Annotated in this window: 101 protein-coding genes and 1 pseudogene (2 of these 102 only partly in view); 66 read left to right on the forward strand and 36 right to left on the reverse strand. The window is 71.3% G+C overall.

Translation table 11 applies throughout. The annotated features are described in order from the left end of the window. The 4 genes from OH804_RS09595 to OH804_RS09610 all read left to right on the forward strand — a co-directional run. Window positions 1-1681, forward strand: partial view of an N-acetylglutaminylglutamine amidotransferase gene (locus OH804_RS09595; protein ID WP_406064415.1) — the 3' portion only. The gene continues 98 nt to the left of window position 1, outside the view; only the last 1681 of its 1779 coding nucleotides appear in the window; its start codon lies off the left edge, out of view; the stop codon is at window positions 1679-1681. After that, window positions 1682-3529 carry a S9 family peptidase gene (locus tag OH804_RS09600; protein WP_406064417.1) on the forward strand — a complete coding sequence of 616 codons (1848 nt, stop codon included), beginning with the start codon at window positions 1682-1684 and terminating at the stop codon, window positions 3527-3529. A gap of 17 nt (window positions 3530-3546) precedes the next feature. Further along, window positions 3547-4113 (forward strand): hypothetical protein, encoded by a 567-nt coding sequence (locus OH804_RS09605; RefSeq protein ID WP_406064419.1) that lies wholly within the window; start codon window positions 3547-3549, stop codon window positions 4111-4113. A 73-nt stretch (window positions 4114-4186) separates the two neighbouring features. Then, window positions 4187-4738 carry a dihydrofolate reductase family protein gene (locus tag OH804_RS09610; protein ID WP_406064421.1) on the forward strand — a complete coding sequence of 184 codons (552 nt, stop codon included), beginning with the start codon at window positions 4187-4189 and terminating at the stop codon, window positions 4736-4738. Window positions 4739-4745: 7 nt separating this feature from the next. Here the strand turns inward: OH804_RS09610 and OH804_RS09615 are convergent, their stop codons facing one another. Beyond that, a complete protein-coding gene (locus OH804_RS09615) occupies window positions 4746-7781 on the reverse strand; it encodes a BTAD domain-containing putative transcriptional regulator (RefSeq protein WP_406064423.1) in 3036 nt (1011 codons plus the stop codon). 62 nt (window positions 7782-7843) lie between these two features. Then, window positions 7844-8923, reverse strand: a complete 1080-nt coding sequence (locus tag OH804_RS09620) for an IS110 family transposase (protein ID WP_406064425.1) — start codon at window positions 8921-8923, stop codon at window positions 7844-7846. 563 nt (window positions 8924-9486) lie between these two features. Between OH804_RS09620 and OH804_RS09625 the strand changes: the two genes are divergently transcribed. Beyond that, entirely contained in the window at window positions 9487-11340 is a 1854-nt protein-coding gene (locus tag OH804_RS09625; RefSeq protein ID WP_406064427.1) for an adenylyl cyclase, read from the forward strand. Between the two features lie 56 nt (window positions 11341-11396). Here OH804_RS09625 and OH804_RS09630 read toward each other — a convergent pair whose 3' ends face one another. Together OH804_RS09630 and OH804_RS09635 are read right to left on the reverse strand one after the other, a co-directional pair. Next, window positions 11397-11606: a hypothetical protein gene (locus OH804_RS09630; protein ID WP_406064429.1), complete on the reverse strand. Its 210-nt coding sequence runs from the start codon at window positions 11604-11606 to the stop codon at window positions 11397-11399. Window positions 11607-11705: 99 nt separating this feature from the next. Beyond that, complete coding sequence (locus tag OH804_RS09635; RefSeq protein WP_406064431.1) at window positions 11706-13013, reverse strand: glycosyltransferase family 2 protein; 1308 nt, start codon at window positions 13011-13013, stop codon at window positions 11706-11708. Between the two features lie 299 nt (window positions 13014-13312). Between OH804_RS09635 and OH804_RS09640 the strand changes: the two genes are divergently transcribed. After that, window positions 13313-14365, forward strand: coding sequence for a GDP-mannose 4,6-dehydratase (locus tag OH804_RS09640; protein WP_196923440.1), 1053 nt, complete (start codon window positions 13313-13315; stop codon window positions 14363-14365). A 124-nt stretch (window positions 14366-14489) separates the two neighbouring features. Then, window positions 14490-16877, forward strand: a complete 2388-nt coding sequence (locus OH804_RS09645; protein WP_406064433.1) for a discoidin domain-containing protein — start codon at window positions 14490-14492, stop codon at window positions 16875-16877. A 191-nt stretch (window positions 16878-17068) separates the two neighbouring features. On the opposite strand, the gene OH804_RS09650 is transcribed toward OH804_RS09645, so the two are convergent. Then, window positions 17069-19294 carry an MMPL family transporter gene (locus OH804_RS09650; protein WP_406064435.1) on the reverse strand — a complete coding sequence of 742 codons (2226 nt, stop codon included), beginning with the start codon at window positions 19292-19294 and terminating at the stop codon, window positions 17069-17071. Between the two features lie 106 nt (window positions 19295-19400). Here OH804_RS09650 and OH804_RS09655 point away from each other — a divergent pair, with 106 nt between their 5' ends. Next, on the forward strand, window positions 19401-20015 hold the full coding sequence (locus OH804_RS09655; RefSeq protein ID WP_406064437.1) for a TetR/AcrR family transcriptional regulator: 615 nt from the start codon (window positions 19401-19403) through the stop codon (window positions 20013-20015). A 439-nt stretch (window positions 20016-20454) separates the two neighbouring features. Here the strand turns inward: OH804_RS09655 and OH804_RS09660 are convergent, their stop codons facing one another. Continuing rightward, the gene (locus OH804_RS09660) at window positions 20455-21075 is read right to left on the reverse strand and encodes a TetR/AcrR family transcriptional regulator (protein WP_406064439.1); all 621 of its coding nucleotides are present in this window, start codon (window positions 21073-21075) and stop codon (window positions 20455-20457) included. Window positions 21076-21151: 76 nt separating this feature from the next. Here OH804_RS09660 and OH804_RS09665 point away from each other — a divergent pair, with 76 nt between their 5' ends. Beyond that, window positions 21152-21919 (forward strand): SDR family oxidoreductase, encoded by a 768-nt coding sequence (locus tag OH804_RS09665; protein WP_406064441.1) that lies wholly within the window; start codon window positions 21152-21154, stop codon window positions 21917-21919. Between the two features lie 244 nt (window positions 21920-22163). Here OH804_RS09665 and OH804_RS09670 read toward each other — a convergent pair whose 3' ends face one another. Both OH804_RS09670 and OH804_RS09675 read right to left on the reverse strand, forming a co-directional pair. Next, entirely contained in the window at window positions 22164-22700 is a 537-nt protein-coding gene (locus tag OH804_RS09670; RefSeq protein ID WP_406064443.1) for an NUDIX domain-containing protein, read from the reverse strand. 41 nt (window positions 22701-22741) lie between these two features. Next, entirely contained in the window at window positions 22742-24088 is a 1347-nt protein-coding gene (locus OH804_RS09675) for a hypothetical protein (protein ID WP_406064445.1), read from the reverse strand. A 235-nt stretch (window positions 24089-24323) separates the two neighbouring features. Between OH804_RS09675 and OH804_RS09680 the strand changes: the two genes are divergently transcribed. Further along, on the forward strand, window positions 24324-24485 hold the full coding sequence (locus OH804_RS09680) for a hypothetical protein (protein WP_406064447.1): 162 nt from the start codon (window positions 24324-24326) through the stop codon (window positions 24483-24485). After that, window positions 24472-25785, forward strand: a complete 1314-nt coding sequence (locus OH804_RS09685) for a helix-turn-helix domain-containing protein (protein WP_406064449.1) — start codon at window positions 24472-24474, stop codon at window positions 25783-25785. Before OH804_RS09680 ends, OH804_RS09685 begins: the two co-directional genes overlap by 14 nt. Here the strand turns inward: OH804_RS09685 and OH804_RS09690 are convergent. Continuing rightward, the gene (locus OH804_RS09690; protein WP_406064451.1) at window positions 25775-26641 is read right to left on the reverse strand and encodes a metallophosphoesterase family protein; all 867 of its coding nucleotides are present in this window, start codon (window positions 26639-26641) and stop codon (window positions 25775-25777) included. The two genes, OH804_RS09685 and OH804_RS09690, sit on opposite strands and share 11 nt — an antisense overlap. Before the next feature lie 141 nt (window positions 26642-26782). Here OH804_RS09690 and OH804_RS09695 point away from each other — a divergent pair, with 141 nt between their 5' ends. Beyond that, window positions 26783-27634: an alpha/beta fold hydrolase gene (locus OH804_RS09695; RefSeq protein ID WP_196923428.1), complete on the forward strand. Its 852-nt coding sequence runs from the start codon at window positions 26783-26785 to the stop codon at window positions 27632-27634. 89 nt (window positions 27635-27723) lie between these two features. On the opposite strand, the gene OH804_RS09700 is transcribed toward OH804_RS09695, so the two are convergent. Both OH804_RS09700 and OH804_RS09705 read right to left on the reverse strand, forming a co-directional pair. Next, window positions 27724-28740 (reverse strand): methyltransferase, encoded by a 1017-nt coding sequence (locus OH804_RS09700; RefSeq protein ID WP_196923427.1) that lies wholly within the window; start codon window positions 28738-28740, stop codon window positions 27724-27726. A 93-nt stretch (window positions 28741-28833) separates the two neighbouring features. Further along, entirely contained in the window at window positions 28834-29238 is a 405-nt protein-coding gene (locus OH804_RS09705; protein ID WP_406064453.1) for a hypothetical protein, read from the reverse strand. Between the two features lie 302 nt (window positions 29239-29540). Here OH804_RS09705 and OH804_RS09710 point away from each other — a divergent pair, with 302 nt between their 5' ends. From OH804_RS09710 to OH804_RS09735, 6 genes are read left to right on the forward strand one after another with little or no spacing between them, the layout of a single operon-like run. Then, window positions 29541-29843 carry an urease subunit gamma gene (locus tag OH804_RS09710; protein ID WP_030491505.1) on the forward strand — a complete coding sequence of 101 codons (303 nt, stop codon included), beginning with the start codon at window positions 29541-29543 and terminating at the stop codon, window positions 29841-29843. After that, on the forward strand, window positions 29840-30187 hold the full coding sequence (locus OH804_RS09715; RefSeq protein WP_406064455.1) for an urease subunit beta: 348 nt from the start codon (window positions 29840-29842) through the stop codon (window positions 30185-30187). Before OH804_RS09710 ends, OH804_RS09715 begins: the two co-directional genes overlap by 4 nt. After that, the gene (locus OH804_RS09720) at window positions 30184-31887 is read left to right on the forward strand and encodes an urease subunit alpha (protein WP_406064457.1); all 1704 of its coding nucleotides are present in this window, start codon (window positions 30184-30186) and stop codon (window positions 31885-31887) included. Before OH804_RS09715 ends, OH804_RS09720 begins: the two co-directional genes overlap by 4 nt. Next, window positions 31887-32594, forward strand: coding sequence for an urease accessory protein UreF (locus OH804_RS09725; RefSeq protein WP_406064459.1), 708 nt, complete (start codon window positions 31887-31889; stop codon window positions 32592-32594). The genes OH804_RS09720 and OH804_RS09725 overlap by 1 nt, the downstream gene beginning before the upstream one ends. Then, a complete protein-coding gene (ureG, locus tag OH804_RS09730) occupies window positions 32584-33369 on the forward strand; it encodes an urease accessory protein UreG (protein ID WP_406064461.1) in 786 nt (261 codons plus the stop codon). The genes OH804_RS09725 and ureG overlap by 11 nt, the downstream gene beginning before the upstream one ends. After that, on the forward strand, window positions 33369-34085 hold the full coding sequence (locus OH804_RS09735) for an urease accessory protein UreD (protein ID WP_406064463.1): 717 nt from the start codon (window positions 33369-33371) through the stop codon (window positions 34083-34085). The genes ureG and OH804_RS09735 overlap by 1 nt, the downstream gene beginning before the upstream one ends. A gap of 257 nt (window positions 34086-34342) precedes the next feature. Here the strand turns inward: OH804_RS09735 and OH804_RS09740 are convergent, their stop codons facing one another. Next, a complete protein-coding gene (locus OH804_RS09740; protein WP_406064465.1) occupies window positions 34343-34846 on the reverse strand; it encodes a MarR family winged helix-turn-helix transcriptional regulator in 504 nt (167 codons plus the stop codon). A gap of 96 nt (window positions 34847-34942) precedes the next feature. On the opposite strand from OH804_RS09740, the gene OH804_RS09745 reads away from it, so the two are divergent. The 6 genes from OH804_RS09745 to urtE all read left to right on the forward strand — a co-directional run bounded on the left by OH804_RS09745 (window position 34943) and on the right by urtE (window position 41301). Further along, window positions 34943-36025 (forward strand): substrate-binding domain-containing protein, encoded by a 1083-nt coding sequence (locus OH804_RS09745; protein ID WP_196926391.1) that lies wholly within the window; start codon window positions 34943-34945, stop codon window positions 36023-36025. 419 nt (window positions 36026-36444) lie between these two features. After that, window positions 36445-37689, forward strand: coding sequence for an urea ABC transporter substrate-binding protein (gene urtA, locus OH804_RS09750; protein ID WP_406064468.1), 1245 nt, complete (start codon window positions 36445-36447; stop codon window positions 37687-37689). Window positions 37690-37764: 75 nt separating this feature from the next. Next, window positions 37765-38652, forward strand: coding sequence for an urea ABC transporter permease subunit UrtB (gene urtB / locus OH804_RS09755; protein ID WP_406064470.1), 888 nt, complete (start codon window positions 37765-37767; stop codon window positions 38650-38652). Then, complete coding sequence (gene urtC / locus OH804_RS09760; RefSeq protein WP_406064472.1) at window positions 38649-39836, forward strand: urea ABC transporter permease subunit UrtC; 1188 nt, start codon at window positions 38649-38651, stop codon at window positions 39834-39836. Before urtB ends, urtC begins: the two co-directional genes overlap by 4 nt. Continuing rightward, window positions 39833-40609 (forward strand): urea ABC transporter ATP-binding protein UrtD, encoded by a 777-nt coding sequence (gene urtD / locus OH804_RS09765; protein ID WP_196923417.1) that lies wholly within the window; start codon window positions 39833-39835, stop codon window positions 40607-40609. The genes urtC and urtD overlap by 4 nt, the downstream gene beginning before the upstream one ends. Continuing rightward, window positions 40609-41301, forward strand: a complete 693-nt coding sequence (urtE, locus tag OH804_RS09770) for an urea ABC transporter ATP-binding subunit UrtE (protein ID WP_406064475.1) — start codon at window positions 40609-40611, stop codon at window positions 41299-41301. Before urtD ends, urtE begins: the two co-directional genes overlap by 1 nt. Window positions 41302-41317: 16 nt before the next feature. Here the strand turns inward: urtE and OH804_RS09775 are convergent, their stop codons facing one another. Further along, a complete protein-coding gene (locus tag OH804_RS09775) occupies window positions 41318-42352 on the reverse strand; it encodes a LacI family DNA-binding transcriptional regulator (protein WP_196923415.1) in 1035 nt (344 codons plus the stop codon). Window positions 42353-42485: 133 nt separating this feature from the next. On the opposite strand from OH804_RS09775, the gene OH804_RS09780 reads away from it, so the two are divergent. From OH804_RS09780 to OH804_RS09805, 6 genes are all read left to right on the forward strand, one after another. Next, entirely contained in the window at window positions 42486-43433 is a 948-nt protein-coding gene (locus tag OH804_RS09780; RefSeq protein ID WP_406064477.1) for a LamG-like jellyroll fold domain-containing protein, read from the forward strand. Between the two features lie 37 nt (window positions 43434-43470). After that, complete coding sequence (locus tag OH804_RS09785; RefSeq protein WP_406064479.1) at window positions 43471-45573, forward strand: PQQ-dependent sugar dehydrogenase; 2103 nt, start codon at window positions 43471-43473, stop codon at window positions 45571-45573. A 102-nt stretch (window positions 45574-45675) separates the two neighbouring features. Beyond that, the gene (locus OH804_RS09790; protein WP_406064481.1) at window positions 45676-46146 is read left to right on the forward strand and encodes a molybdenum cofactor biosysynthesis protein; all 471 of its coding nucleotides are present in this window, start codon (window positions 45676-45678) and stop codon (window positions 46144-46146) included. A 96-nt stretch (window positions 46147-46242) separates the two neighbouring features. Further along, window positions 46243-46941, forward strand: coding sequence for a DNA polymerase beta superfamily protein (locus OH804_RS09795; RefSeq protein ID WP_196923412.1), 699 nt, complete (start codon window positions 46243-46245; stop codon window positions 46939-46941). A 20-nt stretch (window positions 46942-46961) separates the two neighbouring features. Next, window positions 46962-47720 carry a DNA polymerase beta superfamily protein gene (locus OH804_RS09800; RefSeq protein WP_231394291.1) on the forward strand — a complete coding sequence of 253 codons (759 nt, stop codon included), beginning with the start codon at window positions 46962-46964 and terminating at the stop codon, window positions 47718-47720. Window positions 47721-47829: 109 nt separating this feature from the next. Then, window positions 47830-48357 carry an SUKH-4 family immunity protein gene (locus OH804_RS09805; protein WP_196923411.1) on the forward strand — a complete coding sequence of 176 codons (528 nt, stop codon included), beginning with the start codon at window positions 47830-47832 and terminating at the stop codon, window positions 48355-48357. A 1-nt stretch (window position 48358) separates the two neighbouring features. On the opposite strand, the gene OH804_RS09810 is transcribed toward OH804_RS09805, so the two are convergent. The 4 genes from OH804_RS09810 to OH804_RS09825 all read right to left on the reverse strand — a co-directional run bounded on the left by OH804_RS09810 (window position 48359) and on the right by OH804_RS09825 (window position 50716). Further along, a complete protein-coding gene (locus tag OH804_RS09810) occupies window positions 48359-48736 on the reverse strand; it encodes a nuclear transport factor 2 family protein (protein ID WP_196923410.1) in 378 nt (125 codons plus the stop codon). Between the two features lie 102 nt (window positions 48737-48838). Continuing rightward, window positions 48839-49258 (reverse strand): ATP-binding protein, encoded by a 420-nt coding sequence (locus tag OH804_RS09815; RefSeq protein WP_406064484.1) that lies wholly within the window; start codon window positions 49256-49258, stop codon window positions 48839-48841. A 254-nt stretch (window positions 49259-49512) separates the two neighbouring features. Further along, complete coding sequence (locus OH804_RS09820) at window positions 49513-50349, reverse strand: oxidoreductase (RefSeq protein WP_406064486.1); 837 nt, start codon at window positions 50347-50349, stop codon at window positions 49513-49515. Window positions 50350-50383: 34 nt separating this feature from the next. Beyond that, the gene (locus OH804_RS09825) at window positions 50384-50716 is read right to left on the reverse strand and encodes a nuclear transport factor 2 family protein (protein WP_406064488.1); all 333 of its coding nucleotides are present in this window, start codon (window positions 50714-50716) and stop codon (window positions 50384-50386) included. Window positions 50717-50896: 180 nt separating this feature from the next. Here OH804_RS09825 and OH804_RS09830 point away from each other — a divergent pair, with 180 nt between their 5' ends. Further along, complete coding sequence (locus OH804_RS09830) at window positions 50897-51283, forward strand: DUF2267 domain-containing protein (protein WP_196923406.1); 387 nt, start codon at window positions 50897-50899, stop codon at window positions 51281-51283. Between the two features lie 172 nt (window positions 51284-51455). Beyond that, window positions 51456-52415 carry a hypothetical protein gene (locus OH804_RS09835; protein WP_406066486.1) on the forward strand — a complete coding sequence of 320 codons (960 nt, stop codon included), beginning with the start codon at window positions 51456-51458 and terminating at the stop codon, window positions 52413-52415. A gap of 75 nt (window positions 52416-52490) precedes the next feature. Here the strand turns inward: OH804_RS09835 and OH804_RS09840 are convergent, their stop codons facing one another. Then, a complete protein-coding gene (locus OH804_RS09840) occupies window positions 52491-54896 on the reverse strand; it encodes a ricin-type beta-trefoil lectin domain protein (protein ID WP_406064490.1) in 2406 nt (801 codons plus the stop codon). Between the two features lie 249 nt (window positions 54897-55145). Then, entirely contained in the window at window positions 55146-56012 is an 867-nt protein-coding gene (locus OH804_RS09845) for a copper resistance protein CopC (protein WP_406064492.1), read from the reverse strand. Window positions 56013-56115: 103 nt separating this feature from the next. Here OH804_RS09845 and OH804_RS09850 point away from each other — a divergent pair, with 103 nt between their 5' ends. The 3 genes from OH804_RS09850 to OH804_RS09860 are packed head-to-tail and all read left to right on the forward strand — an operon-like array spanning window position 56116 to window position 58742. Next, a complete protein-coding gene (locus tag OH804_RS09850) occupies window positions 56116-56592 on the forward strand; it encodes a hypothetical protein (protein WP_196923402.1) in 477 nt (158 codons plus the stop codon). A gap of 5 nt (window positions 56593-56597) precedes the next feature. Further along, a complete protein-coding gene (locus OH804_RS09855; RefSeq protein WP_196923401.1) occupies window positions 56598-57938 on the forward strand; it encodes a hypothetical protein in 1341 nt (446 codons plus the stop codon). Between the two features lie 36 nt (window positions 57939-57974). Next, window positions 57975-58742 carry a nucleotidyltransferase domain-containing protein gene (locus tag OH804_RS09860; RefSeq protein WP_406064494.1) on the forward strand — a complete coding sequence of 256 codons (768 nt, stop codon included), beginning with the start codon at window positions 57975-57977 and terminating at the stop codon, window positions 58740-58742. 27 nt (window positions 58743-58769) lie between these two features. Here OH804_RS09860 and OH804_RS09865 read toward each other — a convergent pair whose 3' ends face one another. From OH804_RS09865 to OH804_RS09875, 3 genes are all read right to left on the reverse strand, one after another. After that, a complete protein-coding gene (locus OH804_RS09865; protein WP_406064496.1) occupies window positions 58770-60164 on the reverse strand; it encodes a dihydrolipoyl dehydrogenase family protein in 1395 nt (464 codons plus the stop codon). A gap of 255 nt (window positions 60165-60419) precedes the next feature. Next, entirely contained in the window at window positions 60420-62132 is a 1713-nt protein-coding gene (locus OH804_RS09870) for a hypothetical protein (protein ID WP_406064498.1), read from the reverse strand. A 261-nt stretch (window positions 62133-62393) separates the two neighbouring features. Continuing rightward, the gene (locus tag OH804_RS09875; RefSeq protein ID WP_406064500.1) at window positions 62394-63968 is read right to left on the reverse strand and encodes an FAD-dependent oxidoreductase; all 1575 of its coding nucleotides are present in this window, start codon (window positions 63966-63968) and stop codon (window positions 62394-62396) included. A gap of 76 nt (window positions 63969-64044) precedes the next feature. Between OH804_RS09875 and OH804_RS09880 the strand changes: the two genes are divergently transcribed. From OH804_RS09880 to OH804_RS09895, 4 genes are read left to right on the forward strand one after another with little or no spacing between them, the layout of a single operon-like run. Beyond that, the gene (locus OH804_RS09880) at window positions 64045-64641 is read left to right on the forward strand and encodes a helix-turn-helix transcriptional regulator (RefSeq protein WP_196923396.1); all 597 of its coding nucleotides are present in this window, start codon (window positions 64045-64047) and stop codon (window positions 64639-64641) included. A 36-nt stretch (window positions 64642-64677) separates the two neighbouring features. After that, the gene (locus OH804_RS09885) at window positions 64678-65541 is read left to right on the forward strand and encodes an alpha/beta hydrolase fold domain-containing protein (RefSeq protein ID WP_406064502.1); all 864 of its coding nucleotides are present in this window, start codon (window positions 64678-64680) and stop codon (window positions 65539-65541) included. Between the two features lie 9 nt (window positions 65542-65550). Continuing rightward, window positions 65551-66237 (forward strand): hypothetical protein, encoded by a 687-nt coding sequence (locus tag OH804_RS09890; RefSeq protein ID WP_406064504.1) that lies wholly within the window; start codon window positions 65551-65553, stop codon window positions 66235-66237. Beyond that, a complete protein-coding gene (locus tag OH804_RS09895) occupies window positions 66234-67103 on the forward strand; it encodes a hypothetical protein (RefSeq protein WP_406064506.1) in 870 nt (289 codons plus the stop codon). Before OH804_RS09890 ends, OH804_RS09895 begins: the two co-directional genes overlap by 4 nt. Before the next feature lie 87 nt (window positions 67104-67190). On the opposite strand, the gene OH804_RS09900 is transcribed toward OH804_RS09895, so the two are convergent. The 4 genes and pseudogenes from OH804_RS09900 to OH804_RS09915 form a co-directional block, all read right to left on the reverse strand. After that, window positions 67191-70802, reverse strand: a complete 3612-nt coding sequence (locus OH804_RS09900) for a hypothetical protein (RefSeq protein ID WP_406066488.1) — start codon at window positions 70800-70802, stop codon at window positions 67191-67193. 9 nt (window positions 70803-70811) lie between these two features. Then, window positions 70812-72044 (reverse strand): annotated as a pseudogene (locus OH804_RS09905) (choice-of-anchor A family protein); the annotation flags it as partial. 144 nt (window positions 72045-72188) lie between these two features. Next, window positions 72189-72908, reverse strand: a complete 720-nt coding sequence (locus tag OH804_RS09910) for a DUF4386 domain-containing protein (RefSeq protein ID WP_406064508.1) — start codon at window positions 72906-72908, stop codon at window positions 72189-72191. Beyond that, window positions 72905-73651 carry an NAD(P)-dependent oxidoreductase gene (locus OH804_RS09915; RefSeq protein ID WP_406066490.1) on the reverse strand — a complete coding sequence of 249 codons (747 nt, stop codon included), beginning with the start codon at window positions 73649-73651 and terminating at the stop codon, window positions 72905-72907. Before OH804_RS09915 ends, OH804_RS09910 begins: the two co-directional genes overlap by 4 nt. A gap of 431 nt (window positions 73652-74082) precedes the next feature. On the opposite strand from OH804_RS09915, the gene OH804_RS09920 reads away from it, so the two are divergent. The 7 genes from OH804_RS09920 to OH804_RS09950 all read left to right on the forward strand — a co-directional run bounded on the left by OH804_RS09920 (window position 74083) and on the right by OH804_RS09950 (window position 79776). Then, window positions 74083-75066 carry a zinc-binding alcohol dehydrogenase gene (locus OH804_RS09920; protein WP_406064510.1) on the forward strand — a complete coding sequence of 328 codons (984 nt, stop codon included), beginning with the start codon at window positions 74083-74085 and terminating at the stop codon, window positions 75064-75066. A gap of 2 nt (window positions 75067-75068) precedes the next feature. Next, window positions 75069-75467 carry a 6-carboxytetrahydropterin synthase gene (locus OH804_RS09925; RefSeq protein ID WP_196926417.1) on the forward strand — a complete coding sequence of 133 codons (399 nt, stop codon included), beginning with the start codon at window positions 75069-75071 and terminating at the stop codon, window positions 75465-75467. Next, window positions 75464-76510 carry a glycosyltransferase family 4 protein gene (locus OH804_RS09930; protein WP_406064512.1) on the forward strand — a complete coding sequence of 349 codons (1047 nt, stop codon included), beginning with the start codon at window positions 75464-75466 and terminating at the stop codon, window positions 76508-76510. Before OH804_RS09925 ends, OH804_RS09930 begins: the two co-directional genes overlap by 4 nt. Continuing rightward, window positions 76507-77325 carry a methyltransferase domain-containing protein gene (locus OH804_RS09935; protein ID WP_406064514.1) on the forward strand — a complete coding sequence of 273 codons (819 nt, stop codon included), beginning with the start codon at window positions 76507-76509 and terminating at the stop codon, window positions 77323-77325. The genes OH804_RS09930 and OH804_RS09935 overlap by 4 nt, the downstream gene beginning before the upstream one ends. Window positions 77326-77391: 66 nt before the next feature. Further along, window positions 77392-78330: a YbhN family protein gene (locus OH804_RS09940; protein ID WP_406064516.1), complete on the forward strand. Its 939-nt coding sequence runs from the start codon at window positions 77392-77394 to the stop codon at window positions 78328-78330. A gap of 58 nt (window positions 78331-78388) precedes the next feature. Beyond that, window positions 78389-79072 carry a GTP cyclohydrolase II gene (gene ribA / locus OH804_RS09945; protein ID WP_406064518.1) on the forward strand — a complete coding sequence of 228 codons (684 nt, stop codon included), beginning with the start codon at window positions 78389-78391 and terminating at the stop codon, window positions 79070-79072. Then, the gene (locus OH804_RS09950; protein WP_406064520.1) at window positions 79069-79776 is read left to right on the forward strand and encodes a RibD family protein; all 708 of its coding nucleotides are present in this window, start codon (window positions 79069-79071) and stop codon (window positions 79774-79776) included. Before ribA ends, OH804_RS09950 begins: the two co-directional genes overlap by 4 nt. A gap of 30 nt (window positions 79777-79806) precedes the next feature. Here the strand turns inward: OH804_RS09950 and OH804_RS09955 are convergent, their stop codons facing one another. After that, window positions 79807-80250: a hypothetical protein gene (locus tag OH804_RS09955; protein WP_196923385.1), complete on the reverse strand. Its 444-nt coding sequence runs from the start codon at window positions 80248-80250 to the stop codon at window positions 79807-79809. Window positions 80251-80323: 73 nt separating this feature from the next. Between OH804_RS09955 and OH804_RS09960 the strand changes: the two genes are divergently transcribed. From OH804_RS09960 to OH804_RS09970, 3 genes are read left to right on the forward strand one after another with little or no spacing between them, the layout of a single operon-like run. Next, window positions 80324-80932 carry a hypothetical protein gene (locus OH804_RS09960; RefSeq protein WP_196923384.1) on the forward strand — a complete coding sequence of 203 codons (609 nt, stop codon included), beginning with the start codon at window positions 80324-80326 and terminating at the stop codon, window positions 80930-80932. Further along, window positions 80932-81999, forward strand: coding sequence for a radical SAM/SPASM domain-containing protein (locus tag OH804_RS09965; protein WP_406064522.1), 1068 nt, complete (start codon window positions 80932-80934; stop codon window positions 81997-81999). The genes OH804_RS09960 and OH804_RS09965 overlap by 1 nt, the downstream gene beginning before the upstream one ends. A gap of 44 nt (window positions 82000-82043) precedes the next feature. Beyond that, a complete protein-coding gene (locus OH804_RS09970; protein WP_231392670.1) occupies window positions 82044-82769 on the forward strand; it encodes an SDR family NAD(P)-dependent oxidoreductase in 726 nt (241 codons plus the stop codon). Window positions 82770-82857: 88 nt separating this feature from the next. On the opposite strand, the gene OH804_RS09975 is transcribed toward OH804_RS09970, so the two are convergent. Continuing rightward, a complete protein-coding gene (locus tag OH804_RS09975; protein ID WP_406064525.1) occupies window positions 82858-85566 on the reverse strand; it encodes an NB-ARC domain-containing protein in 2709 nt (902 codons plus the stop codon). A 237-nt stretch (window positions 85567-85803) separates the two neighbouring features. Here OH804_RS09975 and OH804_RS09980 point away from each other — a divergent pair, with 237 nt between their 5' ends. From OH804_RS09980 to OH804_RS10000, 5 genes are all read left to right on the forward strand, one after another. Then, window positions 85804-86349 carry a DinB family protein gene (locus OH804_RS09980; RefSeq protein WP_406064526.1) on the forward strand — a complete coding sequence of 182 codons (546 nt, stop codon included), beginning with the start codon at window positions 85804-85806 and terminating at the stop codon, window positions 86347-86349. Window positions 86350-86438: 89 nt separating this feature from the next. Then, the gene (locus OH804_RS09985) at window positions 86439-87251 is read left to right on the forward strand and encodes a TetR/AcrR family transcriptional regulator (protein ID WP_406064528.1); all 813 of its coding nucleotides are present in this window, start codon (window positions 86439-86441) and stop codon (window positions 87249-87251) included. Window positions 87252-87261: 10 nt separating this feature from the next. After that, window positions 87262-87720 carry a GNAT family N-acetyltransferase gene (locus OH804_RS09990; protein WP_406064530.1) on the forward strand — a complete coding sequence of 153 codons (459 nt, stop codon included), beginning with the start codon at window positions 87262-87264 and terminating at the stop codon, window positions 87718-87720. A 102-nt stretch (window positions 87721-87822) separates the two neighbouring features. Further along, complete coding sequence (locus OH804_RS09995; protein ID WP_406064532.1) at window positions 87823-90513, forward strand: Hsp70 family protein; 2691 nt, start codon at window positions 87823-87825, stop codon at window positions 90511-90513. A 37-nt stretch (window positions 90514-90550) separates the two neighbouring features. Further along, complete coding sequence (locus OH804_RS10000; RefSeq protein ID WP_406064534.1) at window positions 90551-91123, forward strand: nucleosidase; 573 nt, start codon at window positions 90551-90553, stop codon at window positions 91121-91123. Between the two features lie 9 nt (window positions 91124-91132). Here the strand turns inward: OH804_RS10000 and OH804_RS10005 are convergent, their stop codons facing one another. Together OH804_RS10005 and OH804_RS10010 are read right to left on the reverse strand one after the other, a co-directional pair. Further along, entirely contained in the window at window positions 91133-92317 is a 1185-nt protein-coding gene (locus tag OH804_RS10005; protein WP_406064536.1) for a low temperature requirement protein A, read from the reverse strand. Between the two features lie 144 nt (window positions 92318-92461). Next, the gene (locus OH804_RS10010; protein WP_196923374.1) at window positions 92462-93643 is read right to left on the reverse strand and encodes a low temperature requirement protein A; all 1182 of its coding nucleotides are present in this window, start codon (window positions 93641-93643) and stop codon (window positions 92462-92464) included. A gap of 172 nt (window positions 93644-93815) precedes the next feature. Here OH804_RS10010 and OH804_RS10015 point away from each other — a divergent pair, with 172 nt between their 5' ends. The 4 genes from OH804_RS10015 to OH804_RS10030 all read left to right on the forward strand — a co-directional run bounded on the left by OH804_RS10015 (window position 93816) and on the right by OH804_RS10030 (window position 100422). Beyond that, complete coding sequence (locus tag OH804_RS10015; RefSeq protein ID WP_406064538.1) at window positions 93816-94679, forward strand: S1 family peptidase; 864 nt, start codon at window positions 93816-93818, stop codon at window positions 94677-94679. Window positions 94680-94773: 94 nt separating this feature from the next. Then, entirely contained in the window at window positions 94774-95799 is a 1026-nt protein-coding gene (locus tag OH804_RS10020) for a sugar kinase (RefSeq protein ID WP_406064540.1), read from the forward strand. Between the two features lie 67 nt (window positions 95800-95866). Then, complete coding sequence (locus OH804_RS10025) at window positions 95867-96475, forward strand: bifunctional 4-hydroxy-2-oxoglutarate aldolase/2-dehydro-3-deoxy-phosphogluconate aldolase (protein ID WP_406064542.1); 609 nt, start codon at window positions 95867-95869, stop codon at window positions 96473-96475. Window positions 96476-96708: 233 nt separating this feature from the next. After that, on the forward strand, window positions 96709-100422 hold the full coding sequence (locus OH804_RS10030) for a S8 family serine peptidase (protein ID WP_406064544.1): 3714 nt from the start codon (window positions 96709-96711) through the stop codon (window positions 100420-100422). A 100-nt stretch (window positions 100423-100522) separates the two neighbouring features. Here OH804_RS10030 and OH804_RS10035 read toward each other — a convergent pair whose 3' ends face one another. The 5 genes from OH804_RS10035 to OH804_RS10055 all read right to left on the reverse strand — a co-directional run bounded on the left by OH804_RS10035 (window position 100523) and on the right by OH804_RS10055 (window position 106048). Then, entirely contained in the window at window positions 100523-101080 is a 558-nt protein-coding gene (locus OH804_RS10035) for a GNAT family N-acetyltransferase (protein WP_406064546.1), read from the reverse strand. Continuing rightward, the gene (locus OH804_RS10040; protein ID WP_406064548.1) at window positions 101070-103145 is read right to left on the reverse strand and encodes a penicillin acylase family protein; all 2076 of its coding nucleotides are present in this window, start codon (window positions 103143-103145) and stop codon (window positions 101070-101072) included. Before OH804_RS10040 ends, OH804_RS10035 begins: the two co-directional genes overlap by 11 nt. Continuing rightward, window positions 103142-103966, reverse strand: coding sequence for an ABC transporter ATP-binding protein (locus tag OH804_RS10045; RefSeq protein WP_406064550.1), 825 nt, complete (start codon window positions 103964-103966; stop codon window positions 103142-103144). The genes OH804_RS10040 and OH804_RS10045 overlap by 4 nt, the downstream gene beginning before the upstream one ends. Window positions 103967-103995: 29 nt before the next feature. Beyond that, the gene (locus tag OH804_RS10050; RefSeq protein WP_406064552.1) at window positions 103996-105024 is read right to left on the reverse strand and encodes a FecCD family ABC transporter permease; all 1029 of its coding nucleotides are present in this window, start codon (window positions 105022-105024) and stop codon (window positions 103996-103998) included. A gap of 76 nt (window positions 105025-105100) precedes the next feature. Next, window positions 105101-106048 (reverse strand): FecCD family ABC transporter permease, encoded by a 948-nt coding sequence (locus OH804_RS10055; protein WP_406066492.1) that lies wholly within the window; start codon window positions 106046-106048, stop codon window positions 105101-105103. A 235-nt stretch (window positions 106049-106283) separates the two neighbouring features. On the opposite strand from OH804_RS10055, the gene OH804_RS10060 reads away from it, so the two are divergent. The 7 genes from OH804_RS10060 (at window position 106284) to OH804_RS10090 (ending at window position 114155) form a co-directional block, all read left to right on the forward strand. Further along, window positions 106284-107315: an ABC transporter substrate-binding protein gene (locus OH804_RS10060; RefSeq protein ID WP_406064554.1), complete on the forward strand. Its 1032-nt coding sequence runs from the start codon at window positions 106284-106286 to the stop codon at window positions 107313-107315. Between the two features lie 4 nt (window positions 107316-107319). After that, window positions 107320-108180: a siderophore-interacting protein gene (locus tag OH804_RS10065; protein ID WP_406064556.1), complete on the forward strand. Its 861-nt coding sequence runs from the start codon at window positions 107320-107322 to the stop codon at window positions 108178-108180. A 98-nt stretch (window positions 108181-108278) separates the two neighbouring features. Further along, a complete protein-coding gene (locus OH804_RS10070; RefSeq protein ID WP_307788722.1) occupies window positions 108279-109817 on the forward strand; it encodes an aspartate aminotransferase family protein in 1539 nt (512 codons plus the stop codon). Between the two features lie 62 nt (window positions 109818-109879). Beyond that, window positions 109880-111157, forward strand: coding sequence for a lysine N(6)-hydroxylase/L-ornithine N(5)-oxygenase family protein (locus OH804_RS10075; RefSeq protein WP_406066494.1), 1278 nt, complete (start codon window positions 109880-109882; stop codon window positions 111155-111157). Beyond that, window positions 111154-111762 (forward strand): GNAT family N-acetyltransferase, encoded by a 609-nt coding sequence (locus OH804_RS10080; RefSeq protein ID WP_406064558.1) that lies wholly within the window; start codon window positions 111154-111156, stop codon window positions 111760-111762. The genes OH804_RS10075 and OH804_RS10080 overlap by 4 nt, the downstream gene beginning before the upstream one ends. After that, complete coding sequence (locus OH804_RS10085) at window positions 111759-113606, forward strand: IucA/IucC family protein (RefSeq protein ID WP_406064560.1); 1848 nt, start codon at window positions 111759-111761, stop codon at window positions 113604-113606. The genes OH804_RS10080 and OH804_RS10085 overlap by 4 nt, the downstream gene beginning before the upstream one ends. A gap of 48 nt (window positions 113607-113654) precedes the next feature. Continuing rightward, window positions 113655-114155 carry a DUF1772 domain-containing protein gene (locus OH804_RS10090; RefSeq protein WP_196923362.1) on the forward strand — a complete coding sequence of 167 codons (501 nt, stop codon included), beginning with the start codon at window positions 113655-113657 and terminating at the stop codon, window positions 114153-114155. Between the two features lie 34 nt (window positions 114156-114189). Here OH804_RS10090 and OH804_RS10095 read toward each other — a convergent pair whose 3' ends face one another. Then, entirely contained in the window at window positions 114190-114663 is a 474-nt protein-coding gene (locus OH804_RS10095; RefSeq protein WP_406064562.1) for a MarR family winged helix-turn-helix transcriptional regulator, read from the reverse strand. A 137-nt stretch (window positions 114664-114800) separates the two neighbouring features. Here OH804_RS10095 and OH804_RS10100 point away from each other — a divergent pair, with 137 nt between their 5' ends. Beyond that, window positions 114801-115343 carry the 5' portion of an NADPH-dependent FMN reductase gene (locus OH804_RS10100; RefSeq protein ID WP_196923360.1) on the forward strand. 18 nt of this gene lie beyond the right edge of the window, so 543 of the gene's 561 nt are visible here — the first part of the coding sequence; it begins with the start codon at window positions 114801-114803; its stop codon lies off the right edge, out of view.

Genomic DNA, 115343 nt, shown 5'->3' on the forward strand with positions numbered 1-115343 from the left:
CGGCGAGGGCCGGTGGCAGCAGGGGCCGGTGGCCCTGGTGCACCGTCGGCTGCGCATCATCGACCTGTCCGACGCGGGCGCCCAGCCGATGGTCGACACCGAGCTGGGTCTGGCAATGGTCTTCAACGGCTGCATCTACAACTACCGGGAACTGCGCGACGAGCTGACCGCCGCCGGTTACTCCTTCCGCTCCACGTCGGACACCGAGGTGATCCTCAAGGCGTACCACCGGTGGGGGACGGCCTGCGTCGAGCGGTTCTACGGGATGTTCGCGTTCGCCCTGGTCGAGCTGGCCACGCACACACTGGTGCTGGCCCGGGACCGGCTCGGCATCAAGCCGCTCTACCTGGCCGAGGGGCCGGGTCGGGTGCGGTTCGCCTCGACCCTGCCGGCGTTGCTCGCCGCCGGTGACGTGGACACCGACCTCGACCCGGTGGCGCTGCACCACTACATGAGCTTCCACTCGGTGGTGCCGCCGCCGCGTACGATCCTCGCCGGGGTCCGCAAGCTGCCGCCGGCCACCGTGCGGGTGATCACCGCGGACGGCCGGAGCACCGACACCACCTACTGGCGGCCGGAGTTCAACCGGGCCGCCGCCCCCACCATGTCCGCCGACGAGTGGCAGGAACGGCTCATGGCGGCGTTGCGCACCGCCGTACGACGGCGGATGGTCGCCGACGTGCCGGTCGGCGTGCTGCTCTCCGGCGGTCTCGACTCCAGCCTGATCGTCGCGCTGCTGGCCGAGCAGGGCCAGACCGGGCTGGCCACCTTCAGCATCGGCTTCGAGGCGGCGGCGGGGGAGAGCGGCGACGAGTTCCACTACTCCGACCTGATGGCCCGACACTTCGACACCGACCACCAGCAGATCCGCATCGGCGCGGAACGGTTCGTGCCGGCCGTGCACCAGGCCATCGCGTCGATGAGCGAGCCGATGGTCAGCCACGACTGCGTCGCGTTCCACCTGCTCTCCGAGGAGGTGTCGCAGCGGATCACAGTGGTGCAGTCCGGGCAGGGCGCCGACGAGATCCTCGCCGGCTACGACTGGTACCCGCCGATGGCGAACGTGGCCCGCGCGGACGCCGTCGAGGCGTACGCCCGGGTGTTCTTCGATCGTCGCCACGACGCGCTCGGCGGGCACCTGGCGCCCGAGTGGATGCTCGACCACGACGCCAGCCTGGAGTTCGTCGCCGCGCACTTCGGCGCGCCCGGCGCGGACACCGCGCTGGACGCGGCGCTGCGCCTGGACAGCCTGGTGATGCTCGTCGACGACCCGGTCAAGCGGGTCGACAACATGACGATGGCCTGGGGGCTGGAAGCGCGGGTGCCGTTCCTCGACCACGAGGTGGTCGAACTGGCCGCCGCCTGCCCACCCGGCCTGAAGCTGGCGCAGGGCGGCAAGGGCGTGCTGAAGGCGGCGAGCCGGGGCATCGTCCCGGACGAGGTGATCGACCGGCCGAAGGGCTACTTCCCGGTGCCCGCCATCCGGCACCTCTCCGGCCCACTGCTCGACGACGTGCGGGACGCGCTGACCGCCCGACCGGCGCGCGAGAGGGGACTGTTCCGCAAGGACTACCTGGAGGAGTTGCTGGACGCGCCGAACGCCCAGCGGACCACGCTGGGCTCCAACGCGCTCTGGCAGCTCGGGCTGCTGGAGCTCTGGTTGCAGCGGATCGGGGTTTAGATGAGCGTACGGATTGAGCCGCCGCGCACCGCCCGGCGGGCCCGCCCCGCGAGCCACCGGCCGATGTCGGCGCCGGTGCCCACCAGCGAGGACTTCGCCCCGGCGCCGTCCCCCGACGGCCGCCGGGTGGCGTTCCTCTCCGACCGGGCCGGCACGCCCGGCGTCTGGGTCTGCGAGGTCGACGCCGGTGCACCCGTCGTGCTGCCGATGGGCGACGAGCCGGTCCTCGCGCTGACCTGGTCGCCGGACGGCCAGTGGCTGGCCTGTGTCGTCGCCCCCGGCGGCGCGCCCCGCACCGAGCTGTGGGTGCTGCGCCCGGACGGTACGCGCCGTCACCAGGTCGCCGGGTTCGGCCGCCGCAGCGCCGCGCTGGCCGGCTGGCTGCCTCACGGCGCGGTGCTGGCGGTCACCGAGACCGACGAGCACGGGCAGGCCCTCCTGGTAGACGCGGCCACCGGGCACCGGCGGGTCCTCGCCCAGGGTGACCTGCTCACCCTCCTGGACGTGACCCCGGACGCCGGTGTGGCGCTGCTGCGTCGCGGCCCGCGCAACGCCCGCTGGCTGGAGCTGCTGGACGTGGCGACCGGCGAGCGGCGGCGGCTGTTCCCGGACACCGGCCGGGGCAGCACCGACCAGGGTTGGTTCGGCCCGGACGGCACGAGCGTGCTGGCCCGCACCGACGCGTACTCCGAACTCGCCGCGCTGGTGCGGGTCGACCTGACCCGACCGGAGCAGCCGCCGACCCGGCTCGCCGGGCGACCGGACGCCGAGCTGGAACACGTCACGCCGAGCGCGGACGGGCAGCGCGGCGCGTTGCTGTGGAACACCTACGGCGGGCGCAGCGAGCTGAGCATGCTCGACTTCGCCAGCGGTGTGCAGCGTGCCGTCGCCGCCCCCGGCGAGGTGCTCGGCGACGTCGTCTTCGCCGCCGACGGCGGTCTGCTCTGCCTCACCGCGCAGGGGCCGGTGCAGCCCCGGGAGGTGTGGCTGGTCGACCCGTCGACCGGGGCGCCGCGCCCGCTGCGGCCGGACACCGGCGCCCCGCGCGCGGACGATGCCGGTGTCGCGCCGCAACTCCTCGACCTGCGGGCCCGCGACGGGCTGCCGCTCTCCGGCTGGCTGTACCGCCCGGCCGGGCCGGGCCCCTGGCCGACCGCGATCAGCCTGCACGGTGGCCCGGAGGCGCAGGAGCGTCCCGGCCATAACCCGCTGTTCCAGGCCCTCGTGGCGCAGGGCGTCGCGGTCTTCGCGCCCAACGTCCGGGGGTCGTCCGGTTTCGGTCGGTCGTTCGTCGCCGCCGACAACCTCGCCGGCCGCTATGGTGCGATCGCCGACGTGGCGGCCTGCGCCGACTTCCTCGTCGACGCCGGCGTCGCCCGGCCCGGCCAGCTCGGCGTTCTGGGCCGCTCCTACGGTGGTTACCTGGTCCTCGCGGTGCTGGTGAACTTCCCCGGTCTGTTCGCCGCCGGGGTCGCCGAGTGCGGCATCTCCGACTTCCGGACCTTCTTCGCCGGCACCGAGCCGTGGATCGCCGCCGCCGCCGTCAGCAAGTACGGTGACCCGCAGCGGGATGCCGACCTGCTGCGGGACCTCTCCCCGCTGACCCACATCGACCGGTTGGACGTGCCGGTGCTGCTGATCCACGGCGCCAACGACACCAACGTGCCGGCGGGCGAGTCGGCGCAGGTCGCCCAGGCCCTCGCCGACCGGGGTGTGCCGCACGGGCACCTCGTGCTCGCCGGGGAGGGGCACGACTTCCTGGCGCGGGCCAACGCCGAGGCGGCCCGTACGGCCACCACCGGCTGGTTGACCCGGCACCTCACCGCCACCGCGACCGTCGTCGGCTGAGGCGTTATCCTGCGCCGGTGGAGGTCGCGGCGCAGGGTGAGCGGTTGGCCGCGGACCTGGGTCGCTGGCTGACCGAGGTGACCTTCGTCGACCTGGACACCGACGAGGTCACCGCGCGGGTGATCGACTCGGTGGTGCGGTGGGCCGAGGCCCAGGGCTGGCGGGTCTACCGGCGCGCGCCGAGCGTGTTGCCATTGCCGCCGCCGCTGGAGCAGCGGCACTCGGTTCTCGACGTGGCGTGCGCCCGCCCCGACGGTCCGCCCGTCGTGGTGGAGGTCGACCACACCGACCGGGCCCGTACGGTGCAGAAGCTGCGCGCGGAGGCGGACGCCGGCCGGATCCCGATCTGGGTGCGGTGGGGTGTCGGGCGTTTCACCGCGCCGCCACCGCCGGTGCGGATGGTGACGGTCGAGGTGACCCGGCGGGCCGGTCCGGCCGGGCGTGGGCGTCTGCACAGTCGCGGCGGTGACCGCCCCGCCCCGGCCCACTCGAGCGGTGGCGGCACGGTGACCCCGCAGGCGCTCCCGATCCCGTCGACCGACCCGGCGTCGGGCCCGGCCGACGGCGCGGGTAAGGCCACCTGAAGCGAATCGTAAGCGGGCTCCGGCAGAGTTCTGGGTGTCACCGGAGAGCACGACAGACACCCAGGAGATCCCGATGCGCAAGCTCATCAACTCGACCTACATCACCCTCGACGGCGTCATCGAGAACCCGATGTGGACCGCGCCGTACTTCGACGAGGAGGCCGCCAGCCTCGCCGGTGCGCAGACCGAGGCGGCCGACGCGATGCTGATGGGCCGGGCCACCTACGACGGCTTTTCCTCCGTCTGGCCGAGCATGGACGAGAGCGACCCGACCACCGGCGCCGCGTACTTCAACAACGTCAAGAAGTACGTCGCCTCGACCACCCTGACCAACCCCACCTGGAACAACACGGAGGTGCTCCAGGGCGATCTGGTCGAGGCGGTCACCGCGCTCAAGGCCCAGGAGGGCAAGAACATCATCCAGTACGGCTTCGGCTCGGTCACCGCCCAGCTGATCCGGGCGGGCCTGGTGGACGAGGTCCGCTTCTGGATCCACCCGGTGCTGGAGGGCGGCCCCAGCCTCACCTCGCCGCTGGCCGACCTCAAGGCGTCCTTCGACCTGGTCGACACCCGGGTGCACAAGAGCGGCGTGATCGTCGCCTCGTACCAGCCGAAGACCTCCTGAGCACCGGTCAGAGCTGGGCCCGGGCCTCGCCCGGGCTCAGCTGCGCGCCCTCGGCGAGCAGCGCGTCGAAGCGCTCCGGCCCGAGTTCCGCCCGCAGGCGTGCTGTCGTCCGGTCGGTGTCGTCACGTTCGGCCGGCGCGGCGGGGGACTGCGCGGCGAGGCGGGCGGCGGCCGCGGCGCCCAGCAGCCGGGCGGCGACCTCGGGGGAGCGCACCGCTGCCGCCATTCCCTCCAGGGGGCCGACCGCGTCCCGCATCGTCGCCATCGCCTCGGCGACGTCGAACGCCTCGACGTGCAGGGCCAACGCGGCGTCCGGGTCGCCGCCCTGCTCGACCGCGTAGCCCAACTCCACCAGCACCATCGGCAGGTAGAGCGCGGGTTGGCTCTCTCCCCGGCCCAGGTCGGCGAGGTGGCTGAGGTGGGTGACGGCCAGGTCGAGCTTGCCGTCGCGGCGGGCGGCCAGCCCGAGGCTCATCTCCGCGAAGATCAGCGCGCCGGGCGGGCCCTGCTCCACCGCCAGTCCGTACGCGCGCTCGGCCAGCTCCCGACCCTGGGCGTAGTCGCGGGTCTGCACGGCGAGCCAGGCCAGCCAGGACAGCTCCGCGCAGACCTGCGGCCACAGCGCCAGCTCCTCGGCCCAGCGCAGCCCCTCGCGGTGCAGCGCGGCGGCGCGCTCGTGCTCGCCGCGCATGTCGGCCAGCCCACCCACCCACTCGGTAGCCCGGAGCCGACCCCACCGGTCGCCGAGGTCGGCGAAGAGCGCGGCGCTGCGGGTCGCGGTGCGCTCCAGGGTGGCCTGGTCACCGTTGGCGTGGGCGATGTGGGCCAGGGAGGTGAGCACCGCGGCCTCGGTCCACGGGTCGTCGGCGGCGGCGGTGGGCAGCAGCTCCGACACCAGGGTCAGGTCGCCGTGTTCGATCACCGCGTTGGCCGCGAACCAGGCGGCGTGGCTGTTCGGGTCGGCGGCCACCGCGGCGCGCACGTCGTCCGGAGCGACAACCTCACCCTGTGACAGGGCGAAGCCGACCCGCCAGGGCGTCGCACGGGCCTCCTGCTCCGGGTCGCCGGGCACGGCCAGGGCCCGCCGTGCCTCGGTGAGCCGGCCGCGCAGGAACCAGTACCAGCTCAGCGCGACCGCCAGGCGCAGCCCACCACCGTGCGCCAGCGCCGAGCGCAGGTTCGCCAGCTCGGTGTCGAGCAGCGCCAGCCAACGTTGCTGGTCGGCCCCGCGCAGCCCGGGGTCGGCCCGCTCGGCCAGCTCGGTGTAGTAGGCGGCGTGCCGCTCGCGGACCTGGTCGGCGTCGCTGAGGCGTTCCAGGCAGAACGCGGCCACCGATTCGAGTAACCGGTAGCGGGGGGCCGCACCGGAGTCGTCGAGCACCACCAGCGACCGGTCGACCAGCCGGGCCAGGGCGTCCAGGTCGGTTCGGCAGACCTGTTCGGCGGCCTCCGGGGTGCAGCCGTCCGGGAACACCGCCAGTTGGGCGAGCACCACCCGGTCGGACTCGTCGAGAAGGTCCCAGCTCCAGCCGATCACCGCGGTCAGCGTCCGCTGCCGGGGTGGCACGTCCCGCTGGGCGGTGGTGAGCAGCCGGAACCGGTCGTCGAGCCGGTCCACCACCCCGCGTACGCCCAGCGCGCGAACCCGGGTCGCGGCCAGCTCCAACGCCAGCGGCAGACCGTCGAGGCGGCGGCACAGCTGGGCCACAGCTGTCGCTGTCTGCCGGTCGAGGTGGAAACCGCGCTGCTGCGCGGCGGCGCGGGCGACGAACAACCGGGCCGCCGCCGAGCGCCGGACCGCGTCCAGGTCACCGTCGTCCGGCACCGGCAGCGGGGGTACCTCCCAGAGCAGCTCACCGGTCAGCCCGAGTGGCTCTCTGCTGGTGGCCAGCACGCTGACCCCGGGCACGTCGCGCCGCAGCCGGGCAACCAGCTCGGCGACCGGTTCGATGACGTGTTCGCAGTTGTCCAGCACGAGCAGCAGCTGCCGGTGGCGCAGGGCCGTGACCAGCCGGTCGGCGGGGGACACTGTCGTTCCGGCGGCCTCGTGGGCGCCCAGCGCGCCGAGCACCTGTTCGGCGACGCGTGCGTCACCGGCCGGGAGTGGGGCCAGCTCGATGAGCTGCACGCCGTCCGGATAGGACGCCGCGCGGGCCGTCTCGGTGGCCAGCCGAGTCTTGCCGACGCCACCCGGTCCGACCAGTGTGACCAACCGGTGCCGGGGCAGCAGCGCGGCCAGCTCGGCGAGCGCCTCATCGCGCCCGATCAGCTCGTCGAGCGGGGCCGGCAGGTTGTTCCGGATGAGCGCCGCCTTCGGCGCGGCGTTCAGGCCGGCGTCCTGTTCCAGGATCCTGCGGTGCAGCGCGACCAGCTCCGGGCCGGGGTCGAGGCCGAGCTCCTCGGCGAGCCGGGCCCGCAGGTCGGCGTAGCTCTCCAACGCCTCGGACTGGCGGCCGGCCGCGTACAACGCGCGCAGCTGCACCGCCCGCAGGCCCTCGCGCAGCGGATGCTTGGCGACCAACTCGGCCAGGTCCGCGGCCACCAGGTCATGCTCACCCCGGGCCAGCCGGGCCTGCGCCAGCCGTTCCTGCACGACGAGGCGCTGTTCGGCGAGGCGGGTCGCCTCGGCACGCACGAACTCGGCGTCGGCCACGTCGGCGTACGGCTCGCCGCGCCACATCGCGAGGGCCTCGGTCAGGCGCTCGACGTCGGCGCAGCGGGCCAGCTCGTCGAAGCGGCCGACGTCGACCGCGTCGACCCGCAGCAGGTAGCCGGGTGGCCGGGACTCGACCAGATCGCGGGCGCCGGGCTCGGCATCGTTGAGAGCCTTGCGTAGCTGCGACACCCGCACCTGGAGGGCGCCGGCCGGGTTGGCGGGGGCGTCGTCACCCCACAGGTCGTCGATGAGACGGTCCGCCGAGACCACCTGGTTGCGGTTGGCCAACAGGTCGGCCAGCAACGCTCGTACCTTCGTGCCGGGCACCACCACCGGCTCGCCGGCGTCGGTGGTCACGGCGAGCGGCCCCAGCACCCCGAACTGCACGGCGGTCATCCTAGTCGCGGGGAGCGACATCGACCCATTGCGCGATCTGTGAGTGGGGGTTGTCAAGGGGTGCGGTGGTGGGTGGTGATGGTGCGGTAGAGCTGTCGGGCGATGTAGCGCTTGAGGCAGCGGGTGATTTCTCTGGTGGTGCGGCCTTGGGCGCGGCGTCGGTTGATGTAGTCGCGGGTTTCGGGGTGGATGCGGCGGCGGGTCAGGGCGATGGTGTGTAGGGCGCTGTTGAGGGTTCTGTCGCCGCCGCGGTTGAGGCGGTATCGGTCGGTGCGGCCGCTGGCCACGGGTATGGGGGCGGCGCCGGCGAGGGTGGCGTAGGCGGCTTCGGAGCGGACGCGGCCGGGGTGTGACCAGGCGGTGAGGGCGATCGCGGCGGTGACGGGTCCGACTCCGGGTTGGTCGAGCAGGGGTGGGCACAGGTCGGTGACGAGGGCGCGGAGGCGTCGGTGGTTGTCGGCCAGTGCGGCGTCGAGGGTGTGGATGTGACGGGCGAGGGTGCCCAGTTCGCGGCGGCGGGTGTGTTCCTCGGTGGGCAGGTGGGTGCTCTCGGATGGGTCGAGGGCGGTCAGGCGGGCGATCTGGTGGGTGGTGCTCAGCCCGCGTAGGGCGTGGCGCAGGGCGTCGTCGGCGGTCAGGATCAGCGCTTTGACCAGGTTGACCGTGGCGGTGCGCGCGTCGCTGTGGTGGCGGCGGCAGACCAGCAGCAGACGCAGCGCTTCGCGTGGTCCGTCGCTGCGGGGCACAGCGATATGGTCGGTGGACAGTGCCAGCACCGCGTGGGCGGCGGCGACCGCGTCGAGTTGATCGGACTTCCCGCCCCGGCGGCGGACCGCCGGGGCGGGTTTGGGTGCCTCGCAGACCGGTTCACCGGCAGCGCTCAACAGCCGGCACAGTCCCTGACCGTGCGCCCGGGTGCCCTCTACCGCCCACAACCGGCGCCCGTCCGGCGGGGTGTGCGCGGCGGCGAAGGCCACCAGCCGGCTCAACCCGTCCGCGTCGGTGGACACGGTGACCTGCGCCAGCACCGCCCCGAACCGGTCGAGCACGGCAGCGGTGTGGGTGTCGGTGTGGGTGTCCACCCCCACCACCACGTCATAGCGATCCGTGACCCGCTCTACGATCTGTGCCATCTCGGGTTGTTACTCCTTTGCCAGTGACGACCGGGACAGTCGGCGTCGGCTCGGGATGCAGTCACCTCGGCGGCAAATCTGTGATGGGCCACGTGTGCTCGCACGGGCAGGCTTCTGATCAGGCCAGCAAGGTGGGCCGGGCCGGCGCCGACGACCACCTGGGGACAGGTCTTGCACAAGGCACACCCGCACTCCGAGCGGCCGGATCGGCAATGAGCCACCCAAGCGATCATCGACGCCGAACCTAGCGGCAACCAGCCGAACCGATCACCACGTACATAGAAGCGTCTTGCACTTTCTGCGGCGACATAAGGCGAGGAAGCCGCATAACGGCCGCACAAAACGCAAGATCGCGGGGATGTTGACGAACGCGGCTCGCGTCGTGGCACCCGGCGGCCCGAAGTGCGCCGTCCGTGGTCATGGCGCGCGGCCGCTTCACCGGGTAGAAACATGTCAACCCCTTCCGGTCCGGCCCAACCTCCGACCGCAGGGGTCAGAGAGCGCTCTCACCGCCCCCAGCTGCGCCGGAAGTACGCCTCCGGCCAGCGGAGAGGACGAACCACATGACAACCCCGTCCCGACGTACCCTCATCCTTGCCCTTCTGGTGGCCACCACGGTCGCGACGACCAGCACGGCGGCCAGCGCCGGCCGCCCGTCGCACGGCGCACCCGACTTCGGCCCGAACGTGACGATCTTCGACCCGTCCATGCCGCTCGCCGAGATCCAGCAGACCCTCGACGCGGCGCACGCCCGGCAGGTCGACAACGAGATGGGCACCGAGCGGCACGCCTACCTGTTCAAGCCGGGCACGTACGGCACGGCCGCGCAGCCGTTGCAGGCCAAGGTCGGCTACTACACCGAGGTGTCCGGCCTGGGCGCCTCGCCCACCGACGTCACGGTCAACGGCAAGCTGGAGGTCTACAACCGCTGCCTGGCCGACGGCGGCACCGGCAACTGCCTCGCGCTCGTCAACTTCTGGCGCACCCTGTCCAACCTCTCGCTCACCATCAACGCCGCCGGACAGGACGACTGCCGGTCGTCGGCGAACTTCTGGGCGGTCTCCCAGGCGGTGTCGATGCGCCGACTGAACATCGGCGGCGGCGGTCTGTCGCTGATGGACTACTGCACCGCCGGGCCGCAGTACGCCAGCGGTGGGTTCATCGCCGACTCACGGCTGCCGGCCACGACGAACGGCTCGCAGCAACAGTGGCTGACCCGCAACAGCGAGGTCGGCAGCTGGTCCAACGCCGTGTGGAACCAGGTGTTCGCGGGGGTCGAGGGCGCACCGGACGACGCCACGTTCCCCGACCCGCCGTACACCACGCTGGAGACCACCCCGATCAGCCGGGAGAAGCCCTACCTCTTCGTCGACGGCAAGGGTCGCTACCAGGTACGGGTGCCCGCCGCGCAGCGCAACAGCCGGGGCGTCTCCTGGGCCGACGGCATCACGCCGGGGCGGACCATCGGAATCGGTGACTTCTTCATCGCCAAGCCGTCCGACTCGGTCCGTGTCATCAACAGCCAACTGGCGCGCGGCAAGCACCTGCTGCTCACCCCCGGCACCTACGACATCGCGCGCAGCATCGAGGTCCGGCGTCCGAACACGGTCGTGCTCGGCATCGGGCACGCCACGCTCACCGCAGTGAACGGCGCGATCCCGCTGGACGTGGCCGATGTTCCCGGGGTGGTCGTCGCCGGTGTCACGATCGACGCCGGCCTCGTCGAGTCACCGGTCCTGCTGCGCGTCGGGCGCCAGCACGGCCGCGACGCGAGCAGCCCGCACAACCCGACCACGCTCTCCGACGTGTACTTCCGGGTCGGCGGCCCGCACATCGGACGGACGAACACCGCGCTGGAGGTCAACAGCGACAACGTGCTCATCGACCACACCTGGGTGTGGCGCGGCGACCACGGCGTCGAGGGTTTCACCGAGGGCGTCAACGGTGACACCGACCGCTGGCGGAGCAACACCGGTCGCTACGGCGCCGTCATCAACGGCGATCATGTGACCGCGACCGGCCTGTTCGTCGAGCACTTCCAGCGCTACAACACGGTCTGGAACGGCGAGCACGGCACCACGATCCTCTACCAGAACGAGCTGCCGTACGACCCGCCGACACAGGCCGACTGGATGAACGGCGCGGTCGAGGGCTGGGCCGGGTACAAGGTAGGTGACCGGGTGCGTCACCACACCCTGTACGGCGGCGGGGTGTACGTGTTCAACCAGAACAACCCGTCGATCCACACCGAGAACGGGTTCGAGGTCCCGAACCGGCCGGGGGTGCGGCTGCACCACATCATGACCGTCAACCTCAGCGCCGGCACGATCGACCACGTGGTCAACGGCGTCGGGGACGCGGCCGACATGACAAAGGTCGGCGCCCCGGTCTACCTGACCGAGTACCCGACCCCGTAGCGGGATCGGTCGTACCGACGGGGCCGGAGCCGGCGATGGCTCCGGCCCCATCGCGATCAGCGGGGTGGTGTCGTCGAGGTGGTCGGCGCGCGGTGCGACTGAACCGGTCGGGCGTTGGCGAGCACGAGGAGGAACGCACCCGAACACAGCACGCCGATGGCGGCAGCCAGGCCGACCGGCTCGGGTAGCAGGGTGACCACTGTGAGCACTCCGCCCAGCCCGGCGCCCGCGAGCGGCACACTGGGCGCGACGACCGGCACTCTCATCGCGGCAACCCCACCAACAGGGAGCGCAGCTCAGCACCTCGTGCCGACCAGTTGTTGCGGGTGGCGACCTCCCGGCGTCGGGCGGCGTCGTTGGTGTGCTCAGCCACGGCCCGACCGTTCCATCGGTCGTGGCGCGTCGGCGGGCAGCAACTCGTCCTCGCCGAGGCGGCCGAGCACCGGGCGGGCGCGCTCGTCGTCGAGTCGCAGCAGGCGGGCACCGGCGTGCCGGTCCAACCAACCCCGCAGCGCGCCGGCCGCGATCCGCCGGTTGATCCAGTTGACCAGCGGCACCACGTCACCCAGCGGCAGCGCGGTCGGCGCGACGGCGTGCCAGGCGGCCGAGCCGATCGGCGTCACCTCGCACCGCCAGCGCGGCCGGCGTCCCGGCGGGTCGACGACGAGCAACCGTTGCCCGGGCGCCAACTGCCCCAGCACGGCCGGATGCCCGTCGACGGACCAGCGGGTTCGGCTGAACAGCACCACCCAGTCGCGGGTGTCACCGTCGGGCAGCGGGCCGACGTCGCCGCGTAGCGCGGCGAGCAGGTCGCCCAGGCCCAGCGGTACGGATCGACCGAACAGTCGCTTGACCAGGTGGTCGGCGAGCAGCACGGCTCGGAACACCGGCAACCGGTACCGGGGCTGGGTCATCCGCAGATACCCGACCAGGCTGCCCAGCAGGTGTCGAAAGCGGATGGTCGGCCCGAGCAGTCGGCAGGACGCGCCACGGCTGTGCGTCACCACCGCGTCCGGAAGCATCCACAGCTCGTGCCCGGCCTGGTCGAGCTGCCGCGCGAGGACCGCGTCGTTCCAGTAGACGGGGAACGTCTCGTCGAAGATGGTCTGCTGCCCGAGCACCGTGCGGCGCAGCAGCACGCAGCTGCCCGAGGCAAGTTGCCGGGGACGGCTGAAGTCCTCGCCGCGCATCTGGAACCGGTGCAGCGCCTGGCGGAACCCGGGCAGTCGGCGCAGCGCGGTCACCAGCGCGATGGTGGCGGCGAAGCTGGGCTGTCGGACGTAGTGCTGCTGGAAGGTGCCGTCCGGGTTGAGGTACAGCGGGCTGACCCCTGCGACGTCCGGCCGCTCCCGCAGATGGTCGACCATTCGGGACAGCGCGCCCGGGTGCAACCGGATGTCGCTGCTGAGCAGCAGGATCAGCTGCCCGTTCGCCCGTCGGTACGCCTGGTTCACGGCGGCGGCGAAACCGTTGTTGTGCTTGTTGCGGATCAGTCGAACCCGGGGTTGGTCGGCGAGCAGGTCGGCTGAGCCGTCGGACGAGCCGTTGTCGACGGCCACCACCTCGTAGTCCAGACCGGGATCGGCGGTCGACGCCAGCGACTCCAGGCACTGCCGGGTCTGCTCGCGGGTGTTCCAGCTGACCAGCAGTACCGACAGCAGCGGAGCGGTCATCACGCCACCGCCTGGTTGTCGCGGTGGCGGACCCGGAGTCTCTCTCAACACGCCGTCCTCCCTCTCCGTCCGGTGCTCCCAGGGCATGCCGGCGGACACCCCCCCGGGGGAGAAAGTACTAGCCGTAAAGGACGAATAGTGATGAATGGGCCAAATGGTCTTTCGCCACTAAAACTCGCGTATCCGCGCAAGCCATTCAGGCTTATCGTCCGTTTGGTGGCCTTTGGTGGGCTACGGTCGTATCCGGCCGTCCGGTTGCCGCAGCGGGCCGACCGTTCCGTCGTTCCAAGGAGTCCGACATGGACCTACCCGTTACCGCCGTCGGTGTCGGCCCGCCGACGGACCTGATTCCCGGACGCGTGCTGGTGACCGGGGGCGCCGGCTTCATCGGCAGCCACGTGGTCGCCCGGCTGATGCTGATGGGCAGCCAGGTCCGGGTGCTCGACAACTTCTCCACCGGGCGGATCGAGAACCTGGCCGACGCCGCGATCGGCGGACTGACCGAGGCGGACGTCGTCTCGGGTGACATCCGTACGCCGGAGGGCGTCGAGGTCATCCACCAGTGGCAGCCGGACGTGGTGGTTCACCTCGCCGCGCAGCCGAGCGTTCCCGCGGCCCGGCGGTCACCCCTGTACGACGCCGATGTGAACGTGTTCGGCACCGTCAACGTACTGGACGCCTGCGCCCGCGGCGGGGTGCGGCTGGTGATCAACGCGGCCAGCAGCGCCATCTTCGGCAGCGTCGCGGCCCATGACCTGCCGGTCCGGGAGGACCATCCGATCGCCCCGGTGAGCCCGTACGGCGTCAGCACGGCCGCCGGCGTGCACTACCTCGACTGGTACGGGCGTGAGCACGGCCTGTCGTACACCTCGATGGTGTTCGGAAATGTCTATGGACCCCGGCAGGAGGGCGGCGACTGCGGCGTGGTGTCAGTGATGGTCGATGCGCTGCTCGGCGGCCGGCAGGTGGTGATCCACGACGACGGCACGCAGACCCGGGACTTCATCCACGTCAGCGATGTCGCCGAGGCGATCGCCGTCGCCTGTCACCACAATGGTGTGGGTATGGTCAACATCGCCTCGGGTCGGCAGACGAGCGTCAACGAGGTGTACGACACGGTCCGGGAGGCGTCCGGCGTCGACAACCCGGCCTGCTACGAGCCGCTGCCCTGGCCGGGCGAGGTGCGCAACATGGCGCTGGACACCAGGAAGGCGCGAGAGTTGCTCGGGTGGCACCCGAAGATCGGCTTCACCGAGGGCGTACGGATGACGGTGCGCGACGCCCGCCGCCGCCAAGCCCCGAGTCAGATCCTGTCCCCGGTGTGGGCGTTGGAGCGGGCCGTCAGCCGCTGACACCCCAGCGGGTAATTCCCGTCATCTGACCGGGATTTTCATCGATCAGTCTAACTCTTGCGGGTCGGCATCCACTGCTGCCACGATGGCCGTCAATGCCTTCCGTCCCGAAGGAGTGGTCCTCATGGCGGTCTCCCGCCGCAGGTTCGTCACATCGGTGCTGGCCGGGTCCGCCCTCGCCACCGCCTCCACCACCGAGCTGCTCACCAGCATGTCCAGCCCCGCGCACGCCGCCAGTCCCCCCGGGGACGTGGTCGGCAAGGTGACGGTTGGCTACCAGGGCTGGTTCAGCGCCCCCGGCGACGGGGCGCCGATCGGCGGATGGTGGCACTGGGGCCGCGACCGGTTCCAGCCGCCCTCACCCTCCAACACCACAATCGTGTCCTGGCCGGACATGCGCGAGTACACACGCACCTATCCCACCGCGTACCCCAACCTGGGCAACGGCCAGCCAGCCACCCTGTTCTCCTCGTACGACCAGCAGACGGTGGACACCCACTTCCGCTGGATGCAGGAGAACGGCTGCGACACCGCCGCGCTGCAACGGTTCAACCCGATGGGCGACGAGGGCCCGACGCGCGACGCGATGACGCAGAAGGTCCGCTCCGCGGCCGAGCGCCACAGCCGCAAGTTCTACATCATGTACGACGTCACCGACTGGCTGACCTTCCAATCGGAGATCAAGACCGACTGGACGACGAAGATGGCGGCGCACACCGCGTCCTCCGCGTACGCCCGGCAGAACGGCAAACCGGTCGTCTGCATCTGGGGCTTCGGCTTCAGCGAGCCCAGTCGACCCTTCACCCCGGGCCCCTGCCTGGAGGTCATCAACTGGTTCAAGGCGCAGGGCTGCTACGTCATCGGTGGCGTACCCACCTGGTGGCGGCAGGGCATCGAGGACTCCCGCCCCGGCTTCCTCGACGTCTACCACGCATTCCACGCGATCTCCCCGTGGATGGTCTACCGGGCCAGGACCGTCGAGGAACTCGACTCGTACTACAACAACGTCAACGTCGGCGACATGGCCGACTGCGCGGCGCGCGGCATCGACTACCTGCCCTGCGTGATGCCCGGCGACCTCGCCGGAGGGCACCGCAAGCACGGCGACTTCTACTGGCGGCACATCTACAACATGGTCCGGCTCGGCTCCCAGGGTCTGTACGTGTCCATGTTCGACGAGTACAACGAGGGCAACCAGATCGCCAAGACGTCCGAGACCCAGGCCACCACCCCGGCCGGCGCGAACATCCGGGCCCTGGACGAGGACGGCGTGGCCTGCTCCTCCGACTACTACCTGCGGATCACCGCCGACGGCGGCCGGATGCTCAAGGGGCAACTCGCGCTCACCGCCGTACGCCCCACCCCACCGATGGTCGGCACCCCACCACCGGCCACCGGCAACCTGGCCGCCGGCCGATCCACAGCGGCCAGCAGCCAGGGCGGCGGGTTCCCGGCGTCGAACGCGGTGGACTCGAACGCCGGCAGCTACTGGGAGAGCGGCGGCGGCTCCTTCCCACACTGGTGGCAGGTCGACCTCGGCGCGAGCCACCAGGTCAACAAGCTCGTGCTGCAACTGCCCGCCGGCTGGGGCGCGCGCACCCAGACCATCACCGTGCAGGGCAGCGTCGACGGCAACTCCTTCGCCACCATCGCCGGGGCCTCCGCGTTCACCTTCGACCCGGCCACCGGCAACACCGTCACCCGCACGCTGACGACCACCCCGGCCCGCTACGTCCGCCTCAGCATCAGCGGCAACACCGGCTGGCCGGCCGCCCAACTCGCCCAGGTCGAGGTGTACGCCGGAAGCGCCGTCCCGGACAACCCGCCGACCACCCCGAGCGGCCTCACCGTGACCGGCAAGACGTCGACGAGCGTGTCCCTGGCGTGGACGGCCTCCACCGACGACACCGGCGTGACCGGCTACCAGGTACGCCAGGGCGGCACCGTCGTCGCCACCGTCACGGGCACCACGGCGACAGTGAGCGGGCTCAGCCCGTCCACCGCGTACACCTTCACCGTCACCGCCCGCGACGCCGCCGGCAACACCTCCAGCGCGTCCTCGGCGGTCACCGTCACCACTGACGCGGCGGCCAACGCGGACCTCGCCCGAGGTCGACCCACGTCGGAGAGCAGTCACGTCCAGAGCTACGGGTCGGGCAACGTGGTCGACGGTGACGCGAACAGCTACTGGGAGAGCGCCAACAGCGCGTTCCCACAGTGGGTGCAGGTCGATCTGGGCTCCTCGCGCACGGTTGGGCGGGTGGTGCTGAAGCTGCCGCCGTCGTCCGCGTGGGCCAGTCGGACGCAGACCCTCTCGGTGCAGGGCAGCGCCGATGGGGGGAGTTTCGGGACGCTTGTCGGATCGGCGGGGCGGACGTTCGATCCGGCTAGCGGTAACCAGGTGACGTTGACGTTCAGCGCTGCGCAGGCGCGCTACGTGCGGGTCACCGTCACCGGCAACACTGGGTGGCCCGCTGGGCAGCTGTCGGCGCTGGAGGTCTACGCGAGCTGACCGGGCGTAGGGCGGCCGCCGGGGGAGCGGCGGCCGCCCATCCGGAGGGCAGCACACGTTCTCAGGCTAGAACTGAACCTTCGGCCAGAATGAAACTCCTTTGCTGGCCGGGGCGCCGAACGTCGGAGCCCGGCCAGTGGCCGTTGTGGTTTCTCAGCGGTCGGTCGGTTGCATCCGGACAAGAACCGGAGTCACCCGGTGGTCGCGGAGGTCCGTTCCGAGCGGGGATCCACGACAGTGGCTGGTGGGATAGAGGCGTGCGGGTCGAGCCGGCGTTGGAGTCGTCGCAGCGGGGCGGGGGCCCACCAGTTGGCTCGCCCGGCAAGGCGCATGAATGCCGGCACGAGCATGGCGCGGATGATGGTCGCGTCGATCAGGATCGCGATCGCGATGCCGATGCCGATCATCTGGAGGTACATGACCCTGCCGGTGGCGTAGAGGGAGAATGACACGGCCAGGATGACGGCGGCAGAGGTGATCAGGGGAGCACTACGCTGCAACCCCTCCAGCACCGCTCGGGTGTTGTCGCCGGTGGCCTCGTACCGCTCCTTGATCCGGGAGAGCATGAACACCTCGTAGTCCATGGATAGTCCGTAGGCGACGCAGAACATCAGGATCGGGAAGGCGGGGTCGAGAGTGCCGATCGGCGTGAAGCCGAGCAGTGACGAGAACGCTCCCTCTTGGAAGACGAACACCAGCGCGCCGAACATGACGGAGAGGCTGAGCAGGTTCAGCACGGTGGCCTTGACCGGGATGAGCAGACTGCCCGACATCAGGAACAGCAGCACGAACGTGATGGCGAGGATCAGCGCGGCGACCAGCGGCACCCGTTCCATCAAGGTGGAGCGGAAGTCGGTCAACTCGGCCGGGTACCCGCCGACCACCACGCGCTCGAACGGCGCCGGTTCGGCCCGGATCCGCTCGACGAGTTCGGATACCTCGGTGCCGGCGAGCACGTGGCGGGTCGGGATCGCCTCCAGACGGGTGCCCGTGGCACTGGTCAGCCGTCCTGGTTTCGGTGCCGGGCGCGCCAGCGTACCGTCGACGAAGACGCCGACAGCCGAGTTGACCTGCACGATGCCGTCGATGCGCGAGAGTTGGGCGGCGTAGTCGGCAGCCCTGGCGTCCGGGCGTCCGGCTGGGGCGAGGATGTGAATGGCGTCGTTCGCCTCCTGGGCGAAGTTGGCGCGTAGCTCGTCGTACGCCTGGCGGGTGGACGCCGACGGCGGCAACACCCGGTCGTCGGGCAGGCCGATCCGTAGCCCCAGCGCCGGCGCGCCGAGCACCGCGATCAGGGCGAGCCCGGCGGTGCCGAACAGCAGCGGCCGTCGCATCACGCGGGCACCGAAGCCGTACCAGCGCCGGCCACTGGCCGCGCCGGGCGATGCGCCGCGGGGCATCGCCCGGGGGCCGAGCACGGCGAGCGCCCCGGGCAGCAGGGTCAGCGAGCCGAGCACCGCCATCGCGACGACCAGGACGCCCGCGTAGGCGAAGGAGCGCAGGAAGGGGTACGGGAACACGAGCAGCGCCGACAGGGAGGCGGCGACCGTGAGCCCGCTGAAGATGACGGTACGGCCGGCGGTGCGGACCGTCGTCGCCACCGCGTCTGGTGTCCGCGCGCCGGCGGCCAGTTCTTCGCGGAACCGCGCGATGATGAAGAGGCTGTAGTCGACGCCGAGACCGATGCCCATGACCAGCGTGATGTTGGCGGCGAACGTCGACACCTCGGTGACTCCGGCCAGCAGTCGGAGCCCGGCCAGGGTGCCGAACACGGCGAACAGTCCGATGCCGAGGGTGAGCAGGGCCAGCCGTACCCGCCGGTACAGCGCGAACAGCAGGATGACCATCAGGGGAATGATCAGTATCTCCGCTCGAACGAAGTCCATCGTCGCCTGCTGGCTTATCTGGGCGGACGCCGCCTCCGCGCCGGCCACCTGCACGTCGATCGTCTCTGAGGTGTGCGTGAATGCGGGCAGCAGCCGTTCCCTGATCTCCGCGCGCGCGGTCGTGGCATCGCCTTCGACGTGGGCGAGGACCAGCGCCTGCCGGCCGTCCGAGCCGCGCAGCATCGGGTCACCCTCCTCCGTCCAGTACGACCACACGTCGACGACGAGTGGACGGCTCCGCAGGTCGTCGGAGAGTTGCTGAGCGGCGGCGCGGGTCGCCGGGTCGTCTACGGTGCCGCTGTGGGCGGTGATCAGCAGGATGAGGTTCGCGTTACCGGTTTCGAAGTCCCGGCGCAGCACCTCCTGGGCGTGAACCGACTCGGTGCTGGGCGCCTCCCAACGGCTGAGCACCAGGACGCCCATGGCGCCGGCCCCGACAGCGGCAAACGCCAGGGTCACGATCAGACCGGTGACAAGCGTGAGCCGACGATGGCGGGCAACGTACGCGCCCAGCCGGTGCAGTGGTGACATGCACGGTCCTCTGCTAAAGTCAAAACACGAGCGGTCGCCCGTATTTTGACAATACGAGCGTCTACTCGCGTTAGTCAAGGCACTGTCGCAACGCGAAGGGGTACGGGTGACTGAGGCGCATTCGGTCAAGCGGCAGGCGCGGGGGCGGCAGCGGATCGCCGACATCCTCGACGCGGCGCTCGCCCTGTTTGCACAGAACGGGTACGAGGGGACGAGTACCAACGCCATCGCCGCCAGTGCCGGCATCTCGCCCGGCTCGCTGTATCAGTTCTTCCCGAACAAGGAGGCGATCGCGGAGGCGCTCTCCGCCCGGCTGCTAGAGCAGATGCGGGCCGCGCACTCCTCGGCGTTCGACCTGGCGCAGGTCACCGAACTGACGTTGCACGAGCTGATCGATCGGATGGTGGACCCGCTCATCGCGTTCAACCTGGCAAACCCGGGTGCGAAGGCACTGATGGCGAACACCGACCTGCCGGCCCGCCTGCAAGGGGCGGCGCGTCCGCTGCAACAGGCGGTGGTCGACAGGGTGGCGGCTATCATCGGAGCCCGTTTCCCCCGGCTGCCCGCCGCCGAACGGAACCTCGCCGCCATGGTGGCGGTGCGCATCGTCGTGGCCATGATGCCGCCCATCGTGGCGGCGCAGGGAGCCGAGCGGAACGCCCTGATCGCGGAGCTGAAGAAGGCGCTGCACGGCTACGTCCTCCCGATAGAGGCCCACTGAGGCAGAGCTGTGATGTCCCGCACCTCAGCCAGGGGCTCTCCAACTCCACTCACCGCACCGGAAGGGCCGACGACTACCCGCCGCCCGACAGGCTGTTCGCGCACCCGACGCCCATCAACGCCCGACCGCTCTCGTCACGGCCCAGGACCGACGCTGACCCGATCGCCAGCCGTGCCGATATCCGCTTATGTTTGATATGCAGGTGATCGTGAGGCTCCAAATTGTGGCGCGAAGCGCCTCGATCACTCTGCATATCAGGCGTTATGCGGCCCGTCAGGGCGAAGGTGATCGAAGATCACCCGCATAATGCCGATGAGCGGATATAGCATCATGCGCAGCGTGTAAGCCTGTCGACGGACTTTGCGGCCCTGGACAAGCGGGCTGCCAGAGGGCCGACGATCGAGTATTGGCCAGGTGGCGGTTAAGCAGCCGTCAACGGTTACGCGTCGATCTTCGCGGGCCAGGCGAGCATAGCGGCTTCGGCGACGGCGAGAAGCTCATCCGTGCCAGCGCCGTCGCGCGCGTGCTGGGACATGCCCTGCAGGATGACGCCGACGAGGACGGCCAGACGGTCGGCGTCGGTGCCGGCGGGTAGCCGGCCGTCGGCGATGTCGGCCTTGATCCGCTTTCGCAGCGCGGTGATGTTGGTGGCCCGTTGGTCGCGCAGCAGTTCGGTGATGTCAGCCGACGCTGCGGTGCAGTTGACGGCCGCGCTGATGACGAGGCAACCAGGTGGATGCTCGGGCCGGGTGTACTCCACCGCGGCGGCGCGTAGCGCGCGGGCGACGCCGTCGCGCACGGACTCCTCCGCCGCGAGTGCCGTCGCGAAGAACGCGCCGTGAGTCTGCTGATAGCGCTCGACCACCTCGCGGAACAGAGTCTTCTTGTCGCCGAACGCCGCGTAGAGGCTGGGTGGCGTGATGCCCATGGCCGCGGTGAGTTCGGCCACCGACACCGGCTCGAAGCCGCGTAGCCAGAACTCGTGCAACGCCGTCAACAGGGCCTGGTCCCGATCGAAGGCTCGGGGCCGGCCACGCCGGCGGGGACGATCATCGGCCATTGACACATTCTATAGCGCTCGCTAGCCTGATGCCAGGCAATATATAGTGATCACTACAGAAAGGTCACGCGGCATCATGGCACTGCTCAACGGCAAGACTGCTCTGGTCACGGGCGGCAGCCGAGGCATCGGTCGGGCAATCGCCACACGACTCGCGGCGGACGGCGCCCTCGTCGCCGTCCACTACGGCACCAACGAGGCAGCCGCGAACGACACCGTCACTGCCATCACCGAAGCCGGCGGCCGCGCGTTCGCGGTCCGCGCTGAACTGGGTGTATCCGGCGACGCACAGGCGCTGTGGTCCGCCTTCGACGCCGGCCTCACCGACTCCGGCGCCGAACCGGGCGTCGACATTGTGGTCAACAACGCCGGCATCGCGAACTCCAACGACCTGGCCCGCACGAGCGAGGCCGAATTCGACAAGATCTTCGCCGTGAACGTGAAAGCCCCGTTCTTTATCCTTCAGCAGGCCCTCAACCAGTTGCGGGACAACGGCCGGGTCATCAATATCTCCTCCGGCACCACCCGCATCGCCGCACCCGCGATCATCACCTACTCGCTGACCAAAGGCGCCATCAACACTCTCACTTTCACCCTCGCCAAGCAGCTCGGCGAACGCGGTATCACGGTCAACTCGGTGGTCCCCGGCATCGTTGACGTGGACAGCAACGCCGTCTGGCTGCGGGACAACCCTGAACAACTCGCTTTCTGGGGCTCCTTCTCCGCGTTCAACCGGGTCGGCCAACCCGCCGACATCGCCGACGTGGTGGCCTTCCTCGCTTCCGACGAGGCCCGCTGGGTCACCGGCCAGCATCTCGACGCCACCGGCGGCGCACACCTGTGACACATCCCCTAGGCGGAAAAGCCGCATTGCGGGGACTGTGGGGACTCGTTGGCCAGCACGTCCGGACGGCCCTCAGTGCTGACCCGGCACCCGTGATTCTTGCGTCCAGACGCACGCTCGATCAGGTGCGCACATCTGCCGCTGACCGCGCGTCTTGACCGGCATCGATGAACGACGAGCTTAGGGCGCCGATCAGGTCTCTGAACTGGTGAACGACGGACGAGTCGACCTGCGCCGGCTGGGTTCACACACTCTGGGAGCCGGTCCCTGCTTCATGTTCTGCTCCATCAGCGGATGGCAGTGGTACGACCGAGCCGCCAGCAAGGTACAGCGGAGCGTGTAGGTCACGAGCGCTCATCGCCGCGCGAACTCGTGTGGCGACGTTGTCGGGAAGACGTTGCTCGGCCTCTCGGGGAGTAAAGAAGGCGGCGCCCTCCAACTCCTGTCCCGCTAGGACGAGACCATCGAGGTTGGCAATGGACCCGCAGTCGAACGTGAAGCTGACAATCGCGCGAGGCCGTTGCCCGGCGGGCGGCGCCCAGTCCACAACGAGCAGGTCACCCACCGCCACAGAAATCCGCAACTCTTCTCGGATCTCACGGGCGCAGGCGTCATGTGGGTATTCGCCCTCGTCGACGTAGCCGCCGGGGAAGGCCCAGTGGGCGCGGTACGTGGGTTTGACGAGCAGCACGTTGCCGGCCGGGTCGGTGATGAAGGCCGCGGCGGCGGCGTAGAAGGAAGCCAGGTTCGCGTACCACGTGGCGGGCTCCGTCCAGGTCACCCTGGTGACGCTAGCGGACGGGTCCAGGTGGGCCTCTCGCGCTAGGCGGCTGTTGGCAGGCTCGCGAGGCTATGTAGGACCTCGTTGACCTCGGGCGACGCCTGCTGAGGGCTGAGCGTTGCAGTCAGTTCGCGGACGCGCTGTTGAACACGCGCCGAATGAATGCCCGCAGCGTGCCGCGCCAACTTCCGACCCCAGTTGCAGGCGGCGTCGGTGTCGCCAGCGCGGGCATGTGTCACGGCGACGAGTGCGGTGTGCAGGGCACGCGTCCGGGTGTTCTCGCTGGCGAGGGTGAGAGCGTCGGGAGCGTGGTCAAGGGCCTGCGAATACAGCTGTAGGTCGCCGAGGCACCTTAGTGCGGCTCCGGCGAGGTGGGCCGGGCTGAAGTAGGTGACCCAGCGTGGGCCGGGGGCTGTGTTTGTGCGGTCGAGAGCACGCTCGGCTCTGGCGAGCGCGAGTTGGCAGCCACGTCGCTCGCCTGACTGTCCGTACGCGGTGGCGGCAGTGGCGTGCAGCCGAGCGAGTACGGCGGCAGGCGCACGCCCTGCCCCGTCGATGGCCGCTTCGGCGAGCCGGGCCGCGTCCCGGGAATGGCCCAGGTGCACGGCCTGGGTAGCGAGGTTGGCCAGCAGGTGAGCGCCGTAGAGGCGGTCATCGGCGGCCTTGGCCAGCCGCAAAGCGACGGTCACGTGTTGTTGGGCAGTGGCATGGTCGCCCGCGTCGTACGACATGAAAGCGAGTTGTCCGCACAGTGTCGCGGCTGCGCGCATGAGGTCGCGTCCCACGGCTTCGGTGTAGGTGCCGTGCAGCATGGGTGCGACCTGGCGTACGAGGAAGTCGGCCATGAACGCCCGGGTGCGCGTAGAGCCGCTGCCATGACGTCGGTCGAGGTCGGTGAAGTGGTCCGCCAGCGCGTACAGCGACTGAACGTCGGTGGCGGTGACTTGCTGTCGGCCGCTCCGACTGACCGTCTCGTCGGGCAGGTCATACCTCCAACCGACCGCCGCCTGTAGCGCATTGCCGCTGTCGAACGGCCCGCTGACCTGTGAGTTGAGGTGCTTGGCGAGCCTCGTCCAGATCTGCTCGGCGGTATCTATCGCGCCGTCGACGGACGCGGGATAGACGCAGGTTCCGATGCTGTCGCCCGCACCGAAGCCCAGCTCACTGACGGCGACGGAGCGACCGAGCTTGCGGGCTAGGGTCTCGGCCATGGCGGCCTGGACGTGCTCGCCGGGCCGGCGACCGCGTAACCACCAGTAGACGCTGGCGGCGTCGTATCGCCAGGTGCCCTGGTCGCGGCCCGCGTGATTGAGCTGGCGAGCGAATGCGGCGTGGGCGTTGCCGTAGCCGGCGGCAAGCAGCAGCCCTTCGAACGCTGCGTTCGTCACCGGTCGCGCCATGGTTCCGCCTCCAGACATCAGCCAACTACCAACAGTCACGAGCCTATGGCTTGGACCCGTCCTATGGAGACCCACGCAACCCTGCGCAACCCACGTCCTGAGCTGCGCAATCGAGCGCATCGCTTGCCATCTGGTCCGTCGATCGGCGACCGGCTTCGGTGATTGCAGGAGTCCTGGGTGCCGGCGATGTCCTAGCGTCGCGCGCCGACTGACGGAGGTGGGAATGCACGGCGACGAGCCGACGAGCAAAGGCGAGCAGTGCGACGCGGTCGAGCGGGAGGCTGCCAAGCAGCGCCTTCTGGCGCAGGCCGAGGCGGAGCGCGTGCCGCTGGAGGACACGACTCGTGCGATCCCGGACCGGCGGTGGCGGCGTGACCAGCGATGACGTCCCGATCGGCCGCCGAGTTGCGCGGTGGCGGGTGCGGCGGTCGATGACGCAGCAGATGCTGGCAGATCGGCTGCGCAGGTCGAAGAGCTGGGTGGACAAGGTGGAGCGGGGCGTGCGCGCCCTGGACCGGTACTCGGTGATCCAGGAGCTGGCCCACGTCCTGCGGGTCGACCCTGAGGTCCTGCTCGGCCAACAGCGCACCACCCCGGCGGGCACGCCGGACGGGGTAGGCGACATCCGGGCTGCATTCGCCCGCTACGACACCCCACTAGCCCCAAGGCAGACGGACGATCTAAGGAAGCAGATCGGGTACGCCTGGCTGAGCTACCAGCACGCGCACTACGGGCAGTTGGTGCGAGTCCTGCCGGGTCTGCTCGACACCGTCCAGGGCACGCAGACACCAGAGCTGTTGGTGCAGGCGTACCGGATCACCTCGGCGCTGCTGGTGAAGCTCGGCGAGGCCGATCTCGGCTGGCTGGCCGCCGACCGAGCGATGTCCGCCGCCGACGACCCGATCCTGGCGGCAACGGCCGCCATCTCAGTAGCCCAGGCGCTCCGCGCCTCAAACCGCGACCGCCTGGCCCTAACAGCGGCCCTAACCGCCGCGAACCGCATCCTCCCGACCCCCTTTCACGGGATTGATCATGAGGTTGGCGGGCCTCGTGGAGATCAAACCGCCCGTCAACCTCATGATCAACGAGGCGAGGGCGAGGGCGAGGGCGAGGGCGAGGGCGAGGGCGAGGGCGAGGGCGAGGGCGAGGGCGAGGGCGAGGGCGAGGGTGCGCCCGCGCGACAGCGATCGCCGGGGGAGTGGGCGGTGGGCGGGACGCTGCTGCTTCAGGCCGCCCTTGCCGCCGCTGGGTGCGGCGAGCACCGCCGCGCCGATGAGCTGACCGACCGGGCCGCGGGCGTCGCTGCCAACCTGAGAGGGTACGACGATCCGCACCGCACCAGCTTCGGGCCGATCGCCGTGGAGTTGACTCGGGTTCTGGTGGCGGCGCAACGGGGTGACGCCGTCGAGGCCCTACGAAGGCACTCGACAGTCGTGCGGCGGGAGGGGTGGCGGCGACTGCCGGCCGAGTACCGGGGCGCTTACCTGGTCGACGCCGCTCGGGCGTACCTCCAGGTGGGTGACCTGCGCGGGGCGGCCCGTGCGCTTGTCGACGCGGACAGCACCGCGCCGGCTGAGGTTCGGTGTCGGCCTCTGGCGCGTAGCGTGATCGCCGATGTTGCCCGCACGCGGCCGGCGCCGGCCGGTGTGGCGCGACTGGCCACCGTGGTCGGGCTTACCCGCTGACGGACGAGCGCCGACGCACGTCGTCTGCCGGATTGATGGTGCGCACCGGGTCGGGTACCGGCCCTCGGGGCTGCCACTCGCGGGGGTAGCCGAGGGAGACCTCCTCGAAACGCACCCCGTCGTGGAACGTGGTGCGGGGGATGTGCAGGTGCCCGTAGACCACTGTGGCGGCGTCGAAGCGCAGGTGCCAGTCGCTGGTGCGGACCGTGCCGCACCACTGGGCGAAGACCGGGTACCGCAGGACGTCGGTGGGTTCCCGCACCAGCGGGTAGTGGTTGACAAGCACCGTCGGCAGCGCCCTGTCGCGTTCGGCCAGCCGGCGTTCGGTCTCGGCGACCCGGGCCGCGCACCACGCCTCCCGGCTGGGGTACGGGTCGGGGTGCAGCAGCGCCTCGTCGGTGCACACCACCCCGGCGGCGTACGCCAGGGCCAGTGACTCCTCCTGGCTGCGCGCCTCCGGCACCCGGAACGTGTAGTCGTAGAGCACGAAGAGCGGCGCGATGGTGGCCGGGCCGCCGTCGCCGTCCCACACCGGGTACGGGTCTTCCGGGGTGAGCACCCCCAACCGCCGGCACATCCGCACCAGCTCGCGGTAGCGCTCCTCGCCGCGCAGCGTGACCGGGTCGCGCGGTGGCGTCCACAGCTCGTGGTTGCCCGGTGCCCAGACGACCCGTGCGAACCGGCTGCTCAGGAGCCCGAGCGCCCACTCGATGTCGGCGAACCGGTCGGCGACGTCCCCGGCGACGAGCAGCCAGTCGCCCTCGTTGTCCGGGTGCAGTTCCTGCACGAACGCGCGGTTCTGCGGGTGCCCGACGTGCAGGTCGCTGACGGCCCGCAATCGGGGCGGAAGTTTCACCCCCCGAGGTTAGGACGGCACGGGGGCGTCACGGAACCTCTGCGGCCTGCCGTTCGGGCCGCTCTGACGGCCCGCATATCCGTCGACCCGACGGGAAAGCGCGGGGCGTCCGACAGCCCGAGACCGGAGCAGGAGACAAACATGCCTTTCATCACCGTGGGGACGGAAAACTCCGCGCCCATCGACCTGTACTACGAGGACCACGGTTCCGGTAAGCCGGTGGTGCTGATCCACGGCTTCCCGTTCAACGGCGCGACCTGGGAGAAGGAGACACGGGCGCTGCAGAACGCCGGATACCGGACGATCACCTACGATCGGCGCGGTAACGGTAACTCCGCCCAGCCGGCCTTCGGGTACGACTACAACACGTTCGCGGCGGACCTGGACGTGTTGATGACCGAGCTGGACCTGAACGAGGTGACCCTGGTCGGTCACTCGATGGGCACCGGCGAGGTGGTCCGTTACCTGGGCAACTACGGCTCACAGCGGGTCAGTCGGGCCGTGCTGCTCAGCCCGCTGCAACCGATGTTGGCCAAGGCGAGCGACAACCCGGAGGGTGTCGACCGGAGCCTCTTCAAGGGCTTCCAGGACGCCATCATCAAGGACCGCTTCGCCTACCTGACGTCCTTCTGCGACGCGTTCTTCAACCCGGACCAGAACATGGGCAAGCGGGTCAGCGAGGAGGCGTACCGCGCGCACTGGCAGATCGGCGCGATGGCCTCCGGCAAGGCCACCCACGACAGCGTGGACGCCTGGCAGGAAGACTTCCGCCCGGACCTGCCGAAGATCAACATTCCGGTGTTGATCGTGCAGGGTGACCAGGACCGGGTGCTGCCGTATCCGGTGACCGGTCAGCGGCTCGCACCGATGATGCCGACCGCCAATCTCATCACGCTCAAGGGCGCGCCGCACGGCATCCCGTGGACCCACGCCGACGAGGTCAACAAGGCGATCATGGACTTCATGAAGCAGCCGGCCAAGGCGCGCGCCTGACCCGTACCGGTAGCCGATCGGACGCCCGCGCCGTAAGGCGCCGCGACACCCGGCCCACGGTTCGCACCGGGGCCGGGTGTCGTCGTCGGTCAGGGTCGGCGGGCCACCACCGCGCCGTTGGCACCCGGCGCGTCGAACGGCACGGTACGCACGTCGACGAAGCCGGCGTCGGTGAGCCACGCCGCGTACTCGGCGCCCGAGTAGTTCCGGCCGCCCTCGGTCTCCACAAGCATGTTCATCCCCATCAGCGCCGCCTCCGGCGGCCCGGTGCGTTCGTCGTTGAGCAGCAGCTCGCAGACGACGATCGCACCGCCGGGCGGCAACGCCGCGTGGCACCGCGCCAGCAACGCCCGGTTCGTCGGCTCGTCCCAGTCGTGCAGGATCATGCTGAGCAGGATGACGTCGTGCCCGTCCGGCAGCGCCGGGTCGGCGAGGAAGTCACCGGCCACGGCGTCGATCCGCCCGGTCAGGCCGGCCTCCGCGATCCGCTCCCGGGCCCGCACGCAGACATGCGGCAGATCCAGGACCGTCGCCCGCAGCTCGGGCAGACGGCGGCAGAACTCGATCGGGAACGCGCCCGCACCGCCGCCCACGTCGAGCAACCGGCGGTGCGCGGAGAAGTCGTACGCGTCGGCCAGCGCGCTGGCCGTGAAGCTGGACGTGGAGAACATCGCGTCCCAGAACTGCGCCAGCATCTCCGGGTCGGCGGTGTCGAACATCGACTGTTGGGCCTCCGGATCCCAGGTCAACGGTCGATCCGTGCGCAGGGCCTCGCCGATGCGGTGCCAGGGCAGGTAGGTGCGCAGGTCCGAGTAGCGGACCTGCGCGCCGAAGTAGTACGGGCGACCCTCGACCAGGAACTGCTCAGCCAACTCGGAGTTGCGGTAACCGTCGCCGGCCTTCTCCAGCAGGCCGAGCGAGGCACTGGCGGCCAGCAGCAGGTCCGCGGGTCGGTCGGGCAGCCCGAACTCGGCGGCTGCCTGCTCCACTGTCATCGTCCGCCCGCCGGCGAGCCGGGTGAACAGGCCGAGTTCGACGCCGACCGCGAGGGTCTTGAACCCCCACACACCGGCCACCAGGCGCATGAGGGGAGTCGGAGTGATCATGCCGTCATGAGATCACAATTCGGCTCCGTCCACGATGGGCGGTCCACGCCCGCAGTAACGTCACCAACCCGGCGGCCAGCAGCACCCCGGGCGTCAGGCGGTTGGGCCAGCCATCCGTCGGCCGATCCGCCGCCCCGCGAGGCTCACCACCGTGCTGCCGGCCGCCATCCCGACCAGCACCAGAATTCCCCCGACCACCCACAACCCGCTGTCGTCGGTCGACGCGGCCCGCCACGACCAGGCTGCCGTGAACGCCACGGTCATCACCGGCGCCACCAGCCACGGGCTGAGCCGCGTCCCGGCGAGCGCGGCCAGCACCACGAGCGTCAACACGCAGCCGATCACCTGCCACGCCTCGTACGGGCCGCTGCTCGCGCCGGTCTGCGCGTCGACCGTGTACTCGGTGTCCCAGCCCAACCAGAGGATCCACACCCCGACCGTGGCCGCCGCCAAAAACAGAACACCGAGCAGTGCGCGGGTACCCCTCGTCGCCGTCATCCGGCGATCATGCCCTGCCCGCCGCCGCACGGAAATACGCACCGGCATCCCTGACGGACTGTTGCCTCGGTCGGTGGTGATCCTCTACGGTCTGCTCAGCGGTGGGCGGTGCGGTCCGCATCCGACCCGACACCGCCGGTTGCCCGTCGTGCGGGCCGGGATGGTGGAGTCCCGGGTCGCCCCGTCGGCGGTGACCCGGCGGTCGTGTGACTCCCAGCTCGTCCCCGGGCGCTGATGCCCGGCGCGGCTCCCGTGCGGAGCCGCCGGCGAGCAGGGCACGCCGACCCCACCGGGAGAGCCCCGTGTTCCTCAGCCCGCACGAGCAGGACCGCCTGCTCATCCACGTCGCGGCCGATGTCGCCCGCGCCCGCCGCGAACGCGGCCTGCGCCTCAACTACCCCGAAGCCGTGGCGGTGCTCACCGCGTTCCTCCTCGAAGGGGCCCGCGACGGCCGGTCGGTGGTCGACCTGATGTCCGCCGGCCGGGCGGTGCTCGGTCGTGACGACGTCCAGGACGGCATCCCCGAGCTGCTGAGGGAGGTGCAGGTGGAGGCAACGTTCCCGGACGGCACCAAGCTGGTGACGGTGCACCACCCGATCCCGTGATCCCCGGGGAGATCCTGCCGGCGGCCGATCCGGTTCAGATCAACGTGGGCCGCCCGGTGACCACAGTGCTCGTGGTCAACACCGCCGACCGCCCGGTGCAGGTCGGCTCGCACTACCACTTCGCCGAGGCCAACCCGGCGCTGTCGTTCGACAGGGGCGCCGCCTGGGGGCAGCGGCTCGCCGTTCCGGCGGGCACCTCGGTCCGCTTCGAACCGGGCATCAACCGCAGCATCGACCTCGTACCGCTCGGCGGGGCACGGATCGTGCCGGGCCTGCGCGGAGAGTGCGCCGGACCGTTGGACCCGCCGCCGCACCCGCCCACGGCCGACGGGTCGCCGCGGTGAGCGCCGTGCGGCGGGACCGCTACATCGACCTGTACGGGCCGACGACCGGTGACCGGATCCGGCTGGCCGACACCAACCTGCTGATCGAGGTGGAGACCGACCACTGCGTGGGCGGCGACGAGGCGGTCTTCGGCGGCGGCAAGGTGATCCGCGAGTCGATGGGGCAGTCTCGTGCCACCCGCGCTGAGGGGGCACTGGACACCGTCATCACCGGCGCGGTCGTGCTCGACCACTGGGGTGTGGTCAAGGCCGACGTGGGGCTGCGCGACGGGCGCATCGTGGCGCTCGGCCGGGCCGGCAACCCGGACACCATGCCCGGTGTCCACCCCGACCTGGTCATCGGCCCGTCGACCGAGGTGATCGCCGGCAACGGGCGGATCCTCACCGCCGGCGCGGTCGACACCCACGTGCACTTCATCTGCCCGGAGATCGTCACCGAGGCGCTGGCCAGTGGCATCACCACGATGGTCGGCGGCGGCACCGGGCCGGCCGAGGGGACCCGCGCGACAACTGTCACCCCGAACGCCTGGCACCTGGCCCGGATGCACGAGGCGCTGGACACGATGCCGGTCAACGTGCTGCTGCTCGGCAAGGGCAACACCGTCTCCACCGAGGCGCTGTGGGAACAGTTGCGGGCTGGTGCGGGCGGTTTCAAGCTGCACGAGGACTGGGGCACCACACCGGCGGCGATCGACGCCTGCCTGCGGGTGGCTGACGCGTCCGGGGTCCAGGTGTCGATCCACACCGACACGCTCAACGAAGCCGGGTTCGTCGCCGACACCCTGCGGGCGATCGGTGGACGGTCGATCCACTCGTACCACACCGAGGGCGCCGGTGGCGGGCACGCACCGGACATCATCACCGTGGCCAGCGAACCGAACGTGTTGCCGTCGTCGACCAACCCGACCCGGCCGTACACCGCCAACACCCTGGCCGAGCACCTGGACATGTTGATGGTCTGCCACCACCTCAACCCGTCAGTGCCCGAGGACCTGGCCTTCGCCGAGAGCCGGATCCGACCGTCCACGATGGCCGCCGAGGACCTGTTGCACGACCTCGGTGCGATCTCCATCATCGGTTCGGACGCCCAGGCGATGGGTCGGGTCGGCGAGGTGATCATGCGGACCTGGCAGAGCGCCCACGTGATGAAGGACCGGGTCGGCGCGCTGCCGGGTGACGGGCCCGCCGACAACCACCGGGCCCGGCGGTACGTGGCGAAGTACACCATCTGCGCGGCGATGGCCAACGGGCTGGAACGCGAGATCGGCTCGGTCGAGCCGGGCAAGCTCGCCGACCTGGTGCTCTGGGACCCGGCGTTCTTCGGCGTACGACCGCTCCTGGTCATCAAGGGCGGCATGATCGCGTACGCCCAGATGGGCGACGCCAACGCCTCGATCCCAACACCGCAGCCGATGCTGCCCCGGCCCATGTTCGGGGCGTACGGCGCGGCGGCGGCCGCCACCAGCCTGGCCTTCGTGGCGCCGGCGGCCCTGGACGCCGGGCTCCGCCTGGACGTGCGGCGACAGGTGGTGCCGGTGAGCGACGTGCGGTCGCGGGGCAAGGCAGACCTGCCCGAGAACAACGCGATGCCGCGCATCGAGGTGGACCCGGACACCTTCACGGTGCGGATCAACGGGCAGGTGGTGGAGCCTGACCCGGTGACCCGGCTGCCGATGGCCCAGCGGTACTTCCTGTTCTGATGGCGACGCCGAGCCTGCTGTTGTTGTTGGCCGACGGGCGCTTCCCGGCCGGGGCGCACGCGCACTCCGGTGGTTTGGAGGCGGCCGTCGCCGCCGGCCGGGTCACCGACCTGGCCTCGTTGGAGGCGTTCCTGGCCGGACGGTTGGCCACCGCCGGTCTGGTCGGCGCGGCGTTCGCGGCGGCCGCACACCGGGCGGCGGTGGCCGAGACCGCCGGCCCGGCCCGGTCGGCCCGACGGTCGGCGGCGCTGGCTCGGCTCGACGCGGAGCTGGACGCCCGTACCGCCGCCCCGGCGTTACGGGCGGTCTCGCGCCGACAGGGCCGGGCGCTGCTGCGTGCCGGCCGGGCCATCTGGCCGAACGCCCCGTTCGCCGACCTGCCCGCGACGCCCGGTGGCGCACACCAGCCGCTGGTGCTCGGGCTGCTCTGCGCGGCGGCCGGGTTGTCCCGCGTCGAAACCGCCACGATCGCCGCGTACGGGACGCTGACCGGGGCGGCCAGCGCCGGAGTACGTCTGCTCGGCCTCGACCCGTACCAGGTCCAGGCCCTGCTGGTCGGCCTGGCCGACGCCTGCGACGGCACGGCCGCCGACGCGGCGCGGGCGGCCGACGACCCACCGGAGCGGCTACCGGCCGCCGCCGCTCCACTCGCCGACATCCATGCCGAAATCCATGCCACCTGGGAGGTGCGTCTCTTTGCGTCCTGACACCGTTGTGCCGAGCGCTGTGCCCGCCGTCGAACCGACCACGCCGCCGCCGGCCACCCCACCCCACGACGAGCCCGTTCCGCACACCCACCCGGAGCCGGGGGTGGACCCCCATCCGCCGTTGGCGCGTGCCGGACGTGCCCTGCGGGTCGGCATCGGCGGCCCGGTCGGTTCCGGCAAGACCGCCCTGGTGGCCGCGCTCTGCCGTGCCTTCGCCGACGAACTGCGGCTCGGTGTGGTGACCAACGACATCTACACGACCGAGGACGCCGACTTCCTCCGGCGGGCCGGAGTGCTGGACCCGGCCCGGATCCGCGCGGTGGAAACCGGTTGCTGCCCGCACACCGCGATCCGCGACGACATCGGCGCCAACCTGGACGCCGTCGACGAACTGGCCGAGGCGGTCGGCCCGTTGGACCTCGTCCTCGTGGAGAGCGGTGGGGACAACCTGACCGCGACCTTCAGTAGAGGGCTGGTCGACCGGCAGATCTTCGTGGTCGACGTGGCGGGCGGGGACAAGGTGCCCCGCAAGGGCGGGCCGGGGGTGACCGCCGCCGACCTCCTCGTGATCAACAAGACCGACCTGGCGCCGATGGTGGGTGCCGACCTCTCCGTCATGGATCGTGACGCGAGAGCCCGGCGCGGCGACCTCCCGACCCTTTTCCTGTCCATCGTGGGAGACCCCACGGCGACGTCGGTCGCCGACTGGATCCGGCACGAGTTGGCCCACCACGCCGCAGTGCACCCGCTGGCCGTCCCGGTCGGTCCGGTCTGATGCGAGCGCTCGCCCGGCTGGTCGCCCGGGCCGACGGTCGGGGTGGCACGGCACTGGTCGAGCTGCACGGCGAAACGCCGTTGCTGCTGCGCCAGACCCCGACCGACGGGGGTGTCGCCACTGTGCACCTCGTCGGCGGGGCAGCCGGGCCGCTTGCCGGAGACGACCTGCGCCTGGAGATCGAGGTCGGGCCCGGCGCGGCGGTCCGGGTGCACAGTGTCGCGGCGTCGATCGCCCTGCCGGGTCGCGCGGGCGCCGTCTCCCGGATGGCGGTGCGGGCGGTGGTGCACGCCGGCGCCACCTTGCACTGGCTTCCGGAACAGTTGGTCGCGGCGGCCGGCTGCGCGCACCTCGCCGAGTCCCGGATCGAGTTGGCCGCCGGTGCGACAGTGCGTTGGCGCGACGAGCTGATCTGCGGCCGGTACGGCGAGGCGCCCGGCGGCGCCGTCGTGCACACCCAGGTCGACTACGCGGGTCGACCATTGCTGCGTCAGTCCCTCGCGGTGGGACCGCACGCGCCGGGCTGGGCCGGTCCGGCGGTGCTCGACGGTGCCGCGGCCACCGGATCGCTGCTGGTGGTCGACCCGTCGCAACCCGCCGAACCTCCGACGGCCGAGGGCAGTGTCGCCCGGCTGCCGTTGGCCGGCGGCCCGGCGACACTGTGGACCGCCACCGCCCCCGACGCGCACACCCTGCGCGCCCACCTAACGGTCTAAGGAGCCACTACCGGGCCGCGTGCCGGTCCTGCCGGGTCTTCCCGAGGCCAGGTTGGTGCAGAGCACGACGGTGCCTGGCGGATTCTCTCGAGAGCGTGATGTCTGTGAGTCATCGTGATGACTCACAGACATCACGCTCTCTGCCGTGTGGGGTGGGAGGTCGAGCCGCGCTCAAGGCCCTGCCGATTGCCCCGCAAGCCCGGAGCCCGGAGCCCGGAGCCCGGAGCCCGGAGCCCGGAGCGGGGAGGGGGAAGGGGTCAGCGGTGTGGGCCGGCCGCGTCGGCGTGCACTCGTTGCCGGGCCGGGTCGAGGCGGCCGATCAGGTCGTCGAGCTGGCGTACGAGGTTGGCGGCCGGGGGCATGCCCGGCTCGCTGGTCTCCGCGACGCCCATCTCCGTGATGCCCAGTTCGGCGATGCTGGCCCGAACCCGCTCGTCCAGGCGGGCGTGCTCGCGGCGGCCCCGAGCGGTCAGGTACGCCCGGATGCGTCGGCGGTCGATCGGATCGATGCGCCGGAAGACGAGGTTGCGGTCGACGAGCTGGTCGACCAGCTTGGTGAGGGTGCCCGGCGGCAGCGACGCCTCGGTGGACACCTCGCTCATCGGGTGACCCTGGCCGTCGGCGAGCAGGCAGAGCACCCGCCATGCCTCGATGCTCAGCTCGTCCTCGGCCAGAACGGCGCCCAACCGGCGGGAGAGCAGCCGTTCGGCGCGGGTGAGCGAGCGCAGCAGGTCAGCTGGCGCCCCGGGCACGTCTGACATGAAACTCCCTGGTCCGGTGGCCCTGTCATCGTAGCGAGTCGTCCCGGCCAGTGGTGAGCGCTGGTCTTCCGTCGTGGGCCGGGCAATCATGTGCTCATGTCCGCGCCGGCACCGCCGTGGCTGACCGTCGACCGTGCCGTGGTCAGCATCGCGCTGGTCTACCCGATGCGCGGGCCGGCCGGCATGTTCGGCCCCACCTGTGAGCTGTGCGCGCAGCTCGCGGTGGAGGAGATCAATCGGTGCGGTGGGGTGTTGGGCCGGGAGGTGCGGCTGGTGCCGGTCGACGGTGGCGCACCGCCGGCCGAGGTGGCCGCCGAGGTCGAGGCGTTGGTGTCGGTGGGGGCCGTGCAGGGGGTGACGGGGTGGCACATCTCCTCGGTGCGGCAGGCGTTGGCGCCCCGCGTCGCGCACCGGGTGCCCTACGTCTACACCGCACTCTACGAGGGTGGTGAACGCACCGAAGGGGTCTTCCTGACCAGCGAGACGCCGGATGCCCAACTGTGGCCCGCGATGCGGCTGCTCGCCGGGGAGCAGGGCGTGCGTCGCTGGTTCGTGGTGGGCAACGACTACGTGTGGCCGCGCCGGACGTCGCGGGCGGCCCAGCGGTACGCGCTACGCGGCGGTGGGCAGGTGGTGGGCCGACACTTCCTGCCGTTGGACGCGCACGACTTCACCGAGGTGTTGCGCCGCATCGAGCACAGTGACGCGGACGCGGTGTTGATGCTGCTGGTCGGTGCCGACGCGGTGCGGTTCAACCGCGCGTTCGCCCGATCCGGTCTGGACCAGCGCTGCCTGCGGCTGAGCACCCTGATGGACGAGAACATGCTGCTGGCCAGCGGCGCCGGCGCGACCCGGAGGTTGTACAGCACGGCCGGTTTCTTCGCCGGGCTCGTCACTCAGGAGAACCTCGACTTCCACGGCGAGTTCGCACGCCGCTTCGGGGTGGAGGCACCGCCACTGGGCAGCCTGGGGGAGTCCTGCTACGAGGGCGTGATGCTGCTCGCCGCGCTGATCGGCCAGGCCCGCACCCTCGACGTACGGGCCATCGAGACGGCCGCCGACACGGTCGCCTACCACGGGCCACGTGGCCGGTTGCGGCTGCGTCAGCGGCACGTCCGTCAGCGCATCTACCTGGCCGAGGCCGACGGACTCGACTTCACGGTGCTCGCGCAGCTCTGAACCGGGCACGGCAGTCGGCCCATCCGACCCTTGACAGCGCCACCCGATCCCGTCCTAAGATGCTTCCTGTGTGAAGTATCTGGCCACGGGGCCGGATCTCACCATTGCGTGCCCACCGTCGACGGGTTTCTCCGTCGACCATTGTGGTGGCACTTATCTTGCGTCTCTCCGGACGGCCGACACCGTTTCCTCCCAACGGTGTCGGCCGTTTTTCGTGCGCGCCGCGGCGGCCCCTCGGAAACAGTCAATTAAGGACCGGGAAACACCCGCGCAATCATGCCGGTCGACGCTTTCCCTGCCCATATCCGATCCGGTGCCCTGCGCGGCGTCCACCCGTCGACCCTGGCATCGCCCACGTCAGCTCCATCGGACCGCACCGACCGTCCTTTCGCCACTTGAGTGCACCGCAGGGAGAGTAGATGTCATTATTCCGGGGCCGCCGCATCCTGGCGGGTGCCATGACCCTGGTCGCCGCGGCCGCGATGACCGCGTGCGGCAGCAAGACCACCGACGAGGGTGGCGCGACCGGCGTCACCGCCGACGTCTCCGGCGACACCGTCAAGGTGGGCCTGCTCAACTCGCTCTCCGGGACCATGGCGATCAGCGAGGTCACCGTCCGCGACTCCATCATGCTTGCCATCGAAGAGATCAACGCGGCTGGCGGCGTGCTCGGCAAGAAGATCCAGCCGGTCGGTGAGGACGGCGCCTCGGACTGGCCCACGTTCGCGGAGAAGGCCGAGAAGCTCATTTCCGAGGACCGGGTGGCCGCCGTCTTCGGTTGTTGGACGTCGGCCAGCCGCAAGGCGGTCAAGCCGGTGTTCGAGAAGAACAAGGCGTTGCTGTTCTACCCGGTGCAGTACGAGGGTCTGGAGCAGTCGCCCTACATCTTCTACACGGGAGCGACGACCAACCAGCAGATCGTTCCCGGGCTCGACTATCTCAAGTCGCAGGGCGCGAAGTCGGTCTATCTGGTCGGCAGTGACTACGTCTTTCCCCGTACCGCCAACAAAATCATCAAGGCGTACGCGACCGCGAACGGGATGACGGTGCTGGGTGAGGATTACGCGCCCCTCGGGTCCACCGAGTTCGGCACCATCGTCAACAAGGTCAAATCCTCCGGCGCGGACGCGGTTTTCAACACGCTCAACGGTGACAGCAACGTGGCCTTCTTCAAGGAGTACAAGTCCGCGGGCCTGACCGCCGCCGCGATGCCTGTGGTGTCGGTGTCGATCGCCGAGGAAGAGGTCAAGGGCATCGGCACCCAGTACCTGGAGGGCCAACTGACGGCCTGGAACTACTACCAGACCACCCCGGGTGCGGCGAACTCGAAGTTCGTGGCCGCGTACAAGGCGAAGTACGGCGCGGACAAGCCGACCAGCGATCCGATGGAGGCCGCCTATGTGGGCGTCCACCTGTGGAAGGCGATGGTCGAGAAGGCCGGCGCCTTCGACGTGGAGAAGGTCCGCGCCGCCTCGGACGGGATCACCTTCGACGCGCCGGAGGGTCTGGTCACCGTCGACGGCAAGACCCAGCACATCGCCAAGACCGCCCGGATCGGCAAGATCGGCGCGGACGGTCTGATCACCGAGGTGTGGAACTCCGGCAAGCCGGTCGCGCCGGACCCGTACCTCAAGACCTACCCGTGGGCGAGCGGCCTGAGCTGACGACGCCGGCCCGGGCGGGCCGCGCGGCGACGCGCCCCGCCCGGGCCACCCGACCACCAGTTCGGAGTAGCCACCGTGACAGTCCTCTTCGGTCAACTCTTCACCGGCATCAGCATCGGCGCGGTGCTGCTGCTCATCGCGCTCGGCCTCGCGCTGACCTTCGGCCAGATGAACGTGATCAACATGGCGCACGGTGAGTTCATCATGGCCGGCGCTTACACCACCTACGTGCTGCAACAGAGCATCACCGGCGCCGGCCTGTCGCTGGCGGTCGCGCTGCCGGTGGCGTTCGTGGTCGCCGGCGCCATGGGTGTCCTGCTGGAGGTGCTGCTCATCCGCCGGCTCTACGCCCGGCCACTGGACACCCTGCTGGTCACCTGGGGTGTGTCACTGATCTTGCAACAACTGGCCCGGGACATCTTCGGCAGCCCGAACGTGCAGACCCGCGCGCCCGAACTGCTCACCGGCAACGTGGCGCTGCCCGGCGGGCTGACGATCGCCAACAACCGGCTGTTCATCCTGGCCCTGGCGTTGGCCGCCGTCGCGGCGCTCACCCTGGCGCTGCGACTCACCCCGCTCGGGCGTCGTATCCGCGCTGTGGTGCAGAACCGTGACCTCGCCGCCGTGTCCGGCGTCGCCACCTCCCGGGTCGACCGGACGACGTTCTTCCTCGGCTCCGGCCTGGCCGGGCTCGCCGGGGTGGCCCTCACCCTGCTCGGCCCGATCGGCCCGACAATGGGCACCAACCTGATCATCGACGCCTTCCTGGTCGTCGTGGTCGGCGGGATCGGCCAGCTCAAGGGCAGCGTGATCGTCGCCTTCGCCCTCGGCGTGCTCCAGGCCACCGGGGAGTACCTGACCACCCTCAGCGTCGCCAAGGTGATCGTGTTCGTGGCGATCGTCGCGTTCCTCCAGTGGCGGCCACAGGGCCTGTTCACACTGCGGACCAGGAGCCTCGCATGACCGCCGTCACCCCCGCGCCACCCAGCACCGCCGTCCACCCGGCGCCTGCCGGCGCCGTACCACCGGGTGGGCCTTCCGGCCGGTCTCGGATGCGGACCCTGGCCGGCTTCGCGTTCGGCGCGGCGCTGCTGTTCGCCGTCGCCCCGCTGGTGCTGTCGGACTTCCGGTTGGCGTTGCTCTCCAAGTACCTCTGCGTCGCCATGGTCGCGGTCGGCATCGGGATCGCCTGGGGCCGGGGCGGGATGCTCACCCTGGGCCAGGGCGTCTTTTTCGGCCTCGGCGGCTACGCGATGGCCATGCACCTCAAGCTCGCCGACGCGGGCCCGGGTGGGATGCCCGACTTCATGCAGCTGTACGGGCAACTCGACGAGCTGCCGCTGTGGTGGCGGCCGTTCGCCAGCCCGTGGTTCGCGCTGCCCGCCACCGTGCTGCTGCCGATGGCTGTCGCCTTCGGGCTCGGCTCGCTGGTCTTCCGCCGCCGGGTCCGCGGCGCGTACTTCGCCATCCTCAGTCAGGCGCTCGCCGCCGCGATGGTGATCCTGCTGATCGGTCAGCAGGGGACCACGGGTGGCACCAACGGGCTCACCGACATCAAGGGCTTCTTCGGCTACGACCTGGACGACCCGGTCAACCAGCGGATGGTGTACTTCATCATCGCCGGAACGCTGTTGGCGTTGCTCGCGCTGACCCGTCAGCTCATCCACAGCCGCTACGGCGAGCTGCTGGTGGCGGTCCGCGACGGTGAGGAACGGGTCCGCTTCCTGGGCTACGACCCGGCGTCGGTCAAGCTGGTGGCCTACGTGGTCGCGGCCGGCATGGCCGGGCTGGCCGGTGCGCTGTTCGTGCCGGCGGTGGGCATCATCTCGCCCGCGCTGATCGGCATCGTCCCGTCGATCGAGTTCGTCATCGGCGTCGCTGTGGGCGGCCGGGCGACACTGCTCGGGCCGGTGCTCGGTGCGGTGGCGGTGGCCTGGGCGCGTACCGCCCTCTCCGAGCGTTTCCCGGGTACCTGGACGTACCTTCAGGGGTTGCTGTTCGTGGTCGTGGTGGCGTTCCTTCCCGGCGGCCTGGCGTCGCTGTGGGCGTTGACCCGCCGCCGTGAGGTGGGCGCGCAGCCGCTGCGGCGCGGGTTCCTGTCGCTGGGCCGACGACGCGCCGAGCGGACGGAGGTGCCGGCGGCATGAGCGGCGAGCGGTTGGACGGGTTGTCCGTCCGTGACGTGCGGGTCAGCTTCGACGGTTTCACCGCCGTCGACGGTGTCTCGTTGGAAGTGCCCGCCGGCGACATCCGGTTCCTGATCGGGCCGAACGGCGCCGGCAAGACCACACTGGTCGACGCGATCACCGGCCTGGTCCGGGCCACCGGCTCGGTCCGCTTCGGTGACGAGGAACTGCTCGGCCGGCCGGTGCACCGGATCAGCCGGCTCGGCATCGGGCGGACCTTTCAGACCTCGACGGTCTTCGAGGAGCTGTCGGTGTTGCAGAACCTCGACATCGCGGCGGGCGCCCGGCGCAGCTGGGCGACCCTGGCCCGCCGCCGCCGGGGTGTCCCCGACGAGGTCGCCGCCGCGCTGGAGACCATCGGTCTGGCCGAGCGGGCCGCGCACCTCGCCGGGACGCTCGCGCACGGCCAGAAGCAGTGGCTGGAGATCGGCATGCTGCTGGTGCAGGACGCGCGGCTGCTGCTGCTGGACGAGCCGGTCGCCGGGATGAGCCACGAGGAGCGCGACGCCACCGGCGTCCTGCTGGAGACGGTGAGCCGGGATCGCACTGTCGTCGTGATCGAGCACGACATGGACTTCCTGCGTCGGTTCGCGCGCAGCGTCACAGTGCTGCACGCCGGCCGGGTGCTCAGCGAGGGCACTGTTGCGCAGGTCCAGGCGGACCCGCGCGTGCAGGAGGTCTACCTTGGCCACCCGGTCGACGCCGGGTCGGCCCACACCGGCCTGGAGGCATGATGCTGACGCTGCGCGGGGTGCACGCCGGATACGGGCGCTCTCGGGTGCTGCACGGGGTCGATCTGGCGGTCCCGCCCGACGGGGTGGCCACCGTGCTGGGCCACAACGGTGCCGGCAAGAGCACCCTGCTGCGGGTCGCTGCGGGGCTGCTGCGCCCGAGCTCCGGCACCGTCGAGCTGGACGGCGAGGACGTCACCCGCGCCGGCCCGCACGAGCGGGTGGCGCGGGGGATGGCGTACGTCCCGCAGGGTCAGCAGTGCTTTCCGAACCTGACGGCTGCGGAGAACCTGCGGCTGGTCGCCGACGGTCGGCGCGACGGGGCGGTGGCAACGGCGGAGGTGCTGGACCTGTTTCCGGCGCTACGCCCGCTGCTGCGGCGCCGGGCCGGGCTGCTCTCCGGCGGTCAGCGCCAGCAGTTGGCCATCGCCCGTGCCCTGATCACCCGGCCGCGGCTGCTGATGCTCGACGAGCCGACCGAGGGCATCCAGCCGTCGGTGGTCGCGGAGATCCAGGAGCGGATCGTCGAGTTGACCCGGCAGTCCGGGTTCAGTGTGCTGCTCGTCGAGCAGCACCTGGGCTTTGCGTTGCGGGTGGCGGACCGCTACCACGTGCTGGAGTCCGGTCGGGTCACCTCGCACGGCGACGGGGGTGTCACGGCGGAGCGGGACGTCCGGGCGGCGTTGGCGGTCTGACCGGCGCGCCCAACGGTCAGGCCCTGGGCGCGGGCCCGGTCGAGTCGCGGACGACCAGCAGGTGCCCGGTGGGACGACGGCGGGGGCGGGTCGTGCGCGGTTTGAGCGCGAGGCTGAGTGCCGTGCGGCCCATCTCGGTCATCGGCAGGCGGACGGTGGTGAGGCTGGGTGCGAGGTCGGCCGCCACGGAGACGTCGTCGAAGCCGACCACCGACATCCGCGCGGGTACCGGCACGCGACGGGACCGCAGCGTCGACAGCACGCCCATGGCCATCACGTCGTTGAGCGCGATGATCGCCGTCGTCTCGGGATGGTCGTTGAGGATCTGCTCGGCGGCGGCGCGCCCCCCGCCGCGGGTGAAGTCGCTGTGCACGACGGCGAGGTCGGCGGGGGACCGCCCGCGCTGCCGCAGGGCCGACGACACTCCGGCCAGCCGGTCGGCGACCGTGGTGAGGCCGGCGCTGCCCGCGGCGACCGCGATCCGCCGGTGGCCGAGATCCATCAGGTGCTGGGCGAGGGCGTGACCGCCGGCCTCGTTGTCCGGTAGGACGGCGTCGACGCCGAGCGCGTGCCGTCCGATGGCCGCGGCCCGTCCGCCGTGGTCCTGGAACGCGTCCAGTTCGGCGCGGGCCGCGCTCTCCATCCGTGGGTCGCCGTAGCCGGAACCGCTGATCAGGACGATGCCGACCCGCTGGGCGATCAGGTGCCGCAGTTGTTGCAGTTCGTAGCCGGGGTCGCGGCCGGACTGGCAGATCTGCACCAGCAGGCCCTGCTCGGCGGCGAGTTGGATGACCCCGGCGGCGATCTCGGAGAAGTACGGGTCGTCGATCTGGTGGACGATCAGCCCCACCGTGGAGGTGGCCCCGCTGGCCAGGGTGCGGGCGTAGGGGTTGGCCACGTAGCCCAGCTCACCGGCGATCTGCCGGATCCGGTCGGCCACCTCGGCGCTGACCCCCGCGCGGCCGGCGAGGGCGCGGGAGGCGGTCGCCAGCGAGACGGCGGCGTGTTCGGCGACGTCCACGAGGCGCGGCCGCCGGCTGACAGTGGGCATCGGCAACCCTCCGGAAACATTCATGCCACCCGATCTGTTGCGAGTGGCATCGATCGAAGCCTAGGGTACGTAAGCGCTTACGTAAGCGCTTACGTGACCGGCATCCGGCATGCCGCGAAACGAGGTGACAGCCATGTCCAGGGCCCGACGAGCGGCCGTCTCCCTCCTGGCGATCGGCGCACTGACCGGTGCCAGCGCGCCACCAGCGCAGGCGGATCGAAGCCCCACGCACGACGTCCACCCGGCGCTGCGCGCGCACCTGGTCGCCGCGTACGACTTCGACCACCCGGTGCCCGGCGACCCCGCCCTGGAACGCGACCAGGGCCGTTCCGGCACCGAGATCGAGCTGATCAACGGCGGTGCCGCCATGCGGGTGCCGGACCGCGCCTACCGGGGCAGCCGCAACGCGGTGCAGACCCGGCAGGTCGCCCCCGCCGTCGCCGGCAACGACGACTGGAAGGCCGGCACCTGGTCGGCCAGCGGGGTGCGGACACTGCGCGCCTTCAGCGCCACCGCCGGCACCACGGTCATGGGCTGGTTCAAGCTGAACATGGACAGCCCGTCGCCCAACTCCACCACCGCCGACCCGGACGACAGGTACAACGCCATCGGGCTTGCCGGGGTGCTGACCGGCGACTCCGACGGCCACGGCGTCCGCGCCCTGCTGGAACTGATCGACGTCGACGGGGAGTTGCGTCTCGTCGCGCTCGGCCGGCGGCTCGACGGTGGCAACTCGCAGACCTTCGCCGCCACCCGGGACTTGCGCGAGCTGCTGCCGGTGGGGGAGTGGGTGCACCTGGCCGCCACCTTCGACTTCGACACCGGCGCGCTCGCCCTCTACCGCAACGGCGAACCGGTGGACGGCTTCTACACCCGCACCGACGACCCGTGGCTGCTGTCCGGGCCCGGCCCGCACCTGACCACCGCGTCCGACCCCCGAGGCATCAAGATCGGCGGCAGTTTTCCCCAGGACACCCTCGAGCGCAACCCGTGCGACTGCCGGATGGACGGCCTGATGTTCCTCGACAGTGTGGTCTCCGCGACCGACGTACGGAGGCAGTACCGCCACCTTGCCCGCTGACCACCCTCGGCACCGTCCCACCGAGAAGGAGACACGCGTGCGCACCCTGCACCGCCGCGCCGGCACCGTCCGCCGGCCCACACTGAGGGCCGGCCTCACCGCCCTCGTACTGATCCTGTCCACACTGGTCGCCACGCCCGCGCGGGCCGCCGACGCGGTCGACGACCCGATCCCCGACATGCCGACCCAGTCCCGCCTCGGGCTGGTCCTCAGCGAGTACGCCAGCTTCCCGCAGTCGTACCCCACACCGGCGCCGACCGACGCGCGGCTCATGCGTACCGCCCGGATCAACACCATCATGGAGGTGCCCGACGGCTCCGGCCGGCGGGCGGTGCCCGACCTCAACGGCAGCCTCTACCTGGTCGAGGACGGCGTTCCGCACGTCTACCTGGACGTGGCCGCGACGTTCGCGCCGCGGTTCTTCTCCGGTCGTGGGCTCGGCCAGGGCTTCGGGTACGTGGCGTTCCACCCGGAGTTCGGGGTGAACGGCCGGTTCTACACCATCCACACCGAGCTGGCGTCGACGACGACCGTCACCCCGGACTACGCCCAGCCCAACACGCTCTTCCACGGTGTCATCACCGAGTGGACGGCGACCGATCCGGCCGCCGCCACCTTCGCCGGCACCCACCGCGAGGTGCTGCGCATTGGTTTCGGTGGCCAGGTGCACGGCATCCAGGAGATCAACTTCAACCCCACGGCGAAGCGCCACGACCGTGACTACGGCCTGCTGTACCTCGCCGTCGGCGACGGTGGTCAGGGCGCGCGCAACACCGACCCGCAGAACCTGGCCCTGCCGCACGGCAAGCTGCTGCGGATCGACCCGCGGGGCACCAACTCCACGAACGGGCGCTACGGCATCCCAGCCGGGAATCCGTTCGTCGGCAGGGCCGGCGTGCTCGGCGAGCTCTACGCGGTGGGTTTCCGGGACCCGCACCGGTTCAGCTGGGACCGGGCGACCGGCCGGATGTACCTCGGGCACATCGGCGAACATGCCGTCGAGGCCATCTACGAGGTCCGCGCCGGGGACAACTTCGGCTGGAGCGAGCGCGAGGGCTCGTTCGTCTTCGACAAGGCGGCCACCAACCCCTGCGACCGGCTGCTCCCGCTGCCCGCCGACGACGACAGGTACGGCTACACCTACCCGGTCGCCGCGTACGACCACGACCCCGCCGCCGGCTGGAACTGCACCGACGACGTCGGTGTCGCGGTGGCCGGCGGCTTCGTCTACCGGGGGCGCACGCTGCCCGCGCTGCGCGGCAAGTACGTCTTCGGTGACCTGGTCGACGGCCGGGTGCTCTCCACCGAGGCCAACGAGATGCGCCGGGGCCGAGGCCTGGCCACGATCCACCAGCTCGCGCTCTTCGACACGGCGGGCACGCCGGTCCGGATGCGTGACCTGTCCGCACCGGGCGCGCCCGGTGACCCCAACCGGGTGGACCTGCGCTTCGGCACCGACGCCGCCGGCGAGCTCTACATCCTCGCGAAGGCCAACGGAAAGGTCTGGAAGGTGACCGGCACCAGGGAGTTCGCCAGCGGCGACGTCGGGGACGTCACAGTGCGCCGCACCGCCGGGGCCGCGAACTGGGCGCCGGTGACCCCGGCGAAGTGGCAGTTCACACGCGACCAGGTCGTCCTGGCCGAGGCCGGGGAGAGCCGGCCGGGCCCGCGCCGGCCCTTCGAGTACGCAGTGCTGACCGGCGGCCCGGCGTGGTCGTCGGTGCGGGTCGACGCCCAGGTACGACTCGACACCCCCGTGGAGATCACCAACCGGGACGTGATCATCGTCTTCGGCTGGCGCTCGGACACCGAGTTCTACTACGCCCACCTCTCCACCGACAACACGATCTACCCGCACAACGGCATCTTCAAGGTGGACAACGCCGACCGGGAACGCATCGACCACCAGTGGAACGGCCGGTCCCGGGGCGCCAACCCGGCGATCACCGACGCCAGGTGGCACCGGGTCCAGGTGGTGCACCTGCCGGCCACCGGTGAGATCGCCGTCTACGTCGACGGGCACCGGGACCCGCTGCTGACCGCGAAGGACACCACGTTCGGCTCGGGACGGGTCGGCTTCGGCTCGTTCGACAACGTGGGCCGACTGCGCAACCTCACCGTCACCGGCACACCGGCCTGAACCGGGTCACGGTGGGGACGGCGACGGCTCACGCCGCCGTCCCCACCGGGTCATCCGTGGACCTGCCCCGGCGGCCCCTGTCCGGTTCGTAGAATTCCTGCCATGCCGGAGATCGTCGAGTTGCTGGCCTCGCCAGTGCACCGCTTCCTGGGCCGGCCCGCCGACGGCCCGGCACCGGCCCCGCCCGGTGAGCTGGTCAACGCCGTCCAGATCCGGGCCGGCCTCGGCATCGTCGGCGACCGGTACTTCGGCCAACAGGCACACCGCGACGCCAGCGTCACCGTCATCGCCCGGGAGTCGCTGCCGGTCGGCGTCGGCCTGGCCGAGGTGCGACGCAACATCCTCACCACCGGGATCGCCGTGGACGAGCTGATCGGCAGGGTGCTGGTGCTGGACTCCGGCGACGGCCCGGTCAGCCTGCGGGTCAACCGGGCGGCCCGGCCGTGCGCCTGGATGGACGTCACCGTCGGTCCGGGAGCGTGGAAGGCGCTGCGCACCACCGGCGGCATCCGCTGCACGCCCCTCAACGACGGCACCCTGCGTGTCGGCCCGATCGACGCCGTCGTGAACTGAGGAAAGGGCTCGACGTCGGCCCTCCCGGACCGGCATGGTGTGCACCGGACAACGGCCGCCCGGCGGTCGGCGCAACGCTCGGGGGAGGCGGCGGCAGTGGAGCACGCACTGACGGATCAGCTGGTCGATGACCACACGATCCTGCAGGTGGTCGTCGGTTCCCGCGCGTTCGGGCTGTCCGGCGCGGCCTCGGACACCGACCGACGCGGGGTCTACGCCCTGCCGGCCTCGGCGTTCTGGGGGCTGCGGAAACCCGCCCGCCACCACGACGGGCCGCTCGACGAGCAGGTGCGGTGGGAGGTGGAGCGGGTCTGCACGCTCGGGTTGGCGGCGAATCCCACGGTCCTGGAGGTGCTGCACTCGCCGCTGGTCGAGACGTGCACCCCGCTGGGTGCGGAACTGCGGGCGCTCACGCCGGCCTTCCTGTCCCGGCGGGTGGCCGACACCTACCTGCGGTACGCGACCGCCCAGTTCGGCAAGGCCGAGCGGGGGATCGCCCGCACCGGCGTTCCGGCGTGGCGGCACGTGATGCACCTGATCCGACTGCTGACCGCCGGGAGTGACCTGGTCCGCACCGGCCGCTTGGTGCTGGACGTGGGCGCCGACCGGGACCGTCTGCTGGCGGTCAAGGCCGGCGAGGTGCCCTGGGCCGAGATCGTCGCCTGGCGGGACCGGCTGGTGAGCCGGATGACCGCGGGCCTGGACACCAGCCCGCTACCCGAGAAGCCCGACGAGGTCACTGTCGAACAGTGGTTGATCTCCGTCCGGGATCGCTCGGTGCGGTGCTCGGCGTGACGGCCTGGGAGGCCGCGGGGCTGCCGGCCGGCGTCGACCTCACGGGCATCCTCGCCGAGCAGCCGTACCCGTTGGTGTTCGCCACCGTCTCCGGCGCCCACCTGTACGGATTCCCGTCCACCGACTCGGACGTCGACCTGCGCGGCGCGCACCTGCTTCCGGTCGAGGACCTGATCGGGCTGGCGCAGCCGACCGAGACCCACACTGTCATGACCGACCGCGAGGGCGTGGAGCTGGACCTGGTCACACACGACCTGCGCAAGTTCGTCCGGCTGATGCTGCGGCGCAACGGCTACGTGCTCGAACAGCTGCTGTCGCCGCTGGTGGTGCACACCACCGCTGTGCACGCCGCGTTGGTCGAGCTGGCACCGCTGGTGCTGACCCGGCACCACGCGCACCACTACCGCGGCTTCGCCGCCACCCAACGGCGGCTGTTCGACACGACCGGCGAGCTGAAACCACTGCTCTACACCTTCCGGGCGCTGCTCACCGGCGTCCACCTGATGCGCACCGGTCGGATGCTGGCGCACCTGCCGAGCCTGCTGGTCGCCGAGGCCGCGCCGGCGTACCTTCCGGAGCTGATCGCGGCGAAGCGGTCCGCCGAACACGGCGGGCTCGACGGCCTGGTCGCGGGCCCGGTCCTCGGCCGGGACCTCGCCGAGCTGGCGTCGCGGCTCGACGAGGCGCAGCACGACAGCCGACTGCCGGAGCAACCCGCCGGGTCGGCGCAGCTCGACGATCTGGTGGTGACGGCCCGGCTGGCGGATTCGGCGAGGTGACGCCCCGGCGAGCCGGTGCGTGGTAGAACCAAACCGCGCATCGGCTCGCAGGTCTCCGGGCAGCCGGGAGCATTGCCGGACGGGACCTCATCCGAACAGAGGTGGTGCAGTGGACCTCGAGCTCCGGCAGCTCATCGAGGAGCTGCGGGCTGAGCTGGCCGATCTGCCGGACAGCCTGGCGTACGCCGAGTTCGGCGAGGGGGCGGCCCTCGACGCCGTGCCGGCGGGGCTCCCGCCCGACCTGCGGGACCTTCTGCTGGTGGCCGACGGGCTGCGGGCGGGTCGGCTCGAGCTGGCGTCCTCGTCGACCCTCACGGGGATCCAGTACCACCTGGACTACGCACCGGACTTCTCGTCCATCCCGCAGGACCGGGCGGGCTGGCTGGTGGTCGGCACCCGCAGCGACGAGCCGATCTTCATGGATCGCGGCACGGGAGCGATCTGGTACTTCCCACCGAACGGCACCGAGTGGTTCATGTCCGACGCGTTCGAGGAGCTCGCCCCCGACGTGGAATCCTTCGTGGACTACTACCTGCTCGGGCCGGGCTACGCCGACCTGACCCCTGCCGACGACAGGTGGTTCGCGTTCCTCGACGAGCAGGGCCTGCTCGACGAGGACGACGAGGACGGCAGTTGAGTCAGACCGGGCTGATGTGTGCGGCCAGGACCCGCCAGCCGTGCGGGTCGTCGTGGACCCACGTCCGGGTGTAGCGCAGCCGCGCCGCGAACGGCGCCCCCTCGGAAAAGCCGGACACCCGGCCCAGGAAGAACGTCACCCCCGTCTTGCCGACGACGAGCAGGTCCAGCTCCTCCTCCACCAACTCCTCGACGACCGTGCGGCGGTCCCGGTGGGCGGCCAGGTCATCCTGCTTGGTGTGGGTACGCCCGTCCGGGCCGATGGCGATCAGCTGGTCGACCAGCAGCTGATCGAGGGCGGCGACGTCGCCGGCCCGTTGGGCTGCCTGCAGGGTGCGCTCTGCGTCGAGCAGCTCGGCCTCGCGTGCGCTGTCCGGCATCGTGGCGTCCTCCGTTCGGGTCCGACCCGGTGTCACAGTCGTTCCGGGCTGTCCGCATTGTGGCAGCCGACCTTGCCCGGGCGGGCGGGGATCGCCGCCGTCTCACAGACTCAGGCGGATCCGTACGACTGTCTCACCGGCGCTGGTGAGCACGGCTACCTCGTCACAGATCTGCTCCACGATCGCCAGCCCGCGACCCCGTACCGAGTCGGCGGCCGGCATGCTCCGCCCGAACGTCCGCGTCGGTCCCTGGTCGACCACGTCACAGACCAGCTGACCCGGCTCGGCCCAGAGCCGAACCCACCCGCCGCCGGTGGTGTGCTGCAACGTGTTGGTGGCCAGCTCGCTGACCGCCAGGGTCAACAGCTCCACCCGATCGGCCGACAGGCCGCGGGCAAGCGCCCCTGCGCTGACGAACGCGCGCAGCGCTCGTATGTCGGTCGCGACCTGATAGGCCATGGTGTCCGCGGCGTGGGTGGGGACACTCTGCTCGGCCACGGTCTCCCGTCGCTCGCCCGGCATCAGCCCGCCCGGTGCGGCAGCCCGGCCAGCGGCACCGCGATCCGCGCGGGTGTCGTGGACGTGCGAGCCTCTGAGTGCGCCATCGGGCAGCCGGAACCCTTCTCGTAGCGACAGCTGTTGTCGCCACATCATGTCACCCACCGGCCCCTCGGCCGTCTCGTCCGTTCGGCGGTTGATCACCTACGGGCCGGCCCGGCTCGGCGGTCCGGCAGGGGACCGGGTCAGCGTCGACGGTCGGGTGGGGGGCGGTCGGGTCAGGGGGCCGCGTCGAAGGCGATGGACTCGCTCAACTCCCGCCACCGGGCGTCGGACGCGGCGAGCGCCTCGGCGGCCGCTTGGGCGGCCGCCACGGCGTCGGCGCCGAGCAGCAACCGGAGCGGCGGTTCGTCGACCCGGGTGATCCGGATGATCGCCTGGGCGGCGCGGGCCGGATCGCCCGGCTGGGCGCCGCTGGCCTGGCGCAGCCGCTGCACGGCCGGGTCGATGACCGGCCGGTACGGTTCGCTGATCGGCAGGGCGCTCATCGACGAACCGGCCCAGTCGGTGCGCAGCCCGCCCGGCTCGACCGAGGTGATCCGGATCCCGAACGCCTCGACCTCTTTGGCGAGCACCGCGGAGAAGCCGCTGACCGCCCACTTGGCGGACTGGTACGCGCCCAGGCCCGTGCTCGCGACGCGGCTGCCGACACTGGAGATCTGCACGATGTGCCCGCGTCCCTGCTCGCGCATCACCGGCAGGGCGGCCCGGGACAGATTGACCACGCCGAAGAAGTTGGCCTCGATCTGCGCCCGGAAGTCGTCCTCCGACATGTCCTCGATCGCGGCGACGTCGGCGTACCCCGCGTTGTTGACCAGGATGTCCAGCCGCCCGAAGGTGTCCACCGCCGTGCGGACGGCGGCGCGGGCGGCGGCGGGGTCGGTGACGTCGAGGGCCACCACGCGGACCTGGTCGCCGTGCCGGTCGACCAGGTCGTCGAGCTGCGCCGGGTTGCGGGCGGTGGCCAGCAGGTGGTCGCCGTCGGCCAGGACGGCATCGGCGAGGGCACGGCCGAGACCACGCGAACAGCCGGTGATGAGCCAGACTCGCGGCACGGCGTTCCCTTCGTGTCGTGGATCAACCTCGCCGTCAGGGACGGATGTCCAGGGCTCCGATCAACCCGTCGCGCAGCGTGAACCGGTACCGCAACTCGATCGGGCTGCCGGGAAAGTCGCCGGACACCCGGGTGATGGCCAGGTACGAGTCGCCCGCCTGCGACGTGACCCGGACCGGCTCGGCGGTGTACGCGTAGGCGTCCATCGTCTTCTGTCGCCAGGCGCGGATCGACGCCCGCCCGTCGTACAGCCGATCCTCGTCGGCGACGCTCGCGGTGTCCGCGAAGCAGGCGACGAACGCGTCCAGGTCCCGGTCGTTGACGGCCCGGAAGTACCTCTCGATCACCTCGGGCAGGTCGAGGGCCATCTGCTCCTCCTGCGGCACGGGCCGCCGTCGGGCAGCCGTCGGGTTCCCGGTCCGACCTCACCGTACGAGAAGCCGACGGCACCGCGCTGAGCAACCAGCAGAACCATCCCGCTGCGGCTGCCGCGTTTGCTGCCGGTGGACCCGGGTAGCCACGCGTTTCCGAAAGCGAAGGGCGGGGGCATGGCCGAGCTGGCGTTCGTCGACAAGGTTGCGGCACGGGCGGGTCTCCCGCCGGAGCAGGCGCGCCCGCTCACCGAGGCGGTCCTGCGGACCCTCACCGAGCGGCTCAGCGGCGGTGAGGCGGGCGCATTGGCCCCCCACCTGGCCGACGAGCTGAGCCCGCTGCTGGTCAAGGCCGCCGAGCCGCCGGAAACGTTCGGCTACGACGAGTTCCTGCGCCGGGTGGCCGACCGCGCCGGGATCGACCGCCCCGCTGCCGAGCGAGGCACCCGCGCGGTGCTCCAGACGATGCACCGGGTGGTCGGGCACCGGGAGTTCGAGGACGCCCTGGCCCAGCTCCCGGCGGACCTGCGGGCACTGGCGCAGCCGCTGCCGCACGGCCCCTGACCGACGGCCCCCACCGCTGGACGCCAGGCGTCGGTGACCGTTCGGTCCCTGGTGCGCCGCCACGACACCGGATCTACTGTGCGTTACCGATCGAACGCGCAGTGGTGGTTGCCCCGCGCCCGTCCGCCGGGTCGTCGCCGCTCCGATCCGAGGAGCGTCCCCCTTGGCGTCCATGGTGTCCCCGCGTCCCCTGCTGACCGCTGCGACGACAGTCGTCGCGCTGATCACCCTCGCTCCCGCTCCCGTCGCCGCGTCCCCGCACAGCTATCGGGTCGTCGACCTCGGCACCCTGTCCGGAGGCGACGGCGCTGCGACGGCGATGAACGACCGCGGCGACATCGTCGGCTGGAGCACCGTCGCCAGCGGCGCCCGGCACGCTGTGCTCTGGCGCCACGGTGTCATCACCGACCTGGGTGTGCTGCCAGGCGACACGGATTCCGCCGCCGTTGACGTCAATGAGTTCGGTGACGTGGCGATCACCTCCTTCGGCTCGGACTACCTGACCCGCGCGGTGCTCTGGCGCGACGGTCGGCTCCACGACCTGGGCACCCTGGGTGGGGAGAACAGCGTGGCGATCGGGGTCAACGACCGGCGGCAGGTGCTCGGCACCAGTGAACCGGCCGGCGACATGCCGCACCGCTTCCTGTGGCGCAACGGGGTCTTCACCGACCTGGGCCGGGAGTACTTCTACGAGTTCACCACCGACGTCAACAACGCGGGCGACGTGGTGGGCGGGTTCAACGTGCCCCCGCAGGACTACCCGTGCACCTGCGTGGGCGGTCTCCTGCGCAACGGCGTCTTCACCCAGATCGGCAGCGAGGCCATCGGGGTCAACAACCGGGGCCAGGTGGTGGGCGCGGCGAACGGGCGGGCGTTCCGCTGGCAGAACGGCACACTGACCGACCTCGGCACGCTCGGTGGCGACTGGAGTCGCGCCACCGCGATCAACGACCGGGGTGAGGTGGTGGGCCAGAGCACCACCACCGCTGCGTGGCACCCGTTCCTCTGGCGCAACGGGGTGATGACCGACCTGACCACCCGGGGCGTGTGGGTTACCGACTCGATCGAGGACATCAACATCCGGGGCCAGTTCGTCGGCGCCCGGGGGAACCGGCCGGTGCTGTTCCGCTGAGCGTCGACCTTCGCGAGGTGGACGGGCGGGGCGCAACCTGACCCGCCGGTCAGACCACGCCCCGCCCGTCGACTGTCAGCCGGTTACCCCGCTACTGACCACCCACTTCTGGTGTGCGCCGCCCGCGTACGTGCCGAGCTGGATCTGGGTGCCGTCGCCGGTGTTACCGCCGGCGGCCTCCATGATCTTGCCGGACTGCGGGTTGCGGATCGACCCGTCGGCCTGTGGCTGCCAGACCTGCGCACCGGTGCCGTTGCAGGTCCAGAGCTGGATCTTCGTACCGTTCGCGGTGCCGCCGTTGTCGATGTCCAGGCACTTGCCGAGCACCCGGTAGGTGTCGCCGACCCGGGTCCACGACTGCGCGGCGGTGCCGTTGCAGGTCCACAGCTGGATCTTCGTACCGTCGGCGGTGCCGGCGTTGTCGACGTCCAGGCACTTGCCGCCGACGCCGGTGATGGTGCCGCCGGTCGGCGGCGGCGGGCTGCCCGGGATGGAGTTGAGCGTGTACCACGCCTCGGTGCTCCACAGTGACTGGCCGCTGGTGGAGGTGAACGGGCGCGGCGAACGCAGGTGCACCACCCGACCGGCCTTGCGGCCGGCCACCGCGAGGCTGACCTTCTTTCCGTCCGCCGAGAGGGTGGCCGAGGTGACGGTCAGCGTCTCCTCGTCGATCTTCGGGCCGCCGTAGCTCGACGTCGCCACGTACCGCCATTGCTTGATCTTGTAGCGCGCGGCCAGTTCGGCGGCGGTCGCCGCCGAGACGGGCTGGGTGTACTCCACCTCGAAGCCGGTCGTGGTGGCGCGCATCGCGAGCATCTCGAACGTGGTGGCGGTGTTCGGGGTGAGCTTCTGCAGGCCGTACGACAGCTTGCCGGTCTGGCCCCAGTTGCCGCCCGCGCCGAGCCCGCCGACGTAGATCGCGCCGTCCGGGCCGACGTTGACCTCGGAGACACCTGCCTCCAGGCCCTGGGTGAGCCGGAACAGGGCGCCCTGGTACTCGCCGTTGACCTTCTCCACATTCGCCCGTTGCAGGCCGCCGTACGTCACGTCGCCGATGACGAACTGGCCGGCGTACCGACCGCTGGTCAGGTACATCGGCGTGCTGGGCGAGTTGGCGATCTCGTTCTGCGGCATCCAGAGCACCGGCGGGGTGACCAGCGCGGTGTCGAACGGGCCTGCCGGGTTGGTGAAGTGGTTGAAGAACCGGCCCTGCTTGACGTGCACCAGCTTCGACGAGGGCAGCCAGCCGCCCTGGTTGTCGGTGACGAAGATGCCGCCCTCCGGGCCCCAGCCGATGCCGTGCGGCGTACGCAGACCGCCGGCGACGTAGCTGACCGCGCCGGTGTCCTTGTTGACCTTGAGGGTGGTGCCCCGGTTGGTGGCGGGCTGCGGGTTGGTGGTGGCGCCGCCCGAGTTGATGGACACCGACAGGTTCAGATAGAAGAACCCGTCCTGGTAGAGCAGGCCGAACGCGAACTCGTGGAAGTTGCCGCCGTACGGCCAGGTGGCGACGGTTTCCAGGCGCTCGGCCACCTCGTCACCGCCGGTGTTCACCAGCCGGGTCAACCGCTGCTTCTCGGTCACGTAGACCACCCCGTCGACGACCTTGAGCCCCATCGGTTCCTTGAGGCCGCCGGCGATCTTCTTGGTGGTCACGTTGCCCGGGCTCGTCGACCCGCCGGTGTTGCCGAGGATCCAGACCTCGCCGTCCTGGGAGGTGCCGGACTGATCGCTGCCGCCCCAGGTGCTGATGACCAGCCGGCCGTCGGCCAGCCAGTCCATGCCGGTGACCTTCGGCTGGAAGCCGCTGGGTCGCAGGTTGGTCACTGTGTAGCCGGGGTGCACGCCGGTCAGTGGCAGGCCGTCGCCGGGGGTGTCGGCGATCCCCTCGCACTCCTTGCGTCCGGGTGCGGTCACCCGGACCACGCCGGCGTCGGTGCTCAGCGCCGAGTTCGGTACGACCACGAAGGTCGACGAACCGGGTGTCTTCCACTCCAGGGTGATCTGCTGCCCGCCCCCACGCTCGAAGTGGTCGATGCGCAGCGGGTGCAGACCGGCGGTGAGGGTGACGGTGCCTTCCTTGGGCGGGGTCGCGCCGTGCAGACCGTCGTGGTTGATCACCACGGCGTTGTCGATCGACAGCTTGGAGCCGTCGTCGCTGCTGAGCCGGAACGTGTAGCTGCCGGCCTGGGTGGTGGTGATGTTGCCGAGCACCTGCGAGACGAAGTTGTCCTCGAAGCCGAAGTCGGCCGCCGAGGTCCAGTTGATGGTGGACATCAGCTTGTCCACGTTCGGGGTCTGGGCGGGCTTGAGGGTGCACAACTCGGACAGCGGCACCTGCACGTCGAAGACGCGCAGCGTGACGCCCGGTTCCTGCGCGGGGGCGGCGTTGGCGGGGACGGCCCAGAGGCCGGCGGCGAGGACGAGTGCCAGCGCACCCAGGGCGGGATGGTGGAGTCGGCGTAGCAGGCGTGTGCCCATCGTTCCTCCAGGAGGCAGTGGAGTGTCCGACGGCCGGCGTGGATCAGCGGTGAGGATGACCGTCGGCCCCGGTTCCGTAACGTCCTCGACGCCGACGAGTGACATTGCGGAAACACCGGGTGGATGGCTCGGAACATTAAGGCGTTTCGATTGGGCTGTCCATGGCTTCGCCTCGATACATCAAAAGTTCTTGATGTCCGAGCGAAAGTTCGAGGCGTTACGCGAAGAATGGCCAGCTATGGCGACGGTCTACCGCCGTCCGCGCCGCGCCGGACCACCGGACCGATTGCCGGTCTTCCGAGTCGGGCTGCCGGACTTGCGGGTGGCGGCACCACCCCGGCTCGCCGCGCCGGCGGTCCGGCGGTCCGCAGTGGACGCTCCGCGCGACGCAGGTCGTCGGCGGGCCGCCACCAGCACGACCGCCGAGACCGTGACGACGATCAGGGCCGGGATCAGCCAGGCTGGGAACCCGGTGTCGCGCTGCTCCTCCGCGGCGCCGGCCGGGTCGTCCGCCGGAGTGCCGGTAGGGGCGACCGGACTGCCGGTGGCCCCGGAGGTGGTCGAGCCCTCGCCCTCGGCCTGGGCGAGCAGCGCCGGATCCGGCCCCGCCGTGGGCGCCGACCAGCCGGCCGGAGCCGCCGTGCCCGGGCCCTGGTAGTCGAAGGTCACCTCGCCCCGCACCGCCTCACCGTCGGAGGCGACGGAGAGGTAGCTGGCGGTGTAACGGCCCTTCGCCGGCCAGTGTGCGACGGTCACCATGGCCGGGAAGCCGGTGTGGTACAGCCGTGGCTCGAACACGCCGTCGACCATGAAGTACTCGGTGACCGGCTTGTCCAGTCGCTTCGGCTCACCGTAGGACCAGCCGTTGTCCACTCGCGACCCGTTCGGCCCGCTGATGGCGAAGTGCGCGTTCGACGCCGGCTTCTCGGTGAAGTACAACGCCAACTGGGTCAGCGGCTCGCGGACGACGGTGCCCTTCAGTGGGGTGGAGGTCGCCAGCTGGCCGTGCGCGGACGCCGGGGTGACCGGCAGCAGCAACGACACCACCACTGTCGCCGCCAGCGCCGCCACGACCCGACTCAGGACCTTACGCACAGTGACCAGCTTCGATCGCATTCGTTCATCATGGTCATTTCCCCGTCACCGAACAAGACGTAAAGTTCTCCTCCCCGACGATCAACCCGACACCCGTCCCCCTCGCGTCGTTCGGAGTCCGCCCGTGCTCGTCCGTACCCCCGCCGCCCGCACCACCGCCACCCTCGCTGCCGCCGCCCTCGCCGCCCTGCTCCTCGCCGCGTGTGGGCAGGACGACGACCCCTCCGTGGCCACCCCCTCGACGGCGCCCACGTCCGCCGCACCGTCGAGCGCCACCCCCACCGCGCCGGCCCCGACGGCCACCAGCACGCCCAGCGCCTCCGCCAGCACCGCCGCCGTGGACCAACAGATCACCGTGACCATCGCGAAGAAGCGGGTCGACCCGCCGACCGGAAGGATCACCGTCAGTAAGGGCCAGCTGGTCCGGATCACTGTCACCTCCGACGTGGCCGACGAGTTGCACGTGCACGGCTACGACCTGGGCGCCCGGCTGCCGGCCGGCACGCCCGGCTCGGTGGAGTTCCGGGCCGACAAGACCGGGCTGTTCGAGGTGGAGACGCACGAGTCCGAGCTGGTGCTCTTCCAACTCGTCGTCCGCTGAGCGGCATGACAGCCGCTCCCACGCTGCTGGCACACGGCGTCGGTGGCCGCCAGGACCTGCCGATCACGCTGCCGCAGCTCGTCGTCGCCGCCGCGCTGACCCTCGTCGTCACCTTCGTGGCGCTCGGCCTGCTCTGGCGTGAACCCCGACTCGACCGGGACGCCACCGGCGGTCGCCCGGTGCCGGGCTGGCTCGCCCGACTCCTCGACGCGCCCACGTTTCGATGGGCGCTGCGCGGGCTCGGCCTGCTCGCCGCCGCCTGGTTCTGCCTCGGACTGCTGGGCGGCCCGGACACAGTGGACAACCCCACCGCCGGCACGCTCTACGTGCTGCTCTGGGTCGGGCTGGCCCCGCTGTCGCTGCTGCTCGGCCCGATCTGGCGGGCGGTCAACCCGCTGCGCACGGTCCACCTGCTCGCGGCGCTGGCCGCGCGGCGCGACCCGAACCGTGGGCTCCGTGAGCTGCCCGCCAGCGTCGGGTGGTGGCCGGCTGCCGCCACAGTGTTCGGGTTCGTCTGGCTGGAACTGGTCGCTCCCGACCGGGCCACCCTGCCGGTCATCACCGCCTGGCTGGCCGGGTACACGGTGGTCCTGCTGGCCGGGGCGGTGCTGTTCGGCGCCGGCTGGTTCGACCACGCCGACCCGTTCGAGGTGTACAGCAGCCTGATCGGTCAGCTCGCCCCGCTCGGCCGGGCCGCGGACGGCGTCCTGGTGTGGCGCAACCCGCTCGACGGGATCGCCGGCCTGCGACCCCGCCCCGGGCTGGTCGCCGTGGTGATCGTGCTGCTCGGCTCGACCATGTACGACAGCCTCTCCAACGCGCCGGTCTGGTTGCGCTTCAGCCAGGAGAACGGCCTGCACCCGGCGGTCACCGGCACCGCCGGTCTGAGCGTCGTCATCGCCGCCGTCGCGATCGCGTACCTCGCCGCCACCGGCGCCGCGGCGCGCATCGGTCGCGCCGACGCGGCCGAGGCCCGTGGGGTGCCGGGCGAGATCGCCCACTCCATCGTGCCGATCGCCGTCGGGTACGTGGTGGCGCACTACTACTCGCTGCTGATCCTGGAGGGCCAGCGCACCGTCGCATTGCTCTCCGACCCGCTGGGCACCGGCGCCAACTGGCTCGGCACCGCCGACTGGGAGCCGCAGACCGCGCTGGTCACGCCCTCCGGGGTGGCGACCCTCCAGGTCACCGTCATCATCCTCGGGCACCTGCTCGGCACGCTGCTCGCCCACGACCGCGCCCTGTACCTGTTCCCCCGGGCCCGGGCGGTGGCCGGCCAACTACCCCTGCTGGCGCTGATGGTCGCCTACACCGTCGCCGGTCTGCTGCTGCTCTACGCGGGGTAGCCCCGCCGGGTTCCGAGCCGTGCGTCATGATGACCCGTGGACTCCGATCTTCAGCGCTACCTCGACGACCTGGTCAGCACCGCCAGGGACGTGCTCGGCACCGACCTGGTCGGCGCGTACGCGGCCGGCTCGGTGGGGCTCGGGGCGTACCAGCCGGGCCGCAGCGACGTGGACGTGGCGCTGCTCAGCGCCGGACCGCTCACCGAGGCCGCCAAGCGGACGGTGGTCGCCCGACTGCGGCACGAGGCGCTGCCCTGCCCGGCGCGTGGCCTGGAACTGGTCGTCTACGACCGGGCGGTGGCCGCCTCCGGCACCCCGGAGCCCGGCTTCGAGGTCGAACTGAACACCGGGGCGGCCATGGAGTTCCGGCGCACCCTCGACCCCGCCGACCGCCCGGCCGCCGACGGCCGATTCTGGTACGGCCTCGATCGCAGCATCCTGTACCAGAGTGGACTCCCACTGCTCGGGCCGCCGGCGGGGGAAGCCTTCGCCGACCTCGCCCCAGCCGACCTGCGCCGGCTGCTCATCGAGGCGCTGACCTGGTGGCTGGCCCTGCCCACACCGCCGGCCGACCAGCCCGCGCCCGGCACCGAGGACGCCGTACTCGGCGCCTGCCGGTCGCTGGTGCGCCACCGCGATGGCGTCTGGCTCGCGAAGGTGGCGGCCGGTCAGCGGCTGATCGACACCGGCGACCCGGCCCAGGTGATCCGACAGGCGGTCGCCGCCCGGCACGGCGGGCCGCCGCCCACCGGAGCGCAGGCCCGCGCCTTCCAACAACGGGTACGCGACGAGATCGCCGGGTAGCGGTCGCCGGCGCGGGCCCGGCGGCGCTCAGCGGACCGGGCGGGACTCCAGTGAGGCGAAGAGCAGGTTGAGACCCTCGGTCATGGTCGGGTGGGTGATGACCGCGTCCCGCAGAGCGGTCCACGGCATTCCGGCGAGCATGGCCAGCTGCACCGAGGTGATCACCTCACCGGCCTCGGCGCCGAGCAACGACGCACCGAGGATCCGGTCGGTGCCGGTGTCGATGACCGCCTTCCACATGCCCTGGGTCTGGCGCAGGGTGCGTGCCCGGGGGATGGCGGCGACCGGCAGGTGGGCGACCTGGACGTCGTACCCGGCGTGGCGCGCCTCGGTCTCGGTCAGCCCGATCCGCGCCAGCTCCGGGGTGGTGAAGACGGTGTACGGGATCAGCCGGTCGGCGGTGCTGCGCTGGCCGCCGGCGAGGTTGGCCCGGATGATCCGGTAGTCGTCCAACGAGACGTGGGTGAACTGCGGGCTGCCGGCGACGTCCCCGGCCGCCCATGTGCGCTCGGCGCTGGTGCGCAGGTGCTCGTCGACCTCCACGAAGCCCCGCTCGGTGAGCCGTACGCCGGCCACGTCCAGGCGGAGCCCGTCGGTGACCGGTTCCCGGCCGGCCGCCACCAGCACGTCGTCCCCGACCACCACGCTGCCGTCGTCCAGTGTCACCCGGAGCGAGCCGTCGGCCTCCCGGTCGACCCGCGCGACCGCCACACCCACCCGTACGTCGATGCCATCGTCGAGGAAGACGCGCATCACCGCGTCGCTGACGTCGAGGTCCTCCCGGGTGAGCAGCCGTGGACCGCCCTCGACCAGCGTCACCGCGCTGCCGAACAACGCGAACATCTGCGCGAACTCCACCCCGACGGTGCCGCCGCCGAGCACCACCAGCCGGGCCGGCAGCCGGTCCAGGTGCAGCAACTCGTCGCTGGTGAGCACACCGGCCTGGGCCATCCCGGGCACCGACGGCAGATGAGGGCGGGTGCCCGTGTTGATCACCACGTCGCTGCCGCGCAGCAGTCGCTCGCCGCCGTCGGCGAGTGCCACCCGTACGGTCCGAGGGCCGACGAACCGCGCCTCGCCGATCACCAGGTGCAGGCCGGAGTCGAGGAACTGCTGCCGGTTCGCAGCGACCATCCCCTCGACCACGTCCTGCTTGTGCGCGCGCAACAGGTCGATGTCGACCCGGCCGCCCTCCACCGTCAGGCCGAGCGCCGACGCGTCCCGCAGTTGGCGGGCGGCCCGCGCGCTGGTCACCAGCGCCTTCGTCGGGATGCACGCGACGTTGATGCAGCTGCCGCCGATCATGCCGCGCTCGACCATGGCGACCCGCTGACCGGATCGGGCGACGTCCATGCTCAACGTCTTGCCGGCCTTGCCGCCACCGACGACGAGCAGGTCGAACTCCTCCGGTTGGTCGGTCACCGGGCGCTCCTCTCGGTCACCGGTCGGGCCGGCGGCCACCGCTGGTGCGCGGCGGCCAGCCCAGCCTGCCAGCTGGAACGGGTACGGCGACCCGGTTCCGCGCAGAATCCGCACCGGCCACCGCCCGTCCCTTGATCAGGTGATGAGAAGTAGGTCTCCGAACCTTCTAGGACCTACTTCTCATCACCTGATCACCGCAGGTCGGCCCGGGCCCGTGCGGATTCGCTCCGGACCCGGGTGCAACCGCGGCTGAGGTCAGTGCCGGGCGGCGCCGTTCTCGCTGACCGGCTGGCCGAAGGCCAGGAACGGTACGGGCGTCGGTGCGTCAGTGCCGATGTGCCGAGGGAAGGTCCGCTCGGCGTCGTCGGCGCCAACCTCCCGGGCCGCCGTACGTTCGGACGTCGTCGACTCGTCCGCCACCGCCGGTGCGTCAGGGTGCTCGTCGTTCGCCTGCTCCTCCGGGGCCTGGTCGCCATTGGCCTGCTCGACCGGGGACGGGTCGGCGTAGCCGTTCTCGACCGGGCTCCGGTCGGCAGGTGCGGCGTTGAGCGGGGCGCGGTCGGCAGTGGCGCGATCGGCGTCCGCGTCGTCCACGGCGGGGCGCTCCGCGGAGTACCGGTCGACGCCGACGCGCTCGACGGTGAGCCGCTCGACGCCCGCCCGCTCCGGGGCGGGCCGGTCGGCGCTGGAGCGGGAACCCACCATTGGGTACTCGGCCGTCTCCGTGCCACCGGCTGCTGCGGCCATGACCGCCGCGGCGGCGAGGTCGGCAACCCGCTTCGCCTCCCGCTGTACGCGGGCGCGGACCTCCTTGGCGTGCCGCTCGGCGGAGTCCCCGGCGCGGCGGGCCTCGTCCAGCCGGGCGCTTTCGGCGGTCAGGTCGCGGCGGACCTCACTGAGCCGCTGCTGCATCCGGGACAGCTCGTTCTCCAGCGCCTCGCCCTCCTGGCGGATCTCGGCGAGCTGCTGGCGGCCGGTTTCCAGCTCGGCGTGCAGCTCCGCGGCTTCCTGCCGGCGCTCCTCAAGCTCCTTCTGCAGGGTGGCGAGCTGCTGCTGGTGGCTGGCGGCCTGCTCGTCGGCGCGGTTGCGCAGCTCGGTCACGTGCTGCTGTGCCTCGGCCAGCAGCGCGGCGATCTGCTGCTCGGTCGCGCTGCGCTGCTCGGCCAGCTCCTGCTCGGCGGCGGCCTGCTGTTCGGCGATGTCCTGCTCGGCGGCGGTACGCCGTTCGTTGACCTCCCGCTCCACGCCGGCCTGCCACTGGGCCATCTCCTGCTGGTGCTTGGAGCGGGCCGACTGGAGTTCCTGCTGGATCTGGGTACGGGCCGACTTCATCAGCGCATCGGCGGCGACCCGGGTCTGGTTGAGCTGCTGCGCGCTCTGCTCGGTGATCCGCTTGGCCTCGTGCTGGGCGCGCTCGTGCGCGGCCTCACCGTCGGCCCGCAACTGCTCGGCGTGCTCGCGGATAGCTGTCAGCTCGGCCTCGGCCAGGGTGCGCCGCTCCTCGTGCGCCTGCTCCTGCTCGGCCCGCCGGGCGGCCAGTTCCTCGGCCAGATCCTGACGTGCCTGCGCGGCCCGCTCGCGGGTGTCGGCGAGGATCCGCTCGGACTCGCTGCGCAGCTCGTTCGCCCGGTCGGTGGCGGACTCGGTGATGATGCCGGCCTGCTTCTCGGCGAGCGCCATGATTTCGCCGACCATCGGGCCCAGATCGTGGAACGAGGCGCGGTCCACCTGCACGGGTTGCTCCTGAAGCTCGGCCAGTTCGGCACGCAGCCGCTGCACTTCGGCGGTCAGTTCACGGACGCGGACGGCGGACCGCCCGTGCTCCCCACTCAGCATCGCGATCTGACCGTCGAGCTGCTCCAGGTGCCGGTCCACCTGGCGTTTGTCGTATCCGCGCAGGGCGAGCTCGAAGCTCGGCCGGGAGGCCGCATCGTCGCGTGCTGCGTGCGGCTCAGCGCCGATGGACATGCACCATCCTCCGTACGATCGGGGCGTCAGGGTCGGCGGTCGCCTGCCCCACGGGCCGTCAGTGTGGCGCAACGCTACCGCCGAGCGGACTTCATGCGAAGTCCTGCCCCACCACCTCTCACGTTGTCGTCCCGAGTTCCCCCGCTCCCGCGCCGATCATGGAGTCGTGGTGCCGGAAAGGTGGTGCTCCACCACCTTTGTGATCCACCACAACTCCATGATCGACGCAGGCCAACGTGGAGCGACCTGATCGGTGCGAGGTCAGCGTCGGCGAGCGACCAGGACCGCGTCGTGCAGGGTGATCTCCTCGCCGTTCTGATTCGTCGCGGGACGGGAGCGTTCCTCCGCCGCCAGCACCTCCCAGTGGGTCGACTCCAGTTCGGCGGCCACGTCCTGCGCGGTGTACATCGCGTCCGGCATGTGCATCCGGTGCGCCGACCCCCACAGATCCGAGGGGTGGTGCCCGACGATCAGCAGGACGCCGCCCGGTGCCACCGCCGCGGCCAGCCGGCCGAACAACTCCCGCCGCTCCACCGGTGGCAGGTGCATGAACTGCGCGGACACCAGGTCGTACGCCTCCTCGGTGGGCGGCTTGTCCCGTAGGTCGGCGTGCGTGAACTCGATCCGGTCGCCCACGCCGGCGGCCTCGGCGTGCGCGGCGGCCCGGCTCAACGCCGTGGTGGAGATGTCCACCGCCGTCACCTGCCAGCCGCGCTCGGCCAGCCACACCGCGTCGGCGCCCTCGCCGCTGCCCACGTCCAGGGCGCGCCCCGGGGCCAGGTCGGTGACCTCGGCGACCAGCTGCGGGTTCGGCCGGCCACTCCAGACCGAGGGGCGGGACTGGTAGCGCTCCTCCCACGCCGGTTCCTCGAACGTCGTTGCCACCAACTGCCGGTACGCGGCCACCGCGTCGCGGGTCTCCTCGGCGATGAGATCGGCGTTGATCGCCGCCGCCGCGTTCAGGCCGGCCCCGGCGGACGTGATCACCTGGCCGCGGATGTCGGCCACGTTGCCCGCCACCCAGACACCCGGGACGGTCGTGGCGCCGGTGGCGTCGGTCGGGATCTGGGCGCCGATGACGTGCTCACCCATCGTCACCTCCTCCGGGGCCAGACCCAGCCCCACCAGCGCGTCGGCGCGGGGAGTCAGCCTGGTCGCCACCACTATCGCGTCGAGCGCCACCACCCGGCCGTCGGCGAGCCGTACACCGGTCAGCGCGTCGTCGGTCACCTCCACAGCGGCGACCGGACCGGGCACCACAGCGATGCTCCGGGCGGCGAGCCGCTCGGCGGTCTCCGCGTCCGGCGCCGGGGAGTCGTGCAGCAGGAGCAGGACGCTGGGGCTCCACTGTCGCCACATCTCGGCCTGGTGCACGCTCAGCGGGCTGGTCGCCAGGACGCCGATCCGCCGGTCGCGAACCTCCCACCCATGGCAGTACGGGCAGTGCAGCACGTCGCGACCCCACCGCTCGGCCAGGCCGGGCACGTCGGGCAGCTCATCCGTCAGACCGGTGGTCACCAGCAGCCGGCGGGCCCGCACCGACGCCCCGCCGTCGAGGCTCAGCCGGAACCCGTCGTCGTCCCGGATCGCGGCCTCCACCCGCCCGGTGCGGAACTGCCCGCCGTACCCGGCCACCTCGGCCCGGCCGATCGCGAGCAGCTCGCCCGGCGGCGTCCCCTCCCGGCCGAGGTAGTTGTGAATCCGGTCGGCCGGCGCGTTGCGCGGCTCACCGGAGTCGATCACCAGCACCGACCGTCGGGCCCGGCTCAACGCCAGGGCCCCGCTGAGCCCTGCGGCGCCGCCGCCCACCACCACCACGTCGTATGTCTCGTCCACCGGTATCTCCCTCTTGCTCTGTCGGCTGCGCCCACCATCCGTCGCCGCCAGCAAGGTGGCAACTATCCTTGCCGTTATGGCAAACGAGGACAGCGCCGCGCTGGCGGCCGTCGGCCCCCGGCTACGTGCCCTGCGTCACCAACGCGGGACCACGCTGACCCAGCTCGCCGACCTGACCGGCATCTCGGTGAGCACCCTGTCCCGGCTGGAGTCCGGTAGCCGTCGGCCCACCCTGGAGCTGCTGCTCCCGCTGGCGAGGGCCTACCAGGTGGCGCTTGACGAACTGGTCGACGCCCCCGCCACCGGCGACCCCCGGGTACGCCCCAAACCGATCGTCATCCACGGCGTGACGTACCTCCCGCTGACCCGCCGACCGGGCGGTGTGCAGGCGTTCAAGCAGATCTTCCCGCCGGACCCGTCCGCCGGGGGCCGAATCCCACAGGCCCACGAGGGGTACGAGTGGCTCTACGTGCTCTCCGGCCGGCTGCGCCTGCTGCTCGGCGACCGTGATCTGACGCTGACCCCGGGGGAGGTGGCCGAGTTCGACACCCGTATCCCGCACCTCTTCTTCAACCCCGGCCCCGGCACCGCCGAAGCCCTCAGTCTCTTCGGGCCGCAGGGGGAGCGGCTGCACGTCCGCGCCCGCCCCGCCGCGCCCGACAAGCAGCAGTGATCCACTCCCGGGGGCCGTCGGTGCGAAGATGACTTGATGATCGATGCGGCATCCCGAGGCTGGACCGACCGGGTCGAGCACCGCGACATCGTCGTCAACGAGGTCCCGGGCTTCCGCCCGCTGACGTTGGACCTTGTCGTGCCGGTGGCGGCACCCCAACCGGCCCCGGTCCTGGTGTGGATCCACGGCGGCGCGTGGATGTTCGGCTCGCCCAAGCACCCGGCGGACTGGCTCATGGAAGCCGATCCCTTCACCGCCGCCATCCGTGCCGGGTTCGCTGTCGCCTCCGCGCAGTACCGGCTCAGCGGCGAGGCGCACTTCCCCGCTCAACTCGACGACGTCACGGCGGCGGTGCGCTGGCTGCGCCGCCACGGCGACACGGTGGGCGTGGACCGCGAGCGGATCGGGGTGTGGGGCGAGTCGGCCGGTGGGCACCTGGCCTCGATGGTCGCGCTGACGGGGAACGACCAGGACGACAGCCGTGTCCGGGCGGCGGTCTGCTGGTACGCGCCATCGAACCTGTTGACCATGCAGGCGCAGGCGCACCCGTCCGGAACGATCGACCACGAGGCGGCGGACTCGCCCGAGTCTCTGCTGATCGGCGCCCCGTTGGCCGGGAACCCGGAAGCGGGCCGGGCGGCCAGTCCGATCACCTACGTCACCGACCAGGCCCCGCCCATGCTGTTGATCCACGGCGACCAGGACCTGGTCGTACCGGTGGGGCAGAGCGAAGAGCTTGCCGCAGCGTTGACCGCGGCGGGTGCCGAGGTCGAGTTGTCGGTGGTGCGGGAGGCCGACCACTGTTTCGCCGGAGTGCCGCTGGAGCCGCTGATCCGCGACACTCTGGCGTTCTTCACCCGGGTCCTCGCCCCCGACACCGGGGCGCTGCCGCCTCACTAGGGTGACCCGGTGACCGCCTACGACGTTGCCGCCAAACTCCCTGACATCGACCTGCTGCGGCAGCGCTGCAAGGCGCTGGCCGTGCTCGAGCGCATCATCGACGGCGGTGACCCCTACTACGCCTACACCTCGAACTGGGGCACGGACGAGGCGGCGCTGATGAGCAACGGCAGCGGCGACGAGTGGGCCGTCGTGTTCACCGCCGACGGCGCCTTAATCCGACTCTTCGACCACGAGTCGGCGATGTCGCCGTACCGCAATCCAGACCACGAGCTGTGGCCGGGCCTGGTCGACGGCGTCCCGGAGGTTCTACGTCCGCACGTGACGGAACCCGCCTTCTGCGACGAAGACGGACGACTCCTCGCGACGACGGTGCTGTGGCGGCTGGTGGGGGACGATCGCTGGCACGCCGGTGACGGCCTCGCCTTCCCACCACCGAGCGGGCCGTACGACGACAACGGCCCGGACGGGTCCGGGCTGCTCGACATCCTGTTCGACGGCATCGTCGACCGCTTCGTCGAGTTCGCCGTCGACTACTACGAGATGACTGTGGACCGGGCGGCGGTCGAGCACATCGTCGCCCATCGACCGCTCACCGACGCCGTGACAAGGGCCCTGAATCCGCAGCTCACCGCCGCCGACCTGCGGGTGGACCTCACCGAGATCGGCTACCCGATCGCCGGGACGGCGCCGTGACGGTCGAGGTCGGGCCTCATGGCGCGTTCTCGGTGAACAGCGTGGGCCTGGACGGCGCGCCCTTCCCGTTGAGCTTCAGCGTTCGCCAGGCAGGCGGCTCCTGGATGGTGGCCGCGACAGCGGCGCAGGCCGCCGAGCTGGCCGATGTGCTCATGCTCGCCGGCAACGACACCATCATGGTTGCCGGCCTGGAGACCAACAGCTTCCTGGATGAGGAGTATCAGCAGTGGCGGCCGTCGCGGATCGCGGCGGAGCAGGGCGTCAGCTTCGAGGTGCGTCAGGTCGGCGCGCTGGCGGCCGGGGTCGTCGGCCTCAGCGAGGAGGCCCTGCTGATCCGCCGGGAGCAGTTGCCCCGGTTCCTGGCCGGCTGGTACCCCTACAATCTGACACTTGTCGACGTGCCGGGTACGCCTTCCGCCGCCCGCGTCGACGAGATGATCGTCGACATCGGAACGGCCAGGTACGACGAGCCGGTCCTACCCGCGCTGGCCGGCTCACGCCTGTTCTTCTCCGGGCACGACGACTGCTACGTGGCTCTCGAGACGACCGACCGCACGGTGCCCGCGGCGGTCCTCGGCCGGCTCCTGGCCCTGCTGGTCGGCTCGGCGCTTGTCGACACCACTGTGGTGGAGGTGACGGCGCCCGACGTCGAGACCGTGCAGGGGCTGATCGGGGAGAACCGGCACTGGGTCGGCGAGCTGGGCGCCGCGACACCGGGCTCGGTGACAGTCGATCTCTACGCCACGTCCGGATCGTGGCGGCTCGGCCAGTCGGTCCCGAAGCAGCCCGACCTCAGAATGGTCTACGACGTCGCGAGCAGGGCCTGGCGGTTGACCGAGGTGGCTGCGTCACTGCCGAATCAGTGACGTCGAGCGTCGTGGTCGCGGGGTGGTGGCGTGCCGCGGGGGTCGGACCGGTTCCCCTCCGGTCCGACCCCCGCGATCAGGTCCGCGCTAGGCGCGGATTCTGCGCTGCCGGACGACCAGCAGCAGTGCCGCGCCCAGGAGCACCGCTAGGACGCCGGCGCCCATCCAGAGCCCGGCCGGGAACGACGTACCGGTCACCGGGAGCTTGCCCTTAACCGGGATGGTGATGGTGGACTCGGGTGAGACCGGTGCCGGGCCGTCCGGCGGAGTGCCGGTTGCCGTCGCGGTGTTGCGCAGCGACCCGTGGTGGTAGTCGGCCTTGCTGACCGTGTACGTCGCCGCACAGGTCACGGCCGCGCCGGCCGCGAGGGTGACGGCGCCGTTCGGGGTCCGCTCCGGACCGCAGGCGATCGGGCCGAGGTTGGCCGCCGAGGCCGGCGCGGTCAGGGCGTCGGTGATCGTCACGTCGGTCAGCGGCACCTGACCGGTGTTGGTGACCACGAACTGGAACGGCACATGCTGCCCCGGTCGGACGATCTTGTCGGTGCTGCTCGACTTCACCACCGTGATCGCCGCGCCCCGGGTGGCCGTGACCTCGGCCGAGACCGGCGCGGAGCGTACCGGTGCGGGTGGGTCCTGGCCGGGAATGGTCGGCGGCGTGCCGGCGGCGACGGCCGTGTTGGTGATCCGGCCGGCCTCGATGTCCGCCGCAGTGACCGCGTAGGTAGACGTGCAGGTAGTGCTCGCCCCGGTGGCCAGGGTGACCGCGCCGTTGGCGACCGGTGGGGTGCCGCAGGTGATCGCGCCGGGCGTCCCGGTGCCGGAGAAGTCGGTCTCGTCGACAGTCACCGCGCTGAGCGCTGTGGTACCGGTGTTGCTCACCTCGAACCGGTACGTGACCACGTCACCGGCCGCGGACACCACTGTGGGCGTCACGGACTTGGTGATGGCGATGGCCGGATGCGGGATCGGGATGTCCAGCGGGGACGGTGGTGAGACCGGCGGCGGCCCGAACGGCGGCGTACCGGTGGCCGTGGCGACGTTGCGCAGCGACGAGCCGGTGAAGTCCTCCGCGGTCACGGTGTAGGTCGTCCGGCACTGGATGGAGGCGCCCGGCGACAATGTCACCGCGCCGTTCGGGATGTTCTGCGGACCGCAGGTGATCGGCCCGAGCACACCACGCTCGGACGGCGGCAGCACGGTGTCGTTGACTGTCACGTTGGTGAGCGTGAAGCCGCCGGTGTTGACGACCAGGAAGGTGTAGGGCACCTGCTGGCCCGGCGCGGCGATCGCCACGGTGGTCGTCGACTTGATCACGTCGATGTCAGCGACGAGCCCCGCCTCGGGGATGGTCAGCGTCGCCGGTGGCGAGTTCACCGGCGGCTGGCTGCCCGGCGGTGTGCCGTGTGCGGTGGCGGTGTCGGTGACCCCTTCGTTGTCGAGGTCCGCCTGGGTGACGGTGTAGGTGGCGGTGCACGCGGTGGACTCACCCGGTGCGAGTGTGGTGTTCGCGCAGGTGATCGGACCGAGGTTCGCGTTCGACGAGGGCGGTGCCTGCACGTCGGTGACGTTGACGTTGGTCAGGGTGAGTCCGCCGGTGTTGACCACGTGGAACCGGTAGGGCACCTGCTGCCCGACCGCACCGATCGAGGTGACTTCGGAAAGCTTGACCACCGAGATCGCGGCGACCAGACCAGACTCCGGGATGGTCAGCGGGGACGGCGGCGAGTCGACCGGCGTCTGGCTGTCCGGCGGTGTGCCGTGCGCGGTGGCGACGTCGGCGACCGAGTTGTTGTCGAGGTCGGCCTGGGTGACGGTGTAGGTGGCGGTGCAGGCTGTCGCCTGACCGGGCGCGAGAGTGGTCTGTGGGCAGGTGATCGGCCCGAGGTTCGCGTTCGACGAGGGCGGGGTCTGTGCGTCGGTGACGTTGACGTTGGTCAGCGTCACGCCACCGTTGTTGATGACGAGGAACTGGTAGGGCACCTGCTGCCCGACCGAGGTGATGGAGGTGGTGGTGGACGATTTCACCACCGAGATCGACGGTGTGACGTCGGCCGCCGGAATGGTCAGCACGACCTGGTCCGAGTCAACCGGCTCCTCGGTCCCCGTCGGGGTGCCGTGCGCGGTGGCGATGTCGGTCAGCTCGTCATGGTCCAGGTCGGCCTGGGTGACCGTGTACGTCGCGGTGCAGACGGTGGTCGCACCGGGAGCGAGGGTGGTCTGTGGGCAGGTGATCGGGCCGAGGTTCGCGTTCGACGACGGCGGGTCCTGTACGTCGGTGATGTTGACGTTGTTCAGGGTGACGCCGCCGGTGTTGGCGACCAGGAAGCGGTAGGGCACCTGTTGGCCCACCGAGCTGATGGCAGCGGTGGTGGACGACTTGATCAGTGAGATGGCAGGGAAGACGTCACCGCTCGGGATCGTCAACGTCGACGGCCCTGATTGGACGGGCGTTCCGCCACCAGGCGGGGTGCCCTGCGCAGTGGCGGTGTCGCGTACGAAGCCGTTGTCCAGGTCGGCCTGGCTGACCGTGTAGGTGGCGGTGCACGCGGTCTGCGCGCCGGGCGCGAGGGTGGTGGCGGCGCAGGTGATCGGGCCGAGGTTCGCGTTCGACGAGGGCGGTGCCTGCACGTCGGTGACGTTGATGGCGGTCAGGGTGAACCCGCCGGTGTTGACCACGTGGAACGAGTACGGCACCTGCTGGCCGACGGTGCTGATCAGAGTGGTCGTGGATGTCTTCACGACCGCGATCGAGGCGACCAGGCCGGTTTCCGGCAGAGTCAGGGTCGAGGGCGGCGAGTTCACCGGGGTGCCACCGCCGGGCGGGGTGCCGTGTGCGGTGGCGGTGTTGGTGACTCCGTCGTTGTCGAGGTCGGCCTGGGTGACGGTGTAGGTGGCGGTGCACGCGGTGCGTGCGCCGGGCGCGAGGGTGGTGGCGGCGCAGGTGATCGGGCCGAGGTTCGCGTTCGACGAGGGCGGTGCCTGCACGTCGGTGACGTTGATGGCGGTCAGGGTGACCCCGCCGTTGTTGACCACGTGGAACGAGTACGGCACCTGCTGCCCGACTGCGGTGATTGACGCGGTGGTGGAGGTCTTCGTCACCGCGATCGACGGGGTCAGTCCGGCTGCGGGGACGGTCAGCGTCGACGGCGGCGAGGTGACCGGCGTACCGCCGCCGGGCGGGGTGCCCCGCGCGGTCGCCACGTTGGTGACCCCGTTGTTGTCCAGGTCGGCCTGGGAGACGGTGTAGGTGGCGGTGCAGATGGTGCTCACGCCGGGTGCCAGGGTGGTGGCGGCGCAGGTGATCGGGCCGAGGTTCGCGTTCGACGACGGCGGGGTCTGCACGTCGGTGACGGCCACGTTGCTCAGGGTCAGACCGCCGGTGTTGGCGACCAGGAACCGGTACGGCACCTGCTGCCCGACAGTCGTGATGCTCGTGGTGGTCGACGACTTCACCACCGTGACGGCGGCGGTGAGCCCCTGGGCCGGGATGGTCAGGGTGCTCGGATCGGAGACGACCGGTGGACCGGTGGGTGGGCTGCCCTGTGCGGTGGCGACGTTGGTGACGCCGTTGTTGTCCAGGTCGGCCTGGGTGACGGTGTAGGTGGCCGTGCAGGCGGTCTGCGCCCCTGGCGCAAGGGTGGTGGCGGCGCAGGTGATCGGGCCAAGGTTGGCGTTCGACGACGGCGGGGTCTGCACGTCGGTGACGGAGATGTTGGTCAGTGGGACACCGCCGGTGTTGACCACGTGGAACGAGTACGGCACCTGCTGCCCGACCGACGTGATCGACGTGGTGGTGGATGACTTGATCAGGGCGATGTCGGCCGGGGTGGCGCCTGCGCAGGACAGGGTGGTGCTGAACGGGAAGTAGTGGATCTCGCCACCACGGTGGTCCAGCGTACGGGTGATGACGCTGCCCTCGGTGTTGCTGGAGGAGAGGTCGGTGAGGCTGGCGTTGGGCGCGTAAATGGTGCCCTCGACGGTGGCGGCGTTCGGGGTGAGGGTGAGCGCGGTGGCGGTCGGGAAGTTGAACAGGATGTAGCGCGCCTGCGGTCCGCCGATCCCGGCGAAGTTCGGGGCCGTCCAGGCGAACGTGTTGCCCACGCCGCTGGTGTCCACGTTCACCAGCAGCGGGGTGTCGGCGGTCGGCTGGCTGGCGAAGGTCAGGATCTGGATGTTGGCCAGGTCGGCGGCGGTCAGGTTGAGCACATTCGTCACGCCCGGGGTCAACGTGACGACGGCGTTGCTGCCTGGCGGGATCGGTCGGGGCAGCACGTCACCGTTCGGCGTCCGCAGCACCACCGTGTTGTCGCAGGTGGCCAGGCCGGCGGTGGTGTCCCGGAAGGCGGCGAACGCGCCGGCGAAGTTGATCGGCGAGGTCGGCCCGACGCTGGGGACCGGCTGCCGGGTGACGAGCTCCACCCGGGGTGAGGCGTCGTAGTCGTTCGCCGGCAGGATCCGGGTGTTGACCTGGGCGCCGTTGTTGTCGGTGTTACGGACGAAGGTGCCGGTCAGGTTGCCGACCTTGGCGTAGCCGTTGGAGAGCACCTGGAGGCGGCTGCCGCCGACGCTGCCGGCGAAGTTGACCCGTCCACCCACGACCAGGGCGCTGGGGTTGGCGTCGCCGGGCACCACGAACGATCCAGCGGTCGCCCCGGCGAGCTGGTAGTTGCCGAAGGTGAGGTCGCCGCCGACGGCGAGGGTTCCCTCGTTCTCGTCGTTGTTCACCCTGGCGTCGCCTTCGGTCATCACGCCGAAGCTCAGCGCCTCGGCCACCGGATCGACCGGGCCGATGGCCTCGTCGACGGCGGCCAGTACCGGGTTGATCGGGGTGGGCGCGGCGGGTGCCGGCACCAGCAGTCCGTTGACCGCCAGCACGCCCGCGACGGCGGACAGCGCCGCCGCCCGTGACCTGCGGCTACCCCACCACGAAATCCTCATCACGCCCCCGTTGGTTCGAATGTGCCAGGGGAGCGTAACGAGCTAGTTGTCAAGTTTCGAGGCTTTTGTCCGAATAGCGGGTCCGCTGGCGACGGCGCTGACTCGTACCTCGTCGGTGCGCCAACCCGCAGGCCGTGTTGAGGGTCAGCCGCTCTGCCCCGAGTGGACCGGGACGCCGCTGCCGGATGCGGGGTCGGCGGCCAGGCCAGCGGTGATGGGGGAGGGCTGGAAGCCCTTGACGATCAGCCAGATACCCAGCGAGAGCTCCCACAGGGCGATCGGAATGGTCAGCAGGGCGGACGCCGAAGACACCTGTGCCCAGAAGCCGAACATCGTGGCGACGAAGGTGATGGCAAGCAGGAGGGCTCCGATGAACCCGAGCATGGGAAGGACCCGCGGCACGAGGCGGGACTGGTACAGCAGCGGGCCCACCAGGAGCGCGTTCACTGCCGGCAGGAAACCCTGCCCCGTCAGGAACGTCCAGTCGTGCAGGGCGATCAGGGCCGCACCGGTGGCCTGCACCTGCGGGTCGGGTTCGGCCTGCCGCACGGTCACGAGCGTCATGATGACCACGATGCCGGCGACGATGGTGGCTGCCTCCAGGACCCGGACGCCGACGAAGCCCAATGCGAGTGCCTCGTTCTGCCGTTTGACGAGCGGGTACAGCACGACAGCGGTGCCGATGCACGCGAGGGCCACCACCATCTCCAGGACACCGCCCCAGGCCACGGCCGTGGCGGTGCCCGCCCCGACGGTGGATTCTGGATCGAGCACCGTCGCGTACAGGCCGAGGATCGGGATCGAGACGAAGGTGAGGAGGTAGAGCACGCCCGCGGCCAGCGCGGTTCTGCGTAGCGGGCTCATGTCGCCCCCTCGCGCCCCGCGCCGGAGTGTGCGAGCGCTGAGGGTGTCTGGCGGCCGACGATCGCCGGTGCCTCGTGCACGAGCTCGTCGTTGGTGAGGGCATCGACCATGAACAGAGCGAAGTCGACTCGACGGGTGCGGTTGCTCTCCAGGATGGGGTCGCCCACGTGACTGCTCCAGACCGGGAGGCCCTGACTGTCGCCCTCTTCCAGGTCGCTGCCGCGGACGACGGTCCATCGGGTGTCGCTGGCGAACACCCGACGGCAGGCATCCACCTGATCGTCCAGGTCGGCGAAGCGGGCGAGTTTCGCCAGCGGGCCGAAAACCTTCACGATGGCCTTCAGCTTCCAGGAGTACACGTCCTGGCCGTCGCGGGTGATGTGCCATCCGCAGGAGAACACGAGGCGTGCCCCGGGACGTGCGTGGTCGAGCACGGCCTGGGCCGTGCCGGCCGAGTAGTGGTCGACCCCACGCGGCACCAGCACGGTCAGTACGCCGTCGCACCCGGCAACCGCGCGAGCGATGACGTCGCGGTCGTCGGTCGCTCCGGCAATGACGGTGATGCGCCCCTTGAACGCGTCGAGCTTTCCCACGCTGCCCTCTCGGCATACGCCGACGACCTCGTAGTCGCGGTCGAGCGCGTGCCGCACCATGTACCGCCCGAGTTTTCCAGAGGCACCGACAATGCAGATCTTCGGCTTGGCGGGTTGCCCGGCGCCATCGCGTGCCTGTGCGTTTTCCATGGCTCTTCTCTTCTTCTTGCCCACTGGGTCGGCGAATGACGAAAAGGCACAAACTGGAGCCGCGTGAAGGGGTGCCGGCCAGGTCGGGGAGAATTGGCGGTACGGCTGGCCACTCGATCTGGACCGTACGCGTAAAGGGGTGGAACAGCAACGGCGGAATGGTCGGTGCGAACTGGAATCGGACGGGAAAACTCCGATCCCGTCATGATTTCCGAACGTCGGCCGCTGGGCTGCGGATCAGCGTGGCGCAGCAGTGTCGACGACCGGTCCAGCATCCGCACCGCCCAGCCTGGCCAGTCGCGGTCTGCGGCCGAGCACGGACCACTTCGAACTGTGCGTGCCGAACTTCCGTGTTTATGATCGACAACCCCCGACCGGGGGTCCGACATGGCCGATCGGTTCGGCCCGGAGCAGAGCTGAGGTGCGCGACGGTGATCCGCGAGGCGTACGCCTGTTGGGTGCGTGAACCCGGCGTGGCCGAGATCCAGCCGGTGTCGCTGACCGCCCCCGGCCCCGACGAGGTGCTGGTCCGGGCCCGCTACTCCGGGGTCAGCCGGGGCACCGAGACGCTGGTCTTCGCCGGCCGGGTGCCCACCGACCAGTACGCCACCATGCGCGCGCCGTTCCAGGAGGGCGAGTTCCCCGGCCCGGTGAAGTACGGCTACCTCAGCGTCGGCGTGGTCGAGCAGGGCCCGCCGGAGCTCCTCGGGCGGACGGTGTTCTGCCTGCACCCGCACCAGAGCGCGTACGTCGTGCCGGTGAGCGCGGTGGTGCCGGTGCCGGAGGGGGTGCCGGCCGCCCGAGCGGTGCTCGCCGGCACCGTGGAGACCGCGGTCAACGCGCTGTGGGACGCGGCCCCGCTGGTCGGTGACCGGGTCACCGTGATCGGCGCGGGCATGGTGGGCTGCTGCGTCGCGGCACTGCTCGCCCGGTTCCCCGGCGTGCACGTCGAGCTGGTCGACACCGACGCACGCCGGGCCGGCGTGGCCGGGGCCCTCGGCGTCGACTTCGCCAACCCGGCCGATGCCAAGGGCGACCGGGACCTGGTCGTGCACGCCAGCGCCACCGCCGCCGGTCTGCAACAGTCGCTGGACCTGCTCGCCCCGGAGGGCACTGTCATCGAGCTGAGCTGGTACGGCGACCGCCCGGTGCAGGTGTCGCTGGGCGGCGCGTTCCACTCCGGTCGACTCACAGTGCGCAGCAGTCAGGTCGGCATGGTGGCACCCGCCCGACGGGGACGGCGCAGTTACGCCGACCGACTGGCGCTCGCCCTCGACCTGCTCGACGACCCGGCCTTCGACGCGTTGATCACCGGCGCGTCCCCCTTCGCGGAGCTCCCCGACGTGCTGACCAGACTGACCTCGGGCGACCTGCCCGCGCTCTGCCACCTCATCACCTACGACGACGGAGAGTGACCGTGTTCAGCGTGACCGTTCGGGACCACATGATGATCGCCCACAGTTTCCGAGGCGAGGTGTTCGGGCCTGCGCAACGCCTGCACGGCGCGACGTTCGTGGTGGACGCGACGTTCCGCCGGCCCGACCTGGACGCCGACGGGATCGTGGTGGACATCGGCCTGGCCACCGAGCAGCTGCGGGCCGTGCTGGGCGAGCTGACCTACCGCAACCTCGACGACGAGGCGGCCTTCGCCGGGGTGAACACCACCACGGAGGTGCTGGCCCGTACGGTCGCCGACCGACTGGTCGAGCGGGTGCACGCCGGTGAGCTGGGCGCGGGGGCGCGCGACCTGACCGGCATCACTGTCACCCTGCACGAGTCGCACATCGCCTGGGCGAGCTACGAGCGGTCGTTGTGACCGACGCGGGCCGGGCGGTGCACGTCGTCCTGCCCGGTGACATCGACGACCCGGCCACCCCCAGTGGCGGCAACTTCTACGACCGGCGGATCTGCGCCGGGCTGGGCGAGCGCGGCTGGTCCGTCCACGAGCATCCGGTGCCCGGCGCGTGGCCGCACCCCGGCCCGGCCGACCGAGCGACGCTGGACGGGGTGCTCGCCGCCGTGCCCGACGACGCGGTGATGCTGATCGACGGCCTGATCGCCTCGACCGTGCCAGATCTGCTCGCCGCGCACGCCCGTCGGCTGCGCCTGGTGGTCCTGGTGCATCTGCCGCTCGACGACGAGCCGGAGGCCCGCGCGCTGGCCACCGCCCGGGCCGTCGTCACCACCAGCGGTTGGACCCGCCGCGCCCTGCTGGCCCGTCACCCGACGCTCGCCGACCGGATCCGGGCCGCGCCGCCCGGGGTGCGGCCCGCGCCGCCCGCTGCCGGCTCACCGGCCGGCGACCGGTTGCTCTGCGTCGCGGCGGTCACCCACCACAAGGGGTACGACGTGCTGGTCGACGCGTTGGCCACGCTGGCCGGCCGGCCCTGGACGATGCTCTGCGCGGGCACGCTGACCCGGGAACCGGGCCTCGTGCACCGGCTGCGCGACCGGTTGACCGGGGCGGGCCTCACCGGGCGGGTGCAGCTGGTCGGCCCACTGACCGGCGCCGCGTTGGACGACGCGTACGCCGCCGCCGACCTGCTGGCGCTGCCGTCGAGAGGCGAGACGTACGGCATGGTCGTCACCGAGGCGCTGGCCCGCGGCCTGCCGGTGGTGGCCACCGAGGTGGGCGGGCTGCCGGAGGCGCTCGGCCACGCACCCGACGGTGACCGACCGGGACTGCTGGTCCCGCCCGGCGACCCGGCGGCGCTGGCCGCCGCGTTGGCCCGCTGGCTGGACGACGACGCGCTGCGCGCCCGGCTGCGGCGTGCCGCTCTCGCCCGGCGTGACACCCTGACCGACTGGCCGGTGACCACCGCGCTGCTGGCCGGCGTGCTGAAGGAGGTGGCGGAATGACCGTCGAGGAGACCCTGCCGTTCGCCGACTGGCTGCGGTTGCGTGAGCCGGCCGACGCGGCGGCGCGCGCCGAGGACCTGCTGGACGCCGTCCGGGCCCGGCTGACCGGGGACACCCCGACGGTGATCCACGACCTGGGCAGCGGCACCGGCTCGATGAGTCGGTGGCTGGCCGCCCGGCTAACCGGACCGCAGCACTGGGTGCTGCACGACCGGGACGCCGACCTGCTGGCCCGGGCCGCCGCGGGCATGACCGGGGTGACCGCCGCCGACGGCGCCCCGGTCACCGTCCACACCCGTTGCGGTGACCTCACCCGACTGACCGCCGCCGACCTGGCCGACGGTTCCCTGGTCACCGCGTCCGCGCTGCTGGACATGCTCACCGCGGAGGAGGTCGAACGGGTGGTGGCCGCCTGCGTCGGCCGGCCCGCCCTGTTCGCCATCTCGGTGACCGGGCGAGCCCGATTCACCCCGGCCGACCCGCTCGACGAGGCGGTCGAGGCCGCGTTCAACGACCACCAGCGGCGTACCGTCGAGGGCCGACGGCTGCTCGGCCCGGATGCCGCCGCCGCCACCGCCGCCGCGTTCGCCCGGCACGGCGTCGACGTGCGGGAACGGCCCAGCCCGTGGCGTCTCGGCCCGGAGCAGGCCGACCTGACCGCCGAGTGGTTCCGGGGGTGGCTGGGCGCGGCCTGCGAGCAGCGCCCCGACCTGGCCGGCCCCGCCGAGGCGTACGCCCGCCGTCGGTTGGCCGACGCGGCGGCCGGCCGACTCACAGTGCTTGTCGAACACACTGACCTCCTCGCTGGTGGATGAACCGTTCACGCCCTGGGTACGTGCACTAGGGCAAGTGGACGATCTTCAAAGGGAGGGCCGGCGCCGATGTTCTGGGCCTGGGCACGAGTGGTCGGCGGGGTGGGTCTGCTCGCCGTCCTGCTGTGGCAGGTGGGCAGTGGCCCGTTCCTCGCCGGAGTACGACTGATCGACGCGCCGGCGTTGGCAGCGGCGCTGGTCATCGGGGTGCTCACCACTGTCTGCGCGGCGTGGCGGTGGAGCCTGGTCGCCGGCGGCCTCGGCGTTCGCCTACCCCTGGCGACGGCGGTGGCGCACTGCTACCGGGCCGTGTTCCTCAACGCCACCCTGCCCGGCGGGATGCTCGGCGACGTGCACCGGGCGGTACGCCACGGCCGTGACGCCGGTGACGTCAGCCGGGGCATCCGCGCGGTGGTCTGGGAGCGTACCGCCGGGCAGGTGGTCCTGATCGGAGTCGCGCTGGTGGTGCTCGCGGCCTTCCCGTCCCCGGTCCGGCCGTACCTGCCGGTCGCCGCCGCGCTGCTCGTGGCCGGCGGGCTGGTCGCCGTGCTGCTGGCCCGGGTCCTGCCCAACGGCGGCGGGTCGCGCTGGGCGACGGCGCTGCGTACCGCCGTGGCGGACGTACGCTCGGGGCTGCTGGCGCGGCGCACCTGGTTCGGTGTGCTGGTCGCCTCGGCCGTGATGGTCGCCGGTCACCTGGCCACCTTCCTGGTGGCGGCGCGTACCGCCGGATCGGACGCCCCGCTGTCCCGACTGCTGCCGCTGACGCTGCTCGCACTGCTCGCCATGGGCCTGCCGTTGAACGTGGCCGGCTTCGGCCCGCGCGAGGGGGTGGCGGCGTGGGTGTTCGGCGCGGCCGGCCTCAGCGCGGCCGAGGGTGTCGCCACCGCCACCGTCTACGGCGCACTGGTGTTGGTGGCCAGCCTGCCCGGTGCCGCCGTGCTGCTGGCCCGTCGGCGTCGAATTCCAGTCGCCGCCCGGGAAGCCGCCTCCGGCGGCGACTGTTGAGTCGGTTGTGAGACGGTACGCGTCGCCGGACGACGGTGGCCCCGGACAAAGGAGTCCCATGCCCGAAGCATTGCCGGTTGCCACGATCCGCACCCAGGTCACGGTGCCGCTGACGTTCCCGGACGGCTACACCACTACCGCCCGGGTGTTCACCTTCAAGGGCCTGGTGGACGGTCGGGAGCACCTGGCCCTCGGCCTCGGCGACTGGGCGGGCGCCCTGGACCGGCTCGCCGCCGGGGGAGAAGCCCCGCTGGTCCGTCCGCACAGCGAGTGCCTGACCGGCGACGTGTTCGGCAGCCAACGCTGCGACTGCGGGCCGCAACTGCGCGAGGCGGTGCAGCGGATCGCCGAGACCGGCGGTTTCCTGCTCTACCTGCGACAGGAGGGCCGCGGCATCGGCCTGTACGCCAAACTCGACGCGTACGCGTTGCAGGACGCCGGGTTGGACACCTACCAGGCCAACGTCGCGCTGGGTCGGGGCGAGGATGAGCGGGACTACAGCGCCGCCGCGCAGATGCTGGCCACGTTGGGCGTGCCGCGGGTGCGACTGCTGAGCAGCAACCCGGACAAGGCCGAGCAGTTGACCCAGCTGGGTGTGGACGTGGCCGAACGGGTGCTCACCAGCGTCTTCCTCTCGCCGGCCAACGCCGACTACCTGGCGGCCAAGGCGGCCAAGGCGGCCGAGGTCGAGGCGGCGGAGACGCTCGCGGGTAGTCCTTCTGAGCGGCCCGTCTCCCGATGAGTTGGCCGTCGGAGTCGACGCGCCCGTACGTGCTGCTGAGCTGTGCCGCCTCCATCGACGGGTACATCGACGACGCCTCCGAGCAGCGGCTACTGCTGTCCAACGAGGAGGACCTGGACCGCGTCGACGCGGTCCGGGCCAGCTGCGACGCCATCCTGGTCGGCGCCGGCACCGTCCGACGTGACGACCCTCGACTGCTGGTGCGCTCCCCGAGCCGCCGGGCCGAGCGGGAGGCGACCGGCCGGCCCGCCTCGCCCACCAAGGTCACCCTCACCGCTCAGGGTGACCTCGACCCGACCGCCCGCTTCTTCACTGCCGGTGACGCGGCCCGGCTCGTCTACTGCGCCACCGGGGCGCTGGAGAAGACCAGGGAACGGGTCGGCCGACTGGCCGCCGTCGTCGACGCGGGTGAGCCCGTCGACCCGGGCTGGGTGCTGACCGACCTGGCCGCGCGGGGTGTGCAGCGGTTGATGGTGGAGGGCGGCGGGACGGTGCACGCCCAGTTCCTCGCCGCCGGTCTCGCCGACGAACTGCACCTGGTGGTCGCCCCGTTCTTCGTCGGTGACGGTCGGGCGCCCCGGTTCGTCGGCGAGGGTCACTTTCCCTGGCATCCGGGTCGCCGCGCCCGCCTGGCCGAGGCCCGGCAGATCGGCGACGTGGTCCTGCTCCGCTACGCCCTCTCCAGCCGTTTCGGCGGAGCCTGACGATTGTGAGGAACACGAGAGCCGCAGCTCTCAGGTCACGTAGCGGATCTCCCCGGGTTTGAACATGGGTGCGAAGACAGCGAAGAACGCCACGTCTTCAGTGCCGCAATTTTCGATGCTGGCGACGGTGCCGGCTTTGACGGCGACGTATACCGGACCCGTTCGGGCCGTGTCGTGTGGCTCGGACCGACGCCCGTCGGTGATCAACCGGAACGTTCCACGATAGAGGTAGATGATCTCGTCTCCGTCGTCCGGACGGTCGTGATAGTGCGGCGTCTGGACGGCTCCCGGCGACACATAACCCACGGCAGCGGACGTGAATGGTGTGTCGGGAAGTATGGCAACCGCAATGTTCTCTTCGTCCGACCTGGTGAGCGGCACGTCGTGTACCGGGATCACTGACACATCGGGGATCCAGCCCATCGCGTCACCGTAGCAGCGGGAGGCGGTGGAGGCGAGGCCATTGGCTGACATCCGACCATCGTGGTGAAAGGTGAGTCCTGCTTCATAGACTTGGTCGGACATACGTCAACGTGGGGCAAACACTATGACGCTTGTCGATTTTATTTCCGATCTCAACGAGGTCAGTGAAAGTCAAAGCCTGGCCGACGTGGTCGCGGTGGCGGCGGATCGCCTCAGCGCGGAGGAGATCTCCCACGAGAGTGTCGTCGACGAGCTGCGTCGAATGACCGAAGACGAGCGGCAGGGGATGTTGTGTCGTTCGGTCGACACCACCACACATCTGAAGTTGTCGCTCGACCAGAACGCGCATCGTGCGCTGCGGCTCTGGCTGCACGTCTACAAGGGATGGCCTCCGTCGGAGGGTAGGTTCGCCGCATCAATACACGATCACCGGTACGCCTTCGTGAGCAAGATTCTCCGCGGAGGTTATGTGGAGCAACGGTGGACGATCGAATCCGACCGCGTGTCGCCACTCCGGTCCGCGAAGCGCGGCGTGAACTCGCTCAACATCGTCCGCGCGGCGGACGTGCACTCCCTGGTCTCCGTGGAGCCCCGCACGGTCAGTCTGGTGCTCCAACTGCCGGCCGAGAGGTCATTCAGTCGTGTCTACCACCCCGACCGGGGAGCAGCCTTCACCTCGATCCCGGACCTCGAAGCGCAGTACGCCGACTTTCTCGCGAAGGATGACCGGTGATGACGGATCCCGACCTGCTGGAGGCGTTTCTTCGGGACGATCCGCAGGCACCCCCACGTACCGCCTTCGTCAACATCCTGAAACGGTGCAACGCCCGCTGCCGCTACTGCACCGACTGGCGCGCCTCTCGCGACCCCCGCGGCGACCCGAGCCGAGAGCTTCTGCGTGCGCTCTTCGCCGACCTGGTGGAACTGGGGATCGCCGACCTGGTGGTCAGCGGTGGCGAGCCTTTCCTGCGCCGCGACGTACTCGACGTACTCGCTGACGCGGTGGCGCTCGGCCTTGCCGTCCGCGTCATCTCGAACGGGAGCGCACTGACCCGGGACCACGTCGACGCGCTGGCCCGCTTGGGCGTCGGACGGGTGGGTATCTCGATTGACAGTCTGTCGGAGACGCGGATGCGCGAGCTTCGTGGACTGCCGGTCAAGCGGGTCATGGCCAGCATTGAGATGCTGGCGGCTCAGCATCGCGACAATTCCGCAATGCGAGTGTCGCTCTTCGTGACCGTAACGCGGCACAATATCGACGATCTTCTGCCCCTCGCCGCATACGCCGACAAGCTCGGGATCTCGATCCAGTTCCAGCCTGTCCACTGGGCCGGCACCGGCACTGAGCAGGAAATCCTCGAAGAACTCTGGCCCACGGCTGCCGAGGTCGACCGCTTGGCCGTTGTCATCGGCGAACTTGTCTCCTGGCAGCAGACCGGGACCTCCCCGATCGCCAGTAGTGACCGCTACCTTGCCCAGATGCCGGGTTTCTTCGTCAACCGCACCTTTCGTCCGGCACGCTGCACCGTCGCCTACACCGACGTGGTCATCGACCAGGACCTGAATATGCGACCGTGCTGGTCGATGGATCCGGTCGGATCGGTCGCGCGGGACACGGCAAGTCGTCTGTGGACATCGGAGCAGATGCGGGCTGCCCGTGCGCAGATCAGGAAAGGCGGTTGCCCCGGCTGTCTCTACAGCTGCCATATCAACAAGCCGCACGTCGAGCTTCCCTCGATACCTGGCATACCGGAGAGCCGTGGTGGCGAGGGCGTGTCCGCGCTTGATCGACCGGTATAGTCGGCGTCGCTCGTGGCCGCCAAACCGGAAAGGCTCTGCGCCCCATGTCTGAACGACCGATCGCGCTAGTTACCGGGGCATCTCGAGGCATCGGACGGGCGGTGGCGCAGAAGCTTGCGGCCGACGGCTTCCGAATTCTTGTCAACTACCGAGAATCTGGTCAGGCGGCCGAAGAGCTGGCAGAGGAACTTGACGGTGTGGCGGTCATGGCGGACGTCTGCGATGTCGACGCCGTACGCCGGTTGGCCGCCGACGTGGAGTCGCGATTTGGGCGGCTGGACGTCCTGGTCAATAACGCGGGCGCCACGCTCGCCGGGCCCTGGTCCGAGATCACTCCGGCGCAGTGGGATGCCACTCTCCGCGTCAACCTGTCGGGTGTCTTCACCTGCATTCAGGCATTTGCCCCGCTGCTGACCCGCTCCGGTAACGGCCGAATCGTCAACATCGGCTCTACCTACGCGGACATCGGTTCCGGCTTCGTGGCCGGCTACGCGGCGGCCAAGGCCGGCGTGGTCTCGCTGACGAAGGTGTTCGCGAAGGAGTTGGCCCCCTCCGTGACGGTCAACGCCATCGCTCCGGGCAACATCGACACCGAAATGACCCGGTCGGCCGGCGCCGAGTTCTTGGACCAGGTCATCGCCCAGACGCCGCTCGCTCGACTGGGTCGACCTGAGGAGGTCGCCGGTGCGGTGTCGTTCCTGGTGTCGGAGACGGGTGGCTTCATCACCGGTCAAACCCTGGTGATCGACGGCGGACATCGCCTCCGGTAACCTGACCCGCCCGGAGTGACCGCTCGGCTGGGCCGGTGTGCGATCGCCGAGGACGAGCGTCGTCGGCCGAAGTGGTCGCAGGTGGTGCTCAGGGCGCCAGCTGCGCGCGCAGCGCGTCGCACGACTCGATGCCCACCCCGGCGCCGATCCGGACGTACAACTCGCGGGCCGCCGCCAGATGGTTGAGGGCCGTCCGAGTGTCGTCGCGGTGCGCATAAGCTCGGGCGACCTCGTAGTGCAGGTGCGCCCAGTTGTGGTCCTCACCGTACTTACGGGCGAGGGCGAGCACGTCGTCTGCGCTGTCGATGACCTTGTCATGCTCGCCGAGTGCCAACCGGAGCCGGGCCATCCCGACGTTGAGGAACACGGCGGTCCGGTGGTCACCGTCCGCCGCGCAACGAGCCAACGTCTCACGGAGGAGGCCGCCGGCTTCGTCGAGCCGTCCCATGTCGATGAGGTGCAGCGCGAGCCAGCCCTGGAACCCGATGAGCGCCCAGACGACGCCACGTCGGCGTGCGAACGTCACCGCCTCGTTCAGGATGGCCTCGGCGGTGGGCGATCGGCGCGACACGGCGATGATGCTTCGGACGAAGAACATCGAATCCGTGAGTGCGTCGTCCGGCGCCGGGACCAGCCGGTATTCCTGCTCGGCCCTCGCCAGCTCCATCTCTGCGCGGTCCACGTCTCCAGAATGGAACAGCACCGAGGTGCGATGGGCCTTCAGCCGAGCGCCGTCGATGGGCGCGAGCTGGAACGGTGGGGCCAGCAGGGTCGACGTGTGCGCGAGGAAGTCGTCGAAGTGCCCGAAGGTGATGGCGAAAGGATAGAACGCCTGGAGCAGCTCCGCCGCAAGATCCACCTTTCCCTGGTTGAGCAGGTTGTGGATGCTGGTGAGGCAGTTCGCCCGGTCCCGGTCCCAGTCGCCCAGCTCGTAGCCGGTGCGCCAGAGCACGTCCGCCTCGATGCGGAGGTGCTCGGCCAGGGCCGGGACGTAGGCGTCACCGATCTGCTCCATCGTCATCGCCGACGTCACTGTGTCGAGCGAGGCCTTCTCCAACACGAACCGCTTGATGATGGGCAGTACCGAGTATCGGTCGGTCACCTGGTCGTAGCCGACGAGGTTGAGCGTCGACAGGACCGAGATGGTGCGGGTGATGTCGGAATGCTGCATTCCCAACCGGAGCAACGCGTTCTCCAGGAGGCGACTCGGAATGGTGCCGGGCGGATGGGCCAGCAGCCGGAGGGCGACGCTGCCCCCCTCGTCGGAGACGTGATCCACCGCGCTCTGGAAGAGGTATCGCAACATCTCGTCGTCGTCGAGTTCCGGACCCGGCGCAAGGTGAGGAGCGCCCGAGGCCAGTCGGCCGACGAGCCACTGAACGGCGAGCGGGATGCCTCCGGACGTCTCGGCGATCCAGTCCACTGTGGTCGGCGGACGGCTCAGGTGACGTCGCTCAAGTTCGGACCGGACAAGCTCGGCGGACTGCCCCGGGTTGAGCGGTTGGAGGCTGACCCGCCGACGTACGTCCACGCGTCGACGGCTCGTGATCAGGATGGAGCACGACTGCGGAAGGTCGCGCAGATACGGAAGAATCCGGGTGTCGGCGACGGTCTCGAAGTTGTCGAGCACCAGCAGGCAGGACATCTCCGCCAGGGCCGCGACGACGCCGATCGCACGCTGCGGCGGCGGTAGCCGAAGCAGGTCCCGTCGATCGAGTGTGATCGCGATGGTGGTCGTGAGGTCGGCCAGGTCGGAGGTGCTCGTCGCGGTGGGGACCTCGCCGCTGGTCTGCAGGATCGTGGTGCGGGCAGACAGCCAGATGATGGTGTCGTACTGGTTGCTGTGCAGCATCTCGTGCGAGATGTGCAGAGCGAGCGTTGTCTTGCCGGCGCCGGCCGTGCCCTCGATCAGGAGGATCTCCCCGGTGCGCTGGCCGAGGAAGGTCCGTAGGTAGGCCAGTTCGGAGTCTCGGCCGATGAGGCGGCTGGTCGTCATCCGCGGCAGGTTGTGCAGCGCCGTGCGACCGCCGGTCGAGGCCGGTCGCAGTGGCGCGGGTGAGGACGGCGTCGCCGGGCGGGCGCTGGCCGCTGGTCTCACTGCCCCGAGAATTTCGTTCCGCAGGTCCAGGTAACCCGGGTCCGTTGGCGAGGATGGTCGGATCACTGTCTTGTGCGAGCCGGGGAGGATGCCGTGCGAGCGGAAGTGCCCGTATGCCGACGCTCGGAGCACGATGCCGTCGCTCTCAGCGGCAAACGCGATGAGCGGGATGGGGCAGGAGTTGGGTGACACCCGATCGGCCTTGTCCACCTGGGACACCACGTGCCGGTGGATGTCCGCGATCTCCTCGTCGAGCGGACGCAGCCTGCGCTCTTGAGCGTGCGGGAAGAGCCACCCCACGCTTCGACGTGGAGTCAGGAAGATGCCCGATCCACCGTTGGGGCATGCGATCAGCACCATCTTCTTGATGACCGTCAGCTTCTCCGCCTCACCGCCGGCCAACATCCGCGACAGGAAGGTCTGGAGGACCAGCCCGCCCTGACTGTGGGTCACGAAGATGATCTGCTCGTATTCCTCCCGGTATCGGAGGAATCGAGTGCGCAGTTTATCGGCGACGGTCCGATATGTCGGAGTTCTAGTGAGGAATCGATTTCCGATGAGACGCGTCTCGTATTCAAAAGTTTGGTAATCGACCCTGCCTGCGACTTTCTCATCTGCCTTGAGGAGCTCGATCAGGATGTCCCACGCCTGCGGGCCGCTGGCGATGCCGTGGATGAAGATGAGCAGAGTTGGCTTCACGAGCAGCAGCTCCCACCGGCGTTGAGGGATTTGCAGATCTGGGCAGAGCCATTCGGCGGCGCTTCGACATCATGATATTCGGCTGCTTCACATTCGCGCGCGTCGGCCATGCCTCGCAGTGCAGCCGCAGATGTTGATCTAACGTGGATCATAAACTCGCTGGTCGAGACGCTGATGGCGGCGGTCGGGATGGGAATTGCGCTCGACGGAAGTGCTGAATCGCGACAGAATCATCGAATGTCCGTACCGTCCCTCCTGCGCTGGCAGTTCGACCTGACGTGGTCGCTGTTCGAGTACCACCTTGAGCGACTCGATCCCGCCGACTTCCTCTGGGAGCCGGCCACCCACTGCTGGTCGGTGCGGCAGGGCGCGGACGGCACCTGGACCCCGGACTGGGCCGACACCGAACCCGACCCGGTCCCGGTGCCGACGATCGCCTGGCTCACCTGGCACGTCGGCTGGTGGTGGACCGTGGCAATGGACCACCTCCGGGGCGAACCAGCTCGGCAACGCACTGCCGTTGCCTGGCCGGGGGCGGGCGAGCCGAGTGTCGCCTGGCTGCGTGACCTGCGCACCGAATGGCTGGGCCTTCTCGACCAGCTCGGCGACCGCGACCTCGACCGCGCCGCGACGTTCCCCTGGCCGGACGGGACCGACCACACCGTCACGCACACGATCGGTTGGGTCAACGCCGAGCTGATGAAGAACGTCGCGGAGATCGGTCAGCTCCGGCTACTCCGCGCCGCACAGACCGACCGGGACACCCCGGCTGCTCGTCTCTAGCCCCACGTCGAGGAGGCGACGACTGCCGCCGACGGGACGACGTGCAGTACTTTCGCCACACGGAGTGCCGTGACGGAGCTGGAGGCGCCGTGCTCGATGTCCGGTGTGTCGAGTGCGACGCGGAGCTGCCCGTCGGTGCCGCCCGGGGGCGCCCGCGCCGCTACTGCTCCCGGCGCTGCCAGGCCCGCGCGTACCGCAGGCGTCGCGAGCACGGCCCCACCAGCACCCCGCGTCGGCTACCGGACCTGCCCACGCCGACCGGCGGCGACCCGCGCCACCGATTGGTCACCCTCGCGGTCGAGCTGGCGGACGCCGGCGGCCTGGACGCCGTCTCCATGCGGGTCCTCGCCCAACGCTCCGGCATGCCCGCCCACGCCCTGTACCGGCACGTCCGGAACCGGGCTGACCTTCTCGCCGCGATGGCCGAGCAGATCACCGCCACCCGCCCGCCGGGCACCGCGTCACCGCCGGGTGATCCGCGCCAACGGCTCGAACGGCTGGCCGGGGACGAGTGGGCGATGTACCGCCGCCACCCCTGGCTGCTGGCCGTCCTCGCCACGGACCGGCCGCCGACCGGGCCGGCGGTACTCGCCATGGTCGACCGGGTGGTGGCGGCGTTCACCAGCGCCGGATACGACCCGGCCGAGGCGTTCCGCGCCTACCTGGCACTCAGCGGCTACGTCCAGGGCATGGCCCTGCTCATCCCGTGTGACCCCGCCGACACCACCTACCACGCCTGGTGGTCGGCGACCCGCACCCGGCTGGAGCGGACCGGCCGTACCCGGGAACGACAGTGGCTGGCCGCCGCCGGGCAGACCAGACCCGACACCGCCCTGGACACCTGGTTCCAGTTCGGCCTGCGCGGGCTGCTCGACGGCCTGTTACGCGGCCCCGCTGGGTAGGGTGGCCGGCGTGCCGCTACTGGTGAAAGTCACTCAAGACAATGTGGAGGCCGCGTGCCGGGTGAGCGTGCGGCCCGACCAGGAGAAGTTCTCGTCTCCGGTCGCCTGGTCCCTCGCCGAGGCGTACGTGCAGCCCGGTATCGCGTGGCCGCGTCTGATCGTCGAGGATGACGAGATTGTCGGCTTCCTGATGGGCTTCTTCGACATCGTGTGGGATCCGGCCCAGCCGGACGACAGGCGCTCGGGGCTGTGGCGGCTGAACATCGCCGCCGAGCACCAGGGCCGGGGGTACGGCCGCTTCGCCGTGCAGGCCGTCCGCGACGAGGCCCGCCGACGGGGGCACGACCGCGTCTACACGACGTGGAAGCCGGGGCCGGACGGCCCGGAGCGGTTTTACCTGAAGCTCGGCTTCCAGCTGACCGGGGAGACCAGCGAGGACGAGGTGGTGGGCGTCCACTCCACCCACTGAACGGGCGTCACCGACCACCCCGGACCGAGTGATCAGCAGTGCGGCGGGGCCTGCGTACGATGCGGGGTCGAGTTCCCCTCGTCGCGGCGGAGGTATCGGTCAATGGCAGGCCAGCACGAGGGTTTCGCTCTCGGCGTCGACCTCGGTACGTCCAACACAGTCGCGGTGCTGCGCTGGCCGGACGGGCGGACCCGTCCGCTGCTGATGGACGGTCAACCCCTCAGTCCGTCCGCCGTCTACGCCGACCCGGACGGCACCCTGCACACCGGTTGGGACGCCCGACGGTTGGCGCAGGCCGATCCGGCCCGGTTCGAGGCGAACCCGAAGCGTCGGGTGGACGAGCCGACAGTGCGGCTCGGCGACCGTGCGTACCCGCCGGCCGACCTGCTCGCCGCGGTGCTGGCGGCGGTCGCCCGGGCCGCGGTGGGCGCTGTGGGTTTCCTGCCCCCGGCCGTGGTCACCTGCCCGGCCGCCTGGGACGCGACGCGGCGGCAGGTCCTCGCCGACGCGCTGCTGCGGGCGGGCTGGCCGCAGGCGGCCGAGCACACCCTCGCCGGGCCGACACCGCCCGGCACCCGGCTGCTGCGGGAACCGGTGGCCGCCGCCCGCTACTACACACAGGTGCTGCACCGTCCGGTGCCGGTCGGCGGGGCGATCGCGGTGTTCGACTTCGGTGGCGGAACGCTCGACGTCGCGGTGCTGCGCAACGAGGGCGCGGACCCCTGGGGTGACTCCGGCTTCAGCGTGGTCGCCGACGGTGGCCTGCCCGACCTGGGCGGCCTGGACCTCGACGCCGCGCTGGTGCGGCGAGTCGGCGAGCTGGTCGGTGAGCGGCACGCCGCGCAGTGGGCCCGGCTCACAGGGCCGGCGGATCCGGCGCAGCGCCGCGACCAGGTCCGGCTCTGGGACGAGGTACGAGGCGCGAAGGAGACCCTGTCCCGGTCTTCGACCGCCCCGGTCGCGGTGCCGGGGGTGGCCGAGACGATCCAGCTGACCCGGGCGGACGTCGAACGGGTGGCCACGCCGCTGCTGAGCCGGGCCGTGCAGCGGGCCCGGGAGGTGATCGCCGCCGCCGGCCTCAGCCCCGATCAACTCGCCGGGCTGTTCCTCGTGGGAGGGTCGTCACGGATCCCGCTGGTGGCCCGCATGCTGCACGCCGAGCTGGGGATCGCGCCGACGGTGCTCGACCAGCCGGAGTTGCCGGTGGCCGAGGGCGCCCTGACCGACCTTCCGCTGCGGAAGGCGCTGCCCGCCCCGGCGTACGCGGGAGCGCCGCTCGCACCACCCGCGCCGGCTCCGGTGAGCCCGCCCGCCCCGGCCGGAGCGCCCGCGCCGGTCGTACCGTCGCAGCCCTGGCCGGGGGCGACCCCGCCGGCGGGCCCGCCGCCCGGGCCGGGACTGGCCGGCGCCACCCCGACCCCGCCGGGCGGCGCGACCCGCTGGCGGCGGGCGCGCTGGGTGGTGCTCGGCGCGGTGCTGGCCCTGGCTGGGGTGGCCACCGCGGCGACGCTCTACCTGACCCGGGACCGCTACCCGGATCTGGAGTTCTCCTCGCTGCACGAGCTGTCCCGGCCGTCGGCCGGCGCCGAGCGGCCGGTCGACATGTGGACGGCGGTGCTCGACGACCGGGCCTACCTCGCTTTCCCGCTGCCGGACGACCGGTTGGAGGTGGTGGCCGTCGACGCGGGCGACGGCCGCGAGGTGTGGCGCAAGCAGACCGACGTGCGCGCCGACGACTGGAAGGCGATCATCGCCGTCCCCGGGGCGGTCGCGGTCCTCGCCGACGCGCCCGGCGACAGCACCCCCCGACGGCTGGCCGTCCTCGACGGTCGTACCGGCGAGCAGCGCTGGCAGCGCGTACTGCGTGGTGACGACGACGTCTACTTCGCCGACGACACGGCGGTGCTGGTGGACCGGGCCGCTGACGAACTGGTCGGCCTACGCCTGACCAACGGTTCGGCGAAGTGGACCGAGCCCAACCCCCGCGGCCAGTACTCCGGTGGCCGTACCGTGGTCCGGCCGGTCGGCACCGACGCGGCGGCGGGCGGGCCGGCCTTCCTCGACGGCACGCCCCGCAACCCGTGGACGAGCAAGGGGCGGCGACTCGTCCAGGTGGGTGCGGACCGGTCGGTGCGGCTGCTCGACATGGCCTCCGGCGCGGTGCTGCGCCAGTGGGGCAGCGTCGCCGACCTCGACGACCTGGTGGTCGCCCACGAGGACCGCCTGTACGTGGCCGCCAACGAGGGTGGTTACCAGTTGCTCGCGTACGACCTGGGTTCCGACGCCGAACCGGTGGTGCTGCACCGGTCCGGGAACGACGCGTACCGCCCGAAAGAGCTGGTGGCCTGCGGTGAGCGGCGGGCCTGCCTGTTGCAGGTGCCGGACAATGACGTCGCCCGCACCGAGGTGGTGGCGGCCACCGAGGGCGAGAGCATGACCAGCTGGGCGGCGCCGGGCGTGACCGGCCTGGTTGCCCTGGGTGAGCAGGTGCTCGCCCAGCGGGAGTTCCCGGAGCCGACCGTCACGGTCTTCGACGCCGCCGGCAAGCCGGTGCTGCGGGACCGGGGCGGGGTGGCGGTCCGCCTCGACGCGGGCAACCTGCTGGTCTTCGCCAAGGCGCCCAGCGTGGTCGCTGACAACCGGGTGCTGGCCGGCGTGTGGGCCGAGTCCGGGGAGGTCGACGAGTTGGGTGAGCTGAAGGACGTGCGTAGCTCGTCCTGCTCGTGGAACACCCACATGATCGTCTGTGGCGCGGAGAAGGACTTCGTGCTGTACCGCTTCACCGACGACTGACGTCGGCGGCCCATCGGTCGGCTCGTACGATGCTCCGGTGAATCTTCGAGGTACGGTCCGCGCCGATCGTCCGTTGGTGGTTCTTGCGGTGGGGGAGGAGGCCCGCTACCTGCCGCCCGAGCTGCCGGTCCTGCTCACCGGCATGGGCAAGGTGAACGCCGCCAGCGCGGTGGCCGCGGTGCTGGCCGCCGGGCCGCGTCCCACCCTGCTGCTCAACCTGGGCACGGCCGGCGCGTTGCGCCCCGGGTGGGCCGGCATCCACGAGGTCGCCACAGTGCTCCAGCACGACCTGGACACCGACCTGCTGCGCACGCTCACCGGCGAGACCTACGGGGCGCCGCTGTCGCTGGCCGCCGAGGGCGCGGTGCTGGCCACCGGTGACACCTTCGTGGCCGACGACGCGGAGCGGGACCGGTTGGCGCAGCGGGCCGACCTGGTCGACATGGAGGGGTACGCGGTGGCCTGGGCCGCCGCGCAGGCCGGCGTGCCGTGCCGGCTGGTCAAGCAGGTCAGCGACGAGGCGGGGGAGGGCGCGGCCCGGACCTGGCAGGAGTCGGTGGACGCGTGCGCCCGGGACCTCGCCGAGTGGGCCGGTCGACACTTCGGCTGAGCGTCGGGGTCAGTCGTCGGATTGCCGCATCCGCAGGCCCGGTGTGGTCTCCCGGGCCGCTCCGGGAATCACGATGTGCGCCGCCAGCGTGAGCGCCACGACTGCGGTGACCAGCAGCGGCGGCCAGCGGCCAGCCCACGGCAGCGTCAGCAGCGGCAGGGGGAGGCAGAGCATTCGCCGCCACGGCACGAGCATGGACACCAGCACTGTGAACAGGGCGCGGCCGATCACGAACAGCGCCGGGCCGCCCAGGATCAGTAAGAGCCACGCCACCGGTGTGGTGCCGGTCGGCCGGGTCACGACCAGGTCGAACGAGGCCGCCGTGGCGACCACCCCGGCCAGCATCACCAGATGGGTGTACGGAGCCACCCGCGCCGGCCGGCCCGACTTCGGCCCGGCCCCAGCCTCCAGCAGCTCGCCGGCCCGGAAGACGTAGACCTGCCAGAGCAGCAACATGATGGCGAACGCGCAGAACAGCGCGGCGACCCGGAGCCCGGCCAGCGGGCCCCGGCTGACCTGCAAAGTGGGCACCAGGATGATGTCGCCGAGGGCCAGGATGATGAACTGCTGGTACCGCTCGCCCAGATGCGCGGTGGTCCGCTCGTACTGCTCGAAGGGCACTCGGCCCAGCCAGGGCGTGGGGTAGCGGGCCGCCGCGGAGAGCAGGTCGATCGCGATGGCGATGGTCCAGAGGGTCCAGTTCACCGTGCCGGACACCGCGCCGGTGATCCAGAAGATGCCGGACACCACGAACCAGAAGAAGAACCGGGTGGCCCGGACCATGGCCGCCCGATGTCGCTGCCGGTACAAGGTCGTGACCAGGATGATGCCGCGGATCACGTGCGTGGCGACGTAGGAGATCGCGAAGACCATCGCGTGCCCGTCGGAGACCATCGGCAGCGATGCCGCCATCCCGACCGAGCCGACCATGGCCGCCATGAGGATGGTCTGGATGGGGCGCTGCTGCGGGTCGTAGAACTCGGTGGTGGTGGAGGTGACCGACCAGGTCCACCAGATCGCGGTCAGCATCAGCAGGACCATCGCGGCGCCGGACCAGTTGTGGCGTTGCGCGAGCAGGGTCGAGGTCAGCGCGAGCGAAGCCACGAAGACCACGTCGAAGAGCAACTCCAGCAGCGTGGCCCGGGTCGAACCGTCCGGCCGGCGTACCAGCGCCGCGGTGCCTCCGGTGGTCATGCCCGGCCTCCCGCCGTGTCTCCGAGGATTATCGGCGGCGCCAGCGCGGCCCGTCCCCGGATCGGCGATTCCCGCCCGTCGGGCAAGGGCGGCCGTAGATTGCCACGGCGAGCGCCGGTCGACACTCTGGCTGAGCGTGGCGGGTCAGTCGGCGGGTTGCCGCAGCTGCAGGCCCGGCGTGGTCTCCCGGGCTGCTCCGGGAAACAGGATGTGACCGGCCAACCCGAGCGCAACGATCGTGGCTACCAGCACCGGCGGCCAACCACCGGCCCACGGCAGCACCAGCAGTGGTAGGAGCTGCCAGGCAACTCGCCGCCACGGCAGGACCCACGACACCGCCATGGTGAAGAGGACGCGGCCGACCACGAACAGCGTGGGGCCGATGATGATCAGGACGAGCCACGGTACCGGCGTCGTTCCGGTCGGCCTGGTGACGACCAGGTCGAAGGCGGCGGCGGTGCAGGCCACGCCGGCCAGCAGGACCAGATGGGTGAACGGGGCCAGTCGCGTGGCCCGGCTCCCGTGGGACCCGGCCGCCACCAACAACTCGCCGGCGCGGAAGACGTAGATCTGCCAGAGCAGCAGCATGGTGGCAAAGGCGCAGAGCAGGGAGGCGAGCCGGAGGTGGTCGAGGTGGCCCCGGCTGACCTGCAGCGTCGGCAACAGGATGATGTCGCCGAGGGCCAGGATGATGAACTGTTGGTACCGCTCGCCCAGGTGCTCGGTGGTCCGCCCGTACTGCGCGAGCGGCACCCGGCCCAGCCGGGGTGTGGGGTAGCGGGTCGCCCCGCCGACCAGGTCGATCGTTATGGCGATCGTCCAGAGCCCCCAGTTCGGGGTTTCCGACAGCGCGCCGAGGACCCAGAAGACGCCGGACACCGTGAACCAGGAGAGAAACCGGGTGGCCCGCTCCCTGGCCGTCCGGTGCCCCTGCCGGTGCAGGGCGGTGACCAGGATGATGCAGCGAATCACGTGGTTGCCGACGTACGAGATCACGAAGAGCAGCAGGTGCCCGATGCTGACCATCGGCAGCGATGCCGCCATCGCCACCGACCCGACCATGGCGATCATCAGGATGGCCTGGATCGGGCGTTGCTGCGGATCGTAGAACTCGGTAGTGGTCGTGGTGACCGACCACGTCCACCAGACGGCGGTCAGCATCAGCAGCAGCTTGGCGCCGCCGGACCAGGAAAGCTCTTCGGACAACAGTTTCGATGTCAGTGCGAGTGCGGCCACGAAGACCACGTCGAAGAGCAACTCCAGCAGTGTTGCCCGGGTCGACTGGTCCAGCCGGCGTACCAGCGCCGCATTCCCTTTGGTGGTCATGCCTGGCCTCCCGCCGCGTCTCCCGGGGAATTATCGGCGGCCCCGACACGGGCCGTCCCCGGATCGGCGATTCCCGCCGGTCGGGGAAGGGGACGACCGGAGGTTGCCACGGCGTCGGACGCCGGGCGATGCTTGTCCGCATCCATAAATCTCGATCTCTTCGGAGGTTCGGATGCGCCGCTCCCCGCTGGCCGCCCTCGTCCTGACCATCCTGCTGCTCGTCGCGCCCGGCGCGGCGCAGGCCGCCGTCCCCGACCGGGCCGCCGCGCCCGCCGCCGACACGGCGGCCACGCTGACCGGGGTACGCACCCCGGGCACCGCCTGGGGACTCGACCCCGCCACCGGCCGGATGACCCTCACCGTCGACGACAACGTGGCCCCCAGCGAGCTGGCCGCACTGCGGGCGGTGACCGACCGGGCCGGCGTGCTGCTGCGCCGCGAACCCGGAACGTTGCGCCCCCTGATCGCAGGCGGACAGGGCATCTACGGCGGCGGTGGCGCGCGCTGCTCGCTCGGCGCGAACGCGCGCAGCGGCAGCACCTACTACGTGATCACCGCCGGGCACTGCACCGCCGCCGCCACCACCTGGTACACCGACAGCGCCCAGACCACCGTGCTCGGCACCCGCACCGCCACCAGCTACCCCACGAACGACTACGGGCTGATCCGCTACACCGGGCGGATCGCCCACCCGAGCGCTGTCTACACCTATCCCGGCCTGCTGACCATCAACGGCCCCGGCAACGCGTACATCGGTCAGGCCGTGTGCCGCAGCGGCAGCACCACCGGGGTGCGCTGCGGCACCGTCACCGGTCTCAACCAGACCGTCAACTACGCCACCGGCGTGATCTACGGCCTGATCCGCACCAACATCTGCGCCGAGCCGGGGGACAGTGGCGGCCCGCTCTACGTGGCCTCCACCGGCACCATCCTCGGCATCCTCTCCGGCGGCACCGGTAACTGCACCGCCGGCGGCACCACCTACTACCAGCCGATCGCGGAGGTGCTGGCCGCGTACGGGCTGACGTTGCCCTGAGCGTGGAGGTGTGACGTACGACGGGTTGCCCGTCCCGCGCGGGACACCTAGGCTCGGCGACGCCCAGGACCCCCGCCGCGAGGACGTGTGCCCGATGCCGACCGACTCCCGACCGGACCAGGCGAGCGTCCCGGCCGGCCTTCCATCGGTCGAGGTGGCCGCGGTGGGGGAGACGATGGTGGTGCTCTGCCCCGCGCCGGGTGAGCCGTTGGAGCACGCCGAGCGGGTCGCCGTGTCGGTCGGTGGCGCCGAGTCCAACGTGGCCGGTTACCTGGCCCGCCTGGGACACCGGACGAGTTGGGTGAGCCGGGTCGGCGACGACCCCTTCGGTCGGGCCGTCATCCGACACGTTGCCGCCGCCGGCGTCCGCGTCGACCAGGTGTGCGTGGACCCGACCGCCCCCACCGGCCTGTACGTCAAGGACCCCGGCCCGGAGGGGACCGCCGTGCACTACTACCGGGCCGGGTCGGCGGCCGCCCGGATGGACCCCGCCACGCTGGCCGACCCGGCGCTGGCCGGTGCCCGGGTGCTGCACCTGTCCGGAATCACCCCGGCGCTGTCCGCCTCCTGCCGCGCGCTGGTCGAGCACGCGGTGACCGACCGGCCGCTGGGGGGGTCGCTGGTCAGTTTCGACGTCAACCACCGGGCCCGGCTGTGGTCCGCCGAGCAGGCCGCGCCGGTGCTGCGCGACCTCGCCAACCGCTGCGACCTCGTCTTCGTTGGGCAGGACGAGGCGGAGACCCTCTGGGGCACCACCGACCCGACGGCCGTACGCGAGCTGTTGCCCGACCCGGAGACGGTGGTGGTCAAGGACGGCGCGGTGGGCGCCACCGCGCTGGTCCGCGACGCCGAACCGGTCTTCGTGCCCGCGCCCCGGGTGACGGTGGTGGAGCCGGTCGGCGCCGGAGACGCCTTCGCCGCCGGCTACCTGGCCGGGCTGCTGCGCGACCTCGACCCAACGCGGCGGTTGCGCCTCGGTCACCTCGTCGCGGCCCAGGCGTTGACCAGCAGCGGCGACAACGCCCCGGTCCCGCCGTGGGCCTGGTTCGAGAAACTCGTCGACGCCCCCGCCGACGCCTGGTCCCCGCTGGACCTGACCGACCTGGCGGCGACGACCTGAGTCGGGCCGCCGGGTGGCGACCCGACCAGCAGCAACAGTCCCAACGCGACCTCGGATGGAGTGCACCATGACCACACCGGACTTCGACCACATCTTCGGCGGCGCCCGGGTGATGGCGATCCTGCGCGGCCTGCCGGTCGCCGAGACCGTTCGGCTCGCCGAGCGTGCCTGGAATCTCGGCATCGACGTGGTGGAGGTTCCGGTGGCCACCGCCGACGCGGTGCCGGCGCTGCGGGCCGCCGTCGAGGCGGGGGCCGAGCGCGACCGGATCGTCGGTGCCGGCACCGTGCTCGACGTCGAACAGGTCGCCGCGGCGGCCGACGCGGGCGCCCGGTTCACCGTCGCGCCCGGCCTGGACCTCGCGGTCGCCGACGCCGCCGCCGCGCGTGGCCTGCCGCACCTGCCCGGCGTGGCCACCCCCACCGAGGCCCAGCAGGCGTTGCGGCACGGCCTCACCTGGCTCAAGGCGTTCCCCGCGATCTCCCTCGGCCCGGCCTGGTTCAAGGCCGTGGCCGGCCCGCTGCCGCAGTTGCGCTTCGTCGCCACCGGCGGCCTCGACGCGGGCAACGCGGGCGCGTTCCTGCAAGCGGGCGTACGCGTGGTGGCCGTCGGCTCCGCCCTCTCCGACCCCACCCAACTCGACGCCCTCGCCAAGCTGACCCGCTCCTCCCTCTAGCCCCCGAAGCCCCCCCCAGCCGCGATCTTGCGTTTTCTGTCCCGACGAAGGTCGCGAATCGGGGCACATCGGTGACCGTAAGTGCAAGATCGACGCGGGTGGTGGGACGCAACGTCGGGCACGCGTGGCGGGGTTGCGCCATGGCGTAAACGCGTCGGGGTGCGGGGCGCGGTGGGGGTGGGCTTTACGTCGATGCTGTGGTGCGTACCACTTCTCGACACAAAGAGGTCATCGTGACTCTGTCTCACCGGCGCCGCCGATCCGGGCTGATCGCCCTCGGTGCCGCCCTCACCCTGGCGGCCGGGTTCACCCCACCCGGCGCGGGAGCGGCCGCCGCCCCGCCGAACAATCCCGGCCGCCCGGCGGGCCAACCCCCGGCCGCCGCCGGACGCGCGTCCACCGTCACCCTGATCACCGGTGACACGGTCACTGTCACCACTGCGGCGGACGGCAGCACGGTGTCGACAGTGCGCCGGCCGGACGGCAGCACCCCGAGCTTCCACCGCACCGTGCGCGACGGCGACACCTACGTCTACCCGGACGTGGCCCTGTCGTATGTGACCAGCGGGGTGCTGGACCGGCAACTGTTCAACGTCACCGACCTCATCGCCGACGGCTACGACGACGCGCACACCGACGCGCTTCCGCTGATCGTGACGATGACCGACGCGGCGGCCCGCAACCGCACCCGTCCCGCGGTGGACGGCGCCGAACTGGTCCGACAGTTGGACAGCGTGCAGGGCGCGGCGCTGACCCGCCAGCGCACCGCCGCCGACCGGTTCTGGACCGCGCTCACCGCCGGTTCGACCCGGCGTACGGGTGCCGCCCCGACCCTGGCCAACGGCATCGCGAAGGTCTGGCTGGACGGCCGGGTGCACGCGGACCTGGCCGAGTCCACCGCGCAGATCGGCGCGCCGAAGCTGTGGGCCGAGGGCAACACCGCCAGCGGTGTCGACGTCGCGGTGCTCGACTCCGGTGCGGACGCCGAACACCCGGACCTCGTCGGCCAGATCGCCGAGTCCAGCAGCTTCGTGCCCGAGGAGCCCGACATCCTCGACTACAAGGGCCACGGCACGCACGTCGCCTCGACGATCGCCGGCACCGGCGCCGCGTCCGGTGGCGCCGAGCGGGGAGTTGCCCCCGGCGCCCGGCTGCACATCGGCAAGGTGCTCAACAGCGAGGGCAGCGGACAGAACTCGTGGATCATCGCCGGCATGGAGTGGGCGGCCCGCGAGCAGAAGGCCCGGGTGGTCAGCATGAGCCTGGGCGGTGAGGCCACCGACGGCAGCGACCCGATGAGCCAGGCGGTCGAGCGACTCAGCGCCGAGACCGGCGCCCTCTTCGTGATCGCCGCCGGCAACAGTGGCCCGGCCAGCATCGGCAGCCCGGGTGCCGCCAACTCCGCGCTCACCGTGGGCGCCGTCGACAACACCGACCACCTCGCCGACTTCTCCAGCCAGGGGCCGCGTGCCGGCGACGGCGGGCTCAAGCCCGAGATCACCGCCCCGGGCGTGGACATCCTGGCGGCCCGCTCCCACTTCGTGCGGGGCGGCTCCGGCGACTACACGCTGATGAGCGGCACCTCGATGGCCACCCCGCACGTGGCTGGCACGGCCGCGCTGGTCGCCGCCGCGCACCCGGACTGGACCGGTCAGCGGATCAAGGAAGCGCTGGTCAGCACGGTCAAGGCCACCCCCGAGTACACCCCGTACCAGGCGGGTGCCGGCCGGGTCGACGCGGTCGCCGCCGCGCACGCCACCGTCTTCGCCACCCCGAGCGCCTACTCCGGCTTCCAGGCGTGGCCGCAGCAGCCGGGCACGACCGTCGACCGTACGGTCACCTACACCAACGTCGGCAGCACGCCGGTGGCGCTGAAGCTGGCCCTCGACGCGGCCACCGCGCCGGCCGGCCTGTTCGCGCTCTCCGCCGACCGGGTTACCGTCCCGGCGGGTGGCACCGCCACCGTGACGGTGACCGCCGCGTACGACAAACTGCCGGTGGAGAAGCAGGTCAGCGGCATGATCGTCGCCACCGACGACGCCGGTGCGGTGCGCGGCCGCACCCTGATCGGCGCCGGCAAGGAGGGTCAGCGGCAGAACCTGACGCTGGTCGCCAAGGACCGGGACGGCAAGCCGCTCGTCGGCAAGGTCATCCTCACCACCGACACCCTGTTCACCGCGGTGGACCTGCCCGAGAGCGGCACCGCCACGCTGCGGCTGCCGGTGGCGAGCTGGAACGGTTGGATCTCCGCGGACGTGCGCGGCGCCCACGGGCCGCACTCCAAGGGCATGGCGATGCTCAGCTTCACCGACGTGAACCTGGACCGCGACCGCACCGTCACACTGGACGCGCGGGCCGCCCGACAGGTGCAGGCCCGGGTGCCGCAGGAGGCCACCGCCAGCGCGTTGCGGATGGACATCCACCGGTCCACCAAGAACGGTCTCACCGAGAGTCAGGTGCTGCCCGACGACTCGTACGACAGCATGTGGGCGTTGCCGACGAGCCGTCCGGTGACCGACGGCGAGTTCGAGTTCGGCGCCCGGTGGCGGCTGGAGCAGCCGGCCCTGACCGTCTCGGCGGGCGGACACTCGTACGACGATCTGCTGGTGAAGCGGGCGACCCCGGCGTTGCCGGCCGGTCGTCGCCAACTGGACGCGGTCTACGTCGCCGACGCGTCGGCGGCGGGGCTGGCCAAGCGGCCGGTCCGGGACCGGGCCGTGGTGGTGCGGCGCAGTGACAGCGTGGACATCGCCACCCAGGCGCAGGCCGCCGCGGCGGCCGGGGCGAAGCTGCTGCTCGTGGTGAACGACGGCGTCGGTCGGCTCCAGCCGTGGGACGAGGCGGCGTGGAGCCCGGAGAGCCCGGCCCCGGTGACGGTGGCGACCCTCGGCGCCGACGAGGGTGGGCAGCTCATCGCCGCGCTGGAGCGCGGCGCGGTGCGGCTCACCGTCGAGTCGCACCCGGAGACCAGCTACCTGTACGACGTGGCGCACCACTGGACCGGCACGGTGCCGGCCGACCCCACCTACCGGCCCACGAAGCGGCAGTTGGCCCGGGTCGACGTGGAGTTCCGCAACTACCGGCAGGGCAAGGCGCTGGAGTTCCGCACCGACGTCTGGCGCGGCTGGGCGTCGAGCAACCAGGAGCCGGCCCAGGCCCAGGGCCGGCGCACCGACTGGGTGAGCGCCGACCAGCGGTGGATCGACGACGCGTTCATCGCCGGCGAGACCGGTCAGCACCTGATGGCGGTGACCACGTACCCGGCTGGCAAGCCGAGCGCCGTCACCTGGTTCGGGCCGATCCAGCGACCCCGGATGGGCGGCAACTACGTGCCGGTCCGGTACCTGGACACTGTCTACCTGCCCGCGCCCGGGTGGGGCGACGGGGGCGGCCACATCGGTGAGGCGTACGCGAACTACGACATGGTCAACCGGACCACGCTCTACCAGGGTGACCGGGAGCTGGACTGGGGTAACGCCGAGTACCTCCAGGTCTCCGGGCTGGCGTCTCAGCGTCTGCCGTACCGGCTGGTGGTGGAGAACGACCGGGCCGCCTGGACCAACCCGTACTCCCGGCAGACCCGCACCGAGTGGGGCTTCCACTCGGCGGTCACCGGGGAGGAGTCGACCGAGGTGCTGCCGATGATCCAGCTGGACTACCAGGTGGCCATCGACTCCGCCGGCAAGGCGTCGCGGCGGGCACCGCTGACAGTTGTCGCCTCCCACCTGCCCGACGTCACCGGCACGATCGGCGCGGTGAGCGTCGAGGTGTCCTACGACGACGGGGCGACCTGGCAGAAGCAGCGGCTGACCCGGCACGGCGACGGCTGGCGTACCTCGTTGGCCGCACCCGCGAAGGCCAGCTTCGTGAGCCTGCGCACCACCGCGCGGGACACCGCCGGCAACACAGTGAGCCAGCACATCACCCGGGCGTTCGGCCTGCGCTGACGCCACTGGGCCCGGCCGCCGCCGGGGTGCCTCCCGTACCCCGGCGGCGGCCGGCGCCGTGCCAAGCGTCAGCCGTTGGCGCTCGGTGCCGTGCCGGCCGTCAGCCCGTCGTCGCCTGTCGGTCGAGGAAGAGCAGGCGGGCCCGCTTCTCCGGCAGGTCGATCAGCGGCCCGAGCCGAAACCCGGTGCGCAGCAACCGGTCGACGGCCCGGGCGTTGCGGGCGTCGGGCTCCATCAGAACCCGCAGCCGCCGCGGATCGGCGAGGACGAAGTCGAGGATCGCGCCGAACAGCGCACCGGTGAACCCCCGCTCGGCCGTCACCGGTGGCCCGATGAGCAGGTGGACGCCGATGTCACCGGGGCGTACGTGGTAGCACTCGCCGACCGGGTCGGCCTCGGGCTGGTAGGTCTGGGCCAGCGCGACCGGCACGCCGTCACGGTGCACCAGGTACGCGTGATGGGTGCTCAGCGAGTCCAGGTACGCGTAGATCTCACGCACCCGTTCGCGGCTCGCCTCCCGCATCCCCCAGAACCTAGCCCGATCCTGGGTGACCCACCCGTGCAACAGGTCGATGTCCTGGTCCGGTCGCACGGCGCGGATGGTGACCACCCCGAACCCGGTGACGTCGCCGCGGTAGAGCTGCTGATCAGTGTTCACTCGGCTCCTCAACGAGGCGGTCCCAGTCCGTCACCACCGGTAGCAGGTCCCCGGCCAGCCAGGCGGGGCTCTGGTCGTCGTGGTGCGGGTCACCGGGCACCCCGCAGGCGCCCAGGGGGACCACCCAACGGCTGTCCGCGCGGCGGGCCAGGTCCCAGACGAAGCGCGCCGCCGGCCCCCGGAAGCACCAGTGGGTCACCCCGGGCACGCTGGAGGTGGCCAACACGCAGTCGTGGTCACCGTCGAGCCGGGGGCCGGGCCCGGCGTCCGGGCCGGGCAGGGCCCGCCACGGCGCCAACCGGTGCAGGTCCCCCCAGGGCGCCGGCTCGGCCGCCGCGTCGCCGACCTCCTCGGCCGCCGCGCGTACCAGCGCGGTGACGTCCACACCGGGCAGCGGGGTCGCGCCGAGCAGGTGCTCCAGCGCGTGACCGACCCGCGGCGTCAGCGCCAGCCAGGGCGCGAACACCTCCGGGTACGCGGGCAGCTCGGTCAGCGCGGCCAGCGCCGGGTGGGAGGCGAACCGGCGTACGACAGCCGCCCGCAGGATGGCGTAGGTCGCCGCGTCCGTGCTGTCGGCGGCCATCCGGCGATCCCAGCGCAGCAGCCGTTCACGCAGCGCGGCGGCGGCCGGGCCGAGCCCGGTCACACCTTCCAGCACGCTCAGCAGCGGCCCGGCCGCGCCCAGGTACGTGTCGGTGTGCACAGTGGCCAGCTCGTCGGCCGTCCAGGCCGACCGGGCGTCGAGCAGCTCGGCGATGCGATGCGCCCGGTGCGGTGGGGCGAACTCCACCCCGAGCGGCGCCGCCAGCCCGCGCTCGTTGGCCATCACCGCCCGACCGACCACCTCGGCGCGGGGCATCGGCGCGTGCCAGCCCTGCCACCCGTACGTGGCGTCCCATCCGGGGACCACCCGCCGGCCGTTCTCCGGGTGCCGTACCGGGACCGCCCCGGCGACCCGGTGCAGCAGCCCTCCGGCGGTGTCCGCCGCCTGCACCACGTTGACCGGCTCCACCCAGTGCCGCAGCGCGTGGTCCACATCGGCAACGGTACGGGCGCGCAACAGCTCCGGCAGCGTCGCGAAACCGAGGTCACCCCGGACCCGGGGCGGGTAGCGCAGGCTGACGGCCGTCTCGTCGTCCGGCCCACCGGCGATCACCGGACCACGGTCGGTCTCCACCACCTCGACCTCGACCGGGTCGGCCCCGGCCACCTCGATCGTCTCGACGTGGCGGTGCGCCGGTTGCCAGCCGTCCGGGCCGAGCGCCTGCACCCGGGAGCCGTCGCGGCGCAGCCGCTCCGCGTACACGTCCTGGTAGTCGGCCATCGCGTTGGTGATCGCCCAGGCCACCGGACCGGTGTGCCCGAAGTGCGCGATGCCCGGCACACCCGGCACCGCCAGCCCGACCACGTCGTACTCCGGGCAGGCCAGCCGGATCTGCTGGTAGACGCCGGGATCCTCGATGAACCGGTGCGGGTCACCGGCGAGCAGCGCGGCCCCGGTGCCGGTGCGCTCGGCGGCGAGCAGCCACCCGTTGCTGCCGGCCACGGCCGGCCCGTCGGTGGCGAACAGGTCGACCGCGTCCGGCCCGAGCCGCTGCGCCACGTGCTCGCGCCAGAGCTTGCCGGGGAACCCCGCGAACAGAATGTGGTGGCCCAGCCAGACCGCCAGGGGTGTCCACGGCTCCCACCGACCCGGGCGCAGCCCGGTGGCGGCGAACTCCGGTGAGCGGGCCGCCCCGGCGGCGAGACCGGCGTTGACGCCGTCCACGTAGGCGCCCACCCACTCGGCGGTCGCCGGGTCCAGCGCCGCGTGGCAGCGGCGTGCGGTGTCGTCGAGCCGGACCTGCCGGACGAACCGGTCCCAGCCGAGCGCGTCCGGGCCGAGGAACGCCGCGCTGGTGCCTCGGGCGCGGTGCCGTTCCACCTCGATCTGCCAGGCCCGGTCGTACGCGGTCACCCGACCCTGCGCCGCCGCCAGCGTGAGCGGGTCGTCGGCCCGCAGGTGCGGCACCCCCCACGGGTCACGGAAACGCCGGGCACTGTGCTTGCCGCTCTGCTCGCTCACGCCGGCTCCGGGGCCAGGGTGGTGGTGCGGCGTCGGGCCGCGGGGACTACCAGCGGGGTGCCCGTCTCCGGGTCGTCGATCACCCGGCAGGGCAGCCCGAACACCTTCGCCACCAGGTCGGCGGTGACCACCGACGCCGGCTCCCCGGCGGCCACCACGCGTCCGTCGCGCATGGCGATCAGGTGGGTGGCGTAGCGGGCCGCGTGGTTCAGGTCGTGCAGCACCGCGACAAGGGTGCGGCCCTGCTCCTCGTGCAGCCGGGCGCAGAGGTCCAGGATCTCGATCTGGTGGGCGATGTCGAGGTACGTGGTCGGCTCGTCGAGCAGCAGCAGGGGCGTCTGCTGGGCGAGCGCCATGGCGATCCAGACTCGCTGCCGCTGCCCGCCGGACAGCTCGTCCACCGCCCGGTCGGCGAGGTCGTCGACACCGGTCGCGACCATCGACTCCTCGACCACCCGTTCGTCCTCGCGTGACCACTGCCGCAGCAACCCCTGGTGGGGGTAGCGTCCCCGGGCGACCAGCTCGGCGACGCTGATGCCGTCCGGCGCGATCGACGACTGGGGTAGCAGGCCGAGCGTACGGGCCACAGTGCGGGCCGGCAGGTCGTGAATGTCCCGTCCGTCCAGCAGCACCGCACCGGCGCTGGGCCGCAGCATCCGGGACAGTGCGCGCAGCAGCGTCGACTTGCCGCACGCGTTCGGTCCGATGATCACCGTGAAGGATTTGTCGGGCACCGCCACTGTCAGGTTCTCGGCGATGGTGCGCTGGTCGTAGGCGAGGGTCAGCGCGGTGCCGCCGAGCCGGGAATCGCCGGGTCGCATAAGTGCTCCTTCGAGGGCGTCACGGGTGTTCACAGCCGGCCCGCCCGGCGTTCCATCGCCAGCAGCCAGACCAGGTAACCGCCGCCGATCACGCCAGTCACCACGCCGACCGGCAGTTGGTGCCCGGCGAACGCGCGCTGCGCCACCAGGTCGGCCCCGACCAGCAGCGCCGCGCCGACGGCCATCGACGGCAGCAGGTTCGGGCCCGGGGCCCGGGTCAGTCGTTTCGCCACGTGCGGGGCGACGAGCGCCACGAAGGACACCGGCCCGGCCGCGGCCGCCGCGAACGAGACCAGCAGCACGGCGGCGGCGAGCAGCACCAGGCGCAGCCGGCGTACCGGCACGCCCAGGGCGCTGGCCGCGTCGTCGCCCAGCTCCATCATCCGCAGCGCCGGGGCGCAGCCGACGAGCACCAGCGGTGCCAGCACGACCAGGACGGCGAGCAGCGGCCCGGCGTTCGCCCAACCCCGCCCGTCCAGGCTGCCGGTGAGCCAGAGCACCGCGCGGGCGGCGTCCATCAGGGGCGCCCGGGTCAACAGGTAGCCGTTGACACCGGTCAGGATCGCGGCCACCCCGATGCCGACCAGGATGAGCCGGAAACCGTGCACTCCGCGTCGCCAGGCGAGCGCGTAGATCACCAGACCGGTGCCGAGACCACCGACGACCGCCGCGCCGGCCAACGCCAGGCTGCTGCCGCCGAGAACGACCACCACCAGCGCCCCGGTCGACGCGCCCTGGGTGAAGCCCAGGATGTCCGGGCTGCCCAACGGGTTGCGCACCAGCGACTGGAACACCGTGCCGGCGAGAGCCAACGCCGCACCGACCAGCAGGGCGGTGACCAGCCGGGGCAGGCGCAGGTCGAACACGATGAACTGCTCCGCCACACTGCCGCCGCCGGTCAGCGTGCGCAGCACGTCCGCCGGCTCCATCGGGTAGTCACCACTGCCCAGGGCCACCAGGCCGAAGCCGGCCGCGAGCAACGCCGCACCGACCCCGACGCCCAACGCGCGGGCCCGGAACCGCAACGACAACCCCCACGAAGTACGCAGAACAGTCACGCCATCGCTCCGCTTCGCTGCGCGCTGGCGCGACGCGCCACAACACTGAGCCTGCCGGTTCGCTCGCTCCGCTCGCTCACGGTTGCGCCACCCGTCGGCGGGTGACCAGCCACAGGAAGAGCGGGCCGCCCAGCACGGCGGTCACCATGCCGACCTGGAGTTCCCCGGGGCGGCCCAGCACCCGGCCGAGCACGTCCGCGCCGAGCAGCAACGCGGGCGCCAGCACCGCGCAGTACGGAAGCAGCCAGCGCAGGTCCGGGCCGGTCAGGGCGCGGACCAGGTGCGGCACCAGCAGCCCGACGAAGACGATCGGCCCGCACGCGGCGGTCGCCGCGCCGCAGAGCAGGGTGACCGCGACGATCACAGCGGCGCGGATGAGTGCGGGTCGAGCGCCGAGGGCTCGCGCTGCGTCGTCGCCGAGCGCGAGCGCGTTCAGCGGGCGGGCGGCACCGAGCGCGACCAGCAGCCCGACCAGGATGAACGGCAGCACGCGGGTCACCGTCGCGGAGTCCGCGCTGGCCAGTGAGCCGACCGTCCAGAAACGCAGCCGCTCCAGCGACGCGGTGTCCAGCAGCATCACCGCGCTCACGTACGAGTAGAGGGTGGCGTTGAGCGCCGCCCCGGCCAGCGCGAGTCGGGCCGGGGTGGCGCCGCGTCCGCCGCCCACGGCGTAGACGAGCGCGGTCACTGCCGCCGCGCCGAGCAGCGCGAACCAGACGTACCCACCGGCGGCGGTGACGCCCAGGAAGGCGGCGGTGGCGACGGCCGCGGACGCGCCGGCGTTGATGCCGAGCAGCCCGGGGTCGGCGAGCGGGTTGCGGGTGAGGGCCTGCATGACCGCGCCCGCCACACCGAGGGCGGCGCCGGCGAGCAGCCCGAGCAGGGTGCGGGGCAGGCGCATCCGGTGCACAACGGCGTACTCGGTGGCGTCGCGATGCAGTAACCCGGACCAGACGTCGGCGAGCGGCATGGCCTTCGCGCCGACCGCGATGCTGAGCACCACGATCACCGCGAGCAGTGCCACGGCGATGACCAGGCCGGCGGCGCGGACCGCCCGACGGCCACGCCGGCTCGGGGGTGGCGCCGTTTCCCTGACCGGCACGGAAGGTGCCGGTCGGGTGACGGTGGGTGTGGCGTCCAGCGTGGGCTCCGGGGTGGTGGCGACACGGCGAACCGCTGTTGACAATGACCGAGGTTAGGCTAACCTAACCCCGCTGCCCTGGTCGAGTCCGGCCAACCCCTGATCGAAAGACAACACCATGCCCGATGCCCTGTCCGCCCGCCGCCTCTCCCGCCGTGGCCTGCTGGCCGCCGGTGGCGCTGCCACGCTGGCCACCCTGCTCGCCGCCTGCGGCAAGGACGACGCCGCGAAGCCCGCCGCCGGCAACGGAAGTGGCCCCTGGTCGTTCACCGACGACCGCGGCACGAAGGTCGAGGCCGCAGCCCGTCCGACCCGCGTGGTGGCCTTCACCGGAGTGGCGGCGGCCCTGATCGATTTCGGTCTCGACAAGCAGCTCGTGGGCGTGTTCGGTGAGACCAAGCGCGCCGACGGCACCGCCGACCCGCAGGCCGGCGACCTGAACGTCGAGGGCGTCGAGATCCTCGGCAACGTGTGGGGCGAGTTCAGCCTGGAGAAGTACGCGGCGCTGCGCCCCGAACTGCTGGTCACCCACATGTACGACCCGGACGCGCTCTGGTACGTGCCGGACGAGAGCAAGGCCAAGATCCTCCCGCTGGCGCCCAGTGTGGCGATCACCACCGCCCGGGTGCCGATGACCAAGCCCATCGAGCGGTACGCGGCGCTGGCCGAATCGCTCGGCGCGGACCTCTCCGCGAAGAAGGTCACCGACGGAAAGGCCCGCTTCGACGCCGCCGCCGAGGCGGTCCGGCAGGCGGTCAAGGCCAACCCCGGGATCAAGGTGATGGCCTGCTCCGGCAGCCCCGACCTCTTCTACGTCTCCAATCCGAAGGTCAGCACCGACCTGATGTACTTCGCCGAGTTGGGCGTCGACATCGTCATCCCCACCAAGCTCGAAGCCGGCGACTACTTCGAGGCGCTGAGCTGGGAGAGCGCCGGCAAGTTCCCGGCCGATTTGATCCTGCTGGACAACCGCAGCACCGCGTTGCAGGCCAAGGACCTCACCGCCAAGCCGACCTGGCAGCAACTGCCGGCGGTCAAGGCCAACCAGGTGAGCCCGTGGGACGCGGTACCCCGCTTCTCGTACGCCGGCTCCGCGCCGCTGCTGGAGAACCTCGCCACCGCCATCCGGAACGCGAAGAAGGTCAGCTGACGCCATGAGTACGAGCGCCGCCGCACCGATCGCCTCGCAGTACCGCTTCTACGCCGCGCACGTCGTCCGGGCCCGCCGGGTCGGCGCCTCGCTGATCCGGGTCACCTTCGGCGGCGCGGAACTGGCCGACTTCGCCGGCGGCGGCCGGGACCAGAGCGTCTCGCTGTTCCTGCCGCACCCGGGGCAGCACGCCCCGGTGGTCCCGGTCGAGCAGGGCGAGGACTGGTTCGGCGGCTGGCGGGCGCTGCCGGCGGACGTCCGCGCGGTGCTGCGCTCGTATACCATCCGGCAGCACCGCCCGGCTGACACCGCTGTCGACATCGACTTCGTCAGCCACGGCGACACCGGCCCCGCCTCCCGCTGGGCGTCCCTGGCCGGTCCCGGCGACCGGGTGTTGCTGCTCGGCCCGGCGGTGCCCGACAACCGCAGCGTCTGCTTCCGCCCGCCGGACGGCACGGACCTGGTGCTGCTCGCCGCCGACGAGACCGCGCTGCCGGCCGTCGAGGGCATCCTGGCCTGGCTGCCTGCCGGCACCCGCGTCCGCGCCTGGATCGAGGTGCCGGACGCCGCCGACATCACCGACCTGCCCACCGACGCCGAAGCCGAGATCAGGTGGATCGTGCGGGGCAGCACCCCGCCCGGCAGTGGCCTGCTGGTCAGCTCCGTTCGCGCCGCCCGGTTCCCCACCGGCGGCACCCCGTACGCCTGGATCGCCGGTGAGTCCGGCGTGGTGCGGGCGCTGCGCCGGCACCTCGTCGACGAGCGTGGTCTGGACCGCCGGAGGGTGACCTTCGCCGGCTACTGGCGACGTGGACTGTCCGAAGAGGACCTGCGTGCCGAGGCGCTGGCCGGCGCCACCGCCTGACTGACGACCCCAACCGACCGGCAGCACTGCCCCGAGGCGCACCGCCGCGCCGGGGAGGGTTCCGTCTGCCCCTCGTCGAAAACGTGGAAGGACATTCCGTGACCGTGCCGACGTACCCCGTCGAGACCACCACGCCGCCACCGGCGTCAACCGCCGCGCGGGCCCAGCTGCTGCACGGCGGCTCGGTCGAGCAGTACCGCCGGACGATCGCCGACGGCGTGGACCGGGTCGCCCGCCGAGTAGCCACGGTGGACCGCCCCGGGACCGGGATCACGCCGGCCGAGCTGGCCCCCCTGGTCGACCGGGTGGACCTGGACCGTCCGCTGGGCGACGCCGGCGCCGCACTGGACGAGCTGGAGAACGTCTACCTGCGCGACGCCGTCTGGTTCCACCACCCCCGCTACCTGGCCCACCTGAACTGCCCGGTGGCCATCCCGGCACTGCTCGGTGAGGCGGTGCTCACCGCCGTGAACTCCTCGCTGGACACCTGGGACCAGAGCGCCGGGGCCACCCTCATCGAGCGCCGGCTGATCGACTGGACGGCCGAGCGGATCGGCCTCGGCCCCCGCGCCGACGGCGTCTTCACCAGCGGCGGCAGCCAGTCCAACCTCCAGGCGCTGCTGCTGGCCCGGGAAGAGGCGTGCGCCGACGCCATCGGCCCGGCGGCGCGCGCCGAACTGCTGCCCCGGCTGCGGGTGATCACCTCCGCCGCCGGTCACTTCAGCGTGCAGAAGTCGGCCAAACTGCTCGGCCTCGCCCCGGACGCGGTGATCGCGGTGGCCACCGACACCCGCCGGCGGATCAGCGCGGCGGCCGTCCGCGAGGAGATCGTGCGGTGCCGCCAGGCCGGGCTGGTGGTGATGGCCGTCGTCGGCACCGCCGGCACCACCGACTTCGGCTCGATCGACCCGCTCACCGAACTGGCCGGGATCTGCGCGGCAGCCGGCGTCTGGCTGCACGTGGACGCCGCGTACGGCTGCGGTCTGCTCGTCTCGCCGACGCGCCGGCACCTGCTCGACGGCATCGAGCGGGCCGACTCGGTGACCGTCGACTTCCACAAGTCGTTCTTCCAGCCGGTCAGCTCCAGCGCGCTGCTGGTCCGCGACCGGGGGACGCTGCGGCACGTCACCTACCACGCCGACTACCTCAACCCGGCCCGGATGGTGGAGCAGCGCATCCCCAACCAGGTCGACAAGAGCTTGCAGACCACCCGCCGTTTCGACGCGCTGAAGCTCTGGCTCACCCTGCGCGTGATGGGCCCGGACGCGCTCGGCGGGCTCTTCGACGAGGTCGTCGACCGGGCCGCCGACGCCTGGCAACTGGTCAGCGAGGACCCGCGCTTCGAGGTCGTGACGCGCTCCGAGCTGAGCACCGTGGTGTTCCGCTACCTGCCCACCGGCCCTGGCCGGGAGCTGGCCGACGCCGCCAACCTGCACGCCCGGGAGGCCCTCGCGGCGTCCGGTCTCGCAGTGGTCGCCGGGACCCGGGTGGACGGCCGGCACTTCCTGAAGTTCACACTGCTCAACCCGGCCACCACCGTCGACGACGTCGGGTACGTGCTCGACCTGATCGCCACCCACGCCGGCCGGTACGTGCACGACCACGTCGAGGCCGACCTGACCTGCCACGTCGGCTGACGCCGATGAACCTGCACCGTCGGCTGACGCCGGTGACCACGAACCCGCGCCTGGAGACCCCGATGTCCACCCACGACTTCATCGCCATCGGGTTGGGCCCGTACAACCTGGGCCTGGCCTGCCTCACCGCGCCGATCGACGAACTCGACGGGGTGTTCCTGGAGGCCCGGCCGAGCCTCGCCTGGCACCCCGGCATGCTGCTGGAGTCGGCCCGGTTGCAGACCCCGTTCATCGCCGACCTGGTCAGCCTCGCCGACCCGACCTCGCCGTACTCCTTCCTCAACTACCTCAAGGAGATCGGCCGCCTCTACCCGTTCTACATCCGGGAGAGCTTCTACCCGCTGCGCAGCGAGTACGACGCGTACTGCCGGTGGGCGGCGGCGAAACTGCCGAACCTGCGCTTCGGCCAGAGCGTGACCACTGTGGAGTACGACAGCGCCGACGAGCGGTACGTGGTGCGGGCCAGCACCGGCGCGGGGGAGACTGTGGAATACCGGGCCCGGCACCTGGTGCTCGGCACCGGTACCCCGCCGCACCTGCCCCCGGCCGTGGCCGAACTGCCCGGCGACGCCGTGCACAACTCCCGCTACCTGGAGCACCGTGCGGCGCTGCGCACCAAGCGCAGCATCACGGTGGTGGGCAGCGGGCAGAGCGCCGCCGAGATCTACCACGACCTGCTCGGCGACATCGACCGGTACGGCTACCAGCTCAACTGGGTGACCCGGTCGCCGCGGTTCTTCCCGCTCGAATACACCAAGCTGACGCTGGAGATGACCTCACCGGACTACGTGGACTACTTCCACGCGCTGCCCGAGGCGACCCGCTACCGGCTGGAGTCCGAGCAGAAGGGCCTGTTCAAGGGGATCAACGCCGACCTGATCAACGACATCTTCGACCTGCTCTACGCGCACAGCGTCGACGGGCCGGTGAACACCCGCCTGCTCACCAACACCGAACTGGTCAGCGCCGACCACCAGGACGGGCAGTACACGCTGGGGTTGCGTCAGGTGGAGCAGGAACGCGAGTTCGCCCTGCGTACCGAGGGGTTGGTGCTGGCCACCGGCTACCACTACCGGGTGCCGGAGTTCCTGGCGCCGGTGCGAGACCGGATCCGCTGGGACGCGCACGGCCGCTTCGATGTGGCCCGTAACTACAGCATCGACCACAGCGGGCGGGGCATCTTCCTGCAGAACGCGGGCACCCACACGCACAGCATCACCTCACCGGACCTGGGCATGGGCGCCTACCGCAACTCCTGGATCATCAGTGAGCTGCTCGGCCGGGAGCACTACCCGATCGAGAAGAGCATCACCTTCCAGGAGTTCGGGGTGTCGTCGTGACCACCGTCTTCACACGCGTCGACGAGGGGCTCGGTGAGTTCGCGCTGCGGCCGCTCGATCCGGACGTCGACGCGGCGCTGCTGCACACCTGGGTGACCCACCCGAAGGCGGCGTTCTGGATGATGCAGGACGCCGACCCGGCCCAGGTCGCCGAGGAGTACCGGCGCATCGCCGAGCACCCGCACCACGACGCGTACCTCGGCCTGTGGCGGGGGAGTCCCGCCTTCCTCGCGGAGCGCTACGACCCGGCCCACGTCGAGCTGGTCGGCCTGTACGACCACCAGCCCGGTGACGTGGGGATGCACTTCCTCTGCGCGCCGGTCGACGCGCCGGTGCACGGCTTCACCCGGGCGGTGATCGGCACCGTCATGGCGTGGCTCTTCGACGACCCGACGACCCGGCGGGTGGTGGTCGAACCGGACGTGCGCAACACCGCCGTGCACGCGCTGAACGCCGCCGTCGGCTTCACCGTCGTCGGACCGATCGCCAAGCCCGAGAAGGACGCGCTGCTCAGCGTCTGCACCCGAGCCCAGTTCCAGGCTGCCGCCGACCGCGCCGCCGCCGACCGCGCTGCCGCCACCCGAACCGAAGGAGCCCCGGCGTGACCACCACCGCCGTCCCCACCCACCCGCCCGTCGCCGCCGCGCACAGCGCCTCGGGCGACCCGGTCGGGCACCTCACCCCGCAGCGTTGGGCCCGGGCCAACCGGCTGCTGGTCCGCAAGGCGCTCTCCGAGTTCACCCACGAGCGGCTGCTCAGCCCGGAAGCCGTGTCCGGCCCCGACGACCGGCAGTGGTACGAGGTCCGCAGCGACGACGGCACTGTCACCTACCGGTTCGCGGCACGGGTGCTCGCCCTGGCGCACTGGCAGATCGACGCGGACAGCATCACCCGACACCGCGACGGCACGTCAGTGGCCCCGGACGCGGTGGACCTCATCGTCGAACTGCGCGACACCCTCGGACTCTCCGCGCGGGTGCTCCCGGTCTACCTGGAGGAGATCACCTCGACGCTGGCGGGTACGGCGTACAAGCTGGCCCAGGCCGCGCCGAGCGCCGCCGAGCTGGCCGAGGCGGACTTCCAGACCATCGAGACCTCGATGACCGAGGGCCACCCCTGTTTCGTGGCGAACAACGGCCGGCTCGGCTTCGGCGTCGACGAGTACCACCGGTACGCCCCGGAGGCCGCCGCGCCGGTGCGGCTGGAGTGGCTGGCCGCGCACCGGGACCACTCGACCTTCAGCAGCGCCACCGACCTCGACTACGACACCCTCATCGAAGGCGAGCTGGACGCCGAGACCCGGGCCCGGTTCGCGGCCACGATGGCCGATCTCGGGCTGGACCTCGCCGACTACCACCTGATCCCGGCGCACCCGTGGCAGTGGTGGAACAAGCTGGCGGTCACCTTCGCCGGCGAGTTGGCCGAGCGGCGGCTGGTGCACCTCGGCTCCGGACCGGACGTGTACCTCGCCCAGCAGTCCATCCGCACCTTCTTCAACGTCAGCGAGCCGGGGCGGCACTACGTCAAGACCGCCCTGTCGGTGCTGAACATGGGCTTCATGCGGGGGTTGTCGGCGGCGTACATGGCGGCCACCCCGGCGATCAACGACTGGCTGGCTGAGCTGATCGCCTCCGACGAGGTGCTGACCGGCACCGGCCTGACCGTCATCCGGGAACGGGCCGCTGTGGGTTACCGGCACCGGCAGTACGAGGCGGCGACCGAGCGCACGTCCCCGTACCGCAAGATGTTGGCCGCCCTGTGGCGGGAGAGCCCGGTGCCCGACCTCGCGTCGGGGGAGCGACTGTCCACCATGGCCGCGCTGCTGCACGTCGACGACGAGGGCGGCTCGCTGGCGGCGGCGCTGATCGCCCGGTCCGGCCTGGCGCCCGAGGTGTGGCTGCGCCGCTACCTGGACGCCTACCTGACCCCGCTGCTGCACAGCTTCTACGCCCACGACCTGGCCTTCATGCCGCACGGCGAGAACGTCATCCTGGTCCTCGACGAGCAGGACACCGTCCAGCGGGTGATCTTCAAGGACATCGCCGAGGAGATCGCGGTGATGAGCGACAGGGTCGAGCTGCCGGCGGCGGTGGAGCGGATCCGCGTCGAGGTGCCCGACGACACCAAGCTGCTGAGCATCTTCACCGACGTGGTGGACTGCTTCCTGCGGCACCTCAACGCGGTCCTGGTCGAGGCCGGTGTGTTCGCCGAGGACGACTTCTGGCGCACTGTCGCGGCCTGCGCCGCCGACTACTTCGACCGGGTGCCGCACCTGGCCGAGCGGGTCCGCCACTACGACCTGTTCGCCCCGGAGTTCACGCTGTCCTGCCTCAACCGGCTGCAACTGCGCGACAACCAGCAGATGATCGACCTGGCGGACCCGTCGGCGGCTCTCCAGTTCGTCGGCACCCTCACCAACCCGCTCGCCGCCCACGCTCCGGCCCGGTGACCGCCGTCGCGTTTGGTTGGTACGCATGCCAACGGGTGCAATAGGCGGATGGGAGTTCTGAGTACCGCCAGCCTGTTCGCCGCCACCCTCACCACCGGTCTGACCGCCGGGCTGTTCGCCGCCTTCGCGTACGCGGTCATGCCGGGTCTGGCCCGCACCGACGACCGGACGTTGGTGCTCGCCATGCGGCGGATCAACGAGTCGATCCTCAACGGATGGTTCGCTGTGTGCTTCGGCGGCGCGCTGCTGTTCACGCTGCTGGCGGCGGCGCTGCACCTGGGGGCCGAGCGTCGGGCGGTGCTGCCGTGGATCGTCGCCGGGCTGTTGCTGTACCTGGTGGTGCTCGGCGTCACCGCGGTGGTCAACGTGCCGCTCAACAACGTGCTGGCCGGCGCCGGCGACGTCGACGACGCCACTGACCTCGCGTCGCTGCGGGCGCGCTTCGAGGTCACCTGGGTACGCGCCAACGTGGTCCGTGCCGTCGCGTCGACCGGCGCCTTCGGGTTGCTGGCGTGGGCGCTGCTGGCCGAGGGCCGGCTGCTCGGCTGAGGCCGGATGGGCGACCGGCCGGGCCTGCGTTGGCTCAGTCGGTCGGGTCTGCCGTGCCGGCTTGCTGGAACGCGCGGGCCAACTGGGCAAGATCGAAGCCCTCGAAGTGCTGGAGGAACCGGCGGCGCACGGCGGCCAGGTGACTGGGCCAGGACTCCTGCAGGCGGGCGTAGCCCGCGTCGGTGAGGACGGCGTTCCAGCCGCGCGCGTCCTCCTCGCACCGTTCCCGCCGGACCAGGCCCTGCGTCTCCAGCCGGATGATCGTACGGGTCATGCCGCTGAGGGAGAGGTAGCAGAGCGCGGCGAGCTCGTTCATGCGCATTCGCCGGTCCGGCGCCTCGGAGAGGTTCATCAGCGCTGTGTACTCGGTGAGCGGGAGCTGACGGTCACCGACCATGTCCGCGTCGATCGCGCGGGGCAGGACGTGCATCACCTGGCCCAGGGCGCGGACTAGGGCTTCCTCGTCCGGGGTGAGGGGTTGCGGAGTCTCTGCGGAGGGGTTGGACATCCTCTTATCATACTTGTTTGACTGAGCAAGTGCTTACCCTCCGTGTGACCACGCCCATAGGCCACATGTTTGCTTGACCAATCAAGCACCGGTTAGCGTTCCCGTCGTCAGGCAAGGACCTCTGAAAGGCGCCACACATGACCAGGATCGGGATCATCCTCGGAAGCACCCGCCCGGGGCGTAACGGCGAGGCCGTCGCCCGCTGGGTGCTCGAGATCGCCAAGCAGCGCTCCGACGCGGAGTACGAGCTGATCGACCTGCTCGACTACCAGCTGCCGCACCTCGACGAGGCGTACCCGCCCTCGATGGGTCAGTACAGCCAGCCGCACACCAAGCGGTGGGCCGAGACGATCGCGTCGTTCGACGGGTTCATCATGGTTACCCCCGAGTACAACCACTCGACCTCGGGTGCCCTGAAGAACGCCATCGACTTCCTCTACGCCGAGTGGAACAACAAGGCCATCGGCTTCGTCAGCTACGGCTCGGTCGGCGGGACGCGCGCCGTGGAACACCTGCGTCTGATCTCCGGTGAGCTGCAGATGGCCGACGTGCGCTCGCAGGTCGCGCTGTCGCTCTTCACCGACTTCGAGAACTTCAGCGTCTTCAAGCCCAACCAGTTCCACCAGGACTCGCTGACCGCCACGCTCGACCAGGTGGTCGCCTGGAGCACCGCGCTCGCG

This window comes from Micromonospora sp. NBC_00860 (assembly GCF_045207375.1).
Taxonomy (GTDB): domain Bacteria; phylum Actinomycetota; class Actinomycetes; order Mycobacteriales; family Micromonosporaceae; genus Micromonospora; species Micromonospora vinacea.

Excerpts from the sequence above, each read along its gene's own strand:
- OH804_RS09960 (WP_196923384.1), top strand. The coding sequence starts at position 80,324 with ATGACGCTTGTCGATTTTATTTCCGATCTCAACGAGGTCAGTGAAAGT.
- urtC (WP_406064472.1), top strand. The coding sequence starts at position 38,649 with ATGACCGCCGTCACCCCCGCGCCACCCAGCACCGCCGTCCACCCGGCG.
- OH804_RS10010 (WP_196923374.1), bottom strand. The coding sequence starts at position 93,643 with ATGACCACCAAAGGGAATGCGGCGCTGGTACGCCGGCTGGACCAGTCG.
- OH804_RS09725 (WP_406064459.1), top strand. The coding sequence starts at position 31,887 with ATGGCGACGCCGAGCCTGCTGTTGTTGTTGGCCGACGGGCGCTTCCCG.
- urtA (WP_406064468.1), top strand. The coding sequence starts at position 36,445 with ATGTCATTATTCCGGGGCCGCCGCATCCTGGCGGGTGCCATGACCCTG.
- OH804_RS09660 (WP_406064439.1), bottom strand. The coding sequence starts at position 21,075 with ATGGCCGATGATCGTCCCCGCCGGCGTGGCCGGCCCCGAGCCTTCGAT.
- OH804_RS10095 (WP_406064562.1), bottom strand. The coding sequence starts at position 114,663 with ATGTCCAACCCCTCCGCAGAGACTCCGCAACCCCTCACCCCGGACGAG.
- urtD (WP_196923417.1), top strand. The coding sequence starts at position 39,833 with ATGAGCGGCGAGCGGTTGGACGGGTTGTCCGTCCGTGACGTGCGGGTC.
- OH804_RS09705 (WP_406064453.1), bottom strand. The coding sequence starts at position 29,238 with ATGACGGCGACGAGGGGTACCCGCGCACTGCTCGGTGTTCTGTTTTTG.
- OH804_RS09980 (WP_406064526.1), top strand. The coding sequence starts at position 85,804 with ATGTCCGTACCGTCCCTCCTGCGCTGGCAGTTCGACCTGACGTGGTCG.
- urtE (WP_406064475.1), top strand. The coding sequence starts at position 40,609 with ATGCTGACGCTGCGCGGGGTGCACGCCGGATACGGGCGCTCTCGGGTG.
- OH804_RS09665 (WP_406064441.1), top strand. The coding sequence starts at position 21,152 with ATGGCACTGCTCAACGGCAAGACTGCTCTGGTCACGGGCGGCAGCCGA.
- OH804_RS09650 (WP_406064435.1), bottom strand. The coding sequence starts at position 19,294 with ATGTCACCACTGCACCGGCTGGGCGCGTACGTTGCCCGCCATCGTCGG.
- OH804_RS09830 (WP_196923406.1), top strand. The coding sequence starts at position 50,897 with ATGGCCGAGCTGGCGTTCGTCGACAAGGTTGCGGCACGGGCGGGTCTC.
- OH804_RS09885 (WP_406064502.1), top strand. The coding sequence starts at position 64,678 with ATGATCGATGCGGCATCCCGAGGCTGGACCGACCGGGTCGAGCACCGC.
- OH804_RS09835 (WP_406066486.1), top strand. The coding sequence starts at position 51,456 with ATGGTGTCCCCGCGTCCCCTGCTGACCGCTGCGACGACAGTCGTCGCG.
- ribA (WP_406064518.1), top strand. The coding sequence starts at position 78,389 with ATGCCCGAAGCATTGCCGGTTGCCACGATCCGCACCCAGGTCACGGTG.
- OH804_RS10045 (WP_406064550.1), bottom strand. The coding sequence starts at position 103,966 with ATGCGACCCGGCGATTCCCGGCTCGGCGGCACCGCGCTGACCCTCGCC.
- OH804_RS09840 (WP_406064490.1), bottom strand. The coding sequence starts at position 54,896 with ATGGGCACACGCCTGCTACGCCGACTCCACCATCCCGCCCTGGGTGCG.
- OH804_RS09935 (WP_406064514.1), top strand. The coding sequence starts at position 76,507 with ATGACCGTCGAGGAGACCCTGCCGTTCGCCGACTGGCTGCGGTTGCGT.
- OH804_RS09950 (WP_406064520.1), top strand. The coding sequence starts at position 79,069 with ATGAGTTGGCCGTCGGAGTCGACGCGCCCGTACGTGCTGCTGAGCTGT.
- OH804_RS09640 (WP_196923440.1), top strand. The coding sequence starts at position 13,313 with ATGGACCTACCCGTTACCGCCGTCGGTGTCGGCCCGCCGACGGACCTG.
- OH804_RS09600 (WP_406064417.1), top strand. The coding sequence starts at position 1,682 with ATGAGCGTACGGATTGAGCCGCCGCGCACCGCCCGGCGGGCCCGCCCC.
- OH804_RS10020 (WP_406064540.1), top strand. The coding sequence starts at position 94,774 with ATGCCGACCGACTCCCGACCGGACCAGGCGAGCGTCCCGGCCGGCCTT.
- OH804_RS09780 (WP_406064477.1), top strand. The coding sequence starts at position 42,486 with ATGTCCAGGGCCCGACGAGCGGCCGTCTCCCTCCTGGCGATCGGCGCA.
- OH804_RS09635 (WP_406064431.1), bottom strand. The coding sequence starts at position 13,013 with ATGACCGCTCCGCTGCTGTCGGTACTGCTGGTCAGCTGGAACACCCGC.
- OH804_RS09680 (WP_406064447.1), top strand. The coding sequence starts at position 24,324 with ATGCACGGCGACGAGCCGACGAGCAAAGGCGAGCAGTGCGACGCGGTC.
- OH804_RS09735 (WP_406064463.1), top strand. The coding sequence starts at position 33,369 with ATGCGAGCGCTCGCCCGGCTGGTCGCCCGGGCCGACGGTCGGGGTGGC.
- OH804_RS09745 (WP_196926391.1), top strand. The coding sequence starts at position 34,943 with ATGTCCGCGCCGGCACCGCCGTGGCTGACCGTCGACCGTGCCGTGGTC.
- OH804_RS09855 (WP_196923401.1), top strand. The coding sequence starts at position 56,598 with ATGACAGCCGCTCCCACGCTGCTGGCACACGGCGTCGGTGGCCGCCAG.
- OH804_RS10060 (WP_406064554.1), top strand. The coding sequence starts at position 106,284 with ATGCCCGATGCCCTGTCCGCCCGCCGCCTCTCCCGCCGTGGCCTGCTG.
- OH804_RS09970 (WP_231392670.1), top strand. The coding sequence starts at position 82,044 with ATGTCTGAACGACCGATCGCGCTAGTTACCGGGGCATCTCGAGGCATC.
- OH804_RS09790 (WP_406064481.1), top strand. The coding sequence starts at position 45,676 with ATGCCGGAGATCGTCGAGTTGCTGGCCTCGCCAGTGCACCGCTTCCTG.
- OH804_RS09645 (WP_406064433.1), top strand. The coding sequence starts at position 14,490 with ATGGCGGTCTCCCGCCGCAGGTTCGTCACATCGGTGCTGGCCGGGTCC.
- OH804_RS09995 (WP_406064532.1), top strand. The coding sequence starts at position 87,823 with ATGGCAGGCCAGCACGAGGGTTTCGCTCTCGGCGTCGACCTCGGTACG.
- OH804_RS09845 (WP_406064492.1), bottom strand. The coding sequence starts at position 56,012 with ATGCGATCGAAGCTGGTCACTGTGCGTAAGGTCCTGAGTCGGGTCGTG.
- OH804_RS09620 (WP_406064425.1), bottom strand. The coding sequence starts at position 8,923 with ATGGCACAGATCGTAGAGCGGGTCACGGATCGCTATGACGTGGTGGTG.
- OH804_RS10025 (WP_406064542.1), top strand. The coding sequence starts at position 95,867 with ATGACCACACCGGACTTCGACCACATCTTCGGCGGCGCCCGGGTGATG.
- OH804_RS09775 (WP_196923415.1), bottom strand. The coding sequence starts at position 42,352 with ATGCCCACTGTCAGCCGGCGGCCGCGCCTCGTGGACGTCGCCGAACAC.
- OH804_RS09610 (WP_406064421.1), top strand. The coding sequence starts at position 4,187 with ATGCGCAAGCTCATCAACTCGACCTACATCACCCTCGACGGCGTCATC.
- OH804_RS09965 (WP_406064522.1), top strand. The coding sequence starts at position 80,932 with ATGACGGATCCCGACCTGCTGGAGGCGTTTCTTCGGGACGATCCGCAG.
- OH804_RS09955 (WP_196923385.1), bottom strand. The coding sequence starts at position 80,250 with ATGTCAGCCAATGGCCTCGCCTCCACCGCCTCCCGCTGCTACGGTGAC.
- OH804_RS09880 (WP_196923396.1), top strand. The coding sequence starts at position 64,045 with ATGGCAAACGAGGACAGCGCCGCGCTGGCGGCCGTCGGCCCCCGGCTA.
- OH804_RS10015 (WP_406064538.1), top strand. The coding sequence starts at position 93,816 with ATGCGCCGCTCCCCGCTGGCCGCCCTCGTCCTGACCATCCTGCTGCTC.
- OH804_RS10005 (WP_406064536.1), bottom strand. The coding sequence starts at position 92,317 with ATGACCACCGGAGGCACCGCGGCGCTGGTACGCCGGCCGGACGGTTCG.
- OH804_RS09910 (WP_406064508.1), bottom strand. The coding sequence starts at position 72,908 with ATGAGCCCGCTACGCAGAACCGCGCTGGCCGCGGGCGTGCTCTACCTC.
- OH804_RS10075 (WP_406066494.1), top strand. The coding sequence starts at position 109,880 with ATGTCCACCCACGACTTCATCGCCATCGGGTTGGGCCCGTACAACCTG.
- OH804_RS09810 (WP_196923410.1), bottom strand. The coding sequence starts at position 48,736 with ATGCCGGACAGCGCACGCGAGGCCGAGCTGCTCGACGCAGAGCGCACC.
- OH804_RS09825 (WP_406064488.1), bottom strand. The coding sequence starts at position 50,716 with ATGGCCCTCGACCTGCCCGAGGTGATCGAGAGGTACTTCCGGGCCGTC.
- OH804_RS09625 (WP_406064427.1), top strand. The coding sequence starts at position 9,487 with ATGACAACCCCGTCCCGACGTACCCTCATCCTTGCCCTTCTGGTGGCC.
- OH804_RS09815 (WP_406064484.1), bottom strand. The coding sequence starts at position 49,258 with ATGCCGGGCGAGCGACGGGAGACCGTGGCCGAGCAGAGTGTCCCCACC.
- OH804_RS09870 (WP_406064498.1), bottom strand. The coding sequence starts at position 62,132 with ATGTCCATCGGCGCTGAGCCGCACGCAGCACGCGACGATGCGGCCTCC.
- OH804_RS10090 (WP_196923362.1), top strand. The coding sequence starts at position 113,655 with ATGGGAGTTCTGAGTACCGCCAGCCTGTTCGCCGCCACCCTCACCACC.
- OH804_RS09700 (WP_196923427.1), bottom strand. The coding sequence starts at position 28,740 with ATGATCACTCCGACTCCCCTCATGCGCCTGGTGGCCGGTGTGTGGGGG.
- OH804_RS09695 (WP_196923428.1), top strand. The coding sequence starts at position 26,783 with ATGCCTTTCATCACCGTGGGGACGGAAAACTCCGCGCCCATCGACCTG.
- OH804_RS10065 (WP_406064556.1), top strand. The coding sequence starts at position 107,320 with ATGAGTACGAGCGCCGCCGCACCGATCGCCTCGCAGTACCGCTTCTAC.
- OH804_RS09940 (WP_406064516.1), top strand. The coding sequence starts at position 77,392 with ATGTTCTGGGCCTGGGCACGAGTGGTCGGCGGGGTGGGTCTGCTCGCC.
- OH804_RS09915 (WP_406066490.1), bottom strand. The coding sequence starts at position 73,651 with ATGGAAAACGCACAGGCACGCGATGGCGCCGGGCAACCCGCCAAGCCG.
- OH804_RS09630 (WP_406064429.1), bottom strand. The coding sequence starts at position 11,606 with ATGAGAGTGCCGGTCGTCGCGCCCAGTGTGCCGCTCGCGGGCGCCGGG.
- OH804_RS09740 (WP_406064465.1), bottom strand. The coding sequence starts at position 34,846 with ATGTCAGACGTGCCCGGGGCGCCAGCTGACCTGCTGCGCTCGCTCACC.